This window comes from Kribbella sp. NPDC059898 (assembly GCF_042730855.1).
Lineage (GTDB): Bacteria > Actinomycetota > Actinomycetes > Propionibacteriales > Kribbellaceae > Kribbella.
In genome coordinates this window covers 218,557-331,811 of sequence record NZ_JBHWKR010000005.1, presented here as the reverse complement: position 1 = coordinate 331,811, position 113,255 = coordinate 218,557, and the positions used below count along the sequence as shown (strand labels likewise).

General features: G+C 69.4%; 110 protein-coding genes and 1 pseudogene (2 of these 111 only partly in view). 56 read left to right on the top strand and 55 right to left on the bottom strand.

Annotation, left to right across the window (positions count from 1 at the left end; genetic code table 11):
• Both panC and ACFV9C_RS18730 read right to left on the bottom strand, forming a co-directional pair.
• On the bottom strand, positions 1–400 hold the 5' portion of the coding sequence (gene panC / locus ACFV9C_RS18735) for a pantoate--beta-alanine ligase (RefSeq protein ID WP_380195145.1). 428 nt of this gene lie to the left of the window's left edge; 400 of the gene's 828 nt are visible here — the first part of the coding sequence; it begins with the start codon at positions 398–400; the stop codon falls past the left edge of the window.
• On the bottom strand, positions 397–1,224 hold the full coding sequence (locus ACFV9C_RS18730; protein ID WP_380195144.1) for a Rossmann-like and DUF2520 domain-containing protein: 828 nt from the start codon (positions 1,222–1,224) through the stop codon (positions 397–399). The genes panC and ACFV9C_RS18730 overlap by 4 nt, the downstream gene beginning before the upstream one ends.
• Positions 1,225–1,306: 82 nt before the next feature.
• Here ACFV9C_RS18730 and ACFV9C_RS18725 point away from each other — a divergent pair, with 82 nt between their 5' ends.
• The gene (locus ACFV9C_RS18725; RefSeq protein ID WP_380195142.1) at positions 1,307–1,864 is read left to right on the top strand and encodes a 2'-5' RNA ligase family protein; all 558 of its coding nucleotides are present in this window, start codon (positions 1,307–1,309) and stop codon (positions 1,862–1,864) included.
• On the opposite strand, the gene ACFV9C_RS18720 is transcribed toward ACFV9C_RS18725, so the two are convergent.
• Positions 1,854–4,655: an AAA family ATPase gene (locus tag ACFV9C_RS18720; protein ID WP_380195140.1), complete on the bottom strand. Its 2,802-nt coding sequence runs from the start codon at positions 4,653–4,655 to the stop codon at positions 1,854–1,856. The two genes, ACFV9C_RS18725 and ACFV9C_RS18720, sit on opposite strands and share 11 nt — an antisense overlap.
• A 30-nt stretch (positions 4,656–4,685) precedes the next feature.
• Between ACFV9C_RS18720 and ACFV9C_RS18715 the strand changes: the two are divergent.
• Positions 4,686–5,336 (top strand): annotated as a pseudogene (locus ACFV9C_RS18715) (SAM-dependent methyltransferase); the annotation flags it as partial.
• Between the two features lie 101 nt (positions 5,337–5,437).
• On the opposite strand, the gene ACFV9C_RS18710 reads toward ACFV9C_RS18715, so the two are convergent.
• Together ACFV9C_RS18710 and ACFV9C_RS18705 are read right to left on the bottom strand one after the other, a co-directional pair.
• Entirely contained in the window at positions 5,438–6,844 is a 1,407-nt protein-coding gene (locus ACFV9C_RS18710) for a PH domain-containing protein (RefSeq protein ID WP_380195139.1), read from the bottom strand.
• Positions 6,841–7,329: a PH domain-containing protein gene (locus ACFV9C_RS18705; RefSeq protein ID WP_380195137.1), complete on the bottom strand. Its 489-nt coding sequence runs from the start codon at positions 7,327–7,329 to the stop codon at positions 6,841–6,843. The genes ACFV9C_RS18710 and ACFV9C_RS18705 overlap by 4 nt, the downstream gene beginning before the upstream one ends.
• 26 nt (positions 7,330–7,355) lie before the next feature.
• Here ACFV9C_RS18705 and ACFV9C_RS18700 point away from each other — a divergent pair, with 26 nt between their 5' ends.
• Positions 7,356–8,549, top strand: coding sequence for an NADH-quinone oxidoreductase subunit D (locus tag ACFV9C_RS18700; protein ID WP_380195135.1), 1,194 nt, complete (start codon positions 7,356–7,358; stop codon positions 8,547–8,549).
• On the opposite strand, the gene ACFV9C_RS18695 is transcribed toward ACFV9C_RS18700, so the two are convergent.
• The 14 genes from ACFV9C_RS18695 to dacB form a co-directional block, all read right to left on the bottom strand.
• The gene (locus ACFV9C_RS18695; protein WP_380195134.1) at positions 8,460–9,308 is read right to left on the bottom strand and encodes an inositol monophosphatase family protein; all 849 of its coding nucleotides are present in this window, start codon (positions 9,306–9,308) and stop codon (positions 8,460–8,462) included. The two genes, ACFV9C_RS18700 and ACFV9C_RS18695, sit on opposite strands and share 90 nt — an antisense overlap.
• Positions 9,309–9,329: 21 nt before the next feature.
• Positions 9,330–9,770 (bottom strand): hypothetical protein, encoded by a 441-nt coding sequence (locus ACFV9C_RS18690; protein ID WP_380195133.1) that lies wholly within the window; start codon positions 9,768–9,770, stop codon positions 9,330–9,332.
• An 11-nt stretch (positions 9,771–9,781) separates the two neighbouring features.
• Complete coding sequence (locus ACFV9C_RS18685; protein WP_380195132.1) at positions 9,782–10,291, bottom strand: DUF3180 domain-containing protein; 510 nt, start codon at positions 10,289–10,291, stop codon at positions 9,782–9,784.
• 2 nt (positions 10,292–10,293) lie between these two features.
• Positions 10,294–10,851, bottom strand: coding sequence for a 2-amino-4-hydroxy-6-hydroxymethyldihydropteridine diphosphokinase (gene folK / locus ACFV9C_RS18680; protein ID WP_380195131.1), 558 nt, complete (start codon positions 10,849–10,851; stop codon positions 10,294–10,296).
• Entirely contained in the window at positions 10,848–11,237 is a 390-nt protein-coding gene (gene folB / locus ACFV9C_RS18675) for a dihydroneopterin aldolase (RefSeq protein WP_380195129.1), read from the bottom strand. Before folB ends, folK begins: the two co-directional genes overlap by 4 nt.
• Positions 11,234–11,707 (bottom strand): nuclear transport factor 2 family protein, encoded by a 474-nt coding sequence (locus ACFV9C_RS18670; RefSeq protein WP_380195127.1) that lies wholly within the window; start codon positions 11,705–11,707, stop codon positions 11,234–11,236. The genes folB and ACFV9C_RS18670 overlap by 4 nt, the downstream gene beginning before the upstream one ends.
• Complete coding sequence (folP, locus tag ACFV9C_RS18665; RefSeq protein WP_380195510.1) at positions 11,704–12,501, bottom strand: dihydropteroate synthase; 798 nt, start codon at positions 12,499–12,501, stop codon at positions 11,704–11,706. Before folP ends, ACFV9C_RS18670 begins: the two co-directional genes overlap by 4 nt.
• Positions 12,502–12,604: 103 nt before the next feature.
• Positions 12,605–13,741 carry a S1 family peptidase gene (locus ACFV9C_RS18660; protein WP_380195126.1) on the bottom strand — a complete coding sequence of 379 codons (1,137 nt, stop codon included), beginning with the start codon at positions 13,739–13,741 and terminating at the stop codon, positions 12,605–12,607.
• Between the two features lie 135 nt (positions 13,742–13,876).
• Complete coding sequence (gene folE, locus ACFV9C_RS18655) at positions 13,877–14,476, bottom strand: GTP cyclohydrolase I FolE (protein ID WP_380195124.1); 600 nt, start codon at positions 14,474–14,476, stop codon at positions 13,877–13,879.
• Between the two features lie 43 nt (positions 14,477–14,519).
• Complete coding sequence (gene ftsH, locus ACFV9C_RS18650) at positions 14,520–16,574, bottom strand: ATP-dependent zinc metalloprotease FtsH (RefSeq protein ID WP_380195123.1); 2,055 nt, start codon at positions 16,572–16,574, stop codon at positions 14,520–14,522.
• Positions 16,575–16,748: 174 nt separating this feature from the next.
• Complete coding sequence (hpt, locus tag ACFV9C_RS18645) at positions 16,749–17,303, bottom strand: hypoxanthine phosphoribosyltransferase (RefSeq protein WP_380195121.1); 555 nt, start codon at positions 17,301–17,303, stop codon at positions 16,749–16,751.
• 4 nt (positions 17,304–17,307) lie between these two features.
• Positions 17,308–18,348: a tRNA lysidine(34) synthetase TilS gene (tilS, locus tag ACFV9C_RS18640; RefSeq protein WP_380195119.1), complete on the bottom strand. Its 1,041-nt coding sequence runs from the start codon at positions 18,346–18,348 to the stop codon at positions 17,308–17,310.
• On the bottom strand, positions 18,320–19,411 hold the full coding sequence (locus ACFV9C_RS18635; RefSeq protein WP_380195117.1) for a zinc-dependent metalloprotease: 1,092 nt from the start codon (positions 19,409–19,411) through the stop codon (positions 18,320–18,322). The genes tilS and ACFV9C_RS18635 overlap by 29 nt, the downstream gene beginning before the upstream one ends.
• 29 nt (positions 19,412–19,440) lie before the next feature.
• Entirely contained in the window at positions 19,441–20,790 is a 1,350-nt protein-coding gene (dacB, locus tag ACFV9C_RS18630) for a D-alanyl-D-alanine carboxypeptidase/D-alanyl-D-alanine-endopeptidase (RefSeq protein WP_380195115.1), read from the bottom strand.
• A gap of 50 nt (positions 20,791–20,840) precedes the next feature.
• Between dacB and ACFV9C_RS18625 the strand changes: the two genes are divergently transcribed.
• Positions 20,841–21,329 (top strand): inorganic diphosphatase, encoded by a 489-nt coding sequence (locus ACFV9C_RS18625; RefSeq protein WP_209692505.1) that lies wholly within the window; start codon positions 20,841–20,843, stop codon positions 21,327–21,329.
• On the opposite strand, the gene ACFV9C_RS18620 is transcribed toward ACFV9C_RS18625, so the two are convergent.
• Positions 21,326–21,757, bottom strand: a complete 432-nt coding sequence (locus ACFV9C_RS18620; RefSeq protein ID WP_380195112.1) for a MarR family winged helix-turn-helix transcriptional regulator — start codon at positions 21,755–21,757, stop codon at positions 21,326–21,328. The two genes, ACFV9C_RS18625 and ACFV9C_RS18620, sit on opposite strands and share 4 nt — an antisense overlap.
• Positions 21,758–21,846: 89 nt before the next feature.
• Between ACFV9C_RS18620 and ACFV9C_RS18615 the strand changes: the two genes are divergently transcribed.
• The 3 genes from ACFV9C_RS18615 to ACFV9C_RS18605 all read left to right on the top strand — a co-directional run bounded on the left by ACFV9C_RS18615 (position 21,847) and on the right by ACFV9C_RS18605 (position 24,569).
• Complete coding sequence (locus ACFV9C_RS18615; protein ID WP_380195110.1) at positions 21,847–22,812, top strand: zinc-binding alcohol dehydrogenase family protein; 966 nt, start codon at positions 21,847–21,849, stop codon at positions 22,810–22,812.
• A gap of 112 nt (positions 22,813–22,924) precedes the next feature.
• On the top strand, positions 22,925–23,815 hold the full coding sequence (locus ACFV9C_RS18610; protein WP_380195108.1) for a LysR family transcriptional regulator: 891 nt from the start codon (positions 22,925–22,927) through the stop codon (positions 23,813–23,815).
• A 46-nt stretch (positions 23,816–23,861) separates the two neighbouring features.
• Entirely contained in the window at positions 23,862–24,569 is a 708-nt protein-coding gene (locus ACFV9C_RS18605; protein WP_380195106.1) for an SDR family oxidoreductase, read from the top strand.
• Positions 24,570–24,620: 51 nt separating this feature from the next.
• Here ACFV9C_RS18605 and ACFV9C_RS18600 read toward each other — a convergent pair whose 3' ends face one another.
• From ACFV9C_RS18600 to ACFV9C_RS18580, 5 genes are all read right to left on the bottom strand, one after another.
• Complete coding sequence (locus tag ACFV9C_RS18600) at positions 24,621–26,045, bottom strand: NlpC/P60 family protein (protein WP_380195104.1); 1,425 nt, start codon at positions 26,043–26,045, stop codon at positions 24,621–24,623.
• A 246-nt stretch (positions 26,046–26,291) separates the two neighbouring features.
• Complete coding sequence (locus ACFV9C_RS18595) at positions 26,292–27,104, bottom strand: endonuclease/exonuclease/phosphatase family protein (RefSeq protein ID WP_380195103.1); 813 nt, start codon at positions 27,102–27,104, stop codon at positions 26,292–26,294.
• A 63-nt stretch (positions 27,105–27,167) separates the two neighbouring features.
• Positions 27,168–28,238 (bottom strand): WD40/YVTN/BNR-like repeat-containing protein, encoded by a 1,071-nt coding sequence (locus ACFV9C_RS18590; RefSeq protein ID WP_380195101.1) that lies wholly within the window; start codon positions 28,236–28,238, stop codon positions 27,168–27,170.
• A gap of 10 nt (positions 28,239–28,248) precedes the next feature.
• On the bottom strand, positions 28,249–29,520 hold the full coding sequence (locus ACFV9C_RS18585) for an RICIN domain-containing protein (RefSeq protein WP_380195100.1): 1,272 nt from the start codon (positions 29,518–29,520) through the stop codon (positions 28,249–28,251).
• A gap of 42 nt (positions 29,521–29,562) precedes the next feature.
• Positions 29,563–30,429 carry a helix-turn-helix transcriptional regulator gene (locus ACFV9C_RS18580; protein ID WP_380195098.1) on the bottom strand — a complete coding sequence of 289 codons (867 nt, stop codon included), beginning with the start codon at positions 30,427–30,429 and terminating at the stop codon, positions 29,563–29,565.
• Between the two features lie 99 nt (positions 30,430–30,528).
• On the opposite strand from ACFV9C_RS18580, the gene ACFV9C_RS18575 reads away from it, so the two are divergent.
• On the top strand, positions 30,529–31,260 hold the full coding sequence (locus ACFV9C_RS18575; protein WP_380195096.1) for an SDR family oxidoreductase: 732 nt from the start codon (positions 30,529–30,531) through the stop codon (positions 31,258–31,260).
• On the opposite strand, the gene ACFV9C_RS18570 is transcribed toward ACFV9C_RS18575, so the two are convergent.
• Genes ACFV9C_RS18570 through ACFV9C_RS18555 form a run of 4 tightly spaced genes read right to left on the bottom strand, consistent with a single transcriptional unit; the run spans position 31,249 to position 34,114 of the window.
• Entirely contained in the window at positions 31,249–31,551 is a 303-nt protein-coding gene (locus tag ACFV9C_RS18570) for an MTH1187 family thiamine-binding protein (RefSeq protein WP_380195094.1), read from the bottom strand. The genes ACFV9C_RS18575 and ACFV9C_RS18570 overlap by 12 nt on opposite strands.
• A 3-nt stretch (positions 31,552–31,554) precedes the next feature.
• A complete protein-coding gene (locus tag ACFV9C_RS18565; RefSeq protein WP_380195092.1) occupies positions 31,555–31,956 on the bottom strand; it encodes a DUF6578 domain-containing protein in 402 nt (133 codons plus the stop codon).
• Positions 31,953–33,497 (bottom strand): MDR family MFS transporter, encoded by a 1,545-nt coding sequence (locus ACFV9C_RS18560; RefSeq protein ID WP_380195090.1) that lies wholly within the window; start codon positions 33,495–33,497, stop codon positions 31,953–31,955. The genes ACFV9C_RS18565 and ACFV9C_RS18560 overlap by 4 nt, the downstream gene beginning before the upstream one ends.
• Positions 33,494–34,114: a TetR family transcriptional regulator gene (locus tag ACFV9C_RS18555; protein WP_380195088.1), complete on the bottom strand. Its 621-nt coding sequence runs from the start codon at positions 34,112–34,114 to the stop codon at positions 33,494–33,496. Before ACFV9C_RS18555 ends, ACFV9C_RS18560 begins: the two co-directional genes overlap by 4 nt.
• Before the next feature lie 121 nt (positions 34,115–34,235).
• On the opposite strand from ACFV9C_RS18555, the gene ACFV9C_RS18550 reads away from it, so the two are divergent.
• Positions 34,236–35,843 (top strand): GMC oxidoreductase, encoded by a 1,608-nt coding sequence (locus tag ACFV9C_RS18550; protein ID WP_380195086.1) that lies wholly within the window; start codon positions 34,236–34,238, stop codon positions 35,841–35,843.
• Here ACFV9C_RS18550 and ACFV9C_RS18545 read toward each other — a convergent pair.
• The 6 genes from ACFV9C_RS18545 to ACFV9C_RS18520 form a co-directional block, all read right to left on the bottom strand.
• Entirely contained in the window at positions 35,824–36,261 is a 438-nt protein-coding gene (locus tag ACFV9C_RS18545; protein WP_380195084.1) for a methyltransferase family protein, read from the bottom strand. The two genes, ACFV9C_RS18550 and ACFV9C_RS18545, sit on opposite strands and share 20 nt — an antisense overlap.
• 92 nt (positions 36,262–36,353) lie before the next feature.
• On the bottom strand, positions 36,354–37,088 hold the full coding sequence (locus tag ACFV9C_RS18540) for a GntR family transcriptional regulator (RefSeq protein ID WP_380195082.1): 735 nt from the start codon (positions 37,086–37,088) through the stop codon (positions 36,354–36,356).
• Between the two features lie 14 nt (positions 37,089–37,102).
• Positions 37,103–38,560: a chlorohydrolase family protein gene (locus ACFV9C_RS18535; RefSeq protein WP_380195081.1), complete on the bottom strand. Its 1,458-nt coding sequence runs from the start codon at positions 38,558–38,560 to the stop codon at positions 37,103–37,105.
• A complete protein-coding gene (locus tag ACFV9C_RS18530) occupies positions 38,557–39,795 on the bottom strand; it encodes an amidohydrolase family protein (RefSeq protein ID WP_380195080.1) in 1,239 nt (412 codons plus the stop codon). The genes ACFV9C_RS18535 and ACFV9C_RS18530 overlap by 4 nt, the downstream gene beginning before the upstream one ends.
• A gap of 21 nt (positions 39,796–39,816) precedes the next feature.
• Positions 39,817–41,238, bottom strand: a complete 1,422-nt coding sequence (locus ACFV9C_RS18525; RefSeq protein ID WP_380195078.1) for an amidase — start codon at positions 41,236–41,238, stop codon at positions 39,817–39,819.
• Positions 41,235–42,323: a sugar phosphate isomerase/epimerase family protein gene (locus tag ACFV9C_RS18520; protein ID WP_380195076.1), complete on the bottom strand. Its 1,089-nt coding sequence runs from the start codon at positions 42,321–42,323 to the stop codon at positions 41,235–41,237. The genes ACFV9C_RS18525 and ACFV9C_RS18520 overlap by 4 nt, the downstream gene beginning before the upstream one ends.
• A gap of 98 nt (positions 42,324–42,421) precedes the next feature.
• On the opposite strand from ACFV9C_RS18520, the gene ACFV9C_RS18515 reads away from it, so the two are divergent.
• The 10 genes from ACFV9C_RS18515 (at position 42,422) to ACFV9C_RS18470 (ending at position 53,552) form a co-directional block, all read left to right on the top strand.
• The gene (locus tag ACFV9C_RS18515; protein ID WP_380195074.1) at positions 42,422–43,408 is read left to right on the top strand and encodes a sugar phosphate isomerase/epimerase family protein; all 987 of its coding nucleotides are present in this window, start codon (positions 42,422–42,424) and stop codon (positions 43,406–43,408) included.
• 121 nt (positions 43,409–43,529) lie between these two features.
• Positions 43,530–45,095 carry an ABC transporter substrate-binding protein gene (locus ACFV9C_RS18510; protein ID WP_380195073.1) on the top strand — a complete coding sequence of 522 codons (1,566 nt, stop codon included), beginning with the start codon at positions 43,530–43,532 and terminating at the stop codon, positions 45,093–45,095.
• The gene (locus tag ACFV9C_RS18505) at positions 45,092–46,138 is read left to right on the top strand and encodes an ABC transporter permease (RefSeq protein WP_380195071.1); all 1,047 of its coding nucleotides are present in this window, start codon (positions 45,092–45,094) and stop codon (positions 46,136–46,138) included. The genes ACFV9C_RS18510 and ACFV9C_RS18505 overlap by 4 nt, the downstream gene beginning before the upstream one ends.
• A gap of 1 nt (position 46,139) precedes the next feature.
• A complete protein-coding gene (locus ACFV9C_RS18500) occupies positions 46,140–46,997 on the top strand; it encodes an ABC transporter permease (RefSeq protein WP_380195069.1) in 858 nt (285 codons plus the stop codon).
• Positions 46,998–47,025: 28 nt separating this feature from the next.
• Positions 47,026–48,120, top strand: a complete 1,095-nt coding sequence (locus ACFV9C_RS18495) for a sugar phosphate isomerase/epimerase family protein (protein WP_380195067.1) — start codon at positions 47,026–47,028, stop codon at positions 48,118–48,120.
• A 9-nt stretch (positions 48,121–48,129) separates the two neighbouring features.
• Positions 48,130–49,410 carry a hypothetical protein gene (locus ACFV9C_RS18490; protein ID WP_380195065.1) on the top strand — a complete coding sequence of 427 codons (1,281 nt, stop codon included), beginning with the start codon at positions 48,130–48,132 and terminating at the stop codon, positions 49,408–49,410.
• A gap of 37 nt (positions 49,411–49,447) precedes the next feature.
• Positions 49,448–50,449 carry an ABC transporter ATP-binding protein gene (locus tag ACFV9C_RS18485; protein WP_380195063.1) on the top strand — a complete coding sequence of 334 codons (1,002 nt, stop codon included), beginning with the start codon at positions 49,448–49,450 and terminating at the stop codon, positions 50,447–50,449.
• Entirely contained in the window at positions 50,446–51,258 is an 813-nt protein-coding gene (locus ACFV9C_RS18480) for an ATP-binding cassette domain-containing protein (protein WP_380195061.1), read from the top strand. Before ACFV9C_RS18485 ends, ACFV9C_RS18480 begins: the two co-directional genes overlap by 4 nt.
• 1 nt (position 51,259) lies before the next feature.
• On the top strand, positions 51,260–52,333 hold the full coding sequence (locus ACFV9C_RS18475; RefSeq protein WP_380195059.1) for a sugar phosphate isomerase/epimerase family protein: 1,074 nt from the start codon (positions 51,260–51,262) through the stop codon (positions 52,331–52,333).
• A 19-nt stretch (positions 52,334–52,352) separates the two neighbouring features.
• Entirely contained in the window at positions 52,353–53,552 is a 1,200-nt protein-coding gene (locus tag ACFV9C_RS18470; RefSeq protein WP_380195058.1) for a M24 family metallopeptidase, read from the top strand.
• 43 nt (positions 53,553–53,595) lie between these two features.
• On the opposite strand, the gene ACFV9C_RS18465 is transcribed toward ACFV9C_RS18470, so the two are convergent.
• Positions 53,596–54,228 (bottom strand): YitT family protein, encoded by a 633-nt coding sequence (locus tag ACFV9C_RS18465; protein WP_380195056.1) that lies wholly within the window; start codon positions 54,226–54,228, stop codon positions 53,596–53,598.
• Between the two features lie 24 nt (positions 54,229–54,252).
• Between ACFV9C_RS18465 and uraD the strand changes: the two genes are divergently transcribed.
• Positions 54,253–54,783 carry a 2-oxo-4-hydroxy-4-carboxy-5-ureidoimidazoline decarboxylase gene (gene uraD / locus ACFV9C_RS18460; protein WP_380195054.1) on the top strand — a complete coding sequence of 177 codons (531 nt, stop codon included), beginning with the start codon at positions 54,253–54,255 and terminating at the stop codon, positions 54,781–54,783.
• 4 nt (positions 54,784–54,787) lie between these two features.
• On the opposite strand, the gene ACFV9C_RS18455 is transcribed toward uraD, so the two are convergent.
• From ACFV9C_RS18455 to ACFV9C_RS18445, 3 genes are all read right to left on the bottom strand, one after another.
• Positions 54,788–55,504: a 2,3-bisphosphoglycerate-dependent phosphoglycerate mutase gene (locus ACFV9C_RS18455; RefSeq protein ID WP_380195053.1), complete on the bottom strand. Its 717-nt coding sequence runs from the start codon at positions 55,502–55,504 to the stop codon at positions 54,788–54,790.
• Positions 55,504–56,415 (bottom strand): polysaccharide deacetylase, encoded by a 912-nt coding sequence (locus ACFV9C_RS18450; RefSeq protein WP_380195051.1) that lies wholly within the window; start codon positions 56,413–56,415, stop codon positions 55,504–55,506. The genes ACFV9C_RS18455 and ACFV9C_RS18450 overlap by 1 nt, the downstream gene beginning before the upstream one ends.
• Positions 56,416–56,511: 96 nt before the next feature.
• Complete coding sequence (locus tag ACFV9C_RS18445; RefSeq protein ID WP_380195050.1) at positions 56,512–57,219, bottom strand: GntR family transcriptional regulator; 708 nt, start codon at positions 57,217–57,219, stop codon at positions 56,512–56,514.
• A gap of 106 nt (positions 57,220–57,325) precedes the next feature.
• Here ACFV9C_RS18445 and ACFV9C_RS18440 point away from each other — a divergent pair, with 106 nt between their 5' ends.
• Positions 57,326–58,054, top strand: coding sequence for an aspartate/glutamate racemase family protein (locus ACFV9C_RS18440; protein ID WP_380195048.1), 729 nt, complete (start codon positions 57,326–57,328; stop codon positions 58,052–58,054).
• On the top strand, positions 58,051–58,986 hold the full coding sequence (locus ACFV9C_RS18435) for a fumarylacetoacetate hydrolase family protein (RefSeq protein ID WP_380195047.1): 936 nt from the start codon (positions 58,051–58,053) through the stop codon (positions 58,984–58,986). The genes ACFV9C_RS18440 and ACFV9C_RS18435 overlap by 4 nt, the downstream gene beginning before the upstream one ends.
• Here ACFV9C_RS18435 and ACFV9C_RS18430 read toward each other — a convergent pair.
• A complete protein-coding gene (locus ACFV9C_RS18430; RefSeq protein ID WP_380195509.1) occupies positions 58,904–59,983 on the bottom strand; it encodes an MFS transporter in 1,080 nt (359 codons plus the stop codon). The two genes, ACFV9C_RS18435 and ACFV9C_RS18430, sit on opposite strands and share 83 nt — an antisense overlap.
• On the opposite strand from ACFV9C_RS18430, the gene ACFV9C_RS18425 reads away from it, so the two are divergent.
• From ACFV9C_RS18425 to ACFV9C_RS18415, 3 genes are read left to right on the top strand one after another with little or no spacing between them, the layout of a single operon-like run.
• On the top strand, positions 59,882–60,178 hold the full coding sequence (locus ACFV9C_RS18425) for a winged helix-turn-helix domain-containing protein (RefSeq protein ID WP_380195507.1): 297 nt from the start codon (positions 59,882–59,884) through the stop codon (positions 60,176–60,178). The genes ACFV9C_RS18430 and ACFV9C_RS18425 overlap by 102 nt on opposite strands.
• Before the next feature lie 45 nt (positions 60,179–60,223).
• Complete coding sequence (locus ACFV9C_RS18420) at positions 60,224–60,763, top strand: hypothetical protein (protein ID WP_380195046.1); 540 nt, start codon at positions 60,224–60,226, stop codon at positions 60,761–60,763.
• A 52-nt stretch (positions 60,764–60,815) separates the two neighbouring features.
• The gene (locus ACFV9C_RS18415; protein WP_380195045.1) at positions 60,816–61,178 is read left to right on the top strand and encodes a VOC family protein; all 363 of its coding nucleotides are present in this window, start codon (positions 60,816–60,818) and stop codon (positions 61,176–61,178) included.
• Positions 61,179–61,182: 4 nt separating this feature from the next.
• Here ACFV9C_RS18415 and ACFV9C_RS18410 read toward each other — a convergent pair whose 3' ends face one another.
• Complete coding sequence (locus tag ACFV9C_RS18410) at positions 61,183–63,123, bottom strand: hypothetical protein (RefSeq protein WP_380195044.1); 1,941 nt, start codon at positions 63,121–63,123, stop codon at positions 61,183–61,185.
• 148 nt (positions 63,124–63,271) lie between these two features.
• Between ACFV9C_RS18410 and ACFV9C_RS18405 the strand changes: the two genes are divergently transcribed.
• The 5 genes from ACFV9C_RS18405 to ACFV9C_RS18385 all read left to right on the top strand — a co-directional run bounded on the left by ACFV9C_RS18405 (position 63,272) and on the right by ACFV9C_RS18385 (position 68,437).
• On the top strand, positions 63,272–63,718 hold the full coding sequence (locus ACFV9C_RS18405; protein WP_380195042.1) for a MarR family winged helix-turn-helix transcriptional regulator: 447 nt from the start codon (positions 63,272–63,274) through the stop codon (positions 63,716–63,718).
• Entirely contained in the window at positions 63,715–64,929 is a 1,215-nt protein-coding gene (locus tag ACFV9C_RS18400) for an MFS transporter (protein WP_380195040.1), read from the top strand. Before ACFV9C_RS18405 ends, ACFV9C_RS18400 begins: the two co-directional genes overlap by 4 nt.
• A 65-nt stretch (positions 64,930–64,994) precedes the next feature.
• Positions 64,995–67,370 (top strand): GH116 family glycosyl-hydrolase, encoded by a 2,376-nt coding sequence (locus ACFV9C_RS18395; protein ID WP_380195038.1) that lies wholly within the window; start codon positions 64,995–64,997, stop codon positions 67,368–67,370.
• Between the two features lie 30 nt (positions 67,371–67,400).
• Positions 67,401–67,928, top strand: a complete 528-nt coding sequence (locus ACFV9C_RS18390; protein ID WP_380195036.1) for a TetR/AcrR family transcriptional regulator — start codon at positions 67,401–67,403, stop codon at positions 67,926–67,928.
• 11 nt (positions 67,929–67,939) lie between these two features.
• A complete protein-coding gene (locus ACFV9C_RS18385; RefSeq protein ID WP_380195033.1) occupies positions 67,940–68,437 on the top strand; it encodes a DUF2867 domain-containing protein in 498 nt (165 codons plus the stop codon).
• On the opposite strand, the gene ACFV9C_RS18380 is transcribed toward ACFV9C_RS18385, so the two are convergent.
• Together ACFV9C_RS18380 and ACFV9C_RS18375 are read right to left on the bottom strand one after the other, a co-directional pair.
• Complete coding sequence (locus tag ACFV9C_RS18380; protein ID WP_380195032.1) at positions 68,388–70,220, bottom strand: ABC transporter permease; 1,833 nt, start codon at positions 70,218–70,220, stop codon at positions 68,388–68,390. The genes ACFV9C_RS18385 and ACFV9C_RS18380 overlap by 50 nt on opposite strands.
• A gap of 69 nt (positions 70,221–70,289) precedes the next feature.
• Complete coding sequence (locus ACFV9C_RS18375; RefSeq protein WP_380195030.1) at positions 70,290–70,844, bottom strand: TetR/AcrR family transcriptional regulator; 555 nt, start codon at positions 70,842–70,844, stop codon at positions 70,290–70,292.
• A gap of 91 nt (positions 70,845–70,935) precedes the next feature.
• Between ACFV9C_RS18375 and ACFV9C_RS18370 the strand changes: the two genes are divergently transcribed.
• Entirely contained in the window at positions 70,936–73,449 is a 2,514-nt protein-coding gene (locus ACFV9C_RS18370) for a bifunctional FO biosynthesis protein CofGH (protein WP_380195028.1), read from the top strand.
• Between the two features lie 22 nt (positions 73,450–73,471).
• On the opposite strand, the gene ACFV9C_RS18365 is transcribed toward ACFV9C_RS18370, so the two are convergent.
• On the bottom strand, positions 73,472–73,777 hold the full coding sequence (locus ACFV9C_RS18365; protein ID WP_380195026.1) for a hypothetical protein: 306 nt from the start codon (positions 73,775–73,777) through the stop codon (positions 73,472–73,474).
• A 148-nt stretch (positions 73,778–73,925) separates the two neighbouring features.
• Here ACFV9C_RS18365 and ACFV9C_RS18360 point away from each other — a divergent pair, with 148 nt between their 5' ends.
• The gene (locus ACFV9C_RS18360; RefSeq protein WP_380195025.1) at positions 73,926–75,812 is read left to right on the top strand and encodes a sensor histidine kinase; all 1,887 of its coding nucleotides are present in this window, start codon (positions 73,926–73,928) and stop codon (positions 75,810–75,812) included.
• Positions 75,800–76,438 carry a response regulator transcription factor gene (locus ACFV9C_RS18355; RefSeq protein ID WP_380195024.1) on the top strand — a complete coding sequence of 213 codons (639 nt, stop codon included), beginning with the start codon at positions 75,800–75,802 and terminating at the stop codon, positions 76,436–76,438. Before ACFV9C_RS18360 ends, ACFV9C_RS18355 begins: the two co-directional genes overlap by 13 nt.
• Before the next feature lie 445 nt (positions 76,439–76,883).
• Here the strand turns inward: ACFV9C_RS18355 and ACFV9C_RS18350 are convergent, their stop codons facing one another.
• On the bottom strand, positions 76,884–77,525 hold the full coding sequence (locus ACFV9C_RS18350) for a hypothetical protein (RefSeq protein ID WP_380195022.1): 642 nt from the start codon (positions 77,523–77,525) through the stop codon (positions 76,884–76,886).
• 155 nt (positions 77,526–77,680) lie between these two features.
• Positions 77,681–79,615: an acyl-CoA dehydrogenase family protein gene (locus ACFV9C_RS18345; RefSeq protein WP_380195020.1), complete on the bottom strand. Its 1,935-nt coding sequence runs from the start codon at positions 79,613–79,615 to the stop codon at positions 77,681–77,683.
• A gap of 100 nt (positions 79,616–79,715) precedes the next feature.
• On the opposite strand from ACFV9C_RS18345, the gene ACFV9C_RS18340 reads away from it, so the two are divergent.
• The 9 genes from ACFV9C_RS18340 (at position 79,716) to ACFV9C_RS18300 (ending at position 90,915) form a co-directional block, all read left to right on the top strand.
• Positions 79,716–80,111, top strand: coding sequence for a molybdopterin-binding protein (locus ACFV9C_RS18340; protein ID WP_380195018.1), 396 nt, complete (start codon positions 79,716–79,718; stop codon positions 80,109–80,111).
• Positions 80,111–80,905: a molybdate ABC transporter substrate-binding protein gene (gene modA, locus ACFV9C_RS18335; protein WP_380195017.1), complete on the top strand. Its 795-nt coding sequence runs from the start codon at positions 80,111–80,113 to the stop codon at positions 80,903–80,905. The genes ACFV9C_RS18340 and modA overlap by 1 nt, the downstream gene beginning before the upstream one ends.
• A 29-nt stretch (positions 80,906–80,934) precedes the next feature.
• Positions 80,935–81,708 carry a molybdate ABC transporter permease subunit gene (gene modB, locus ACFV9C_RS18330; protein ID WP_380195015.1) on the top strand — a complete coding sequence of 258 codons (774 nt, stop codon included), beginning with the start codon at positions 80,935–80,937 and terminating at the stop codon, positions 81,706–81,708.
• Positions 81,705–82,778 (top strand): ABC transporter ATP-binding protein, encoded by a 1,074-nt coding sequence (locus ACFV9C_RS18325; protein WP_380195014.1) that lies wholly within the window; start codon positions 81,705–81,707, stop codon positions 82,776–82,778. Before modB ends, ACFV9C_RS18325 begins: the two co-directional genes overlap by 4 nt.
• A 212-nt stretch (positions 82,779–82,990) precedes the next feature.
• Positions 82,991–85,546, top strand: a complete 2,556-nt coding sequence (lanKC, locus tag ACFV9C_RS18320; protein ID WP_380195012.1) for a class III lanthionine synthetase LanKC — start codon at positions 82,991–82,993, stop codon at positions 85,544–85,546.
• Positions 85,547–85,550: 4 nt separating this feature from the next.
• Positions 85,551–85,688, top strand: coding sequence for a SapB/AmfS family lanthipeptide (locus ACFV9C_RS18315; protein ID WP_184839847.1), 138 nt, complete (start codon positions 85,551–85,553; stop codon positions 85,686–85,688).
• 126 nt (positions 85,689–85,814) lie between these two features.
• Entirely contained in the window at positions 85,815–87,584 is a 1,770-nt protein-coding gene (locus tag ACFV9C_RS18310; RefSeq protein ID WP_380195010.1) for a prolyl oligopeptidase family serine peptidase, read from the top strand.
• Positions 87,581–89,233, top strand: coding sequence for an ABC transporter ATP-binding protein (locus ACFV9C_RS18305; RefSeq protein WP_380195009.1), 1,653 nt, complete (start codon positions 87,581–87,583; stop codon positions 89,231–89,233). The genes ACFV9C_RS18310 and ACFV9C_RS18305 overlap by 4 nt, the downstream gene beginning before the upstream one ends.
• On the top strand, positions 89,230–90,915 hold the full coding sequence (locus ACFV9C_RS18300; RefSeq protein WP_380195008.1) for an ATP-binding cassette domain-containing protein: 1,686 nt from the start codon (positions 89,230–89,232) through the stop codon (positions 90,913–90,915). The genes ACFV9C_RS18305 and ACFV9C_RS18300 overlap by 4 nt, the downstream gene beginning before the upstream one ends.
• Here ACFV9C_RS18300 and ACFV9C_RS18295 read toward each other — a convergent pair.
• Positions 90,894–91,508 (bottom strand): DNA-binding response regulator, encoded by a 615-nt coding sequence (locus tag ACFV9C_RS18295; protein WP_380195007.1) that lies wholly within the window; start codon positions 91,506–91,508, stop codon positions 90,894–90,896. The two genes, ACFV9C_RS18300 and ACFV9C_RS18295, sit on opposite strands and share 22 nt — an antisense overlap.
• Before the next feature lie 76 nt (positions 91,509–91,584).
• Here ACFV9C_RS18295 and ACFV9C_RS18290 point away from each other — a divergent pair, with 76 nt between their 5' ends.
• On the top strand, positions 91,585–92,124 hold the full coding sequence (locus ACFV9C_RS18290) for a DUF5946 family protein (RefSeq protein ID WP_380195005.1): 540 nt from the start codon (positions 91,585–91,587) through the stop codon (positions 92,122–92,124).
• Positions 92,125–92,455: 331 nt separating this feature from the next.
• Positions 92,456–93,067 carry a transglycosylase family protein gene (locus tag ACFV9C_RS18285; RefSeq protein ID WP_380195004.1) on the top strand — a complete coding sequence of 204 codons (612 nt, stop codon included), beginning with the start codon at positions 92,456–92,458 and terminating at the stop codon, positions 93,065–93,067.
• A 67-nt stretch (positions 93,068–93,134) separates the two neighbouring features.
• On the opposite strand, the gene ACFV9C_RS18280 is transcribed toward ACFV9C_RS18285, so the two are convergent.
• From ACFV9C_RS18280 to ACFV9C_RS18270, 3 genes are read right to left on the bottom strand one after another with little or no spacing between them, the layout of a single operon-like run.
• Entirely contained in the window at positions 93,135–93,785 is a 651-nt protein-coding gene (locus ACFV9C_RS18280; RefSeq protein ID WP_380195003.1) for a hypothetical protein, read from the bottom strand.
• Between the two features lie 4 nt (positions 93,786–93,789).
• The gene (locus ACFV9C_RS18275) at positions 93,790–94,431 is read right to left on the bottom strand and encodes a Pr6Pr family membrane protein (RefSeq protein ID WP_380195001.1); all 642 of its coding nucleotides are present in this window, start codon (positions 94,429–94,431) and stop codon (positions 93,790–93,792) included.
• A gap of 40 nt (positions 94,432–94,471) precedes the next feature.
• Positions 94,472–95,008 (bottom strand): hypothetical protein, encoded by a 537-nt coding sequence (locus tag ACFV9C_RS18270; protein ID WP_380195000.1) that lies wholly within the window; start codon positions 95,006–95,008, stop codon positions 94,472–94,474.
• Positions 95,009–95,086: 78 nt separating this feature from the next.
• Here ACFV9C_RS18270 and ACFV9C_RS18265 point away from each other — a divergent pair, with 78 nt between their 5' ends.
• The 3 genes from ACFV9C_RS18265 to ACFV9C_RS18255 all read left to right on the top strand — a co-directional run bounded on the left by ACFV9C_RS18265 (position 95,087) and on the right by ACFV9C_RS18255 (position 98,414).
• Positions 95,087–95,686: a TetR/AcrR family transcriptional regulator gene (locus tag ACFV9C_RS18265; protein ID WP_380194998.1), complete on the top strand. Its 600-nt coding sequence runs from the start codon at positions 95,087–95,089 to the stop codon at positions 95,684–95,686.
• A 71-nt stretch (positions 95,687–95,757) separates the two neighbouring features.
• On the top strand, positions 95,758–96,273 hold the full coding sequence (locus tag ACFV9C_RS18260; RefSeq protein WP_380194996.1) for an AAA family ATPase: 516 nt from the start codon (positions 95,758–95,760) through the stop codon (positions 96,271–96,273).
• Positions 96,274–96,305: 32 nt separating this feature from the next.
• A complete protein-coding gene (locus tag ACFV9C_RS18255; protein ID WP_380194995.1) occupies positions 96,306–98,414 on the top strand; it encodes a molybdopterin-dependent oxidoreductase in 2,109 nt (702 codons plus the stop codon).
• Here the strand turns inward: ACFV9C_RS18255 and ACFV9C_RS18250 are convergent.
• Positions 98,380–99,462 (bottom strand): LacI family DNA-binding transcriptional regulator, encoded by a 1,083-nt coding sequence (locus ACFV9C_RS18250; protein WP_380194993.1) that lies wholly within the window; start codon positions 99,460–99,462, stop codon positions 98,380–98,382. The genes ACFV9C_RS18255 and ACFV9C_RS18250 overlap by 35 nt on opposite strands.
• Before the next feature lie 200 nt (positions 99,463–99,662).
• On the opposite strand from ACFV9C_RS18250, the gene ACFV9C_RS18245 reads away from it, so the two are divergent.
• The 8 genes from ACFV9C_RS18245 (at position 99,663) to ACFV9C_RS18210 (ending at position 108,283) form a co-directional block, all read left to right on the top strand.
• On the top strand, positions 99,663–100,412 hold the full coding sequence (locus ACFV9C_RS18245) for a sugar phosphate isomerase/epimerase family protein (protein WP_380194991.1): 750 nt from the start codon (positions 99,663–99,665) through the stop codon (positions 100,410–100,412).
• Positions 100,409–101,506: a Gfo/Idh/MocA family protein gene (locus ACFV9C_RS18240; protein ID WP_380194989.1), complete on the top strand. Its 1,098-nt coding sequence runs from the start codon at positions 100,409–100,411 to the stop codon at positions 101,504–101,506. Before ACFV9C_RS18245 ends, ACFV9C_RS18240 begins: the two co-directional genes overlap by 4 nt.
• Complete coding sequence (locus ACFV9C_RS18235) at positions 101,503–102,105, top strand: SGNH/GDSL hydrolase family protein (RefSeq protein ID WP_380194987.1); 603 nt, start codon at positions 101,503–101,505, stop codon at positions 102,103–102,105. The genes ACFV9C_RS18240 and ACFV9C_RS18235 overlap by 4 nt, the downstream gene beginning before the upstream one ends.
• Before the next feature lie 74 nt (positions 102,106–102,179).
• Positions 102,180–104,621, top strand: a complete 2,442-nt coding sequence (locus ACFV9C_RS18230) for a glycoside hydrolase family 2 protein (RefSeq protein WP_380194985.1) — start codon at positions 102,180–102,182, stop codon at positions 104,619–104,621.
• A 91-nt stretch (positions 104,622–104,712) separates the two neighbouring features.
• Positions 104,713–105,441: a 3D domain-containing protein gene (locus ACFV9C_RS18225; protein WP_380194983.1), complete on the top strand. Its 729-nt coding sequence runs from the start codon at positions 104,713–104,715 to the stop codon at positions 105,439–105,441.
• 4 nt (positions 105,442–105,445) lie between these two features.
• Positions 105,446–106,306, top strand: a complete 861-nt coding sequence (locus ACFV9C_RS18220) for a polysaccharide deacetylase family protein (protein ID WP_380194981.1) — start codon at positions 105,446–105,448, stop codon at positions 106,304–106,306.
• A 574-nt stretch (positions 106,307–106,880) separates the two neighbouring features.
• A complete protein-coding gene (locus ACFV9C_RS18215) occupies positions 106,881–107,279 on the top strand; it encodes a hypothetical protein (protein WP_380194979.1) in 399 nt (132 codons plus the stop codon).
• Positions 107,280–107,350: 71 nt separating this feature from the next.
• The gene (locus ACFV9C_RS18210) at positions 107,351–108,283 is read left to right on the top strand and encodes a hypothetical protein (RefSeq protein WP_380194978.1); all 933 of its coding nucleotides are present in this window, start codon (positions 107,351–107,353) and stop codon (positions 108,281–108,283) included.
• A 100-nt stretch (positions 108,284–108,383) separates the two neighbouring features.
• Here ACFV9C_RS18210 and ACFV9C_RS18205 read toward each other — a convergent pair whose 3' ends face one another.
• The 4 genes from ACFV9C_RS18205 to ACFV9C_RS18190 all read right to left on the bottom strand — a co-directional run bounded on the left by ACFV9C_RS18205 (position 108,384) and on the right by ACFV9C_RS18190 (position 111,992).
• On the bottom strand, positions 108,384–108,698 hold the full coding sequence (locus ACFV9C_RS18205; protein WP_380194976.1) for a hypothetical protein: 315 nt from the start codon (positions 108,696–108,698) through the stop codon (positions 108,384–108,386).
• 257 nt (positions 108,699–108,955) lie between these two features.
• Positions 108,956–109,234: a hypothetical protein gene (locus ACFV9C_RS18200; protein ID WP_380194974.1), complete on the bottom strand. Its 279-nt coding sequence runs from the start codon at positions 109,232–109,234 to the stop codon at positions 108,956–108,958.
• A 279-nt stretch (positions 109,235–109,513) separates the two neighbouring features.
• Positions 109,514–110,968 carry an NAD-dependent succinate-semialdehyde dehydrogenase gene (locus ACFV9C_RS18195; protein WP_380194972.1) on the bottom strand — a complete coding sequence of 485 codons (1,455 nt, stop codon included), beginning with the start codon at positions 110,966–110,968 and terminating at the stop codon, positions 109,514–109,516.
• 31 nt (positions 110,969–110,999) lie between these two features.
• Positions 111,000–111,992, bottom strand: coding sequence for an MsnO8 family LLM class oxidoreductase (locus tag ACFV9C_RS18190; protein WP_380194970.1), 993 nt, complete (start codon positions 111,990–111,992; stop codon positions 111,000–111,002).
• 178 nt (positions 111,993–112,170) lie between these two features.
• Between ACFV9C_RS18190 and ACFV9C_RS18185 the strand changes: the two genes are divergently transcribed.
• A protein-coding gene (locus tag ACFV9C_RS18185) for a type 2 lanthipeptide synthetase LanM family protein (RefSeq protein ID WP_380194968.1) crosses the window boundary here: on the top strand, positions 112,171–113,255 show its start. The gene runs 1,810 nt beyond the window's last position; 1,085 of the gene's 2,895 nt are visible here — the first part of the coding sequence; it begins with the start codon at positions 112,171–112,173; its stop codon lies off the right edge, out of view.

Genomic DNA, 113,255 nt, shown 5'->3' with positions numbered 1-113,255 from the left:
ACAGCTTCGACACCACCGTGAGTACGCCGGAGAAGTGCCCGGGCCGGAACACGCCTTCCAGCTCGTCCGCGAGTGGCCCGGGGTGCACGGTGACCGACGGCTCGTTCGGGTACAGCTCGTCCCGGGACGGGTTGAACACCAGGTCGACGCCGGCGTTCTTCGCGATCGCGAGGTCGCTGGCCAGCGTCCGCGGATACCGGTCGAAGTCCTCGGTCGGCCCGAACTGCAACGGGTTCACGAAGATCGTCAGTACGACGCTGCCCTCCGGCCCGACCCGTTCGCGGGCCTCGCTCAGCAGTGCGGCGTGGCCGTCGTGCAGGGCGCCCATGGTCATCACGACCGCCCGCGGCCGGATCGCGGCCGCCGCCCGCAGTTCGGCCTTGGTCTGGGTGAGTCTCATCGCGGTGCCTCCCCTGTCCGGTTCAGTACTTCGCCGAAGCCGGCGGTCCGTTCTGCCTCCAGCCAGTCGGCCAGCTCCACGGTGGCCTTGGCCAGCGCGGTGTAGGTGTCGCGCGTGCTGCCTCGTAGTACGGCCAGATGTGCTGCCACCGTGTCGACATCGCCCCGGGCGATCGGCCCGGTGAGCGCATGATGACCGGCTCGGAGCGTGTTGTCGAGGGTTGCGGTCAGCAACGGCCGGAGCGTCGCCGCCGGGTCGGCCACGCCCGCTTCGCGCAGTACGGCGAGCGCTTGGCAGACGAGGGTGGTCAGGTGGTTCGCGCCGTGCACGAGGCCCGCGTGGTACGCCGTACGTTGGTCGTCGGCCACCCACTGCACCTGTGCGCCGAGAGCCTTCACCAGGCGCTCCACGAGCTGCTGAGCCGCATCGGGTGCGGTGGCCGTGAACATGACCCCGTCCAGCGACACCGGGCCACCTGGGAAAGTCATGGCCGGATGCAGCGCCACGGGGGTCGCGGCCAGTCCGGCCAGCGGCGTCAGCCCGTGCGCTCCGGACAGGTGCACGACGTACTGCGCACTGGTCAGCGGCAGGGTCTGCGCGACCTCCTGGATCCGGTCGTCCGGTACGGCGACCAGTACGACGTCAGCGCGCGCCGTGACCTCGTCGGCGGGCAGCACCGGCACAGCAGGCAGAAGGCGGGCGGCGCGTTCCAACGACGCGTCCGACCGCGCGGTCACTCCGACCAGGGGATGTCCGGCTGCCGCCAAGGCTGCTCCCAGGGCGGTCCCGGCCCGGCCGGCTCCGATCAAGCCGATCCGTTCCATCACTCACTCTCTTCTCGTTCCAGTCCCACTGCGGGGTACCAGACGATCTACTTGTCAGCGTAGGCGATGGGAGGATGGCGCGGTGACCGAAGCATGGGCTGTACGGACCGAATTGACGGCGATCCTCATCACAGTGCCGGAGCTTGCGGCGTACACGGACCGTTGGCGTTCGGTGTCGCGGTCCTCTGCACGCCCTCAGGTCCCGTTGACCGAGCTGATCCCGCCCCACGTGACTGTGCTGGTCCCTTGGGTTGCTGAGCCCACAGACGACGACCTAGCCCGTCTACAGGCCGCTGCGTCCACCGTCCAGCCGTTCGAGCTGAGCTTCCCGACCGCGGGCCAGTTCCCGAACGGTACGGCGTGGTTGAAGCCGGAGCCGTTCGACCAGGTCCGCGCACTGCTCTTGACGGTCTTCAAGGTCTTCCCGGAGTGCCCGCCGTACGGTGGCGACTTCCCGGACCCGCACCCGCACCTGACCATCTCCTCGTCAGCCCAGGGCGGCCCTGACGTCGTGGCCGAGGCCAACGCCGTGCTGGCTGCCACACCGGCGCCTACTGTCCAGCTGAACGAGCTGGGACTGTGGCGGGAGAACGCGGAGGGCGTGTGGCGCCAGTTCGGCGCCGTACGGCTCAGCGCCTGACCTGGAACCCCATCGACGTGGTGGCCGGGCCGTCGTTCCGCCACTTCGTCGGTACGTCGGCAGCCGTCAGCGCGCGGATCTGCTCGACCGACGGGTCCCGCAGAGCGTTGATCCGGACCGCCTGCTGCGCGACGACCGCGTCGAACAGGTTGCGTACGTCCCGCCCGTTGCCGAAGTCCTCGGCGTTCTGGGCCTTCCGCAGCAGCGGACCGATCCGCTCCAGCACGCCCTCGGCCGGCACGTACCCGGCCTTGGTGGCCAGGTACGAGAAGATCTGCTCCAGCTCCGGCTCGGTGTAGTCCGGGAAGTCGACCGTTGTCGGCACCCGCGAGCGCAGCCCGGGGTTCAACCCGAACAGCCGCTCCATCGGCTCGGTGTACCCGGCAAGCACCACAACGAGGTCGTCGCGGTGCTCCTCCATCAGTTTGATCAACATGGCGACGGCTTCACGGCCCATGTCGTTCAGGTCCGCGAACGCGTACGCCTCGTCGATGAACAGCACCCCGCCGAGCGCCTGCTCCACCACCCGCTTGACCTTGGGTCCGGTCGCGCCGTACGACTCGCCGACCAACTCGTTCGCGGTGGTCTCCACCAGGTGGCCGATCCCGAGCAGGCCCAGGTCCCGGTAGATCTGCGCGACCAGCCGCGCCACGGTCGTCTTCCCGGTGCCCGGGTTCCCGGTGAACATCAGGTGCCGGGACCGCTGCGGCGGCGGCATCCCCGCCTGCGACCGCAGTACGTCGGCCTTGGCCTCGGCAGCGAGCCGCTGGACGGTGGCCTTCACGTCGGTCAGCCCGGTCATCGCGGCCAGCTCGGCCTGCGGGTTCCGGTGCCGGGGCAGGTCCCGCAGGCTCTCCTCGGACAGGTTGCCGACGTCGACCGGCTCGATGGTCCGGACCTCTTCCAGGCTGGGCGATTCGAGCCCCGCCAGCCGAACGGCCTGCAGCGTCGCGATCCGCTCCAGCATCGTGCGGATCGTCCGCGCGTTGCCGAATCCGGGCGCCCGCGGCACCTTCTGCAACCCGGTCAGCACCAGCCCGGCCACGCCCTCGCCGAGCACGAACCCGGACTGCTCCACGGCGTGCAAGAAGATCTTGTGCAGCTCGGTGTCGGTGTAGTCCGGGAAGTTCACGAACGTCCGGATCCGCGACTTCACGCCCGGGTTGCTGTCCAGCAGCTCGTACATCTCCCCCGGATACCCGGCCATCACCACGACCAGGTTGTCGCGGTGCTTCTCCATCAGCTGGATCAGCGTCGCGATCGCCTCCCGGCCGAAGTCCTTCCCGGAGCCGTTGTAGAGCGCGTACGCCTCGTCGATGAACAGCACGCCGCCGAGCGCCTTCTCGACCACCTCGGTCACCTTCGGCGCCGTCTGCCCGATGTACGACGCGACCAGGTCGGCCCGGCCCACCTCGACCAGGTGCCCGGACGAGAGCATGCCCAGGTCCCGGTACACCTCGGCGAGGATCCGCGCGACCGTGGTCTTGCCGGTGCCCGGGTTGCCGCTGAAGACCAGATGGCCCATCGGCTTCGGCAGCCGCAGGCCGGCGTCGATCCGGAGCTTGGCGACCTGCGCCTCGGCGACCAGTTCGTGCACCCGGGTCTTCACCGGGCCGAGTCCGATCATCGCGTTCAGGTCGGCGATCGGGTCGCCGTCGACCGGCGGGTCGGCGCGCTGCGGGTCCGCCGTACCGTCCGGGTCGGCCGCGGTGTCGGCCGCGGCCGACGGCCGGAGCGCGTTCAGGTCCCGCAGCCGCCGGACGAAGCCCGTCGTCATCAGCAGGTCCTTCGGTGCGTCCGGCTGGTTCGGCAGGCCGTTGAAGCTGGCGCCGACCTGGTAGATCGCGGCCAGGTACTCCCGCGCCTGGTACGGCACGCCCGCCTCGACGGCCCGCCCCAGCCGGTCCAGCTGCCGGCGCCGCCACTCGGCCGGCGTCAACGCCGCCGTCTTCTGGTCGAGCGCCTTCTGTACGTCGGCCACGCCGGTCGGCCCGAGACCCGTGAAGGACAGGCCCGCGGGCGTACTCGAGCGCCCGATCTGCCGGAGTACGGCGGCCAGCTCCACCGCGAACGGCTGCTCCGTCTCGGGCGTGGCCGCGGCGATCTTGTCGTACGCCGACTGCAGCCGGTTCACGGCGTACACCATCAGGTCGAGCGGGTTGCCCGACAGGTGCGGGAACGCCCGGCGGAACTGGTCGTCGCCGAACCGCTCGCCCCAGCGCTTCACCATCGTGGAGCGGAGTTCCTTCGTGTGCAGGGCGAGGAACTCCGGGTCCGCCAGCACCTCGTCGAGCATGGTGGCCATCGCCGTACGGCCGGCCTCCAGGCCCGGGATGCCGGTGAGCAGGTCGAGCATCTCGCGGCAGGCCCGGACGTACGGCTCCTGCAGCGCCGGGTCGAGCTTGTTCCGCAGCGGGAACGGCACGATGAACTCGACCGGACCCGCCAGCCAGCCCTCGATGTCGGTCTCGATCGCGGGCGGCTCGCTGCGCCACTCCGACGAGAGCAGGTAGGCAAGGTTGCGGGCACCGCCGAGCACGATGCCGAGCGGCGGCAGCAGGCTCCGGACGACGAAGTAGAAGTTGCTGGCCAGCCGCGGCGTGCCGTCCCGGTAGCCGGCCCGGCCCTTGGTGGGGTCGTCGTTCGGTACCCCGGCGACGATCTCGCCGAGCTTCGTCCGGGTACTGTCCAGCCACTCCGGGCTGACCTCGAACGGCCGGTCCGCGCCGACGACGTCGAACACCGGCCGGCCGTCGTACATGGACCCGAGCTCTTCTGGAAGGATCGCCACGATGCCGATCCTAGGAGCGGTCTGGTCCATATGACCGAGAGCTTCCGTGCGGCCTGGCAGCAGGCGCTCTACGGTCCCGACGGGTTCTACCGGCGGGAGCGTCCGGCTGCGCATTTCCGTACGTCGGTGCACGCGTCGCCACTGTTCGGCCGGGCGATCGCGCGGCTGGCCCGGCAACTCGAGCTGGACGTGGTGGTGGACATCGGCGCGGGTTCCGGTGAGTTGGGGCACGTTCTGCGCGCTGAGGGTCTGCCGGTCGTCGAGATCGAACTCGGCGACGAACTGCCCGACCGGTTGTCCGGGCTGGTGATCGCGAACGAGTGGCTCGACAACCTCCCGTGCGAGGCCGTCGAGTGGGACGACGAAGGCACCCCGCACTACCTGCTCGCCGACGAGAGCCCAGGACCGGTTGTAAAAGGCAACGACCTCCACTGGCTCACCACCTGGTGGCCCGCCGGGGAGCGGGCCGAGGTGGGGTTACTCCGGGAACAGTCCTGGGCGGACGTCGTCGGTCGGCTGACGGCGGGGAGTTTCGCGCTTGCGATCGACTACGGTCACGTGAAAGCAAGCAGGCCGCCGTACGGCACCCTCACCGGCTTCCGCAACGGCCGGGAATGTGACCCAACGCCGGACGGCAGCTGCGACATCACCGCCCACGTAGCGCTGGACTCGCTTGCAGCCGCCGTTGGCGGGCACCTGACCACGCAGCGCGAGGCTTTGACGGCCCTGGGCGTCTCCGGACGGCGTCCGCCGCTGGAGCTCGCTCAGAACGACGCGATGCGCTACCTGTCCGAGCTGTCCTCAGCCGGCGAAGCAGCCGAACTGCTGGACCCCTCCGGGCTGGGCGGCTTCGGCTGGGTCTGGACAGCGACCGGAGCAGACACCGTACGACGCGCAGCGCGCGCCCTGTCCGCCTGAGCCTCCACCAGCGCCGCCGCGTGCACCTGGTCCTGGTGCAACGCCACCGCGTCCGTAGGACCGAGCGGCGTGTCCACGTGTACGTCGGCCAGTCCCAGCCGCCGTTGGATCGGCCCCTGCTCCAACCGCACGGACTGCGTCTTGTGATGCAGCACGATCGACGTACGCCGGCTGACCCACCCGCGGGTGGTGACCATGACCTGCTCGTCCACGCCGTACGCCAGGTACCGCCAGCCGATCGGCCGCAGCCACTTGGCACGCGCGGGGGCCGGGTGCAGCTCGATCGCACTCAGGTCGAACCCCGGAAGGACCCGCGCCAGCACGTACGCCACCTCGGCACGGTCGCCGACCGGCAGGAGCTGCGCACCCTCCATGTGGTCGTCGGCGTCGTCCTGCTTACCGGCTACACCGGCGATGTCCAGCTCCACCCGCGACCAGCGCAGCAGCCGCCAGATCAACGGCTCGGTGATCAGCAGTCCCTGGACCCGGCCCGGCGGAATCGTCTGCCGCTGTACGTCGAACAGCCCGCGCTTGGTCCGCAGACCGTGAGTGGTCGCGGACAGCGTGAACCCGTGGTTCCCCACGACCTGCTTCCAGATCGGCTGCACGACACCGAGCAGCAGCGGGACACCGGCGACCAGCCCGACGTGGAAGTTCAGCACCATCGTCGCGACGATCAACCAGATCAGAGCACCCGCGCTACCGACCACGGTCGACGACAGCAGCGTCGCACCGAGCAGGCGCCCGGTCGGCACGGTCAGCAACGGCGGAGCGACGTCCTCGGTCTGCTGCTCGGCCGCCTGCGCCTCGGCCGCTTGCAGGCCCTTCGCACGGACGAGCAGCGTCGTACGGAGATCCTGTGCCTGCCCGTACTGGAAGTAGCTCAGCTTGCCGTCGATCTTGCCGCCGCCGGCGACGTCCATCCGCAGCTCGGCCATCCCGAACAGCCGCGCGACGAACGGCTGTGCCACGTCGATCGCCTGGATCCGGTCGAACCGGATGATCCGCGTCCGCCGGAACAGGAACCCGCTGTCCACCCGGATCGCGTCGTCGGTGAGCTGCCACTTGGTGAACCACCAGGACAGCGCGCCGAGCAGGATCCCGCCGACGAGGACGGCGGCCAGGCCGATCCCGGCGAACGTCAGGTTCTGCCGCAGGCCCTCGTTGTTGACCAGGGCGACAGCCGCGACGACGAAGTACCCCCAGCCCTTTACGAAGGGCGTCAGTGGGTGGAGCCGTTGCCCGACGGTCTCCACAGTCTGCTGGGTCACAGGCCCCACGCCTGCGACTGGCCGAGGGCGGACAACCGGTCACGCAGCCGCCCGGCCTCGTCCGGGTGCAGCCCGGGGATCTTCGCGTCGGTCGCCGGGGTCGCCGTGTGCAGCTCGACCGTGGCCATCCCGTACGCCCGCTCCAGCGGCCCGGCGGTGACGTCCACGAACTGCATCCGGCCGTACGGTACGACGACCAGCTCGCGGAACATGATCCCGTGGCTGACCAGCAGCTCGTCCTCGCGCTCGGCGTACTTCCAGGACCGCTGGTTGCGCCCGATCAGGATCCACGCCCAGCCGAGTACGAGCGCGATCACCACCACCGCGAGTACGCCGTACAGCCAGCCCACGGTCAGCCCGAGCGCCAGCAGCGCGGCGATCGCGGCCAGCCCGGCCATGATCCCCGCGTTCAGCCGGCGCAGCGTGGCCAGCTTCGGCGAGACCGGCGTCCAACTGACATCGGAGGGTGCGAAGAGGTCATCCACGGCACCAGCCTGTCACGATAGGAGGCATGAGCACGGAAAAAGTGGTCGGAGTCGGCGCGGGAGCTGCTGGATTCGACCCTGCGTACGAGCGTGGCGGGGCCGGCTCGGACCTGCCGACCACGGACATGGTGCTCAACATCGGGCCGCAGCACCCGGCGACGCACGGCGTACTGCGGTTGCGGCTGACGCTCGACGGCGAGCGGATCGTCGGCTGCGAGCCGATCATCGGCTACATGCACCGTGGCGCCGAGAAGCTGTTCGAGGTCCGCGACTACCGGCAGATCATCGTGCTGGCGAACCGGCACGACTGGCTGTCCGCGTTCGCCAACGAGCTCGGCGTGGTGCTCGCGGTCGAGCGGATGATGAACCTCGAGGTCCCGGAGCGCGCCGTCTGGCTGCGTACCCTGCTGGCCGAGCTGAACCGGGTGCTGAACCACCTGATGTTCCTCGGCTCGTACCCGCTCGAGCTCGGCGCGATCACGCCGGTGTTCTACGCGTTCCGCGAGCGCGAGACCATCCAGGCGGTGATGGAGGAGCTGTCCGGCGGCCGGATGCACTACATGTTCAACCGGGTCGGCGGCCTGAAGGAGGACCTCCCGTACGGCTGGCTCGGCCGCGCCTCCGCCGCCTCCGCCGCGGTTCGCGGGCGGCTGCCCGACATCGAGGAGATCATCCTCGGCAACGAGATCTTCCGCGCCCGCACGGTCGGCGTCGGCCGGCTCTCCCCCGAACTGATCGCGCAGTACGGCGTCTCCGGCCCGATCGCCCGCGCCTCCGGCGTCGACGCCGACCTCCGCCGCGACGAGCCCTACCTCGCGTACGGCGACCTGCAGGAGGTACTGCGGGTCGTCACCCGCCCCGAAGGCGACTGCTACGCCCGCTTCTCCGTCCTGCTCGAACAGGTGAAGGTGTCGCTCGACCTGGTCGACGCCTGCCTCGACAAGCTCCGCACGCTCCCGGCCGGGCCGGTCAACGTACGACTGCCGAAGATCCTCAAAGTTCCCGAAGGGCAGACGTACGCGTGGACCGAGAGCCCGCTCGGCATCAACGGGTACTACCTGGTCTCCCGGGGCGACAAGACCCCGTGGCGGCTGAAGCTCCGCTCGGCCAGCTTCAACAACATCTCCGCACTACCCGCGCTGCTCCCCGGCACCATGATCCCGGACATGATCGCGATCCTCGGCAGCATGTTCTTCGTGGTCGGCGACATCGACAAGTAGGTCGAGCAACTGGTCCTTCAGCCCGGAGCTGACCGCGAAGACGCCGCGCGACTCCGGCGCGTGCTCCGTGCCGTCCAGATCGAGTACGGTCACGCCCGCCTCGCGGCAGATCGCCACGCCCGCCATCGTGTCCCAGGGCTTGTTCGAGAACATGATCAGCGCGTCGAAGTAGGCGTTCGCCGTCCAGGTCAGGGCGGTGGCCGCCGTACCGATCATCCGCAGTCGCTGCACCCGCGGGAACAGTTGCTGGGTCAGCGCGACCCGGTCGGCGTTCACCTTCGCGGCGTCCGGCCCGACCGCATAGTCGCCCACGGCAACCAATGCCTCGGACAGCTCGGTGCACTCGCTGCCGCGGATCGGCTTCCCGTTGCAGGTCGCACCCAGTCCCTCTGCGCCGACGTACGTCGTGTTCAGCGCCGGATGGTCGATCACACCCGCGACCGCCCGCCCCTCGTGGATCAGGCCCAGCGAGATCGCCCACAGCGGTACGCCGTGGACGAAGTTGACCGTGCCGTCGATCGGGTCCAGCACCCAGCGGGTCCCGTCGGTCGCGCCGCCCTCCTCCTCGCCGAGCACGCCCAGGTCCGGCGTCTCGCGTTCGAGGAACGCCCGTACCTCCCGCTCGACGGCGAAGTCGACCTCGGACGCCATGTCCCGGTCGCCCTTCGAGGTCAGCACTCCCGGCGCCATCGACTCGGTGACGGCCCGCCCGCGGGCGACGGCGGCTTCGGCAACCTTCAGCAGTTCGGCGAGATCCACACGCCTGAACCTACAGGGTGATCAAGAAGCGGCGAGGCCCCGGAGCTTGAGGTCCACGACCGTGGGGGCGTCGGCCTGCGAGTGCTTGTCGCCGGCCGCGACGACCGTGGCGACCTCCTCGTCGATCTTGTCCAGGCGCTGGTCGATCTTGTCCAGTCGGCGCTGCATGAGGTCGACGAACTCGGCGTTCTCCACCACGCGCGCGCTGGTGATCCGCGAGTACTCCTGCGCGACCTGTGCGCGTTCGTCGGAGTGGGCCAGCCGTTCCACCAGCAGCTGGTGACGGAACAGCACGGCAGCAGCGATCGCAACCAGAACAGCCCCGCCCGCGGCGGCCCGGAGAATCCAGGCATTCTGCGAGAAGAGCGCGATACTCGCACCCAGACAGCCGACGATCAGCAGACCGTTGGCGACGGTGAGAACTGTGGTCCTGGTTCGACGGCGGCTACCCCTTGACCCCATGGGTCGCCATGTTAAGGGGTCTCGTCGGGGTCCTCGGGAATGCGACACGCACGTTCGAGCAACAATCCGGCCGTGACGACCAGCACCGAGATCACCGCCGCGGCTCCGGCCATGATCACTCTGTTACGAGGCCCTGAGAAGCCCAGCGCCTGCACGAAGCTTAACGCGAACCCTGCGTAAACGCCGGTGCACAACGCGCCGACAAACGCGCTTGCCTTCCCGATCATCAACAGGAACACGGCGCGCGACGGTTCCATCCGTTCCCGGCGTACCTGGATCCGTTGGTGCGTGTTGCGGGCCGCCACGAACAGCAGCGCGGCCAGGAACAGCCAGGCGACCAACGTCAGCCAGGACACCCCCGGCGCCACCCCGCCGCCGGACTCGACGACCTTGACCAGCGTGACGCCGATCGCGAGGCCGAGGACCGCGATCGCGACCAGCAGCCGCCGCGACGTCGGCCGCACCGAGCCCTCGGGCGGCTCTTTCTGAGGCGCCCGGCCGGGCTCGGTACCGCCGGACACCACTACTGCAGCTCGATGTCGAGCTTGGTCACACCGTCGGTACCGACCTTGGCGAGCAGCTCCGCGACCGGGCCGTGGCCCGGCAGTACGGCGTCCCGCTCGATGTCGAGCCACGGCGCCAGCACGAACGCCCGCTCGTGCGCCCGCGGGTGCGGGATGGTCAGCTCCTCGGTCTCGATCGTCTTCTGCCCGTAGGTGATCAGATCGATGTCCAGGGTCCGCGGCGCGCCCGGCACGCTGCGCTCCCGGCCGAACGCCTCCTCGACCGCGTGCGCGCGCTCCAGCAGCAGGTCGACGCCGAGCGTGGTGTCGGCCAGCAGCACGATGTTCAGGTACGGGCCCGACTCGTCCGGGCCGCCGACCGGATCGGTCTCGTACACCGGCGAGACCTCGACCACGACGACGTCCGGGGTGTCCCGCAGCGCGTCGACCGCGCCCTGCAGGTTGGCCTCCCGGTCGCCGAGGTTGCTGCCGAGCGACAGGATGAGCTGGCGGATCGGCTTCAGGCCTCCGCTCAGGGTGTCCGCGTCGATGACGTGGGGACTAGGGGTCTCAGTCACGAGGATTCTCCGGCTCTGCGCTGCACGGTCAGGACAACGTCGTCGAACGGCACCGTGATCGGCGCCGAGGGTTTGTGGATGGTCACGGCCGTCGCTGTCACCCGTTCGTCGGCAAGACAGAGATCGGCGATGCGCTGGGCGAGGGTCTCGATGAGGTCCACCGGGTCGGTCTCGATCGCGTGGTGCACCTGCTCGGCCAGCACCCCGTAGTGCACGGTGTCGGCCAGGTCGTCGGAGGCGGCGGCGGGCCGGGTGTCCAGCTCCAGCCGGACGTCCACGACGAACTCCTGCCCGTCGGCCCGCTCGTGCTCGAACACCCCGTGGCGCCCGAACCCGCGGATGCCCCGGATCTCGATCACATCAGGAGGGAAACTGGGACCGTTCATTCCGCCTCCTCCTGTCGGCCCCCAGACGACAGTACCGGGGAGGCATGGTGGATCCACAACCGCCAACCGGCGGAAGTTCTGCGGAAAACGTTGGTCGCGAGTGCCTTTCCGCCCGCGAACCCTTCCTCCGGCGCACCCTCACCGGACGACAGGACATTCTCCGTACACGTGACGTATGCCACGCCTTCATCCACCCGTACCTGGACATCGGTGAGGAAGAACTGGATGTACGGCGTGTTCGCGAAGATCATCGCCCAGGCCCGCATCAGCTCGGGATACCCGGAGATCGCCGCGTTCCCCGGATGGATGCAGACCGGGTCCGGCTCCGGCAGCCAGACCGCCGCCATCAGATCCAGATCGCCGGCCTCGAACGCGTTGTAGAACGCCATGTTCGCGTTCAGCACCGCATCCTCGACGGTGGCCCCACGTGCAGCATCGCCTCCAGTGCCCTGCCGTGGTGCATCCGTCATACCGTTCCCCATCTCTGTGCCACCCGGACCGCGTCCACGTTCGGTGCCACCGCGTGTGCCCGGACACACCAGGCCCCCGCGGCGGCGGCCAGGGCGGATACGGCCACGCTCGCGTCGTCTCGTCGTACGGCCGGTCTGGGTTCACCGGTCTGCTCGTCGGCGAGCAGCCTACCGAGGAACGTCTTCCGGGACGCACCGATCAGCAACGGTCTTTCCAGTACGGCGAATTCCCGCATCCGGCGAAGAATCTCCCAGTTGTGCTCGGCGTTCTTCGCGAACCCGAGCCCGGGATCGAGCGCGACCCGGTTCAGCTCGATGCCGGCGGCGCGCAAAACGTCGAGGCGCTCGGCGAGCTCGGCGATCACCTCCGCGACCACGTCGCCGTACTCCGCCCTGTTCTGCATGTCGAGCGAGTGCCCACGCCAATGCATGCACAGGTACGGCGCTTTGCGCTCCGCGACCAGCGGGAGCATGTCCGGGTCGGCGAGCCCGCCGGACACGTCGTTGATCATCGTGGCGCCGGCGTCCAGCACCAGCTCCGCGACCGGGGCCCGCATGGTGTCGACCGAGATGATCGCGCCTTCCGCGGCGAGCGCCTCGACGACCGGGATCACCCGGCGGATCTCCTCCTCCTGCGACGGCCGGACGGCCCGCGGGCGGGTCGACTCACCGCCGACGTCGAGCAGGTCGGCGCCCTCGGCCAGCAACTCCCGGCCGTGCTTGATCGCCGCGGCCGGCTCGAACCACTCGCCGCCGTCGGAGAACGAGTCCGGTGTCACGTTCACCACGCCCATGACGAGGCACCGGTCCAGCACCGGCAACCCGTCGACGTGACCCCATGGCTCAGTTCTCACCCACACACCGTAGTAGCCCGCACCCCCAAGGCCTACAGAGAGGTCAGTCGGCGAGGATCAGGCGGGACTTCGTGGACTGCAGAACCACGCCGATCGGCTGCGAGTACGACTCGTTCGTCTGGCCGTACTTCTCCAGGCACTGGCCGTCGATCAGGGCCGCTCCGCTGGTGATGCCCTGGGCGTAGTTGCCGGTCATGTTGGCGCCGCCGGAGTCGCCGGCCTCGACGCACGCGGTGTGCTGGAACAGGCCGCGGACCACGCGGTTGTTGCCGTAGTTGACGGTCACGTTCCGGGCGACGATCCGGCCGCAGGTCCAGCCGGTGCTCTTCCCGGACTTGCAGAGCGTGGAGCCGACGGTGGCGTCCGCGATCCCCTTGACCGCGACGTTGCCGTTGCCCCAGCCCTCGACGTACCCCTGCTGGTCCCAGCCCTCGATGACGCCGACCGAGCCGAAGTCGCTGCCCGGGAACGTCGACGTGTAGGTGTCGCCGAGGACGTACCCGTTGCGGGAGAACGACGGCTTGCCGGACGTGCAGTGCCCGGCGGTCAGGAAGATCCGGGTGCCCTGGCGGGTCTTGGCGTTGAAGCCGAGCGAGCAGACGTACCCGGTGTTCTTGTCGACCTGGACGCCGCCGCGCAGGCTGAAGTCGTCCGCGGTGGTGCGGATCGTCCCGGAGACCCGGCGGACCGTCACCTGGTCGCCGTTCGCCTCCGCGCGGGACAGGAACCGCTCGGTGATCGAGTCGTGCGCGTTCTTCGGCACCGACACGACCACGGTCCCGGTGATCGGGTCGACGTACCACGAGCGCACCTTGCCGGCGCTGGACGTGGTGGCGACGTGGTTCAGCTCGTCCTGTACGGCGTTCAACTGGTGGGCCGTGTACTTGACCAGCCGCGGGATCGCGCCGATCTGCCGGACCAGCTCCGCCGCCGACAGGTTCGAGACGGCGACGATCAGCTCACCGGCCTCGTCGTAGTAGCTGCCGACGACGCCCGAGTCCGCTCCGAGCTCCGACTCCAGGGTCTCCGCGACCAGCGGGTCGACGGGCGTCTTCACGCCTGTCTTCGGCGTGGTCGTGGGCCGCGTGTCCGCGGTGGCCCAGTTCGCTGCTGCGAGTCCGCCCGCCGTCAGGACGACGACCCCGGCGAGTGCGGCGCCGATCCGGAAACGCCCCGACATCCTGTCCTCCTCACACGGCACCTGGTCCCCGTTGGCCAAGCACCACTACGGAAAGTAAACGCTCAGCGACAGAATGTCCATAGTCCCGGACTCTCAAACTTCAACGAGCTCGGGGGTTCCGGAGCTACGGGTGGTTCAGCCAACGATCAGGCTCATGGCCTCGGCGCGGGTGCTGGGGTTGCGGAGCTGGCCGCGGACGGCGGAGGTGATGGTCTTGGCGCCCGGTTTCCGGACGCCGCGCATGGTCATGCACAGGTGCTCGCACTCGATCACGACGATCACGCCGCGCGGCTCGAGGATCTCGACCAGGGACTCGGCGATCTGGGTGGTCAGCCGCTCCTGGACCTGCAGGCGCTTCGCGTACACGTCGACCAGCCGGGCGAGCTTCGACAGCCCGGTGACCCGCCCGTCCTGGCTCGGGATGTACCCGACGTGGGCGACCCCCGTGAACGGCACCAGGTGGTGCTCGCACAGGCTCCACACCTCGATGTCCTTCACCAGCACCATCTCGTCGTGCTCGAGCGCGAACGTGGTGGTCAGCACGTCCTCGGCGCGCTGGCCGAGCCCGGCGGTGATCTCGGCGTACGACCGGGCCACCCGGGCCGGCGTGTCCCGCAGCCCCTCGCGGTCCGGGTCCTCGCCGATCGCGAACAACAGCTCGCGGACCGCCCGCTCCGCCCGCGCATGGTCGAACTTCGGTGACGTCACCCGTGGAACGCTACCCGCCGCGTACACGAAAACGCCGCCACCCGATCGGGTGGCGGCGTTCGCGCTGGTTCTACTGGTGGTTCGGCGGGGTGGGGCCGCTGCCGTAGTCCGGTGGGCGGATCGCCTCGTCGGGGCCGACCGAGCCGCCCGGCAGCACGTCGGACAGCGAGCCCTCGTGGCCGTTCTGCCCGTTCTGCCCGTTCTGCTCGGCGGGGGTCGGCATCACCGGCGGCTGGTCGGACGGCACCCGGGTCGACGAGCCGGTCCAGGCCGGCCGCCGCTCCCGCATGATCACCGGCTCGAAGATCCGGGCGATCTGGTGCTTGTCCAGCGTCTCCTTCTCCAGCAGCTCCTCGACCAGGTGGTCCAGGACCGACCGGTTCTCGACCAGGATGTCGAAGGCCTCCTGGTGCGCGTTCAGGATCAGCTTGCCGACCTCCTCGTCGACCGCGGCCGCGATCTCCTCGGAGTAGTTCCGCTGGCTGCCGAAGTCACGGCCGAGGAACGGCTCGCTGCTGTCCTGGCCGAACTTGATCGCGCCCAGCCGCTCGGTCATGCCGTACTGCGTGACCATGGCCCGGGCCAGCGCCGACGCCTTCTCGATGTCGTTGGAGGCACCCGTGGTCGGGTCGTGGAAGACCATCTCCTCGGCCGCCCGGCCGCCCAGCATGTACGCCAGCTTGTCCAGCATCTCGGAGCGGGTGGTCGAGTACTTGTCCTCGTCCGGCATCACCATCGTGTAGCCGAGCGCCCGGCCCCGCGGCAGGATCGTCACCTTCTGCACCGGGTCGGAGTGCGGCAGCGCGGCGGCAACCAGGGCGTGCCCGCCCTCGTGGTACGCCGTGAGCACCTTCTCCTTGTCCGACATCAGCCGGGTCCGGCGCTGCGGGCCGGCGATCACGCGGTCGATGGCCTCGTCCAGCGCGCGGTTGTCGATCAGCTGCGCGTTCGACCGGGCGGTCAGCAGGGCCGCCTCGTTCAGCACGTTGGCCAGGTCGGCACCGGTCATCCCGGGCGTCCGGCGGGCGACCGCGGTGAGGTCGACGTCCTGCGCCATCGGCTTGCCGCGGGCGTGCACCTTGAGGATCTGCTTGCGGCCCGGCAGGTCCGGCGCGTCGACGGCGATCTGCCGATCGAAGCGGCCCGGCCGAAGCAGCGCCGGGTCCAGCACGTCCGGCCGGTTGGTGGCTGCGATCAGGATCACACCGCCGCGGACGTCGAAGCCGTCCATCTCGACCAGCAGCTGGTTCAGGGTCTGCTCGCGCTCGTCGTGGCCGCCGCCGAGCCCCGCACCGCGGTGCCGGCCGACGGCGTCGATCTCGTCGATGAACACGATCGCCGGGGCGTTCGTCTTGGCCTGCTCGAACAGGTCCCGGACCCGGGAGGCACCGACACCGACGAACATCTCGACGAAGTCCGAGCCGGAGATCGAGTAGAACGGCACCCCGGCCTCGCCGGCCACCGCACGCGCCAGCAGGGTCTTGCCGGTACCGGGCTGGCCGTAGAGCAGCACGCCCTTGGGGATCTTGGCCCCGACCGCCTGGAACTTGCCGGGCTCCTGCAGGAACTCCTTGATCTCGCCGAGCTCCTCGATCGCCTCGTCGACACCGGCGACGTCGGCGAACGTGGTCTTCGGGGTGTCCTTGGTGACCAGCTTGGCCTTCGACTTGGCGAAGCTCATCACCCGGGAGCCGCCGCCCTGCATCGAGTTCATCAGGAAGATGAACACGACCGCGATCAGCAGGAACGGGATCAGCGTGGAGAACACCTGGCCGATGAAGCTCGGCTTCGGGTTCTGCACGTCGTACTTCTCGATCTTGCCGTCCTGGTACAGGCTCTGGATGTCGCTGCCCAGACTCTGGCCCTGCCCGTCGACGTAGTGCGCCTGGATCTTGGTGCCGTCGGTCTTCTCGAGCTGGATCTGTTCGTCCGGGTTGTTCAGCGTCACCGACTTGATCGTCTTGTCGCTCGACGACTTCGCCTGCTGGATCAGCTGCACCACCTGGCCGGTGGACTCGGTCTTGTAGCCGGACGAGCCGGTCAGGAGCTGTCCGATCACCAGTACGCCCAAGAAGGCGACGACGATCCAGAACAGGGGTCCGCGGAAGATACGCTTCACGTCCATGATCGGGGCCCAGGCCCCGTCCCTCCTAGCTCGGCAGGCCCGGGTATGCGGGCTTGTGACGGTAACACCAGTCCAAGTGTCTCGTGTCGCACAAGACAACACACCACGAGGGTCACGAAAGGACGGGTGGGACCCGTTGTACAGGCTGCCGCCAAGTGTGCCTGCCGGAGCCGCTCAGGAGTAGACGTGCGGTGCCAGTGTCGCGACGCAGCGCAGGTTCCGGTACTTCTCCGCGTAGTCCAGCCCGTACCCGACGACGAACTCGTCCGGCAGGTCGAACCCGACGTACTTGACCGGGACCGCCATCTTCGCGGCCGCGTCCGGCTTGCGGAACGCGGTACAGATCTCCACCGACGCCGGGCCACGGGACTGCAGGTTGCTGACCAGCCAGGTGAGCGTCAGGCCGGTGTCGATGATGTCCTCGACGATCAGCACGTGCCGGCCGCTGATGTCGGTGTCCAGGTCCTTCAGGATCCGGACCACGCCGGACGACTTGGTCCCGGAGCCGTACGACGAGACCGCCATCCAGTCCATCTCGACGTGCCGGGTGAGCGCTCGGGCGAGGTCCGCCATCACCATCACGGCCCCCTTGAGAACACCGACGATGAGGAGGTCCTTGCCCTCGTAGTCCTGCTCGATCCGCCCGGCCAGTTCCCGCAGCTTCGCCAGGATCTGGTCCTCGGTGTAATGGATCGTGCTCAGGTCCTTCTCGATGTCCGCAGCATCCACGGCGTCAGCCTGTCACATCGGAGCCCAATGCGATGAATCCGCCCCGGCGGACGGCGCGGATCCCTTGTGGTAGATCGATCCAGCGCTGCCCGCGCCAGTCCATGACGAGCGCGTCGACGGCCGCCACGTGCCCCGCGGTGAGGTCCGTGGCCCGGCAGCCGGCCTCCAGCGCGGCCTGGCGCAGTACGCGCGTTCTGATCGCGGCGGGCTCGTCCAGCAGTACGCCGGTGTCGCAGACGATCTGGCCCTCCGTACGGCTCAGTGCGGTCTCGGCCGCGTCCGCAGCGAGCTGGTCGAGCGCGTCGGCGTCCGCCCGCAGCAGCCCCGCCGTACGGGCCAGCGCCTCGACCACACCGGGTCCCAGCGCCTCCTCCAACACCGGGAGCACCTCGTGGCGCACCCGGACCCGCGTGTACTGCGGGTCGTCGTTGTGCGGGTCGTGCCACGGCCGCAGCCCCGACGCGATACACGCGGCGGCCGTAGTAGCCCGAGGCACCTCCAGGAACGGCCGCCGCAACAGCCCGACCGCCGGAGCCATCCCCGCCAACGACCGAGCCCCAGACCCCCGCCCCAACCCGAGTAGCACAGTCTCCGCCTGATCATCACGGGTGTGGGCCAGCAGCACGACGTCCGCTGCCAGCTCGTCCGCAGCATCCCGCAGAGCGTCGTACCGTGCTACGCGAGCCGCCCCCTCAGGCCCACCCTCCGTACCGACCTCCACCGCCCACACCCGCACCGGCTCGAGCCCGAGCGACCGGCACTGTTCAGCCGCGACCTCCGCCACGTGCGCCGAGTCGGCCTGCAGCCCGTGGTCCACCACGACCGCCCCGGCCCGCAGCCCCAGCTTGGGCGCCTCGAACGCGGTGGCTGCTGCCAGCGCGAGCGAGTCGGTCCCGCCGGAGCACGCCACCAGCACCGTAGTACCCTTCGGCAGCTCGCTCAGCGTCGCCCGCACGGCCTCCCGGGTCCGGGCGACGGCAGGGTGCAGTTTCCCGCGCCGTCGCGCGATCAGCCCCTCAGCCGTGGAGTCGGGAGACCCAGGCATCGGGGTTCGCGATCTCGTTCTTGGTCGGCAACGTGTTCGGACCGGTCCAGACCCGGTTGAAGCCCTCCATGCCGACCCGGTCCACGACCCGCCGTACGAACGCGGCACCGTCCTTGTACTGCCGCAGCTTCGCGTCCAGCCCGAGCAGCCGCTTCAGGAGCTGGTCCACCGGGTTCCCGCTGGCCCGCCGTGAGGTGAACTTGGCCCGGATCTTGTCCACGGTCGGGATCACCGACGGCCCGACGCCGTCCATGACGAAGTCCGCGTGGCCCTCCAGCAACGACATGACCGCGGTCAGCCGGTCCAGCACCGCACGCTGCTCCGGGGACTGCATGAGGTCCACCAGGCTCAGCTCGGCCTCGCCGCGCACCGAACGGCCCAGCCGCTGCACGGCCTCCCGGAACATCACCGCGTACGCCGAAGCGTCCAGCTCGGCCTGGTCCAGGAACAGCGCGATCTCCGACCGCAGGTGGTCCCGCAGCCACGGTACGGCGGTGAACTGCACCCGGTGCGTCTCCTCGTGCAGACACACCCACAACCGGAAGTCCCGCGGTACGACGTCCAGCTCGGACTCCACGTGGACGACGTTGGGCGCCACCAGCAGCAGCCGCCCCGTCACACCGGGCCGGTCCGGGTCCGGCACCGCCGGGTAGAACGGGTCGAACTGGCCGAGCACCCGTGACGACAGGAACGCCAGCAGCGCGCCGGCCTCGATCCCGGTCACCCGGGAGCCGACCGCGGACGCCAGGGCCGCCCGGTCCGCCTTCTCACGGAGCTTGTCGGCCAGCGGCTGCAGGACGGTACGGAAACCGTCCGCGTTCGCCTGCACCCACCCGGGCCGGTCCACGATCACCACGGGCGCGGTGGCCGACGTGGCCCGCAGCCCGGTGAACTCCCGGACGTGCCCCTCGGACTCGGCAGCGAACTGCCGCAGGTCGGCGACCACCTGGTCGGCCTCCGCCCGGCTGACCGCCGGGCCGGGGCGCACCAGCTTCCGCGCCACGCCGGTCGCCAGCTGCCAGTCGACCATCTCGGTCGTGGTCCCGCCTTCCGCCGTACTCATACAACGACCCTAGTGCTATGTCCCAACAATCAGCAGCCGCAGTTGGCGAGCGCCGACGTGGCGCGGTCGAGCGCCGCCCGCGCGTCGAGCGTCTTCGGCACCGGGACGCTGTCGCTGGCGATCGCGAACACCAGGAGCGTGCCTGTGCGGTCAAGGGCGTACCCAGCGAGGCTGTGGACGCTGGTGAGCGTCCCGGTCTTCGCATGGACCAGCCCGGTCCCGAAGCTTGTGCCGGCGGTGGTGAAGCGCTCCCGGAGGCTCCCGTCGAACCCTGCGATCGGCAGACCGGTCAGCAGGTGCCGCAGCTCAGGGTGGTCCTTGGACGCGGCTACTTGCACCGCACCGGCCAGCAGCTCCAGCGGGACCTTGTTGGCACGTGTCAGGCCGCTGCCGTCGTAGATGGTCGCCTTGGACACGTCCATGCCCAGCTTGGTCAGCGTGGCACGGACGCCCTTCACACCGCCGATGTAGGAGCCCCCGTTGCCGGTAGCGAGCCCCACGTGCCGCAGCAGCGTCTCCGCACCGTCGTTGTCACTGTGCAGGTTGATGTACTCCACGATCTGCCCGAGCGTGGGCGACTTCACCTGGGCCAGCAGCGCAGCGTTGGGGGGCGTGTCGACCGGCTTGGCGGCAGCCACCTTGATGCCGTACTGCTGCAGGAGCTTCTGGAACGCCTGGGCCGCGGCCAGCGACGGTGAGGCCGACCGTTTCGCCATAGCGGGAGCAATGCGGCCTTCGTTGACCCACAGCGCCGACGTAGGCGCCGCAATGCCCTCGGGGACGTAGTTGGCCTCCCAGTGCGCGTTCACGGCGGGCCCCGTGAACAGCGTGGCGTCGTACCCGAGGGTGACGGAAGCGATCCCCTGCGCCTTGAGAGCCTTCGCCGTACTCGCGGCCAACGCCTGGAGGGTCGCACGGGCCGGGTAGTCGGCGGCCGGCTTCACCGCGAGCAGCGGGTCGCCGCCGCCGACCAGGGCGATCGCCCCCTTGCCGAGGCTCACGACGTTCGTTGCGAACGTGTGGTCCGGGCCGAGCGTTTCCAGCGCCGACACGGTGGTCAGCAGCTTGAGCGTGGAGGCCGGCGTGTACGACGTACCGGCGCCGACCGAGAACACAGCCTTCCCGCGGGAGGCGTCGTACACGTAGATGCCGTGGTGCGGGCCGAGCGACGGGTCCTTGAGGATCGGCGCGAGCGCGGCCGCGACACCCGCTGCGGTCGGAGCGGAACCCTGCGTGGTCGCCGGAGCCAGTACGGCGGGAGCCTGCTGCTGGGCGAGCTGCACCGCCTGGGGTACGGCGCGTGCGCTGCTCGTACAGAGCCCGGCGCACAGCACCGTACTGAGAAGCGTGACGAATGCCGCACGGGCAGGTCGGGCCACCGGGCTGCTCCTGTCATTCGGTCGGTCGGAACCGTGACAGTATCTGCCGTATGGAGTTCGACGTCTTCATCGAGATCCCCAAGGGCACCCGCAACAAGTACGAGCTGGACCACAAGACGAACCGGCTGCGCCTCGACCGCACGCTGTTCACGGCGACGCAGTACCCGTCCGACTACGGGTTCATCGAGGACACCCTCGGGCAGGACGGCGACCCGCTGGACGCGCTCGTGCTGCTGCCCGAGCCGACGTTCCCGGGCTGCCTGATCCGCGCCCGGGCGATCGGCATGTTCCGGATGACCGACGAGAAGGGCCCGGACGACAAGGTCCTGTGCGTCCCGGCCGGCGACCCGCGCCAGGAGCACCTGCGCGACATCCACCACGTGCCGGAGTTCGACCGGCTGGAGATCCAGCACTTCTTCGAGGTCTACAAGGACCTCGAGCCCGGCAAGTCCGTCGAGGGCGCCACCTGGGTCGGCCGCGCGGCCGCCGAGGAGGAGATCACCGCCTCGTTCGAACGCCTGAAGACCGAAGGCCACTAATCCCCTGAGACGCGGCGGAGCAGGGCCAGCAGGGTCTTGCGCTCCGCCGCGGTCAGCGGTGCCAGCAGGTCCGCCTCCGCGGCGTAGATCAGCTGGTCCATGTCGGTCAGGTGCTTCTCCCCGGCCGGCGTGATCGCGACGATCTTCCGGCGCCGGTCCGCGGCGTCGACCCGCCGCGCCAGCAGCTTCAGCTCCTCCAGCTCGTCGAGCAGCGTGACCAGGTCGCTGCGATCCATCCCGATCCGGTCCGCGAGCGTCGCCTGCACCGACTCACCGTCGTCGGCCAGGCTCGCCAGCACGTGGTAGTGCAGCGTCCGTACGCCGCCCTCGGTCATGTGCTGCCGGACCAGCCGCTGGGCATGCTGACTCGCCCGCCCGAGCGCGAACAGCACCTGGTCGGACAGCCGATGGTTCGGCGACTTCTTCACCCCACCAACTCTATTGGCAACGCCTCCCGCATGAGGTTATCGTGGGAATCTCCCATTATTTATACACCCCACTATATGGAGAGCCCACGATGCGCGCAGTGCGTTACCACCGCCACGGCGGTCCCGACGTCCTCCAGCTCGACGAGGTCGCCGTCCCCGAGCCCGGCCCCGGCCAGGTCCGGATCCGGGCGGAGGCGATCGGCGCGAACGCGATCGACACCGTCCTCCGGCGCGGCGGCACGCCCTGGGACCGGCCGCTCCCGGGCATGCTGACCGGCGAGGTGATCGGCCGGATCACCGCGATCGGCCCCGACGTACCCACGGGTGTCGCGATCGGCCAACGGGTCGGGTCGCTGGCCGAGGACGCCTTCGCCGACGAGGTACTCGCGGACGCCGCGTTCCTGGCCGCGATCCCGGACGACGCCGACGCCGCCGAGGCGACCATGATGCCGATGACCGGGCCGCTCGCGTACCGGCTGCTCGAGACCGCCCAGCTGCCGGCCGGCGGCACGGTGCTGATCCACTCCGCGGCCGGCACCATCGGCCACCTCGCCGTCCAGCTCGCCCGTTCGTACGACCCGAGGACGATCATCGGTACGGCGTCCTCCCCGCACCGGCTGGACTTCATCCGCTCGCTCGGCGCCGAGGCGGTCGACCTGACCGACCCGGACTGGCCGGCCAAGGTCCGCGAACTCGCCCCCGACGGCGTCAACGCCGTCCTCGACGCGGTCGGCGGCAAGGTCTTCGAGGAGGGGCTCGGACTTCTCCGGCCACTCGGCACGATGGTGACGTACGGCGCGATCACCACCGAGCTGCCGGCCGTCCCCGCGGGTGCCCTGTTCGGCTTCAAGACCGTCACCGGCGTGGCGATCATGGGCTGGCGCGGCGCCCGCCCGGACGCGGCCCGCGCCGACATCGCCGAGGTCACGCGGCGCTGGCAGTCCGGCGAACTCCGACCGTCCGTCCACGCCACCCACCCACTCGCCGACGTCACCAAGATCCACGAAGCGCTGGACGCCCGGACGAGCCTCGGCCGCCTGGTCGCCACCCCCTGACCGGTTCCTCCAGGCCATCACAATCACTCCCCTCGCCCGGGCCTGAGCGTGCACCCGCCGCGCAGCGGCGCATTGTGATGGCCTGGCGATCCGGTCCCGATAGGATCGCCGGGTGGAGCTTCGGCAGCTGCGGTACTTCGTGGGCGTCGCCGAGGAGCTGCATTTCGGGAAGGCCGCCGAGCGGCTGTACATCTCCACCCCGACGCTCAGCCAGCAGATCAAACAGCTCGAACGCGAGGTCGGCACCACGCTGCTGATCCGGCACAGTCGTGGTGTCGAGCTCACCCCGGCCGGGCAGGTCTTCCTCGCCCGCGCCCGGGAGACGTTGCAGGCGGCCGGCCTGGCACTGAAGGACACCCGCCGGGCCGCCGGCCTGGACGAGCCCGTGCTCCGGCTCGGCCTGCTGAACGGCATCCCCGGCTGGCTGCCGGCCGCGCTCGAACAGCTCGCCACCGAACGGTTCCCGAACAGCACCGTCACGCTGGAGGCCGGCACCACCACCGACCAGCTCCGGATGCTCGGCAACGGCGAGATCGACCTCGGCCTGGTCCGTACGCCGGTCACGTTGCCTGCGGCAATCACCTCCACGGACCTGGCGAGCGAGGAACTCGGCATACTGCTCACGGCGACCCACCCGCTCGCCGGTCGGCCCGAGCTCCGGCTGGCGGACCTCGCCGGTCTCGAGCTGATCTGGATACCGCGTGCCTCGGCGCCGGAGTTCCACGACGACGTGCTGCGCCGGATGGGTTCCGGCGTACGGCTCAGTGACATCAGCATGAGCCACTCGCAGGTCCGGTCCGCGCTGCTCGTCCGGCGGGACGCGATCAGCCTCGGGTCGCGCCGGGCGGCCAGTGCCGAGGTCGTATGGCGGCCACTCGAGGGGCGTCCGCTGGTCGCGCGGTACGCCGCGGTATGGCGCGCCGACTCGAGCAATCCGGTGCTGCAGGCAATGACCGTTAGCCCCGGCCTAACGGTCGTTAGCCAGGAAGTCGTGGTGGACTGACTGTTTCGGTGGTTGGCTCGAAATGTCAACCAATGAAGGAGATTCAGTGCCGGAACACGTTGTCGTCATCGGCGGGAACTCGGGGATGGGTCGCGCCCTCGCCGCCGAACTCGTTGCCCAGGGCAGCGAAGTCACCGTCGCCGGGCGGTCCCCGGAGAAGCTGGCCGCGGTACGGCGGGAACTCGGCGTACACACCGTCGCGATGGACCTCGGGAGCGAGGCGGACATCGAGCGGTTGTTCGCGACGACCGGGAAGATCAACCACATCGTCACCACCGCGGCCGACGTCGCCGGCGCCTACCAGCCGATCCGCACGTACGACGTCGCGGCGGCCCGCGGCGCGATCGACTCCAAGCTGCTAGGTCCGCTCCTGCTCGCGAAACACGGCGCTCCGTTCCTCGAACCCAACGGCTCGATCGTCTACACGTCCGGCATCGCGGCCTACCGCCCCGGCCCCCGCGCCTCCCTGCTAGCGGCCCTCAACGGCGCCCTAGCCTCACTCGCGGCCGCCCTGGCAGTAGAACTCGCCCCACTCCGCGTGAACGTCATCTCCCCCGGCTGGGTAGACACACCCATCTGGCAAGACGTAGCCGGCCCCGAAGCCCCCCAAACCCTGGCAGCCATGGCCTCCCGCCTCCCCGCCGGCCGAATCGGCCACCCCGAAGACATCGCCCAAGCAATCCTCTTGCTACTCCGCAACACCTACATCACCGGCACTGTCCTCCACGCCGACGGCGGCCACCGCTTGGTCTGACGTGCGAAAGTCCCCGGCAACAGCTGACTGTTGCCGGAGACAACTACACGGCTACGGGCGGCCGAAGAAGTTCGGCGGGATCCAGTAGTAGACGCTGTCGATCTGGACCGGCTTGCCGGTGCGGGGGGCGTGGATCATCATGCCGCCGCCGATGTACATCGCGACGTGATGGATGGTGGCCGGGTCGTTCGGGTCCAGGGCCCAGAAGATCAGGTCGCCGGGGCGGAGGTCGTTCTCCTGGATGTGCTGGATCTGTTCGTACTGCGCCGCGCTGTAGTGCGGGAGCTGCACGCCGGCGTTCGCCCAGGCGCCCATTGTCAAGCCGGAGCAGTCCCACCGACTCGGCCCGGTGGCGCCCCACAGGTACATGTCGCCCAGCTGCCGCATCGCGAACCTGACCGCCGCCGACCCGCCGTGCCCCGACGAGCTCCCACCGGAATTGCCGCCACCACCGCCACCGCCGCCGTTGCCGCTGTTGCCGTCGTTCGACGGCCTGTGGTGCTTCGGCTTCTTGCCGTGGTTCTTCCTGGCCTCCTCGCGGGCTTCCTGCTCCTCGCGAGCCTGCTCGGCCGCCGCGGCTCGGCGCTCCGCGGCCTCCTGGGCGGCGATCCGCCGCTTCAGCTCGGCCGCCTTCCGGGCCGCCTCCTCGGCCGCCTTGATCCGGGCGAGCTCCTCCAGCCCGTGCTGCCGCTGGGCAGCGACCTTCACCGAGATGTTCTGCAGCACGGCGAGCTGCGCGATCGAGTTCTTCCGCTGGACACCGATCGCGGTCACCGCGGCCGCCTGCGCCGCCTCTGCGTCCTCGGCGGCCTTCTTCGCCGCGGCCGCCTCGTCGGCGGCCTTCTTGACCTTCACGACCGCCTGGTCGGCCTGCACCTTGAACAGGTTGGTCATCACCTGCGTCGCCGAGAACCGCAGGTACGACCCCTGCATCGCGGCCGACACCGAGTGCGCCGCGCCGGCGGAGTCGAGCAGCTGCTGCGGCCCGTCCGCGGTGAACAGCGGCGCGAGCTTCGCGACGTCGCCACCGCCCTGGTACGACGCGGCGGCGAACCGGCCGATCTGCTGCCGCTGGGCGGCCAGCGTCTTCTCCGCGTCGGCGGCACGGGCCGCGGCGGCGGCCGCCGCGGTCTTGGCCTGCTGGAGCCGGTAGACGGCGCCGTTGTACGCCTCGTCCGCGATCCCGGACTGGACGCCGAGCTGCTCGAGCCGCGTGTTCGCGGCGGCGAGCTCGCGCTCGATCTTGGCGACCTGGGCGGCCTTCGAGTTGGCGGCCTGCTTGGCCCGCGCGACCGCGGCCTTGGACGGGATCACCGGCGGCTTCGGCTTGGCAGCCTCGGCCGGGAGCGTGGGCACGGCCATGGAGCCGGCCAAGCAGATCGCGAGCACCCCGGAGAGCAGCAGCTTGCCTGCCCGTCCGGTCTTCCCAGCACTCGCGACCCGTTCGCCGGACGTGGCCCTTGGGGGCGTCCGCATCGGGATCGTTCCTTCCGCCGGTCACGAACCCCTTCCCCAGGGTTCGTGAACTTTTGGTCCTCCTGGACCACATACGTGACACTAGTTGCCTGCAGCCCCATTGGGAACAGCTTTCACACAAGTAACTTTGTTTCACCCGTGTGTCGACTTGACAAACTACAAGCTTGTAATTCCGCGAAGCTGCAGGTGGGCGCACGACAACGCCCCTCCGGCCGATGCCGGAGGGGCGTTGTCGCGGAACTGGATTCAGCTGAGAACGAACGAGGCGAGCACCGGCAGGTGGTCCGACGCCGGCGTCACCGGTACGGCGGCCCGCACCGGCCGCAGGCCCGCGCTGTGCAGCTGGAAGTCGATCCGCTTGGTCGGGTTGTCCGCCTCGATCGTGTACCCGGGACCGTCGCCGACCTCTGCCCAGGTGTCGTCGTACACGGCGGTCAGCGTCTTGATCTCCGGCGCCGTCGGGATCGCGTTCAGGTCGCCGACGAGCAGCGTCGGGGTCTTCGAGCCGCTGAGCAGCTCCACCACCTTCTGCGCCTGCTCGAGCCGTTCGGCGTTGTTGTTGCTGGTCAGATGGGTGTTCGCGAACCGCAGTTTCGCCCCGCGCACTGTGAGGTTCGCCACCGCGAGTCCGCGCTGTTCACCGGTCGGGTAGAGCGGCAGCAGCGTGTTCGCGAAGTCCTGGATCGGGTACTTCGACAGGATCGCGGTCCCGTACTGGCGGCGCGGCTCGCCCGGGTTCTTCGGCGGCAGGTCGAGGTTGGCGGCGTACGCGTAGTGCATCTTCAGCCGCTGCGCGAACCAGGCCGGCTGGTCGACCCAGTTGCTCCGGACGTCCCAGTGCCGGTCCACCTCCTGCAGCCCGATCACGTCGGCCTTGGACTGCTCGATCAGTACGGCGATGCGCTCGAGGTCGAGGACGCCGTCGATGCCGGCGCCGTGGTGGATGTTGTAGGTCATCACGGTCAACGGCCGGCCCGGACGACCCGCGTCGGGCTGAGCCGCGGCAACAGTAGGCACCACCATCAGGAACCCCACAAGAACGGTCAGCAATTTACGCATGCGCTCATCTTTCCGGAAAACCGGCGACACCCGCGCGACGAGTGGGTGTCGCCGGTCTGAACGTCAGCGCACCAGGCGGGCGACTGCGCCCTTGGCTCCGGAGGCCCAGCAGCCGGCGTTGACGCCGTGGCCGGCGCATTCGATGCTGTCGAAGCTGCCGTCGTAGAACTGGGTCCAGCTGCGGCCGCCGTCGAGGCTTACGTCGCTGCCGGAGGGGCCGACAGCGATCACCGTGAACGGGGACCACGGGACGAAGTGCGAGCCGCTGCGGTAGCCCTTCGGGGCCTTGTCCGCCGGCACCAGCTGCCAGGTGCGGCCGCCGTCGTACGTCACCGAGGCCGCGTTCACCGCCTCGGTCGGCTTGGTGAAGTCACCGCCGACCGCGACTCCGAACAGCGCGTTCCGAAACGCCAGGCTGAAGATTCCGGCCGCTGCCCCGCTCGCCATCGGCGAGTCCGCCACCGTCCACCGCCGGCCGCCGTCGACGGTCCGGAACACCCGCGGCCGGTCCCCGCCGCCGGTCGCGAACCACGCCGTCCGCCCGGCGCCCGCGACCAGACAGGTGCCACTGGCGGCGAACCCGGCCTCGCCCGGCAGCGCGGCCGGCATCCCACCGGTCGGCTGCACCTGCCACGACTTCCCGCCGTCCGACGTCGCCGCGATCCGGAACTTGCCGTCCACCGGGTCGCTCATCGCCAGCCCGTGCTTGGCGTCGTTGAACGCGATGCAGTCGTAGAACGCCTTCGGATCCGTGTTCCGGAACGTCTCCGACCACGTCTTCCCGCCGTCGGCGGTGCGGTACACCCGCGAGTCCTCACCCTCGCCGATCGTCAGCGCCACCGCGCGTTCCGCGTCGAACGCCTCGACGTCGCGGAACTGCAGCGCCTCGGCGCCGGCCGGGCTGACGTTCTGCCAGTGCTTCCCGCCGTCGACGGTCCGCAACACGGTGCCCGCCGTACCGCCGACCCAGGCGACGTCCTTACTGACCGCCGCCAGCCCACGGAACTGCGCCGTCGTACCGGTCGGCGTCAGTTCCCACCGGTACGACGGCCCGCCGTGAGCCTGAGCCGGTACGACGTTAGCCATCAACAACAGACCTCCTGCCGCGAGAGCGGCCACACGCAGGATTCTCATGCGCGGCAATCTAGCTCGCCGTCAGCTGAAAAGACTGCGCCGCGCCCCCGTCGCAGGAGAGTTGAACGAGCTGCGTACTGTCGGCCACCGACCCACCGGGCACCGCCAGGCACTTGCCACTGAACCGGCTGACGAGGTGGAACAACCCACCACCTTCGGAAACCGCCTGCCACTGCTGGTTGTCCCCATTGCTGTACGTCCACAACTGCAGCCCCGCATTGTCCGCCGCGGACACCCCGGTCACGTCGATCACCTTCGTCGCGTCGTTGCGGTTGTTCACTCGCGTGAACCCGCCCGACGTCGGCTGGAACTGGAACTGCTGCGCCTGCGTTCCGTTGCAGGCGTACTGCTGGATCACGGTCCCGTTCGCGGTCCCGGCGGCGCGGGCGTCGACGCACTTTCCGTTGCCCTGGTTGGCGATCTGGTACCACGCGGTGGGTGACGGCTGGTCCACCGGCGGCGTGGTACCGGCACCGCCGAGCCACTTCAGCGCGTCCATCATGAACTGGTTCTGCGCCGGACTGTCGAACGTCGACGAGAGCCGCGTATTGGTGTCGTAGTTCATCGCGTTGTGGCCGAAGTTCGCGTAGATCATCTTGTAGTTCTTGTTGGTCCAGATGATCGGGTAGTAGCCGGAGTACCAGGTCTGGTTCGGGTCGGTGCCGACCGGGAAACTCGACGGGTCGATCGAGGCGAGGATCTGGATGTCGGGGTTGGTGCGCAGGTCGTTCTGCCAGCTGTACCACTCGCTCACCGACGACCGGAACGTCGCGCCGGTGTTCACGAGCGCCGGATGCGCACGGTTCTCCGTCCGCAGCGTCACTGCCGTCGGTCCCCAGGTGTTCGAGACGAAGTGCCCGGTCCCGAGGAACGTGTTGTTGAACCACGGCCAGCTGCTGCTCGCGTCGTTGTACGCCGACACGTGGAAGCCGAAGAACGCGCCGCCGTTGTCCATGTAGTTCTTGAACCCGTTCCGCTGCGCGTCGGTGTGCGGCGAGTCGTCGAGGAACATCACCACCTGGTACTGCGAGGCGCTCAGGGTGTCGAGCTGGTCCCAGTTGTTCGTCGCCGTGTAGGAGAATCCGTTCTGCGCCCCGAACTCCGGAAAGCGCTGGTTCGCTTCCTTCTCGAAGTCGATATGGGCCGCGTCCCAGGTACCGCTGTAGAACGCGAGCACCTTGAAGGACGCTTGAACGGCGGCGACCGCGGGCGAGGTGAGGCCACTGATCACCAGGACCAGGGCGAGCAGGAAAGTGGGCACGCGGAAGCGATCGGAAAGCATGGGGGCGGACCTTTCCGTCAGAACCTTCTGAAATTTCAGCTCTTAAATTAACTCCCGATCAAAGCCCTGTCCAGAGTCCATCACCTGACTGCCCAGAACGCCGAGCAACCGCAACTTCTCGGCGCTCTCGCTGCCCGGCTCGGCGGTGAAGACGATCAGGGTCTGCTGCTGGTCGCGGTTGTCGATCAGTTCGCAGTACAGCTCCAGCTCGCCGACCGACGGGTGCCGGAAGCGCTTGGTCCGGCTGTGCGCGACGACCACCTCGTGCGCGTCCCAGATCTCCTGGAACTGCGGGCTGAGCTTCTGCAGCGCCCGGACAAGCGAGGCCGCGTACGACTTCGGCCCGTCGATGGTCGCGACCGTGCGCAGGTTCGAGACGAGGATCTTGCTGTGCGTCGACACCTCGGGCTCGGCGTACAGCGCCCGGGTCTCCGGATGCGCGAACCAGCGGTACGCCTCGGCGCGCTCCATGCCCTGGAAGTTCGTCAGCTCCCCCGCGAACGCGACGTGCGTCGGCGTCTGCGCGACCACCTCGCCGCAGCGGTTCAGCAGCAGCGCGGGTGTGTCGTGCAGCCGGTCCAGGATCCGCAGCATGCCGGGGTCGACGTGGCACGCCCGCGTCGTGCGCGGCGGCGTACCGTGGCCGGCGAGCAGGAACAGGTGGTCGCGTTCCTCGAGGGTCAGGCGCAGCGCCCGCGCGATCGCGCCGAGCATCTCCACCGACGGCTGCGGCCCGCGCCCGCCCTCGAGCCGGCTGTAGTAGTCGGCCGACATCGCCGCCAGCGCGGCGACCTCCTCACGCCGCAGGCCCGGCGTACGGCGGCGGCGCCCGCGCGGCATGCCGACGTCTTCGGGCTGCAGGGCCTCGCGGCGCTTGCGCAGGAAGTCGGACAGGTCGGAGTACTCCATACGTCCAGTGTCCACGGGCTCCGGGCGTTATCCACTGCTTGCCGAGCAGGGGCTGAGCTCAGCCTGGTTGCCGACGGCATCCAGCCACAGGCTGGAGCCATGAAAACGACCGGAAACACGATCTTCCTGACCGGCGGTACGTCGGGTATCGGCCTCGAGCTCGCCCGCCGATTCCGCGACCTCGGCAACACCGTGATCATCAGCGGCCGCCGCAAGGACCTGCTCGAGCAGATCGCCGCTGAGGACCACATCGACGGCGTCGAGCTGGATGTCGCCGACCCCGCCTCGATCACCGCGGCCTACGAGGCGGTGACCGCCAAGTACCCGGACCTGAACGTACTGATCACGATGGCCGGCATCATGCAGCCCGAAGACCTGGGCAACCACGACCTGGCACTGTCCGAACAGATCATCACGATCAACCTGCTCGGCACCATCCGCACCATCACAACCTTCACGCCCCACCTCCTCCAGCAACAGGAAGGGGTGATCATCACGGTCTCCTCGGGTCTCGCATTCGTCCCCCTGGTGATGACCCCGACGTACTCCGCCACCAAGGCGGCCGTCCACAGCTACACCCAGAGCCTCCGCCACCAGCTCGCCCTCCAGGTGATCGAGCTGGTCCCGCCGGCGGTGCAGACCACGATGCTCAACCAGGAGAACGACCCGCACGCGATGCCGCTGGCCGAGTACGCCGACGAGACCATCCAGCTCCTGCAGGACAACCCCGACGCCGAGGAGATCCTGGTCAACCGTGTCCACTTCCTCCGCAACGCCGAGAAGGAGAACCGCTACGAGCAGGTCATCGGCATCCTGAACTCAGTCGCCTAACGCCTGCTCGATCCGCTCAACCTTGGCGCTCAGCTGCCCCGTGTACCCCGGCCGGATATCAGCCTTGAGTACGAGCGACACGCGCGATCCGTACTGGCCTACCGCCTCCGTGGCGCGCTTCACGACATCGAAGCACGCGTCCCAGTCGCCTTCTATCGTCGTGAACATCGCGTCCGTGTGGTTGGGGAGCCCGGACTCCCGGACCACTCGAACGGCAGCCGCGACCGCTTCGGACACCGAGGCGTCGTCATGTCCGTTCCCACTCGGCGCCACCGAGAATGCAACAAGCATCGTCTATCCCTCCACTCGTCGCAGATCGACGAGATAACCGTTGAAGGCAAGGCCCGCCGTCTCCGGGTACCAGCCGTCCGCCTCGGTGACGTCGGCCAGCCATCCGGTTCCCGGGATCGGGATGTTGACCGGCGTGCCGGCCCCGACGTTGTCCGGATCAGGGCCGAACTTGCAGCTCACGGCCCTGATCCGCTGGACACGGCCGACGGTGGTGACCGCGCCGTCGGCCGGGTCGTCGTGGTGTTCCTCGCGGTGGGTGACCTCGCCGCCGAGGTCCGCGCCGACCACGGCGTTCAGCCAGTCCTTGTCCGACTGCTCGTACAGCGTCCACTGGACCAGTGCACCCACCGCGAACGGATCGCCGCAGCATTGCATCTGCCACGCGTCGACCCAGACAAGCATCATGCATCCAGGATGTCAGGCTCCTCCTGAGCGCGACGCTCGGCACCCGAGGTGGTGAGCAGGGGCTTCTCCTTGATGAACAGGACCGCGACCAGGGCCAGGATCGCGAACGGCACCGACATCATGAACAGTTCCGCGGTCGCGTCGCCGTACGCGTTCTCGACGACGACCCGCACCTGCTCCGGCAGGTCCTTGATGTTCGGTACGGCGCTGCCGCCGCCGGACGAGGCGCCGCCCGGGTTCAGCGTCTGGGTGACCTTGTTCGCCAGGATCGCGCCGAGGACGCTGACGCCGATGGTGCCGCCCATGCTCCGGAAGAAGCTGACCGCCGACGTCGCCGCACCGAGCTCCCGGGCAGGTACGTCGTTCTGCGCCGCGAGCACCAGGTTCTGCATCACCAGACCGATGCCGACGCCGAGCACCAGCATGAAGCCCCACAGCATCCACTTCGACGTCTGCGCGTCGATCGTGCCGAACAGCCCGAGCCCGATCGGCAGCAGCACACTGCCGATCACCAGGTAGATCTTCCAGCGGCCGTACTTCGTGATCAATGCACCGGCAATCGTGGACGCGGTCATCATGCCGAGGATCATCGGCAGGCTCATCAGCCCGGCCTTGGTCGGCGTGTACCCCTGCGCGATCTGGAAGTACTGCGCGAGGAACACCGACCCGGCGAACATCGCGACACCGACCAGCGCGCTCGCGACGATCGCCAGCGTCACGGTCCGGTTCCGGAACAGGTCCATCGGGATGATCGGCTCCGGGTGCCGGCGCTCGACCAGGACCGCGGCCAGCAGCAGCACCGCGGCGGCCCCGACCAGCGCGAAGCTCCAGCCGGAGACCCAGTCGAACTTGTTGCCGGCGAACGACGACCAGACGAGCAGCGTGCTGACGCCGCCCATGATCAGCACCGCGCCCCACCAGTCGATCCTCACGTCGCGCCGCGTCGTCGGCAGGTTCAGCGTGCGCTGCAGCAGGATCATCGCGGCGATCACGAACGGTACGCCGATCAGGAAGCAGGCCCGCCAGCCGAGCGGCGAGTCGACCAGGAAACCGCCGAGCAGCGGCCCGCCGACGGTCGCGGACGCGAAGATCGCGCCGAACACACCGGAGTACCGGCCGAGCTCGCGCGGCGGGATGATCGCGGCCATCACGATCTGCACCAGCGCGGTCAGGCCGCCGCCGCCGAGGCCCTGGAGGACCCGGCTGCCGAGCAGTACCTCGATGTTCGGCGCGAAGCCGGCGACCAGCGAGCCGATCACGAAGAAGCTCAGCGACAGCTGGATCAGCAGCTTGTTGTTGTAGAGGTCGGCGAGCTTGCCCCACAGCGGCACGGTGGCCGTCATGGTCAGCAGCTCGAGCGTGACGACCCAGGTGTACGACGACTGGCTCGCGCCGAGGTCGTGGATGATTCTCGGCAGCGCGGTCGACACCACGGTGCCGGCGAGGATCGCTACGAACAGACCCATCATCAGGCCGGACATGGCCTGGATCGTCTGCCGCGGGGTGAGTGTGGCGGTGACCTCACCCGAGGTCGTCGTCATGAGTTGCCTTTCGTCTGGTCCGTACCGAAGGCGGTGTCGATGCCTTGGGCAAGTAGCTGGAACGCTTCGTCGAGCAGTTCGGTGACCGGGCGGTCCGGAGCGGCCTTGTGCAGTTCCATCGCCACCCGGCAGGCGGTGCCGGCGGTGCTGACGATCAGCCCGGGCAGGACCGCCCCGGCCGGTTCGCCCAGCCGCTCGGTGAGCGCGGCGGTCAGTTGCCGCTCGTCGTCGATGCTCGTCAGCATCAGCTGGTAGAAGAGGGTCGGCGTCCGCATGATCAGCTCGCCCCGACGGGACAGCTGGCCGTCGCTCTCCAGATCACGCAGTACGTCGTGCACGATCAGCCACATCGTGGTCAGCGGCGACTCGTCCGGCGGCGCGGTCCGGATCCGCTCGAGCGCGCGGTCGAGATGCTCCGGGTTGCGCGCGAGGATCGCGTGCTCCTTGTGCGGGAAGTAGTTGAAGAAGGTCCGCACCGACACGTCGGCGGCCTCGGCGATCTCCTCGACCGTGACGTGCTCCGCGCCCTTCTCCAGCGCGAGCCGCAACGCGGCCTCGGCCAGCGCCGCCCGCGTCTGGAGCTTCTTGCGCTCCCGCAACCCACCCTCTGCCCCCACCGCACCAGGCTAGGCAGAATCTTGCACTCACTGCAAACAATTAACCGTGCAACTTTGCACCCGTGCAGCCGCGACACGCGAACCACGCCGTCAGCGTGATCGGCCAGCTACCGTGCGTCAGGTGATTTCCGAGACTTTTCCGTCCGCAATGACTCGCCGCCGGTTCGCCGGCCTGACCGCCCTCACCGCCGCGGCCGCCACCGGGCTGACCCGGATCGGCCCGGCCGCCGCCACGCCGTACACCCCCGCACTCGTCGTCGGCACCGGCTACGGCGCCGCCGTCACCGCGCTCCGGCTCGGGGAGGCCGGGGTCCCGACCACGATGATCGAGCTGGGCCAGCAGTGGACCACGCCCGGCCCGGACGGGAAGGTGTTCTGCTCGACGCTGAACCCGGACCGCCGGTCGATGTGGTTCCACCGCCGCACCGAGGCCCCGCTCGACACTTTCCTCTGGCTGGACGTGGTGAACCGCGACCTCGGTACGCCGTACGCCGGTGTGCTGGACCGGATCGACTACCCGAACATGGACGTGTACGTCGGCCGCGGGGTCGGCGGCGGCTCGCTCGTCAACGGCGGCATGGCCCCGACACCGCGGCGCGCGTACTTCGAGAAGGTGCTGCCGCGGGTCGACGCGGACGCGATGTACGGGCGGTACTTCCCGCTCGCCCGGCGGATGCTCGGCGTGAACACGATCGACCCGCGGTACCTCGAGCAGACCCCGGTGTACAAGTACGCGCGGGTGTCCCGGAAGCTCGCGCACCAGGCCGGCTTCCGGACCGCCGTCGTACCGAACGTGTACGACTTCTCCTACCTCGAGCAGGAGGAGCGGAACGCCGTACCGCGGTCGGCACTGGCGGGCGAGGTCATCTACGGGAACAATCACGGCAAACAGTCGCTCGACAAGACGTACCTCGCCGACGCGCTCGGGACCGGGAACGTGACGATCCGGACGCTGACCCGGGTGACCACGATCCACCGGCAGGGCGCCGGCTACCTGGTCGGGCTCGAGCAGATCGACGCGGCCGGCAAGGTGCTGAAGCGCAGCGAACTCGCCTGCCGGTACCTGTTCCTCGGCGCCGGCAGCGTCGGCACCACCGAACTGTTGCTGAGGGCAAGGGAAACCGGGACGCTGCCGGACCTCCCGGACGCGATCGGCAGCGGCTGGGGTGGCAACGGCAACGTGATGACCGCGCGGGCCAACCAGGTCTGGGACCCGACCGGCGCGCTGCAGTCCACCATCCCGACGCTCGCGATCGACAACTGGGACGACCCGGTGCACCCGGCGTTCGCCGAGATCGCGCCGCTCCCGGTCGGCATCGAGACCTGGGCGAGCCTCTACCTGGCGATCACGATCAACCCCGAGCGCGGCCGGTTCACCTACAATCACAGCACCGACCGCGCCGACCTGCACTGGTCCGCCGGCCAGAGCACCCCGTCGATCCGCGCCGCCAAGGCACTCTTCGACCGGATCAACCGCGCGGCCGGTACGACGTACCGCTACGACCTGTTCTCCGGCAACCGGGCGTTCGCCGCGGACTTCTGCTACCACCCGCTGGGCGGCTGCCTGCTGGGCGAGGCGACCGACGCGTACGGCCGGGTCGCCCCCAACCTCTACGTCACCGACGGCTCGCTGATCCCGGGCTCACTCGGCGTCAACCCGTTCGTCACGATCACCGCGCTCGCCGAACGCAACATCGCCCGAGTGCTCGCTACCGACGTGAAACCCTAGGAATCCACGCCGGCACGGCGCGGCAGTACTCCTCGTACTGCCGCCCGTACCGCTCACGCAGTACCGGCTCCTCGTACCAGCGCACGAACGACGCCATCACCGCCCAGGCGACCACGCCGTACCCGAGGACCCGCCAGTCGAGGAACACCAGCGCCTGACCGCCGATCGCCGCGACCACGCCGACGTACATCGGGTTCCGGACGAACCGGTAGTCCCCGCCGACGACCAACTCCTCGGTCGGCGCGACCGGCGCCGGCGTCCCGCGCCCCTCACGAACGAACCGGACGAACGCCCGCAGCACAACGAACGCGCCCGCCGCAACCAAGACGAAGCCCGGCCAGAAGCGCGGTGCGGCCCACCCACTGACCCACCACGGCAGCACCCCGGCCACCACACACGGCGCCGCGAAAAAGAACACGGCACTTCCGAGAACGGCCTTGACCATAACGCATTGAACCAGCCGCAAACCGCTTCAGTCAGCACTCCCGCGGTTCACTTCGTCGTAGCGCATCAGTTGGGTGGCAGGCGGTCGGCGAGGGCGGTGAGGGATGGGGTGCGGCCGAGTTCGATGTGGGCGTAGGCGAGGGCCTCGGCGAGGTCGGGGTTGCCGGCTTCGATCGCGGCGCACAGTTCGTGGTGCTCGCGGCACTGGACGGCCGGGTCGCGGTCGCTGGTGAGCGCGAACAGCCAGCGGATCCTTCCGACCAGCGGTGCCATCGTCTCGCCGAGCAGCCGGTTGCCCGACAGCGTGACGATCTCCAGGTGCAGCGCGGTGTTCGCCTCCCGGATCGCCTGCACGTCACCGGCGCGGGTCACCTCGTCGGCGATCGCCATCAGCTCGCGCAGCCGCTCGGTCGAGGCACCGGCCCGGACCCGGTCGGCCGCCAGCCGGGTGGCCAGGCCCTCCAGGCTGAGCCGTACGTCGAACAGCTCGTCGATGTCCTCCAGGGTCAGCTGCCGGACCACCGCACCGCGCCTGGGCTGGGTGACCACCAGACCCTCGGACTCGAGCTGCGCGATCGCCTCCCGGACCGGGACGCGGGACACCTTCAGCTCCGCGGACAGCTCGCGTTCGCGCATCCGGCTGCCGATCGGGTACCGGCCGCCGATGATCCCCTCGCGGAGCGCCAGGTACGCGCGGTCCGCCATCGAGAGGTCCTCGCCGTCGGGGGCGGGCGCCATCATCAGGGCCTGCTCCCTTCCGGTCGGCCGCTCGGTGAAGCTGGCATCGTACTGCGCGGTCACCGCCCGTGCCCGGATCAGTCCGCCGCCGGGAAGGTCGGCGGGAACAACTCGTCGGCCGTCCGCCGCCGGTGGTCGCGCTCGGAGTACGCCGCCTTCAGCTTCCCGAACAGCTCCTGCCCACGCCGCCGTACCGCGGCCGTGTCCACGCCGGACAGCTCACCGTCCCGTACGACGGTCCGCCCGGCGACCACCGAGTGCCGCAGCTGCCGCGCCGTACCGGACAGCAGCAACGTCCGGACCGGGTCGTCGACCGCGCCGTCACGGAGGTCGTCGAGCGCGAACGCGACCAGGTCCGCCTGCGCGCCGACCTCGATCCGGCCGAGGTCCGCGCGGCCGAGCGCCTTCGCGCCGCCGAGCGTCGCGGCTTCGACGTACCGCTCGGCCGGGGCCGCGTCGGCGCGTCCTTCGAGCAGCTTCGCCAGATGGACGCCGGTGTCCATCCCGCGGATCAGGTCCGGCGGGAACGAGTCGGTGCCCAGGGCAACGTTGACGCCGGCCTCGACGTACGCCGGCAACGACCGCAGCGCCGAGCCGTACCGGAACGACGTCAACGGGCAGTGGATGATCGACACGCCCGCGTCCGCGAGCCGGGCGAGGTCGCCGTGGTCCGCGCCGAGGACCCGCCGGTCGATGTAGATCCCGTGCGGGATCAGCGTCCGCGGCCCGATCAGCCCGCACCGGTCAAGCAGCTCCAGCGGCGTACACCCGTACAGCTCGCCGATCACCTGCCGCTCCACAAGCCCTTGCAGGGCGTGGATCCGGACGAGTGCGCCGCGCCGCGCTGACAGCTCGGCCACCGCCCGGAGCAGGTCCGGCGTCAGCGTCTCGACCCGGCACGGCAGCAGTACGCCGTTGATCAGCGGATCGTGCTGCGCCTCGGCCCAGTCCAGGAAGGCGTTGGCCTGCCGCAGTCCGCGCTCGCCCTGCTCCTCGTCGAACAGCACGGTCCGCGAGCCGTCCTCGCGGACCACGTTCACCCCGGACCGGAACGACGGCCCGAGGTACCCGCGCAACCCGATCCGCCGCCCGGCTTCGGCCACTGCCACGAAGTCGTCGCAGGTCTCCGCCCAACCGCTGTGCGTCTCCGCCGCGATCGGCATGTACGTCGTGACGCCGTGCAACGCGAGCTGCACCAGCGCGTACTCGCGGACGGCGGCCCGCTCGTCGGCCGTGAAGACGTCGTGCCGGCGGTGTCGGAAGTAGTCCTCGGACCACTGCAGACCGGTCGCATTCCCGGGCGAGGCCCACGAGTCGAGCTGCAGGTGGTCCACGTCGCACAACGCGTCCAGATCGATCAGCCCCGGCATCACGAGCGCATCACCAGCGTCGATCAGTTCGTCGGCCGGACCCGGGTCGCCGGTGCCGACGTACGTGATCCGGTCGCCCTCGTAGACCACGTGGGCGTCCCGCAGCAGCATATGCCGACCGTTGCGGTGGGCAAGGATGAAACGGGCAGAAAGTCTGGTAATCACACGTTTTCCTGGCGCAGCGCGAGGCCGTCGGCGACGACCCGGCCGGCATGGATGACCGTCCGGTCGTTGCTGCGGTCCATCACGGCGGAGGTCGGCGTCTCGCCGTCCACCAGCACCAGATCGGCAACGTCACCGACCGCGACACCGGGTCGGTCCGCAACACCCTTGAGCCGCGGCGACCCCGGATCGAGAACGCTGGCGCCACCAACGGTCGCGACCGCCAGGCAGTGCTCGATCAGCTCGTCCTGCCGGTACCCGTTCGTGAACGCGAGCTGCCACGTCCGGTCGAGCATGTCGCAGTTCCCGTACGGCGACCAGTAGTCGCGCTGCCCGTCCTCGCCGAGCCCGAACCGCACCCCGGCCTCGGTCAACGCCGTCAGCGGGAGCTGCCCCGACGCCGACTGCGCGATCGACGCCATCGACACGTCCAGCTCGGCGAACTCGTCGATCAGCCGCCGCGTGGTCGCCTCGTTCACGCTGCCGAGCTGGTACGCGTGCGACAACGTCACCTTGCCCTGCATCCCGAGCGCCCGCGTCCGTTCCAGGATCAGGTCGGTGCTGAACACCCCGAGCTCCCCCGGCTCGTGCAGGTGGACGTCGACCGCGACCTGGTACTTCTCCGCCAGTCCGAAAACGAGGTCCAGGTGCCGCACCGGATCGCGATCGAGCATGCACGGGTCGATCCCGCCGACCACGGACGCGCCCGCCTTCAGCGCCTCCTCGATCAGCTCGACCGAGCCCTCCTCACGCAGCAGCCCCGCCTGCGGAAACGCGATGATCTCCACATCGGCCGCGTCCGCGAAGTACTCCTTCGCGGCCAGCACCGCCTCGAACCGCTCCAGCCGGCAGTCCACGTCGATCTGCGCGTAGCTCCGCACCCGGGTGGTCCCGCGGGCGATCATCGCGCCGAGCGTGTTCCGCACCCGCTCGGTGATCGACGCCTCCGCCGTACGCCAGTTGTTGCGGTCGTTCAGCATCATGCCCCACACCCCCGGCGCCCCGGTGTGCGCCCGGAACGGCAGCCCGATCCGGGTCGAGTCCAGGTGCACGTGGACGTCCGCGAACGAGGGCACCAGCAGCCGCCCCCGACCGTCGACCACGTCCCCGTCGACGGCCCGCGTCGCGTCGTACGGCAGCAGCTCGGCGATCTTCCCGTCGCGGAGGACGGCGTCGCTCGGCAGGCCGCCCCACGGCCGGACGTTGCGGACGGTAAGGGTTCCTTCGATGGCAGGCATCCACCTGGTATACCAGATGACTCAGATCGGCGCACCTGTGTGTCCGGCCGCCGCGAGATACGCCGATGCGGCAGCCAGAACGGTCTCGTCACCGAGGTGGCGGCCGATCAGCTGCAGGCCCACTGGTAGACCAGCCCCGGTCAGGCCGCACGGGATCGAGGCGGCCGGCTGACCGGTCAGGTTGGCGATCGCGGCGAAGGGGGTCCAGCCGTCCGGGCCGACCGGCCGGCCGTCGATCACCGGTACGCCGTCCTGGCCGGCCGGGAACGCCGGCACCGCCGTTGTCGGCGTGATCAGCAGGTCGTACCCGGACATCAGGCCGGCCATCAGCCGGCAGATCTCCTTGCGCCGGGTCTGCGCGTCGGTGAACTCGGTCGCGGTCCACTCCCGCGCCAGGATCGCCGTCAGCCCGGGCGACGACCCGGGCACCGACGGCCGCGGCAACCGCCGCATCCCGGTCAGGTCGGTGTCCAGGGCAACGATCGCCGTGTGGACGGCGGACGTGTCCGGCCACGGCGCGACGAACTCCGTCACCCGGCAGCCGAGGTCGTTCTCGAACAGGCGCGCGGCGGCCCGCACCAGGCGGCGTACCTCCGGGTCGACCGCGGCATACCCCCAGTCCTCGGTGAAGCCGATCCGCAGGCCGTGCGGCGGGCGGTCAAGGCAGCCGAGCCAGTCGACGTCGGAGGTCGGGATCGAGTGCCGGTCGCGCGGGTCCGGGCCGGCGATCACCGACAGCAGGAGCGCCGCGTCGGACACCGTGCGCGCCAGTGGGCCGATGTGTTCCAGGCTCTCCCAGCTCGACATCCCGGGCTCGCGGTCGTCCCGGCAGCCCGGGTACAGCGGCACCCGGCCCATCGAGGCCTTCACTCCGACCACGCCGCAGAACGCGGACGGGATCCGGATCGAACCCCCGCCGTCGCTGCCCAGCGCGACCGGGGCGGCGCCGACCGCGACGGCTGCCGCGGAGCCCGCGCTCGACCCGCCGGAGGTCATCGCCGGGTTCCACGGGTTCCGCGTCGTCGGGTGGACCGGGTTGTGGCCGACACCGCCGTACCCGAGCTCCGAGACGTTGGTCTTGCCGATCACGATCGCGCCGGCCGCGCGCAGCCGCTCGACGCAGACGTCGTCCTCGGCCGGGACGTGGTCGCGGTACGCCAGGCTGCCGCCGGTCGTCCGCAGGCCCGCGGTCGGGATCAGGTCCTTGACCGCGACCGGCACACCGGCCAGCGGACCGAGCGGCGTACCGTCGACGAGTTTGCGGGTCAGCCGTTCGGCGGCCGCGAGCGCACCGTCGGCGTCGAGCAGGCAGTACGCGTGCAGCACCGGATCGGTGGCGGCGATCCGTTCCAGGAAGATCTCCACGACCTCCGTCGGCGACACCTCCCGATGGTTGACCGCGGCAACGAGCTCGCCGGCGGTCGCGCGCCACGGGTCGATCACGCGGCGTCCGCGAGGACCTGCCGGATGTGCCGGGCGCTGACCTGGATCGCCTCCACCGCCTCGTCGTACCCGAACTTCGCCTCGGCGATCTCCCGCACGGTCGGCTCTTGGCCGGAGTCGATCCGGTCGGTGAAGTCCTGGGCCAGCGCGAGGTACGACGAGAACTCGCCGACGGTCAGGTCCGGGTGCCCGGCCTGCCACTCGGGGTCGTACACCTCGACCAGCGTGCCGTAGACGTTCGGCCGCTTCTCCGTCGTGAAGGTCGGGTAGGTCTTCTGCCCCTCGACGTCCGGTTGCCGGCACTCGATGGTCAGGTGCACCTTCGGGTTCGCCGCCGCGACGATCGGCAGGATCGCGCCGAAGTCGACCACGCCGTCGCCGACCGGACGGCTCTGCATGATCACCCCGCCCTCGGCGAGCACCAGCGCCGCGTCCTTCAGATGCGTCTGCCGGACGTACGGCGCGACCCGGCGCGCGACCGCGACCGGGTCCTCGGCCCGGTGCAGGCCGTTCGAGGTGTCGTAGACGATGCCGAGCACGTCCGGGCCGACCGCCTCGACCAGCCGCACGACCTCGTGGCTGGTGATCTCCTCGTGGGTTTCCAGGTTGACGTGGACATCGTTGTCAAGGGCAACCGGACGGAGCTTGCGCAGGAACGCCGCGGTGGCCTCCAGCTGCCGCCGCCAGGGCGCGTCGGTGCGGAACCGGTCATAGCTGCGGAACCCCGGGTACGGCTGCCGGTTCGCGGTCGCGGCCCACAGCTCGCGGACGCCGATCCGCGCGCACGCCGCGATCATCCGCTCGAACCCGAGCAGCGTGTCGCCGTCCCCGACCCGGCGCAGCTCCGGCGCCTCGGGCATCGCGTACGGATTCACCTTGCCGAGGCCGGCTTCGAGGTACAGTCCGAGTTCGTCGGCGCGGGTCCGGACGTCCCGCAGTACGCCGCTGTCGAGCGTCGGCGTGATGTCCAGGACGCTGCGGAAGAACACCCCGTCGAGGCCGAGCTCGTGGGCGTGGTCGAGGGTTCCGACCGGCCCGCGGGTGGCTGCCTCGGGGATCTTCCGGCCGTCGATTCCAACCTTCACGGGACCTCCTCCAACGCCGACAATTGGGATACGGTATACGCGTTTCCCGAGGCCGGTGTCAAGGGTCCGGCCCTTGTCCGCAAGGAGGTTCCACGATCATGAGCGCACTTCCGTTCGGCGTCGGCGCCCGCTGGGTGCTGCCGAATCCAGCCCCGATCACCGAGGTCGTCGAGGCGGTCGCCGACCTCGGCCTGGCGGGTGTCCTGACACCGTCGGTCTTCGACCTCACCGACACCCTCGACGCCCAACTGCTGGCCGAGCTCGCCGACACCGCCAAGGCCCGCGGCGTGCGACTCGCGGCCGGCATCCCGTACCTGCACCCCTTCCGGCTGGACCAGGACAAGCACTTGATGCAGGCGGGCGACGGCGACCCGGTGGCCGGCGTACGACGGGCCCTGGAAGCCGTGAAGCCGCTCGGCGGCCGGGACGTCCCGTTCGTCCTCGGGTACGTCGAGGACCGGTTCAGCACCGTGGTGCCGTGGGAGGACCAGCTCCGGCTGTCGACGCAGCTGCTCGGCAAGCTCGCGCCGGTACTGCGCGACCTCGAGCTCCGGCTGTGCATCAAGACGCACGAGGAGATCACCACATTCGAGATCGTCCGGATGATCGAGGCGGTCGGCGACGACGTACTGAGCGTCGGCTTCGACCCGGTGAACGTGTACCTGCGGATGGAGGACCCGCTGCTCGCGCTCGACCGGGTCGCGCCGTACGTCGGCCACGTGTACGTCGACGACGCGACCTTTGTCAGTACAGGACAATCACTTGCGCGACGGTTGTGCCCACTCGGCAACGGGTTGCTGGACTGGTCCGCAATCCTTGCCAGGCTTGCGGATTCGGCCCCCGAGCTGTGGATCGACCTGCACAAGGGCCAGTACGGGATCAGCCCCTACGACAGTACCTGGACCACGGCGCACCCGGACCTCAGCGTGTACGAGTACGGACGGGTGGTGAACGCGGCAACCACCGCGGCGCGGTCGTTCACGACCGCCGAGGCAGAGGGACTGACGGCAGCGCAGGCCGACGTGCACAGCCGGTTCCTCCCGGCCGTCCGAACAATGTCGGGTTACTCCTTGACTTGGCGCTGAAAAGCGTCACATGCTTGGGATACCGAATACCTAAATGGCTCGCGGTCCACCGTCTTCGCGGCCGTCGTTCTGCCGGCACTTCCCTCGTCAGAATCCACGCAGAAATGGGGTGTATCCCCGCATGTCCACGTTTCGCCGACGCACCCGCGTCCTGACCTGTCTGGCCGCCGTCTCGGCGGTCGGTCTGCTTCCGGCGTGCGCCGCGAGCCAGGACCAGGCCGCCGCCAAGGGCCAGGCCGGGTCGAAGGAGATCGACGTTGCGTACTCGCAGCCGTTGAACACCCTCGACCCGATCCGGGCCGACCAGAACCAGACCAACACCATCGACGACACCGTCTACGACACGCTGCTCGCCTACGACACCGACTCGAAGCTGGTGCCGAGTGTCGCGAAGGAGTTCACGCTCGCCAAGGACGCGAGGTCGATCACCCTGACGCTGCGCGACGACGTCAAGTTCCACGACGGGTCGACGCTGACCGCCGACGACGTTCAGTACACCCTCGACCGCTACAAGCGGGTCGGCCAGGGCATCGCCTCGGCACTCGGCGTGTACAAGTCGACCACGATCAAGGACCCGACGCACCTGACGATCAACCTGACCGAGCCGAACTCCCGGTTCGTCAGCTGGCTGTCGAAGTTCTACCTGCTGGACAAGAAGCTGCTCACCAGCAACGCCGGCAACGACGACGGCCAGACCTGGCTGCACTCGCACGACGCCGGCTCCGGCCCGTTCGCCATCGACCAGGGCAAGGATCCGGTGAAGGTCACCCGGTTCGACAAGTACTGGCAGTACGACGCGAGCCGGCCGACCGCGATCGTGTTCAAGCAGATCGCCGAGAGCCCGACCAAGCGCGACGAGCTGAAGGCTGGGAACCTCGACGTCGCCCTGACCCTGCAGGCGCCCGACGCGAAGGCACTGGAGACCGCCGACGGGGTCAAGGTCGACTACCTGAACGTGCCGAACACGGCGTACATGTTCATGAACGCCGCGCAGGGCCCGACCGCGAATCCCGTTGTCCGCAAGGCGCTCGCGCTCGCGTACAACTACTCGGCCGGGCTATCCGAGATCCGCGCCGGCAAGGGCAAGATCGAGAACGGGCCGCTGCCACAGACGATGTCGTGCCTGGTGGACTCGCCGCAGTTCTCGCAGAACCTGGACCAGGCGAAGTCGCTGCTCCAGCAGGCCGGGATCAGCAATCTCAAGCTGGTACTGCGGTTCCAGCCGTCGATCACCGACATGGTGCGGGAGTCGACGCTGTTCCAGTCGGACCTGCGCAAGATCGGGGTCGACCTGCAGCTGCAGCCGATCGCGTTCCCGGACTACCTGTCCTCGCTGAGCAGCGTCAAGACGATCCCCGAGCTGACGCTGGTGCAGGACACCGCACCGTCCCCCGATGCCGGTGTGTACCTGGCGAAGTCGTACGACTCGCAGGCGATCGGCACGACCAACCGGGCCGGTTACAAGAACGCCAAGGTCGACGCGCTGCTCACCCAGGCCGACGCGACGAGTGACGAGAACGCCCGCTGCGAGCTGTACAAGCAGATCCAGACCCAGATCAACACCGACGTACCGGCGATCGACATGTACACGTTGAGCGCTCCGGTCGCGTACCGGTCCGACCTCACCGGCATCGTCGCCAGCCAGACCGTGTACCCGGTGTCCTTGCGGGGGGTGCGAGTGGGATGAGCAAACCCAGTGCCGTCAGAGGCAGCCTGTGGTTCCTGACCCGCCGGATCGGCGCGTCGGCGGTGACCGTCCTCGTCCTGGTGATCGTCGTGTTCCTGATGATCAAGGCGATCCCGGGCGACGAGGCCAAGGTGGCCGCCGGTGAGTCGGCGTCGCCCGAGCAGGTCGCGGCGGTCCGCCACCAGCTGGGCCTCGACAAGCCGGTGATCGGCCAGCTGCTGGTGTTCGTCAAGCACCTGCTGCACGGTGACCTCGGGACGTCGATCGCCACCCACACGACCGTCGCCAGCGGGGTCGCCGCGGCCCTGCCGCCGACCCTCGAACTGGTCGTACTGGCGATGCTCCTGATGGTGCTGTTCGCGTTCCCGGCGGCGGTTGTCTCGGCCGCCAACCGGGACCGCTCCCGGGACCTGGTCACCCGGTTCTCGGTGCTCACGCTGGCCGCGATCCCGACCTTCTGGCTGGCCCTCGAACTGCAGAACGTGCTCGCCGCCAAGTGGCACGTGTTCCCGATCTCCGGCGTCCTGTCCCGCGGCGTCACGGTGCCGCACCGGACCGGGTCGGTGATGCTGGACTCGTTGCTGGCGGGCAACTTCGCGGCCTTCTCGAACGCGTTCCAGCACTTCCTGCTGCCGGCGTTCGTGCTGATGATCCCGTTCGCGAGCTCGCTCTACCGGGCCTTCCGGGCCGAGCTGATCTCGGTGTTCGCCCGCGACCACATCACGGTGGCGCGGGCCAAGGGCCTGCCGCGCCGGCTGCTGATCCGGCAGCACGTGGTGCCGAACGCGCTCGGGCCGGCGCTGACCATCCTCGGCATCGAGTTCGGCTACATGATCGGCGCCGCCGTCCTGGTCGAGGCGATCTTCGGCATCAACGGCGTCGGCTCGTACATGACGACCGCGGTGGCCAACAAGGACACGTTCGCGGTGCTCGGCTGCGTACTGGTGATCGGCGTCGTCGTCGTCCTCACCAACCTCGTGGTCGACATCCTGCAACTGCTCCGCGACCCGCGCATCCGGGCGTCCCAGACAGGAGTTTCCTGACATGACGACAGTGGCAACAGCCGGCTGGGTGCGTACCCGCCGCCGTCAGATCGCCAAGCACCCCAAGGTCGCGCTGGTCATCTACGCAGTACTGTTCCTGATCCTGCTCACCGTGATCTTCGGCCCGCTGGTGGCGCCGGCCTCGGTGAACACCTCCAACATCCTCGAGGCGCTGCAACCGCCGAGCGCGCAGCACTGGCTCGGCACCGACCAGCAAGGACGCGACGTCCTCTGGCGGGTGGTCGTCGGCGCCCGCGCGTCGGTCGCGTCCGCCGTACTGATCGTGATCGGCTTCTCGCTGATCGGCGTGCTGGTCGCGACGCTTGCCACCGCGTTCGGCCGGGCGGTCGACGAGGTGGTCATGCGGGTCGTCGACAGCGTGATGTCGATCCCGCCGATCATCTTCGCGCTCGGGGTCGCGGCGGCCCTCGGCCCGAGCCTGAAGTCCGCGATCATCGCCCAGACGCTGACCGGCTGGCCGTACACCGCCCGGCTGCTGCGCGGGATCATGCGGCAGACCGCGGCGTCGGACTTCGTCGAGGGCGCCCGGCTGCTGGGTTCCTCGCGCCTGCGGGTGATGGCCCGGCACGTGCTGCCGAACTCGCTCGACGTGATGGTGGTCAAGTGGGCCGGCGACATGGGCAACACGATCCTGGTGCTCGGCGCACTGTCCTTCGTCGGCGTCGGCGCGCAGCCGCCGAGCGCCGAGTGGGGCGCCGCGATCACCGCGGCGAAGGGCGACCTGTCGGTCGCCTGGTGGCCGGCCCTCGCCCCCGGGGTGGCGATCGCCGTCACCGCGATCGCGTTCGGCCTGCTCGGCGACTCGCTGCAGCGGCACTTCAACGCGGACCTCGTCTAACCCAACGGACTACAGGAGTCAGCAGACCATGCGACTTGGCATCGACGGCAAGAAGATCCCCGAGGCGGACAAACGCGGACCGATCGGCAGCCTGCAGCACGCCGCCGAACTCGGCATGGACGGGATCTTCTTCCGGACCGTGCTCGACCTCAGCCCCGACCTGGACCCCGGCCTGCTGGCCGAGATCCGGCAGCAGGCCGACCGGGCGGACCTCTACCTGGAGACCGGCCTGGGCAAGGTGAACCCGTTCGCGAACCCCGAGACGCCCGAACTACGGGCCCTCGGCAACGGTGACATCGTGCTCGGATTCCGCCGGATGATGGAGGCCTGCGCGGAGATCGGCTGCACCGAACTCTGGGTCGGTACGGCGAACTACAAGCGCGCGTACCGCGGCAAGCTCGCCTACGACCGGTTCCGCACCGACGTGGCGTGGACCGAGCAGCTCGAGGCGACCGCGGACTTCCTGAAGATCCTGGCGCCGATCGCGATCGACCTCGGCCTGCACCTGAACATCGAGACGCACGAGGAGATCACCTCGTTCGAGGTGCTCCGGCTGGTCGAGACGGTCGGACCGGAGGCGGTCGGCATCACGTTCGACACCGGCAACGTGCTGCAGCGGATCGAGCACCCGGTACGGTCCGCCGAACGCGTCGCGCCGTACGTCCGGCAGACGCACGTCAAGGACGCCGCGCTGGTCCACGTACCGGGCGGGATCGGCTACCAGATGCGGCCGGTCGGCACCGGCGCGATCGACTTCGCGTCGATCCTGCGGATCCTGAACGCCGCGAACCCGGACCTGAACCTGACGCTGGAGACCGACCGTTCGCACGCGGACAACCCGCCCGGTACGCCGGAGCTCAACATGCTGATCGAGCTCGACGACCAGGGCTTCCTCGACGGGCACCCGGACCTGACCGTCAGCGAACTGTCGGAGTACCTGCGGATGGTCCGCGACTACGAGCAGCGCGTCCGGGACGGCGAGGTGCCGACGCTGGACGAGTACCGGGCGCAGCCGTACGGGTTCGACGAGGCGATCGCGTTCATCAAGCGGTCCCGCGACCACATCCGGACGCTGTGTGCCGCACAGGGTATTCCGCTCACGCCGACCGCCGCCGCGCTCTGAGGAGAAGTGATGATCAACCCGGACCACGAGTTCCGCGTCGAGGGCAGCCACTGGATCAGCCCGGTCAACTTCGACGCCGAGGTGACCGGCGACTTCGACTTCCCGAAGCCGCTCGGCCTGATCGACAGCACGCTGCGGAAGATCCGCTACACCGCCGGCGCCACCACGTCCGTCGACGGCTTCCTCCGGGTCGCGGCCGCGCTGGAGCAGGCCGGGATCAAGGACGAGAGCCTGAACCTGGACTGGTGGGGCGACCCGCAACCGAACCGCCGCGAGCTCGAACTGGTCCGGGAGATCCTGGCCGGCGGGTTCGCGTTCACCACCAACGTGTACGCCGACCGGCTGCTCGGCCAGGGCGAACCGGAGCCCGAGATCGACCCGCGCGGCGTCGTCGACCTGCTGGCCGGACTCGGCGCGAAAGTGATTGCCCCAGGCATCGTTCAGGCGCCGTCGGCGGAGGCCGAGGCACGGCAGTTCAAGCAGCTCGAGAACACCCTGTCCTACGCCAAGGAATGCGGTCTCGGCTACACGATCACGCTCGCGCAGTGCGGCCGCCGCGACTGGGACGCGCTGCTCCGCGCGGCGAACGTCGCGGTCGAGCTCGGCGCCCGGCGGCTGGACCTGATGGACTCGACCAGCAGCCTGTCGCCCGAGGCGATGAAGGTGTTCATCCGCCGCTTCAAGGCGGGCCTGAAGTCCCAGGTGCCGTTGACGATGCACGTCCACGACGACTTCGGCCTCGGTACGGCGGGAGCGATCGCCGCCGCGATCGCCGGCGCCGGCCCGGACGTGTCGGTCAACGGTACGTCGTACCGCTGCGGCTTCCCGCCGTTGGAGGAGGTCGCGACGTCGCTCGAAGTCCTGTACGGCGTCGACACCGGGATCGAGCTCGGCAAACTGCAGGGGTTGTCCGAGCTGGTCGCGTACGAGACCGGCGTACCGCTGCCGCAGCTCAAGCCGATCAGCGGGACGTACGCGTACCTGAAGCACACGCCGGGCGATGTACTCGCCTGTCTGCGCGACGGTGCCAATGCTTTCCCGCCGATCTCGGGCTGCCTGCACGCCAGTGTCACCGGCGCCGAGGTGAAGTGGGTGTGGGACAGCCTCAACACCCGGGCCATGGTCCGGCAGCTCGGTGTCCTGCTCGGTACCGAGCTGAAGCCCGATCAGGTCGACGACGTGCTGGAGGCCCTGGACCGGGCCGTCAACGCCAAGTCGACGTACCCGCGCTGGCTGGAACGGGACGAGGTCGAGACGATCTTCGCCGCCGTGGTCAGCGGCCAGCTCTAGCCCGCCGAAAGCCGAGACCATGAATGCGACAACGTCTATGACACGCAAGGCGCCTGCAGATGCGGCGGAGACGACCGGCACGGTGCTGTCGATCAAGGACCTGACCATCGACGCCGGCCCGGTGGACGAGCCGCTGCGGCTGGTCGACGGGTTCAGCCTCGAGGTCGGCGCCGGCGAACGGGTCGCGCTGGTCGGCGAGTCCGGCTCCGGCAAGTCGGTCACGGCCCGGGCCGTGCTGCGGCTCGACCCCGGGTTCCGGCTGAACGGCTCGATCCGGCTGGCCGGGCAGGAGGTCCTGAAGCTCAAGCCGAACGAGCTGACCCGGATCCGCGGCCGCAAGGTCGGCATGGTCTTCCAGGATCCGCTCAGCTCGCTGAACCCGTTGATGACGATCGGCGCCCAGGTGATGGAACCGCTGCTGATCAACGGCGTCGGCAAGAAGGAGGCGCAACACCGCGCCGAGGCCGTGCTGGACGAGCTGGGCGTGGTGAACGCGGCGCAGCGGATGAAGGCCTACCCGCACGAGTTCTCCGGCGGTATGCGGCAGCGCGTCGTACTTGCGATGGCGCTGATCGCGGACCCGGCGCTGCTGATCGCGGACGAGCCGACGACGGCGCTCGACGTACGGGTGCAGGAGCAGGTGCTGTCGCTGCTCGACCGGGTCTCCTGCGACCGCGGTCTCGCCGTACTGCTGATCACGCACGACCTCGGCACCGTCGCGGGCTTCGCCAACCGGGTCGCGGTGATGTACGCCGGCCGCAAGGTCCAGGAGGACTCGGTCGACCGGCTGTTCGGCGACCCGGCGCACCCGTACACCCGGGGGCTGCTGGACGCCGTACCGCGGATGGACCGAGTCGTGCACCGGCTGACCACGATCCCGGGCGCACCGCCGCATCCGGGCGCCCGGCCGACCGGGTGTGCGTTCCACCCGCGCTGCCCGAAGGCCATGGACAAGTGCAAGGTCGACATCCCGGTACTGGCGCCCGCGCCGGCCGGCGGACTGGTCGCGTGCCACCTGTACGACGGAGAACTGTCATGATCGACCTCGAACTCGTCAACGTCTGCAAGACCTACCAGGCCGTCGGCCGGGAGCCGGTGAAGGCGCTCGACAACGTCTCGCTGACCGTCCCGGGCGGCACGATCAGCGGCCTGGTCGGCGAGTCGGGCTCCGGCAAGACGACGTTCATCCGCTGCGTGATGGGCATCGAGAAACCCGACTCGGGGTCGATCACGTACGACGGGATCGACCTGACCAAGCCGTCGCGCGCGCAGCAGCGCCGGATCCACCGCGAGATCCAGCTGGTGTTCCAGGACCCGACGGCGAGCCTGAACCCGCGGATGACGGCGTACCAGCTGATCTCCGAAGGCCTCGTGATCCACAACCTGGCCCGCACCGAGGCGGAGAAGAAGTCGAAGGTGATCGAGCTGCTGGAGATGGTCGGGCTCGGCGAACGCGACCTGGACCGGCGGCCGAAGTCGTTCTCCGGTGGCCAGCGGCAACGCATTGCGATCGCCCGCGCGCTCGCGGTCAGCCCGAAGCTGCTGGTCTGCGACGAGCCCGTGTCGGCGCTCGACGTGTCGGTCCAGGCCCAGGTGCTGAACGTCCTGCACGACATGCAGGAGGAGCTCGGGCTGACCATCCTGTTCATCGCCCACGACCTCGCCGTGGTCCGGCAGATCTGCTCGACGGTCGCGGTGATCAAGACCGGGCAGATCGTCGAGCGCGGGCCGTCCGAGCAGGTCCTCGCGGCGCCCGAACACGAGTACACGAAGGCGCTGGTCGCGGCGATCCCGATCCCGGATCCGGTGATCGCGCGGCAGCGTGCCGCCGAACGGGTGGCCGGCTGACATGGGCGTCGGCCTCGACGCGCGCCACTTCCCGCCGGAGATCACCCGGCGGGGGCCGCACGCCGTCCTCGACCACGCCGTCGCGCTGGGCGCCGGCGGCGTCTTCTTCCGCACGCTCTTCGACATCAGCCCGACCCTCGATCCGGGCCTGCTCCGGGAGATCCGCTCGCACGCGGACGCGACCGGGCTGTACCTGGAGGGTGGGCTCGGCAAGGTCAACCCGTTCGCGGCCGCGGAAACTCCGGAACTACGGGCCTTCGGCAACGGCGACGTGGTGCTCGGGATCCGCCGTACGGTCGAGGCGGCCGCGGCGATCGGGCTCACCGACCTGTGGGCCGGGACCGCGAACTACAAACCGCAGTACGCCGGCATCCTCGGGTTCGACCGGTTCCGCACCGACGTCGCGTGGAGCCGTCAGCTCGCCGCGATTTCCGGATTTCTGACCACGCTTGCTCCGATCGTGCGCGACCTCGGGGTGCACCTGAACCTGGAGACGCACGAGGAGATCACCTCGTTCGAGCTGGTCCGGATCGTCGAGGAGGTCGGCCCGGACGTCGTCGGCATCGTGTACGACACCGCGAACATGCTGCACCGCGCGGAGCACCCGGTGCACACCGCGCGCCGGGTCGCGCCGTACGTCCGGCAGACCCATCTCAAGGACGCCGCGCTGCGCTGGGTGCCCGACGGTGCCGAGTACCAGCTGCGGCCGTGCGGCGCGGGCGTGGTCGACTTCGCCGCGATCGTGCCGCTGCTGCTCGCGCACAACCCGGAGCTGCGGCTGACGCTGGAGTGCGACGACGTACGACGTCCCGGCGAGCCGCCGATGTCGATGCTGACCGAGCTCTCGAATCCCCTGTATTTCCAGGGACATCCGGACCTTGGCGTGGATGAGTTCCTCGCCTACTCCCAGCTCGTCGACGCGCACGAGGACCGGGTCCGGCGCGGCGAGGTGGAGAGCTTCGAGGAGCATTCGCGCCGTCCGTTCGGGCTCGAGCAGTGGAACTCCGTCGCGGTCGCGAGCGCGGCGTACATCGCCGTCGTCGAGGCGTCGACCGAGCTTGCCCAGGTGGGATAACCGATAGGAGCAGAGACAGATGACCCATGAGATTCCCGTGGAGGTGCTGCGCAAGCGGCTCGACCGGGTGCGCGGGTGGATGGCCGAGCAGGACGTCGACGTCCTGATCGGGTACGGCGCACCGGGCTGGATGGGCTCGCGGACGCTCACCGCGGGGTACGTGCGCTACCTGACCGGCTGGACGTCCTCCGGCCTGCCCGCGATGGTCGTGCTGCCCCGCGAGGGCACCGCGTCGATCATCACGATGGGCCCGCACGACACCCGCGCGTTCGAGCTCCGGTCGAGCTGGTTCGGCGACATCGAACGCGCCGGCGCGGCCACCGGCTGGGGAAAGACGGTTTCCGATCACGTTCGCCGGCTCGCCCCGGGCCGGGTCGCGACCTTCGGCTTCGGCGAGGTCCCGTACCCGCTGGCCGTCGACCTGTACGCCGCCCTCGACGGCCACCCGCAGGTCGACGCCGAGCCGACGCTGGACGCGATGCGGCTGGTCCGGGACCCGGAGGAGATCGAGATGCACCGGATCGGCGCCGGGATCTCGGACGCGATGATCCAGGCCGCGATGGCGGGCGCGGTCGCCGACGGGATGACCGGCGACCGACTGATGGCGACCATCGAGAACACCGGCCGGCTGCTCGGCGCCGGTACGCCGGGCACCTGGCTGACGCTCGACGAGCACCCGGTGACGACGTACATGGAGGCGATGGAGATCGCCAAGCCGGTCGGCCCGAACGACCGGGTCCAGCTCGGCACCAACCTGAGCTACCAGGGGTACTTCGCGCAGGGCCTGCGGATCGGCGTCCGGGGCAAGCCGTCGGCCAAGCTCCGCGAGTACGCCGAGCACCTGATCGAGATCCAGGACGCCGGACTGGCCGCGATGGTGCCGGGAGCGAAACTGCACACGGTCAGCGACGCGATCGAGAGCGGGATCGACAAGTTCTGCCCGTACGAACGGGACAAGGACCCGTTCCGGTTCCAGTCCTGCCACGGCCTCGGGCTGAACTACGTGGAGCCCGGAATGGCCCGCGACCTGAACGCCCGCCGGGACAAGTCCCGCGACGGCGAGGACGGCGTGACGATCGTCGAAGGCATGGTGATCGAGGTACACCCGAACTTCACCACCCCCGAGGTCGGCCACGTCTGCGCCGGCGACATGGCCCTGGTCACCAGCACGGGTGCGGAATGGCTGACGAAGTTCCCGCGCGGCCTGTTCCAGCTCTGAGCGCACCGCCCGCGGCCCGGGATCACCCGGGCCGCGGTGGTGTTCAGGCTGCTTCCGGGCAGGGTTCGGCCTGCGGTACGACGGCCTTCGCGCGGGCGAAGTACGGCAGCGTGAGGTGCACGATCATCCCGATGCTCAACGCGAACACGATCGTGCCGACGCCGAGGTTGCCGCCGAGGATCGCGCCGGCCGTGACCACCGCGATCTCGAGGCAGGTCCGGACCAGGCGGACCGATCCGCCGGTCAGCCGGACCAGCCCGGTCATCAGCCCGTCCCGCGGCCCGGACCCCATCCGGGAGCCGATGTACGCCGCCGTACCGATGCCGTTCAGGATCACGCCGGCGACGAGGAAGATGCCGGCGGCAACCGGTCCGTGCGGTGCGGGCAGGATCCGGGTGAAGAAGTCCAGGCCGAACCCGGTCAGCGCGACGTTCGTGACCGTGCCGAGGCCCGGGCGCTCGCGCATCGGGATCCAGAGCAGCAGGACCACGCCGCCGATGATCATCGACCACTGGCCGATGGTCAGCCCGAACTGGTGCAGCATGCCCTGCGCGAGGACGTCCCACGGGATCACCCCGAGGTGCGCCTTGATGATCATCACCTCGCCCAGCGCCAGCACGGCGAGCCCGGCCAGCAGTTGCGCGATCCGGCCGGTGCGACGTTCCAGATAGTTCATTCTGTTTCCCAAGATGGAGGATCAGTGACTGACATTGCTTCCGCGGCGCCGTACCGGCTGGCCGCGGTCAACGAGCTCGACGCCGCGGAGTTCGCCGAGCTGCTCGGTGGCGTCTTCGAGAACTCGCCGTGGGTGGCCGAGGACGCGTTCGCGTCGCGGCCGTTCGCGTCCGTCGACGAGTTGCACGGGCGGATGCTGAGCGTCGTACTGGCGGCGCCCCGTGAGCGGCAGGTGGCGTTCCTGAACGCGCACCCGGAGCTGGCCGGGCGCGCGCATCGCTCGGAGGTCACGCGGAACTCGGACGAGGAGCAGGCCGGGGCGGGCCTGAACTCCTTGTCCACCACGGACTCCGCGCACCTCGCGGAGCTGACCGGTGCGTATCGTGCCCGGCACGGGTACCCGTTCATCCTGGCTGTCCGCGGGCTGACGACCGCGGACATCCTGGAGCAGCTGGCGGACCGGGCCGGGCGGGAGACCGCGGCCGAGTTCGAGACCGCGCTGGGCGAGATCGCGAAGATCACCCGGATGCGGCTCGCCCGGCTGGTCGTCGACTGATCCGTCACGGCAGGGTGAGCGGCGACGACTGCGCGTCGACCAGGTACGGCGGTTCGATCGGCTTGAGCGTGTCCATGTCCAGCCGGTACGCGATCGCCGTACCGCCCGGGACGTTGAGCTCCCGGATTTCCGCGTGGTCGACGCCGGCCAGGTGTGCGACCAGCGATCTGAGCGGGTTTCCGTGGGTCGCGACCAGCACCGTGCCGTGGTGGAGATCCGGCAGGACCTTTTGCTCGAAGTACTGCAGGACGCGATCCCTCGAAGTGTTGAGGGATTCGGTCCTCGGGACGCGGATCGCCTGGTAGCGCGGGTCCCGCGCCTGGCTGTGCTCGTCGTCGTCCGCGATCGGCGGCGGGGCGTTGTCCGGCTCGGTCCGCCACGCGGTCACCTCGGCGTTCCCGTAGGTGTTCCGGGCAACGGTCTCCTCGCGGCCCTGGAGGATTCCGTAGTGCCGCTCGTTCAGCCGCCAGTCCCGGCGTACCGGGATCCACGACCGCTCGGCGTGCTCCAGCATCAGCTCCGCGGTCCGGATCCCCCGCTGCTGCAGGGATGTGTGGACGACGTCCGGTACGACGTTCCGCTCCCGCAGCAGCCGTCCGCCCTGGGCGGCCTCGGCCCGGCCGGCGTCGGTGAGGCCTACGTCGCACCAGCCGAGGAAGCGGTGCTCGACGTTCCAGGGCGTCTGGCCGTTGCGGACCAGCAGCAGGGTGCTGGTGCCCATCAGCGGTCGCCGACGCCGGTCGGACGCTCCGCGCCACGGAACGGGAAACGCGTCCGGAAGTCGTCGGCGGCGTTCTCGAAGGTGCTGAACGTGACGCCCTCGTGGGACTTCCAGTAGTCCAGCAGTCGCTCGAGCATCAGCAGGACCTGCGGCCGGCCGGACACGTCCGGGTGCAGCGTGACGCCGAAGACGCCGTAGTCGAGCTCGCGGACGACCCAGTCGAACTGGTCGTTCCAGAGCTGCTCGATGTCGCGCGGCGACACGTAGCCGTGGCTGTTCGCGGCATGCTTGTTGAACATCATCGGCGGCAGGTCGTCGACGTACCAGTTGCCGCAGAACTCGACCAGGTCCACCTCGTGCCCGTGCTGCAGCGGCTTCATCCAGTCGGTGGCCTGCTTGCCGAAGTCGATCTTCGTCCAGGCGTCGCCGACCCGGGCGTAGAACGGCACGAAGTCGTTGTAGTTCTGCGAGTGGTCGTAGGAGAATCCGTTCTCCAGCAGCAGTGCCGACGTCGACTCGCTCATCTCCCACCACGGCGCGACGTACCCGCGCGGGCGGCGGCCGCTGAGCTTCTCGACCAGGTCGATGCTGTGCAGCAGCACCTCGCGCTCCTGCTCCGGCGTCATCGCCACCGGGTTCTCGTGGCAGTAGCCGTGGGCACCGATCTCGTGCCCGGCGTCGGCGACCGCCTGCATCTGCGCGGGAAACGTCTCGATCGAGTGCCCCGGGATGAACCAGGTGGTCGGGATGTCGTACCGCTCGAACAGCTTGAGCAGCCGGGGAGAGCCCACCTCACCGGCGAAAACGCCGCGCTGGATGTCGTTCGGCGAGTCCTCCCCGCCGTACGAACCCAACCAGCCGGCCACCGCGTCCACGTCGACGCCGATACAGATCTTGATGTCCTTGGCCATCACCGAGGTCCTCTCATCTGGGATGCCGTATACCAAATGAGATTAGATCGACAGAATTCCGGACGTCAATGGACGAATCCCGAAAAGCCTTGTGGACTAGGCTTCTTCGGCCTTCTCCTCGGTGTGGAACAACCACTTGAGAGCGCGCTCGCGGTTGGTCTGGACGTGCGCCATCGCGGCCTCCGTGGCCCGCTCCGGGTCACGCGACGCGACCGCCTCGAGCAGCGCGCGGTGCTCGGCGACCAGGTCGCCCGGGTGCGCGTGCTGGCGGAACAGCCAGTGCAGCCGGCCCTGCAGCGGCTCGAGCAGCCCGCCGAGGATCTCGTTCCCGCAGATCTTGATCAGCTCGTCGTGGAAGCCGACGTTCGCCTGCTGGACCTTGTCGACGGCACCCTTCGCGTCGGCCTGCTCGGCACGCTCGAGCAGCTTCCGCAGCCGGGTGATGTCGGCGTCCGACGCGTTCGACGCGGCCAGCCGGGTCGCGCACACCTCGAGCGCCTCGCGGACCTCGAAGAGCTTCACCACGTCGCTCTCCGACAGCTGCTTGACGACCACGCCCTTGCGCGGCAGCACGGCGACGAAGCCCTCGATCTCGAGCATCCGCAGCGACTCCCGGATCGGGATCCGGGACACCCCGAGCTCGTCGGCGATCTCGCGCTCGATGATCCGTGCCCCGGGGGCATAATCACCGTTGATGATCCGTTCCCGGATCTCGTCCCGCACCCGCTCCCGGAGCGGCCGGTAGTCGGAGTTCAGGTTGACCCGCCGGCCCGAGGCGCGTCCGGCTCCCGCAGAAGTGTTCACACGGGATACGGTAGCCCACTTCCAGGCCGCACCGGCAGGTCTTGACGCACCTTTCGGGTCGCCTTACAGTGGCAGAAAGTTGGTATACCGGATTCCAAGGAGCCGGATGTCTCCCGCTGCCCGCATCGGCATGATCACGCCCTCGTCGAACACCTGCCTGGAGCCTACGACGTACCGGATCCTCGGCGCGCACCCCGAGGTGACCGTGCACTTCGCCCGCGTCCCGGTGACCCGGATCGCGGTGGACGCCGGCTCGGACCAGCAGTTCAGGTCCGACGCGATGGTCGCCGCGGCCCGCCAGCTCGCCGACGCCCGCGTCGACGTGGTCGTCTGGAACGGGACCGCGGGTTCCTGGCTCGGCGCCGACCACGACCACCGGCTGACCGCCGAGATCGCGGCCGCGACCGGCGTACCGGCGACCACCTCGACGCTGGCGATGCTCGCCGCCTTCGACGCGTACGACGTACACCGGCTCGGCCTGGCCACGCCGTACACGGCGGACGTCAACGAGCGGATCGTCGCGGTCTACCTGGCCGAGGGCGTCGACGTCCTCCACGACTCCGCGCTGGGGATCAGCGACAACGAGGCGTTCGCCCGGGTCCCTCCGTCCGACGTCGCGACGCAACTGCGTGCCGTCGGTGCCGGCGTGGACGGCGTCGCGGTGCTGTGCACCAACGTGTACGGCGCCGCGCTCGCGGAACCGCTCGAGGCCGAGCTCGGCGTACCGGTGTTCGACAGCGTCGCGATCACGCTGTGGCACGCGCTCCGGCTGGCCGGCCGCCCCCTGCAACTCCCCGGATACGGGACCGTCCTTCTGAATCGGAGAGCCTCATGAGACTTGTCACGTTCGCGCCCGACGATACCGACGGAGCCGACCGGCTCGGCGCGCTGATCACCGACGACAGCGTCCTCGACCTCACCGCGGCCGCGGTGGACGACCCGCGGCTGCGGTCGATGCCGGCCCTGATCGCGTCCGGCGACGACGGGCTGAAGATCGCCCGCGACCTGCTCGACCGGGCCGAGTTCGTCCGCCCGCTCGACTCCGTCCAGCTCCGGGCGCCGATCCCGCGCCCGGTGAAGAGCGTGTACTGCGTCGGCCTGAACTACCGGTCCCACGTCGAGCAGAACGCCACCGCACTGGGCCTCGCGCCCGACATCCCCGACGTACCGCTGTTCTTCACCAAGCCGGTCACGTCGGTGATCGGCCCGGACCAGCCGATCCGGCACGACAGCCGGCTGACCGCGACGCTGGACTACGAGATCGAGCTGGCGATCGTGATCGGCAAGGGCGGCACCTGGATCCCGCGCGAACAGGCCGCCGAGCACATCTTCGGCTACACGGTCGTGAACGACGTCAGCGCCCGCGAGCTGCAGTGGCGGACGAGCCAGTTCCTGTACGGGAAGGGCCAGGACAGCTACTGCCCCGTCGGCCCGGCGATCACCACCGCGGACGCGATGCCCGCGCTCGACGACGTCGTACTGCGGTTGCTCGTCAACGACGACGTACGGCAGGAAGAGGCCGCCGGAAACATGATCTTCGCCCCGGAAACCGTTGTCGCGGAGCTTTCCCGCGGCATCACGCTCGAACCCGGCGACATCATCAGCCTCGGCACACCCGGCGGCTGCGCGTACCAGATGGTGCCTACGCAGTACCTCGTCCCCGGCGACACCGTCGTCATGGAGGTCACCGGGATCGGCCGGATGACCAACCCCGTCGTGGAAGTGGCCCCCGCTCGGCACCGTGCGGCAAGTCCCTCACATCCCTGACCAGCAACGAACTCCACGCCGCGGCCGCGTACACGACCGCCGCGACGAGCGTGACGTGCCGGGCCCCGAACCGATCGGCGAGGGGTCCGGCCGCCAGCGTTCCGGCGGGAATCGCGACGAACGACAGCAGGTCGTCGATCGACGCGATCCGCGACAGGACGCCACGATCGACGTGCTCCTGCAAGGACGTGTCCCAGCTGATCCCCGAGATCGAGAAGCCGACGCCGGCCGCGAACGCCGTACCGAGCACCCAGACCGGCCCGGCGCCAAGACCGAGCGCGACGAGCGGCAACGCACCGAGAACGCTGAGGATCTGACCGGTCCGCAGCAGGTGCCGCAGGACCAGGCGATACATGACGGCACTCATCACCAGCAGCCCGACGCCGCGCGCGCTCAGCGTGAAACCCCACAGCTTCTCCCCCGTGAGCGGCGGGCCGAGAACCTGCCAGACACCCGTCTGCGCGAAGTTCATCACCGCGAACGACGCCGTGACCACCCACACCCAGCGGATCCTGCGGAACTCCTGCCAGCCGTTGACCGGCGCGGTCCGGCGCATCATCGGCGCGGCCACGCGCAGCCGGCTCAGGAGCAGCGCCGCCAGCAGATAGCTGACAGCGTCGACCGCGATCGTCGGCCCACTCCCCACCGTCGCGACCAGCACCCCGGCCACCGCCGGCCCGACGATCTTGGTGCCGTTCCGGATCGAGCTCAGCACAGAGTTCGCTTTCCGAAGCTGCTCCTTCTCCACCAGCTCCGCAACCATCCCGCGCAAAGCCGGCGAAGTGAACGCGTCCAGGACCCCGTTGACCGCACTCAACACGCTGATCACGACAAGGCTGTAGTGGTGCGTGATCAGCAGTACGGCGACCGCGCCCTGAGCGACGGCCGCGCCCGCGTGCGCCGCGACGAGCACCGTACGCCGGGGAATCCGGTCGGCGACCGCGCCGCCGATCAGCACGAAGCACAGCATCGGGACCATCCGCGCGGTGAGCACGATGCCGAACTGCTTGACCGGCTCTCCCGCCCGGCCACCGCGACCGAGCTCGCCGCCGAACTCGGGCTCTCACTGGGCACCGTGGGCAGGCATCTGCGGATCCTCCGGGAAGCCGGGTTGATCGTCGGTCTGCGCGACGGCCACAAGGTGGTGTACCGCTTGACCGTGCGCGGCGCCGACCTGATCACGTATAATTAAAGATGCAGCCTCCGGCACGGTTCCCGTGTGCGGAGGCTTCTTTGTATGACCCTTCTCTACAAAGCCGCGGGCAAGATCCGCGGAGACGAGATCCTCCCCCTCAACCAGCTCCGGCACCGCTACCCCGACGTGTACGAGCGCGAGGTCCGCAAGTACGACGGGCGCCCGGAGCGGCTGGCCACCCCGGTGTACCCGCTCGGGTGCGGCTGGGCCGACGTGGTGTTCCTGTCGCCGGTGCACCCCGCCCCGATCTTCGAGGCCATGCAGGAATCCGGCCGGATCGGACCGGTCGTCATCGACTACTGGACCCTCGACGCCGACCTCCTCGACCCGGCCGACACCTGCATCCTGCTGAAGCGCCACGACCCGGAGATGAAACCGCAACCTCCCGAGGACTTCATTCCGTACTCCCCCGCCGCCGCGGCCGGCCTGTCCACCCCCACCGAACGCGCCCTGCACCGCCTCCGCAACCTCAACGCCACCGAGCCGCTCTACCCGTGGGCCGACATCCCGCACATCCTGCACCGCGGCAGCCTCCCCGTGGCGTTGTTCCGCACCGCGGCCGGCAACCCCGTCACCGGTTGATCAACCTCGCCGTACCGGTCCACGCTCGAGACACCACCATCTAGGAGGCACCATGCGCAGCGCGATCCTGAACATCACCTTCGACAGCACCGATCCGCAACGCCTGGCCGCCTTCTGGAGCCAGGTCACCCGCCGTCCCGCCAGCTTCCACGACATGCCCGGCAACCCGTTCTGGACGGTCGGCGGCGAAGGCGGCGTCAGCCTGGTCTTCGTCCGCGTCCCCGAAGCCAAGGCCACCAAGAACCGCCTCCACCTGGACCTCGTCCCCCACGACGGCTCCCAAGACGCCGAACTCGCTCGCCTCCAGTCCCTGGGCGCCCACATCCAGGACGACCGCCGCACCAAGTCCCCCGGCGGCTGGGTAATCCTCACCGACCCGGAAAACAACGAGTTCTGCCTCGAAGCAGGCGACTGACCGGTCAGCTGACCTTCACGCCGAGGGCCATGGACAAGCCGGCCGCGTGCTGCGTGGTCGCCGGCCGATACACGCGGACCGCCCAGGAACCGGCACTCGGGAACGCGTACCCGAAGACCGCGATCCTGTTGCTGGGGACCTTGACGGTCCGGACAGTCGTCCACTTGGTCGCCCCAGCTTTCCGGACCTGCAGCGAGGCGATCGCGCCCACGTCGTACGGCGTGGCGATCGCCTGGTAGCTCACGGCGCGCCCGCGGACGGCAGTCCGCGGGGCGATCCGCCAGCCTACGGTCGCGCTGGACACCGCGCCGATCGGCTTCGTGATCACGGTCTCGCCGGGAACGCTCGACGCGAGTACCGCCCGGAAGGCGCCGTTCGTCGCACTGGTGAAGGGAATTGAGGCGACGCCGCCGGTCGCGGACTTCGCCGACCCGAGCGTCACCCAACGCGTCGTTCCGACGGTCTGCCGCTGCAGGTACACGGTAATGCCGGCCGGAGCCGCGGACCAGGTGCCGTACGTGCGCAGATCCTGGACGACGACCTTCGCGGTGCCGCGCCCGCCGTACGGCACCGCCGGAGCCGAGACGGTCGCGCGCCGCTCGGCGTACACCGGAACGGGGAACGTGAAGCCCTTGTAGTACCCACGGGCTGCGAGGTTGAGCCCGAACGTGGCCGTTCCGGCGTTCCGCGGGCTGACCACAGCCGTCTTCCGCAGGCTCTGGACCGGCGGGTTCAGGCACCAGTTGCCGACCGACCGCCAGGTGGTCTGCGCCGCCTCCCGCAGGCTCAGGCCGCAGTCGTCGAGCGGGTCGCTCTTCGGCGGGTCGGCGCTCATGGTCACGGTCCCCGGACGGCCGACAACCAGCTTCGACGCCGTCAGGCTCGCGGTGAAGTCGGTGACGACCAGCGTCTTGTCCGTCGGCGTACCGATCACGCGGCCGGCGGTGTCGAGCAGGCGCAGGTTGATCTTGTAGGTACCGACGCCGAGCACCGGCCCGTCCATCGTGAACTGCACTGTCTGCTTGATCGCCGTCTGCCAGTTCCCCGGGTTCCAGCCAGAGGGCGTCACGAACACATGCCGGTCGACGCCGTCGATCGTCATCCGGACCTGGTCCGGCCTGCTGCCGCTGAGCAGCGGCCCGGTGATGACCAGGTTGCCGCTGACACTGCCGGGGGCGACGTCGGGTTCGTCCACGCCGGTGTCGAAGGCGGCCGGGTTCGCGTGATTCACCTGCACCCAGAAGTACTCACCGGACTCGTAGTACCCGGCGGCGTTCCGGCCCTTCACGTCGAGCCGATAGCTGCCGCTAGGCACCGCGCTGAAGTCGAGGTCGGCGAGGCCGTAGTACGCCGTCCCCCACTTGACCGAGAACGGTGTCGTTGCCGTCAGCAAGGTCGTCTCGGTCCGGTAGTCGACCAGGCGGAGCTCGGCGACGTCGTCCGGACTGCTCAGGTACTGCGTGGTGATGCGGAACTGCCCGCTGTTGTCGGCCACGGCGTCGCTGTACTGCTGCCCGTCCCGGACGTACCGGACGTCCGAGACCCGGCTCGGCGCCTGGAACGAGACAGCGTTCCCGCCGTACACCGTGACGCCGTCGGAGGTGGTCAGCTTCGCTCCCACCGAATTCGACCCGTCGAACGGGACGTCCCAGTCGCCGATCCGGAGTGTGACGGTTGCCTCGCAGCCGTTGTCACAGGTCCCGGCCGGGATCTCGACCGACCCGTTGATGTTCCAGGCCAGCGTGACATCGACCCGCCCGGACGCGGCCCCACCCAGGTCGACCGCCACCGTCACCGGTACGTCGCCCAACGGCAGCGAACTGTTCGCTGCTGGACTGACGACGGCCACGGACGGCTCACCCACGGCCCAGGCCGCCTCGACCTGCGCCCCTGCCACCAGCACGACCGCCGAAACGGCCGCCGCCACGATCCTCGAGATCCGCACCCTGTCCCCAGCTCTCCCGCCGCGACCGCCACCCGGCCCGCGCTCCTACCTCTATCGCCCCGCTCGGCACCGCGTTACACGAGTCAGTGAGCTGGTTCCCGGGTGCTTGAGGTAGAAATACATAGTAAAGCTATGTATATTTGTGGTTGTGATCGCAACTGACCTGACTCGGCTCGGTGAAGAGATGGTGGTGGCCTCGACGCGGTTGTCGCGGCTGGCCACCCGGAACGTGAACACGCTGCCGCATGCCGCGATGCGCGTGCTGGGGCGGCTCGACGAGCTCGGGGAGGCCCGGATCAGTGAGTTGGCGAAGGCGGACCGTACGTCGCAGCCGACCATGTCCAATCTGGTGCAGCGGCTCGAGGAGCAGGGGTCGGTGCTGCGTGCACCGGACCCGGCCGACTCCCGGGCCAGCCTGATCAGCCTCACCGACGCGGGTCTCGCCGAGCTGCGCAGCGCCCGCCGGCAGGCCGGTGAGGCGCTCTCGGCGCAGCTGCGTCAGCTGCCCGCGGCCGACCTCGCCACCCTGGAGGCGGCCGTCGCCGTCATCCACAGACTTCTCACCCTTGAATCGTTGGAGGACACACCCCGGTGAGCAACTCGTCGTTCCTGAAGCAGCCCAAATCCGTCTGGGCGGTCGCGTTCGCCTGCGTGATCGCTTTCATGGGCATCGGCCTGGTGGACCCGATCCTCAAGCCGATCGCCGAGCAGCTGCACGCGAGCCCGTCCCAGGTCTCGCTGCTGTTCACCAGTTACATGGCGGTGATCGGGGTGGCGATGCTGATCACCGGCGCGGTCTCGAGCCGGATCGGCGCCAAGCGCACCCTGCTGATCGGCCTGGCCATCATCGTCGTGTTCAGCGCACTGGCGGGCCTGTCGAACTCGATCGGCATGATCGTCGCGTTCCGGGCCGGCTGGGGTCTCGGGAACGCGCTGTTCATCGCGACCGCCCTCGCCACCATCGTGAACTCGGCGTCCGGCTCGGTCGCCGAGGCGATCATCCTGTACGAGGCCGCCCTCGGTGTCGGCATCGCGGCCGGCCCGCTGGTCGGCGGTGAGCTCGGCACGATCTCCTGGCGCGGCCCGTTCTTCGGCGTCGCCGTCCTGATGACGATCGCGCTCGCCGCGACCGCGTTCCTGCTGCCCGCCTCGCCCCCGCAGGCCCGCCGTACGTCGATCATCGAGCCGCTGAAGGCACTTCGGCACCGGTCGCTGGCGACCGTGGCCGTCACCGCGCTGCTCTACAACTTCGGGTTCTTCACGCTGCTCGCGTTCACGCCGTTCCCGCTGGCGATGTCGGCGCGGCAGATCGGGCTGATCTTCTTCGGCTGGGGCATCTGCCTGGCCTTCACCTCGGTGTTCGTGGCGCCTCGTCTGCAGGCCCGGTTCGGAACGCTGCCGGTCGCGATGACCGTACTATTCCTGTTCGCCGTCGACCTCGCGGTGATGGGCGTGTACGCGCACCACAAGCCGGTGCTCGCGATCGGCGTGATCGTCGCGGGCCTGTTCCTCGGCATCAACAACACGCTGATCACCGAGGCCGTGATGGGCGCGGCGCCGGTCGAGCGCGGGACCGCCTCCGCTGCGTACTCCTTCGTCCGGTTCTCCGGCGGCGCGGTCGCCCCGTGGCTGGCCGGGAAGCTCGGCGAGGAGTTCAACATCCAGCTGCCGTTCTACGTCGGGGCGTTCGCGGTCCTGCTCGCGGTCGGCGTCCTCGCCACCGGCTGGAAGCCGCTGTCGCACCTGCGGGTGCCGGCCAACCACTCCGAGGTCGAGGCCGAGGCACTCACCGTCGCCGACGCCTGATTGGTCTACGCAACCCGCCGGAGAACGATTTCTCCGGCGGGCTTTCGCGTCTAGGGTCGGTAGGTATGTGGCCAACCCTGCGCACGTACACCGGACGTCACCTGCGCCGGATCGCCCTGCCGCTCGGCGGCATCGGCACCGGCACGGTCAGCCTCGGCGGCCGCGGCAACCTCCGCGACTGGGAGATCGTGAACCGTCCCGCGAAGGGCTTCCACCCCGGTACGGCGTTCTTCGCGATCCGGACCGCGTCCGCCGACGGGACGGTGGTCGCGCGGGCGGTCGAGGGGCCGCTGGACCTCAGCGAGTACGAGGGCGCGCACGGCAGCGGGGCGCAGAACCACGGGCTGCCGCGCTTCCGGGAGGCCGCGTTCGCGACGGCGTACCCGTTCGGGCGGCTGTCGTTGCGGGATGCCGACGTACCGGTGGAGGTTGACCTGGAGGCGTTCAACCCGTTCGTGCCGACCGATGTGGCGGCGAGCTCGTGGCCGGTCGCGGTCCTGCGGTTCGCTGTCACGAACCGGACCGCGTCGCCGCTGACCGTCTCGCTGGCGGGATCGCTGCAGAACTTCGTCGGGCGGGATGGCACGTACGACGTTGCTGCCGGCAACTACAACACCGCGGTCGAACCGTCCGGTGTGCTGCTGCGCAGCCGCGGGGTCCCGGCGGACGCGGAGCAGTTCGGTTCGATCGCGATCGGCGTACTCGACGGGGTCGACGTGTCCCGGCGTACCGGCTGGGCCGATCGGACCTGGGGCGACAGCCTGCTCGACTTCTGGGACGACTTGACCGCGGACGGCCGGCTCGACGAGCGGCCGAGCGAGTCGGAGACACCCGTCGCCTCGGTCGCGGACCGGCGTACCGTCGGCGCCGGGGCGACCGAACGGTTCACGTTCGTGCTCGCGTGGCACTTCCCGAACCGGCGCGGGTGGGAGAACCCGGAGGACGTCGGCAACCACTACACGACGCTGTACGACGACGCGTGGGACGCGCTGCGGCAGTTCGCGCCGCAGCTGGACGAGCTGGAGCGCCGTACTGTCGGGTTCGTCGACGCGTTCCTGTCGAGCGATCTGCCCGGCGACGTGCAGGAAGCGGCGCTGTTCAACCTCAGCACGCTGCGGACGCAGACCGTTTTCCGAACGCCGGACGGGCGGTTCTTCGGGTGGGAGGGCTGCTCGGACCACGAGGGCAGTTGCTTCGGGAGTTGTACGCACGTGTGGAACTACGAGCAGGCGACGCCGTTCCTGTTCGGCGAGATCGCGCGGTCGCTGCGGGAGGTCGAGTTCGCGCAGGCGACCGACGAGAACGGCCTGATGAGCTTCCGGGTCGGGCTGCCACTCGGGACGAAGGCTCGCGACTGGAACGTCGCGGCCGCGGACGGGCAGCTCGGGTGCCTGGTGAAGCTGTACCGGGACTGGCGGCTGAGCGGTGACGACGACCTGCTCCGGTCGCTGTGGCCGGCGGCGCGGCGGGCGCTCGAGTTCTGCTGGATCCCGGGCGGGTGGGACGCGGACCGCGACGGCGTGATGGAGGGCTGCCAGCACAACACGATGGACGTCGAGTACTACGGGCCGAATCCGCAGATGCAGTCGTGGTACCTGGCTGCGTTGCGCGCGTGCGAGGAGCTGGCGACGTACCTTGGCGACCCGGACTTCGCGGGGCAGTGCCGGAAGCTCTTCGAGAGCGGCAGCGCGTGGATGGACTCGCACCTGTTCAACGGCGAGTACTACCGGCACGAGATCCGGCCGCCGGCGTCCGCCGACGACATCGCGCCCGGTCTGCGCGAACGGGCCGGTGCGCCGGATCCGACGCATCCCGTGCTGCAGCTGGGCGACGGCTGCCTGGTCGACCAGCTGGTCGGGCAGCACCTCGCGCGGATCACCCAGCTCGGGACGCTGCTCGACGAGGAGCACGTCGCGACGACCTTGCGCAGCATCGTCCGCCACAACGGGCTGTCCGGGTTCGCCGGGCACTTCAACCACATGCGCAGCTACGTGCTCGGCGCCGACGAGTCCGCCGTACTGATGTGCAGCTACCCGCGCGGAAACCGCCCGGAACGCCCGTTCCCCTACTTCACCGAGGTGATGACCGGCTTCGAGCACATCCTCGCCGTCGGCCTGATCTCCGAAGGCCTGGTCGACGAGGGCCTCACGGTGATCACCGACATCCGCCGGCGGTACGACGGCGAACGCCGCAACCCGTACGACGAGGCCGAATGCGGCCACCACTACGCCCGCGCGATGGCGTCCTGGGGCGCTGTCGTCCAACTCACCGGCTTCACCTACAACGCCCACACCGGCACCATGCACTTCACCCCCCGCCTCCCCAACCAGGAAAAGCTCTTCTGGTCCACCGGAAACGCCTTCGGCACCTTCAACACCACCACCCACCAACTAACAGTCCTCGAAGGCACCACAAACATCACCGCGGTGACAGTCGATTGACCATACCAAACGGTATGGTATGGTTTTGGCATGGTGAGTCGGACGGAGTGGTTGGACGCTGGGTTGGAGTTGCTGGCGGCGGAGGGGGCGCCGGTGGTGACGATTGAGCGGTTGACCGGGGCGTTGGGGGTGACCAAGGGGTCGTACTACCACCATTTCAAAGGGGCTTCGGGGTACAAGGCGGCGTTGCTGGAGTACTTCGAGATGCGGTACACGACGCGGTTGATCGACCTGGTCGAGGGGACGGACGACGCGGGCGCCAAGCTGCAGCACCTGTTGCGGCTGGTGTTGTCGGATCCGGACAGTGCCGCGTTGGAGATCGCCGTTCGGGCGTGGGCGTTGCAGGATGCCGACGTGCGGGCCGCGCAGGAGCGGGTGGACAAGGCGCGGACGGCGTACCTGAAGAAGTTGTGTCGTGGGCTGGAGACGGACGTGGATCCGGATCGGTTCGCGCAGTTGCTGTACCTGATCCTGATCGGTGCCGAGCAGGTCGTGCCGCCGATCGGCAAGCGGGACGTGCGGGAGATCTACGACCTCGTCCTGCGGCTCATCGACTAGTGGAGGGACGGATGACCACCACACTGCACGAGCTCGACGACCTGGTGCCGGTCGTCGACGAGATCGACGTGAAGACGGCGCGCGCGGACCTCACGCTGCGGGAGTTCGTCGCGGGCGCGTTGAGCTACAGCCCCTTGTGGGTCAAGGGATTGTTCGCCGCCCGGATGGCCGTCGCCGCCGTACTCCGGCTGGAAACCACGGGCGTACCGGACTCGCGCCGGACGCGGCCGGAAACGGTCAGCTTCACGCCGGGCGAGAAGAACGCGTTCTTCACCGTGAAGCGCGGCGAGGAGGACCGCTACCTGCTGCTCGAGGTCACCGACAACCACCTCGTCGGATACCTCGCGTTCATCACCGACAACGAGCGGCCCGCGACCTTCAAGGTCGTGACGCTGGTGAAGTTCCTGCGGCCGGCCGGGCGGTTCTACTACAACCTGGTCCGGCCGTTCCATCACGTCATCATCCTCGGGATGTGCCGAGCGGGCGAGACGTCGCGCGCGAAGCGGTGAGCGCCGCCGTACCGCCGACCACGACCAGGGCCGCCCCGAAGATCAGCCCCAGCAGCCGCCACGGAATCGCCAACGCAGCAAGGCCGTAAGGACCGGCCGCGATCCCCGCCAGCGCGGCCGCCGCGACCACGGAACCGAGCAGTACGCCGACCACGACAACGGTTGCCGATTCGACGACCGCGACCGTGACGACCTGCCCGCGGGTCAACCCGGCCAGCCGCGACAGCGTGAACTCCTGCCGCCGGTCGGCCGTCGACATGACGACCGCGTTGACGACCGCTACCGCCGTGAAGATCCCGGCCAGGCCCATCAGCGCGGCGAAAAGGTCGGCGTTGCTGCGCTGCTGAGCCTCCCCTCGTGCGGCCGCCCACTTCTTCACGGGCTGCCCGTCCAGCGTCCCGCCCGGCGCGAGCTTCACCAGCGTCTCGGTCCGCCCGCCGGCCGGCAGCAAGGTCCGCGGAATGAAGAAGTTCTCGCTGACGTCCAGCGTTTCCGGCATGATCGCGACCACCAGGACGGTGATCTGTTTGTTGCCGAGCGCAACCGTGAGCGTCGACCCGAGCTTGTAGCCCTCGACCGCCATCCCCGGCCCGATGGCGATCGTGTTCCCGGTCAGCCGGTCCAGCGATCCCTTGCGCGGACGCAGCTTGTGCGTCGCCTGGTACGCCGCCGGATCGATCCCGATCGCCTCGGAATACACGGTCTTCCGGCCGCGCGTGACGACGATCGGTACGGCGGTCTGCACCGACGCGGCCGCGATTCCCGGACCGGCCGCGACCGGGTGATCGAGTACGACGTCGGCGGTGATCAACCGTTGCTCCTCGACGCCGACAGCCTTCGCGAGCGACCCGAACGTGCCCCACATCCCGACCACCAGACCGACCAGCACGATCAGCGGCGCCGCGGTCGCCGCACTCCGGCGTACCGCGTGCAGCACGCCGGCCCGGGCAAGGTCCGCGATCAGGTTGCCGCGGACAACGATCGCGGGCAGCCGGCCGGCCAGCGGTACGACGACGGGGCTCAGCTGGCTCAACGCGACGGACCCGCTGATCATCACGACCAGCCCGATCATCAACCCGGCGACGAGATCCCGTGCGGCCTGCGCGGCGATCACCAGCAGTACGGTGCAGAACGCGGCCGACAGCCCCCAGAACCAGCGCCACCCCGTCATCACCTGGCGCGCCGATCGCCCCTCGACGACGGCCTCCAGCGGCCGGATCCGCGACGCCCGCCAGGCCGCGGCGAGCACGCCGGCCAACGCCGTACAGACGCCGATGACCATTGCCGCCCAGACCGCACCCGCGTCCCACGGTGCGTCGAACCACGACGGCAGCATCCCCAGCTCGACCAGCAACCACGACTGCGCCCACGTCGCGAGAGTCCCGACCGGTACGCCGAGCACGCTGCCGGCTGCTCCGAGCAGCGCGGCCTCGACCACCACCATCACGCACAAGTAGCCGCGCTGCGCCCCGACCAGCCGGAGCAGCCCGAACTCGCGGCGCCGCTGCACAGTCATGAACCCGAACGTCGTACTCACGATGAACACGCTCAGGAAGACGGCGAGCATGACCGACATCCCGAGCAGTGTCGCGGCGCCGACGTACCCCTCGCGGACCTGTGCCCGCTGGTACGCCGACAACCCGGGCGGGAGCACCGGGTGATCGGTCGCCGCCAGCAACTGCAGGTCCGACTGCACCAGTCCGACCCCGAGTGCGACGGCCACCACCGCGCCGGCGAACAACTGCCACCTGGTCCGCAGCGCTCCGACAGACAACCTCAGCATTCGTCCAGCCAACCGCCCGGAACCTCGCCGTACGCTGGCCTGCACACCCGACCGTAGGTAGCTCCCGCGCTACCTCAGCACTTCGAGCAGCGCGGCAAGGTCCCGCCGGTCGACCTTCCGCGCGCCGATCAGCGCCTGCATCAACAGTCCGTCGAGCGCCGCGACCAGCAGGCGCGCCTTCTCAGGGTCGGCGGTGAAGGCGCGGGCGATCTCGGTCAGCGGCTCCAGCCACGCCCGCGCCGACTCCCGTAGCTCGGGCCGTCGCGCCGCGTACAGGTACAGCTCGTAGAGCGCCAGCGTCCGGCCACGACGCCGTACGACGCTGTGCTCGATCAGGCGAGCCAACTCGTCGGCCGGGCGGGCGCCCAGCTCGCTTCCACGACTGTCCAGCTCGACGGCGAGATCCTCCGCGGCCGACTGCAGCGCCGCGACCAGCAGGGCGTCCAGGGTCGGGAAGTGGTAGGTGATCGAGGCGAGCGAGACATCAGCCTCGGCCGCCACGGCGCGATGGCTCACACCTGCGACTCCGTCGCGTTCTATCACGGCCAGGGTTGCCGTCAGCAGCGCGCTCCGGCGCTGCTCACCGCGCCTGCGGCGGCCATCGGCACCCTGTCTGACCTGCACGAACAGCAAACTATCAGGACGTCCGTACGGATTGATTTTGGTTCCCGGAATCGCGGGATCAACCGATTTCGGCAACTTATTCTCGGATTCCGTGGCCACTGAACTGACGACTGCGATGCGGCGCGCGCTGAAGCGTGCGGACGACGGCAAGACCCTCGACCCCGCGGAGGTGGAGGTGCTGCTCGGCGCGACCGGCGACGCCCTCACCGCACTGATGGCGACCGCGGCACGGGTCCGCGACCAGGGCCTGGCCGACGCCGGCCGGCCCGGCGTGATCACGTACTCGAAGAAGGTCTTCATCCCGCTCACGCGGCTGTGCCGGGACCGCTGCCACTACTGCACGTTCGCGACCACCCCCGGCCGGGTGCACGCGCCGTACCTGTCACCGGACGAGGTGCTGGAGATCGCGCGGCAGGGTGCGGCGATGGGCTGCAAGGAGGCGCTGTTCACGCTCGGGGACGCGCCGGAGCAGCGGTGGGACGCGGCCCGGACGTGGCTGGAGGAGGCCGGGTACGACAGCACGCTGGACTACGTACGGGCGATGGCGATCCGGGTGCTCGAGGAGACCGGGCTGCTGCCGCACCTGAACCCGGGCGTGATGTCCTGGCAGGACCTGCAGCGGCTGAAGCCGGTCGCGCCGAGCATGGGAATGATGCTCGAGACCACGTCGCGACGGCTGTTCGAGGAGAAGGGCCAGCCGCACTTCGGGTCGCCGGACAAGGACCCGGCCGTCCGGTTGCGGGTGCTCGAGGACGCCGGGCGGTCGAACGTGCCGTTCACGACCGGGCTGCTGATCGGGATCGGGGAGACGCTCTCGGAACGCGCGGAATCCGTATTCGCGCTGCGGAAGATCGCGCGGCAGTACAACGGGCTGCAGGAGATCATCATCCAGGGGTTCCGGGTGAAGCCGGACACGGCGATGCGGAACGACGCCGACGTACCGCTGGACGAGTGGCTGGCGGCGATCGCCGCGACCCGGATCGTGCTCGGGCCGCGGGTGCGGGTACAGGCGCCGCCGAACCTGGTCGATCTCGACGAATGCCGGAAGTTGCTGGACGCCGGGGTCGACGACTTCGGTGGAGTGTCGCCGTTGACGCCGGATCATGTGAACCCGGAGCGGCCGTGGCCGCAGATCGACGATCTCGCGAAGGTGACCGCGGACGCGGGGTTCGTGTTGCGGGAGCGGTTGACGGCGCACCCGGAGTACCTGCGGGAGCCGTGGCTTGACCCGCGGCTGATCTCGCACGTCGAGGCGCTGGTCGACCCGGCCACGGGCCTGGCCGACGAGGCGGCGATGCCCGTCGGTCTCCCGTGGCAGGAGCCCGACGGCGGCTGGGACAGCGTCGGCCGCACCGACCTCCACACCGCCATCGACACCGAGGGCCGCCGCACCGAGACCCGCTCCGACTTCAACGCCGCGTACGGCGACTGGGACACCCTCCGCGAGGACGTCGCCGGCCGCACGGCTCCAGAACGTCTGGAAGGTGACGTCAAAGCGGCGCTGGCGGCCGCCGAGCGTGACCCCGCCGGCCTCTCCGACGCGCAAGCGTTGACGTTAATGACGGTGACCGGGCCGGCGCTGGACGAGCTGGCGGGGATTGCGGACGGGTTGCGGAAGGCAACGGTCGGGGACGACGTCACGTATGTGGTGAACCGGAACATCAACTTCACCAACGTCTGTTACACCGGCTGCCGGTTCTGTGCGTTCGCGCAGCGGCGGAGCGACGCCGACGCGTACTCGCTCTCGATGGACGAGGTCGGGCAGCGGGCCGAGGAAGCCTGGGTGATCGGCGCGACCGAGGTGTGCATGCAGGGCGGCATCCACCCCGACCTCCCGGGTACGGCGTACGCCGATCTCGTCCGCGCGGTGAAGGACCGGGTCCCGGACATGCACGTGCACGCGTACTCCCCGATGGAGATCATCAACGGCTCGGTGCGCACCGGTCTGTCCATCGAGGAGTTCCTGGTCTCGGTGAAGGAGGCCGGCCTGGACAGCATCCCCGGCACCGCCGCCGAGATCCTCGACGACGACGTGCGCTGGATCCTCACCAAGGGAAAGTTGCCGACGGCAAGCTGGATCGAGGTGATCAGTACCGCGCACCGGGTCGGCCTGCCGTCCAGCTCGACGATGATGTACGGCCACGTGGACGCCCCGCACCACTGGGTGCAGCACCTGCGTACGATCGCCGCGGTGCAGGACAAGACCGGCGGCTTCACCGAGTTCGTGCTGCTGCCGTTCATCCACCAGAACTCGCCGATCTACCTGGCCGGCATCGCCCGCCCGGGCCCGACGTACGACGAGAACCGGGCGGTGCACGCGATGGCGCGGATCATGCTGCACGGCCGGATCGACAACATCCAGTGTTCCTGGGTGAAACTCGGCGTCGACGGCTGTGTCGCGGTGCTGAACGGCGGCGTGAACGACATCGGCGGCACGCTGATGGAAGAGACCATCAGCCGGATGGCCGGTTCCAAGCACGGCAGCCGCAAGTCGATCGCCGAGCTGACCGCGATGGCGGACGCCGCCGGACGCCCGGCGCGGCAGCGCACCACGACGTACGGCGAGGTCCCGGCCCGCCCGGCGACCGAACTGGAACTCGCCTGACCCGGGCGGGCCAGGCGACGCGTCACTTGACCGGGTCGAGGTCCACGGCCCGGGTACGGCGCCGGCTGCCGACGCGGTAGCCGAGCACGACGAGCAGGTTGCCGACGAGGTAGATCCCGCCGGTGACCACGCCGTACGCGATCGGCAACTGGTTCGGGTCGGCGGGGAACGCTTCATGGCTCCCGCCGACCCAGGACCTCATCAGGTACAGCGTCTGGAACGTGAAGCAGTAGCCGTAGATCGCGATGTACGCGATGTGCGCGACGAGCCGGTTCCGCAGGAAGAAGCCGAGCGGGAAGGCGAACAGGACGGTGGCGATGGCGATCACGGGAATCCCCTCCTCGAGTAGCTGACTCCTTCACGATCGCCGGACCGCCAGGCCTGCCGCATCGGTGCTGCCGCCGGTCCTGACCCCGGGCCGGCCACTACGTGCTGGCACGGGTGCGTACGACGCGTTCTGCGGTCATCATGTGGTTGTGGTTCGGCCCCGGCGTCTCGTCGTCGCCGCGACGGTCGTGTTCGTCGCGGCCGCCGCCGTACGCGCGGTGCTCGCCTACGGCCCGCCGTCGATCGGTGGGCCGGCCGAATGGCCGACGTCGACCGCCCTGTTGCTGCCCGCGTTGGCGCTGGGCTGCCTGGTGGCCGTCCGCGTTCCGGCAAGCCCGATCGGGCCGGCGCTCACGTTGACGGCGACTATGCCCGCCCTCGTCTTCACCGTGGAGGACTGGGGCTCGACGGCCCGAACCGCCCATCCCTGGCCGGCGGCGCGGGCGGTCGACGTGATCGGCGCGGGGGTGTGGGCGTGGCTGTTCCTCGGGTTCGTGACGTTGGTCCTGCTGTTCCCGGACGGTCTACTGCCCGGCCGCCGGTGGAAGCTGCTCTGGGCGGCCGTACCACTGTCGGCCGCGCTTGTGAACTTCACGGTCTCCTCGGACCAGTCAGGGCCCCTGCGGTTGGCGCTGGTCGTCGTCACGTTCGTGGTCTTCCTCGGCGTCCTGCTCGCGGCCGCGTCCAGCCTTGTCGTCCGCTACCGGCGCGGCGATCAACTCACTCGGCTGAGGCTGCGCTGGTTGATGGCCGCGGCCCTCGCCGTACCGATCCTGCTGGCCGCCAGTTGGCTCGCCACCGCGCTGGGCGTCCCCGGAACGCTTGCCTACACGTGGTTCCTGGTCGCGATGCTGGTCCTGGTGCCCGGCGCGATCGCGGTCGCGATTCTGCGGCACGACCTGTTCGACATCGACCGGCTGCTCGGCACGACCGTCAGCTGGATCGTGACGACGCTGATCTCGGCCGGGGTGTTCGCCGCCCTGGTCGCCGTGATCGGCGGGTACTTCCCGGACCGCGTCGGCGTCACCGCCGCCGCGTTCGGCACCGCGCTCGTACTGCTCCCGCTCTACCAGTGGATCCACCGCGCCATCGGCCGGCTGGTCGACCCGGACCGTACGGTCGTCCTGGAACGGATCCGCGCATTCGTCCGCCGGGTCCGCGACGGCGAGGCCGAGCCCGAACAGGTCGAGTCCGTACTGCGTTCCGCCCTCGACGACCCCGCGCTCCGCGTGCTGCTCCGCCGCCCCGGTGCGGAACTCGACGTACCGGCCGGCGCGATCCCGTTGCAGACCGGCGACTCGGTCGTCGGCGCACTGGTCCTCGGTACGACGTCCGCGCGCCGCATCCGCCGCGCCCGCGAGGCCGCCGTCGAGGCCAGGCTGCCGATCGAGGTCAGCCGGTTGCGGCTGGAACTCCGCGAGGCGCTGGCCGAGGTCCGGACCAGCAGGGCGCGGCTGATGGACGAGGTGACCGCCGAGCGGCTGCGGCTCGAGCGCGACCTGCACGACGGGGCGCAGCAGCGGCTGGTCGCGATCGGGATGCGGCTGCGGTCGGTGCAGTACCAACTGGCGCCGGGCGACCCGGCATACCGAGAGCTCGACGAGGTGGTGGAGACGGTCGAGCACACGGTCGCGGAACTGCGGCGGATCGCGCACGGCGTCCGGCCGAGCCGGCTCGACGACGGGCTCGCGGTCGCGCTGCGGCACCTGGTCGCGGACAGCACGTTGCCGGTCGATCTCGTCGTACCGGAGGTGGAGGTCGGTGAGAGCGCCGCGACCGCGGTGTACTTCACGGTCGGCGAGGCGATCACGAACGCGCTCAAGCACGCGCGGGCGACCCGGCTCTCGGTCTCGGTCGGCGTCAGCGGTCAGGTACTGCGGGCCGTGGTGCGCGACGACGGCGTCGGCGGGGCCCGTGAGGGGTTCGGGCTGACGTCGCTGCGGGACCGGGTCGCGTCGGTGGGCGGCGCGTTCACTGTCGACAGCCCGCCCGGCGCGGGGACCGCGATCACCGTGGAGATCCCGTGCGCATCGTGATCGGCGAGGACTCCGCCCTGTTCCGCGAGGGTCTGAGCCGGCTGCTGACCGAGAACGGTCACGACGTCGCCGGTACGGCGGACTCTGCGGACGTGCTGCTCGACGTCGTCCGCGGGGTGGACCCGGAGCTGACGATCATCGACGTCCGGATGCCGCCGACGATGACCGACGACGGCGCCCGGGCCGCGGTCACGCTGCGTGCCGAGCAGCCGGACCGGCCGATCCTGATGCTGTCGCAGCACATCGAGACCCGGCACGTGGTCGGGCTGGTCGGCACCGGAGGCTTCGGGTACCTGCTGAAGGACCGGGTGTTGCGGGTCGGCGACTTCCTCGACGCGATGCGCCGGGTCCAGGCCGGCGGGTCCGCGCTCGACCCGGAGATCGTCGCCGCGCTGGTGACGCCGACCCGGGCCGACGACCCGCTGTCCGCGTTGTCCGCCCGGGAACGCGAGGTGCTCGCGCTGGTCGCGGAGGGACGCTCGAACAGCGCGATCGCGGCCCACCTGGTGCTGGCCGAGCGGACCGTCGAGAGCCACATGCGGAGCATCTTCCAGAAGCTCCGCATCGACGACGCCCCGGACACCCATCGCCGGGTGCTGGCAGTCGTCAAACTGCTGAAAATCTGACCACTTGCCCAGACCATTGTTGTTGCAGCAGGCAACATCTCTACGGAAAGTGAGGGAAGTTCTACTGAGCGTTGCTTACTTCAAAGGCAATGCAAATGTTTGAACCGGAGGATTCCCGGTACCCCAGGCCCCGTGACAGTTTTCTCTTGTCGGTGACGGACGGGTCACCGGCACTGGGTCCAGGTGGTTCCCGATGTACTCCCGTCCGCGACCGGACTGTACCTCCCCTGCCGGCCGCGGAATGGGTCTCGGGCCCGCCCTCCTTAGGGCCACTGCCCTCTCGGGGCAACAGCAGGACGCCGGCCGTGTCGGTGGGGTGTTGGTCGCCAGTGAGGTGGCGACCAACACCCGACGCGGCCGGCGTTTCTTTCTGGAGACCGTCCGCCGTACTGGTGCTGCTGGGGACCAGTACGGCGGGCGGTCTTTCTGGTACGGGCGGTCTCTTCTAGTACGGGTAGGTGTCGTCGCGCCGGGTCGGGTCCAGGTCCCACAGCGAGAACCGGACGATCTTGTGGGACTCCTCGCCGCCGCCCGGGACCAGGCCGAACGACTCGTACGCCTTCGAGCCCATGCCGTCCAGGTAGCAGAGCAGCTCGAACGCGGTCTGGGCGTCCTCGATGTCGTCGATCGCGTCGTCGGTCAGCGCGTCGTCCGGGGCGTCCTCCGCCCGGCTGCGCACGTACCGCACGAAGGCCTCCGGGTCGGTGACCACGTAGTCGTAGCGGGCCTGGTAGCTGAGCCGCAGGCCGTTCTCCGGGAGCATCGGCTCCTCGAGGTCGTCCAGGTCGTCGAGCGCGCCGCCCTCGACGATCTCCCGGTAGTCGGCCGGGTCGTCGAAGTCGTCCGGGCCGAGCGGCAGGTCGTCCAGCTCGTCGGGGTCGTACGAGTCGATCCCGAGGAAGATGTCGCCCCAGCCGCGCTCGTGCACGGCGTCGGCCAGCGCCCGGGCCTGCACCCGGACGTTCTCGATCGCGGCGGTCGCCCGCAGGTCGTGCAGGTCCAGTGCATCCGCCTGCTCCAGCAACACCCGGGCGAGCTCACGGGCGGCCTCGGCGGCCGACGCAGGTTCGATCGACTCAGAGGGCATCTGGAAACCCTCCGTCTACTCCGCGGCGCTCGGCGGGCGCATCGCCGCGTTGGAGGACGGGGCACGGAGAACCCCACTCCGAGCCCCGTCCTCCGCCTTGCGCTGCACTCCGCCGAGCACCTGCTCGTGATGACGCAGGGTTTCCAGATGCCCTCTTACTCATGCTGCGACGGTACAACGATGGGCACATCGACCGCCGCGCCCGGTACGCCGAACGCGTCGACGAGGGCGACCGCCGCGGGGCGGACGGCCGCGCAGAGGTCGTTGACCAGGGCGGTGATCGCCTTCGAACGGCCCGGTGACAACCGCCCGTGCTCGAGGTACCAGGCGCGCTCGGCCTCGATCGTCACCAGGGCATGCAGGTCGTACAGGTCCTGCAGCACCGGCCGGATCTCGTCCGGCGCGTCCTGGACGGCGGCCTGGAACGCCTCCAGCACCACCCGGTCGACGTGCGCCCGCCCGGCCGCGATCACATGGTCCTGGCACCGGTTGAACACGTCGAACGCGTCGTCGCCGGCATCCACCCCACCCTTCAGCCGGCGCGCCACCCCGGACAGCATGTGCTCCTCGCGATACCGGAGCAGCCCGGAGTGATACGCGTCGTCCCGCAGCCCGGCATCCGGGTCCCCGGCGTCGCTCCGGTTCGGTACGACGTCGCGCAGCCGCTCGATCAACGGACGGAGCGCCGCCTTCTCGACCGCGATCTCCACCGCCTGCGCCGCCACGAACCGCGCCGTACCCAACGGGTCGAGCTCGCCGAACGACCGCCGGTAGTCGGTCAGCAGACCCTTCGCCACCAGTTGCAGCAGGACGGTGTTGTCGCCCTCGAACGTGGTGAAGACGTCGGTGTCCGCCTTCAACGTGGCCAGCCGGTTCTCCGCGAGGTAGCCCGCGCCGCCACAGGCCTCGCGGCACAGCTGGATCGTCTCGGTCGCGTGCCAGGTGCCGAGCGCCTTGATCCCGGCGGCCTGCGCCTCCAGCGCCCGCCGGTCGTGCTCGCCCCGGTCGTCGGTCCTCTCGGCACCGAACACCCGCGCGAACTCCTCGACCAGCTCGGCCTGCGCGAAGTGCAGCGCATACGTCCGGGCGAGCAGCGGCAGCAGCCGGCGCTGGTGCATCCGGTAGTCGAGCAGCACGGTCTCCTCGCTGCTCCCCGGCGCACCGAACTGCCGGCGGTGCGCGCCGTACCGGACCGCGATCGTGAGTGCGACCTTGCTCGCGTTGATCGCCGCGCCGCCGACCGACACCCGGCCCTGGACGAGTGTCCCGAGCATCGTGAAGAACCGGCGGTCCGGGTTCTCGATCGGGCTGGTGTAGTTGCCGTCGGCATCGACCTGGGCATACCTGTCCAGCAGCGCCGCGCGCGGCACCCGCACCTGGTCGAAGACGATCCGCCCGTTGTCCACGCCGTTCAGCCCGAGCTTGGGCCCGCAGTCCGACAGCGTCACACCGGGCAGCGCCGCGCCGTCGGCGTCCCGGATCGGCACCAGCAGGCAGTGCACGCCGTGGCGCTGCCCGCCGACCACGAGCTGCGCGAACACGGCCGCCATCCGCCCGTGCCGGGCCGCGTTCCCGATGTAGTCCTTGCGCGCCACCGCGGCCGGCGTGTGCACGACGAACTCTCCCGTCGCCTCGTCGTACGTCGCCGTCGTGCCGAGGGCCTGCACGTTCGACCCGTGGCCGGTCTCGGTCATCGCGAAGCAGCCGAGCAGCCGCCCGCTGATCGCGTCCGCCAGATACCGCTCGTGGTGCCGCTCGGTGCCGAGGTGCAGGATCGCGCCGGCGAACAGCCCGAACTGCACGCCGGCCTTGACCATCAGCGACAGGTCGCCGAAGGCCAGCGTCTCGAAGGCCGCGATGAAGCCGCCGAGGTCCGCCGCCCCGCCGTACTCCTTCGGGTAGCCGCGCGCGGGCAGCCCGGCCGCGGCCGACTCCAGCAGCAGGTCGAGGACCCGGTCCCGGTACTCGTCGCGCGGCAGCTCCACCGCGAGGTCCTTCAGGTCGGCGTGCTCGGCCAGCGCGGCCCGCACGGCGTCCCGCGCCGCCTTGTGCGGCCCGTCCAGGTAGTCACGCATCGCCGTTGTGCTCATGCCCATCAACATACGAGGATCGGGCCCCGGTTTCCGTCACCGATCCGTGACTGTGGAAAACCTGGCATCAATCCGTAGCTGCGGAAGTATGCTGTCTACCGTGCCGAGTTTGCGGGTAAGTGAGGCGGCGGCGCTCCTGGGCGTCAGTGACGACACGGTCCGCCGCTGGATCGACCAGGGACGGCTGCCGTCGCAGCAGGAGAACGGCCGGATGGCGATCGCCGGGCAAGCGCTCGCCGCGTTCGCGCAGGAGCTGGCGGACTCGCCGGAGCCCGGGAACACCACCGCCGCCTCGGCCCGGAACCGGATGCGCGGGATCGTCACCCGGGTCCTCAAGGACGGTGTGATGGCCCAGGTCGAGATGCAGGCCGGGCCGTTCCGGGTGGTGTCGCTGATGAGCCGCGAGGCCGCCGACGAGCTCGGGCTGGAGCCCGGCGTGGTCGCGGTCGCCTCGATCAAGTCCACCCATGTCGTCGTCGAGATCCCGGAGGCCTGATGTTCCGCCGTACCGCGTTCGCCGCCCTGGCCGCAGTCGCCGCCTTCGCCCTCGCCGGCTGCGGGAGTGACACCCCGGCGTCCTCCACCTCCCCGTCCACCTCCCCGTCCGCCTCGGGTACGCCGTCGCTGTCCGGCGAGATCAACGTCTTCGCCGCCGCGTCGCTGACCGGGACGTTCACCCAGCTGGGCAAGGACTTCGAGGCCGCGCACCCCGGCGTGAAGGTGAACTTCAGCTTCGACGCCAGCTCGGCGCTCGCGCAGCAGATCAACAAGGGCGCGCCGGCCGACGTGTTCGCCTCGGCGGCACCGAAGAACATGGACCAGGTGACCGACAAGGGCACCCCGACCAACTTCGTGAAGAACACCCTGGAGATCGCCGTACCGAAGGGCAACCCGGGCCATATCACCGGCCTGAAGGACTTCACCGACAAGAGCAAGAAGATCGCGCTGTGCGCCCCTGAGGTGCCGTGCGGTGCAGCCGCGCAGAAGGTGTTCAAGGCAGCAGGCCTCACCGCCCAGCCGGACACCCTGGAGAAGGACGTGAAGGCGGCGCTCACCAAGGTCAGCCTCGATGAGGTCGACGCGGCGCTGGTGTACAAGACCGACGTTCTGTCCGCGAAGGACAAGGTCGAGGGCATCGAGTTCCCAGAGGCGAGCAAGGCCGTCAACGAGTACCCGATCGCGACACTGACCAAGGCGCCGAACCCCAACGGTGCCAAGGCGTTCGTCGACTACGTGCTGTCGGACAAGGGCAAGGCGGTCCTGACCGCCGCGGGCTTCGACGCACCGTGAGCCGCCGTGGCAGGCGTACGAGCGGGCGGTTGCCCCTCGTGCTCCTGCTGCCTGCGCTGCTCGGACTGGCGTTTCTTCTCGTCCCGCTGATCGGCCTGCTCACACAGGCTCCGTGGTCGACCCTCCCGGCGCGGCTGTTCAGTGCTGACGTCTGGCAGGCGCTACGGCTGTCACTGATGTGCGCTACCTCGGCCACTGTGCTGTGCGTGCTGCTGGGCGTCCCGCTGGCCTGGCTGCTCGCGAGAGGTGGGCTGCCAGGCCGCAGTGTCATCAGAGCCTTCGTGACGGTTCCCCTGGTTCTGCCGCCCGTTGTCGGCGGCGTTGCTCTCCTGCTGGTGCTGGGACGACGCGGGCTGGTTGGTCAGTACCTCGACTCGTGGTTCGGCATCTCCTTGCCGTTCACAACCGCCGGTGTGGTCGTGGCCGAGGCGTTCGTGGCCATGCCGTTCCTGGTGATCTCGGTGGAGGGCGCTCTGCGCGCGGCGGACCCGCGGTACGAGGAGGCGGCGGCGACACTCGGAGCCGGTCGCTGGACGACGTTCCGGCGCGTGACACTGCCGTCGATCGCGCCTGGTGTGGTCGCAGGCATGGTGTTGTGCTGGGCGCGGGCGCTGGGCGAGTTCGGCGCCACCATCACGTTCGCGGGCAACTTCCCGGGGCGTACGACGACAATGCCGCTGGCCGTCTACCTGGCGCTGGAGACCGACCCGGACATCGCCGTCGTACTCAGTCTGGTGCTCCTGCTCGTCTCGGTCGTCGTACTGGCGTCGTTGCGCGAGCGCTGGATCAGTGGGCTGCGATGACCCTGCACGCAGACCTCCAGGTACGCCGTGGCGCCTTCAGCCTCGCTCTGGACCTGGCTGTCGAGCCAGGTGAGGTCGTCGCGCTTCTCGGACCCAACGGCGCCGGCAAGACCACCGCGCTGCGGGCCATCTCCGGACTGCTCGCGCTGGACGGCGGACGCATCGCGCTCAACTCCACGGTCTGGGACGAGCCGCCACGGACCTTCCGTACGCCGGACCGTCGCCCGATCGGCGTCGTGTTCCAGGACTACCTGCTGTTCAACAACCTAAGCTGCCTGGAGAACGTCGCATTCGGGCTCCGTGCGCGCGGCGTAGAGAAGCAAACAGCCCGCACCGAGGCCGGACGATGGCTGAACATCGTTGGCCTCTCGGAGTACGCGCGAACGAAACCCCGCGCCCTATCCGGCGGCCAGGCCCAACGCGTCGCCCTAGCCCGAGCCCTGGCCACTGAACCCGAAGTACTGCTGCTGGACGAGCCCCTGGCCGCACTGGACGCCAGTACGACGCTGCACGTACGCGCGGAGCTCGGCCAGCATCTCTCCCGCTTCGAGGGCCGCACCCTGCTCGTCACACACGACCCCTTGGACGCCATGGTGCTGGCAGACCGCCTGATCATCATCGAGAACGGCCAGGTCGTCCAGGAAGGGAAACCGACCGAGGTAGCCCACCGCCCACGCACGGACTACGTGGCCCGGCTCGTAGGCCTCAACCTCTACCAGGGCACCGCGGCAGGTACGACGGTCACCCTGACAGACGGCGGCTCGATCACACTGGCGGAGCCGGCAACCGGCAAGGTCCACGTAGCCTTCCCGCCGACCGCGGTGAGCCTCTACCCGACCGCACCCGCCGGCAGCCCGCGCAACACCTGGCCGGCCGTTGTCACTGGCATCGAACAGCACGCGTACACCGTGCGGGTCCGCCTGAAGGCCTCGCCCGCAGGTCCGGCGGACCTGCTCGCGGACATCACGCCGGCCGCTGTGGCCGACCTCCAACTGCACCCAGGCCTCTCGCTCCACGCGACGCTGAAGGCTACCGAGGTCCGCACTTATCCGTCCACGACACTTCCCTGACGAAGTTACGGGTTGTGACGGGTTCGGGACGGATTGACATGTTGTTACGACCGGTTCCACGCTCAGCAAGGGCACGATCGTAACGAAGAGTGTTTACTTACTCACTCGTAGTATGTGCGTTCTTCACATCAGAGTGATGACATCGTGCACTACGTCAGCCGCTGAAAGACCTTCAGGATTTGTGGGGCACCACGAAGGGGGGTCGGACAGTCATGCACGAGAGTTACGAGTTCTACTGCCTTGCGGATCGTCGGTTCTACGAGACGCCGGCCAACCGCGGTGCCGCGCATCCGGACTTCGCGATCACGCGGCGGCCGGTGCCGGACGGCTGGCAGCACGTGCCGGGCGAGCAGTGGATGCACTACGCACCCGACGGCCTCCGGCTGCCCGCGCAGGGCTGGAAGATCCACGTGTCCGCGCGTCTGCAGGACGTCGAGCGGACCCTCGCCGCGGTCTGGGACTACTGCGTCCCGCGCGGCATCGCGTTCAAGTTCCTGCGCAACGAGGCCGTCCTGGTGATGACGAACTCGAAGGCCGCTCCCCGTGGGTCGAGCGGCAAGCTGGTGACCGTCTACCCGACCGACGACGCGCAGCTCGAGCTGGTCCTCAAGGAGCTCGACGACGTACTCCGCGGCGTCGAAGGCCCTTATATCCTGAGCGATCTGCGCTACGCCGACGGTCCGCTGTTCGTCCGGTACGGCGCCTTCGTCAGCCGCTACTGCCTGTCCCCGACCGGCGAACGCGTGCTGGCGATCGAGGACGTGCACGGCAACCTCGTCCCGGACCACCGCGGCCCGACGTTCGTGACGCCGCCCTGGGTGCAGCTCCCGGACTTCCTGCAGCCGCACCTGGACGCCCGCAACGCGGTCACCACGAACGACCTCGCCTACACGATCGACGGCGTCATCCAGTTCTCGAACGGCGGCGGCGTGTACCTCGGCCACCACAACGAGACCGGCGACCGCGTCGTACTCAAGGAAGGCCGCCCGTACGCCGGCCTGGACCTGGCCGGCCGGGACGCCGTCGCGCGGATCTCCCACGAGCGCGACATCCTGCGGCAGCTCGACGGTCTCGACGCGGTGCCGCAGACCCACGACTACCTCCAGCTCGGCGAGCACCACTTCCTCGTCCAGGAGCACATCGACTCGGTGTCGCTGCAACGCGAGCTGGTCCGCCGGTATCCGCTGACGCATCCGGACGCGACGGACCCCCAGAAGGCCGAGTACGCCGAATGGGCGACCGCGATGGTCGCCAAGGTCGGCGAGGCCGTCGGCCAGCTGCACGAGCGCGGCGTGGTGTTCTGCGACCTGCACCCGGACAACCTGCTGCTCGATGTGAACGGCAAGCTCACGCTGATCGACTTCGAGGTCGCGACCAAGGCGGAGGACCAGGCGCGCTCTACGCTGGCGCACCCCGGGTACGCCGCGCCCCAGGACCGGCAGGGCGTCGACGTCGACCGGTACGCGCTCGCCTGTATCGGGCTCGGCGTTTATGCGCCACAGGCAACCATTCTGCTGAATCTCCATCCGGGCAAGGCGCTCCAGCTCGCGGACATGATCGCAGAGACCTTCCCGGTGCCGCGGTCGGCACTCGATGACGCGGTCCGGACGATCGTCGGCACCAGCACGGCCAATGACCTCGACGACATCGCCCTCCCCGGCAAGGCCGCGTGGACCGACGTCCGCGCGGCCCTCGCCACCTCGATCGTCGCGAGCGCGACGCCGGAACGCACGGACCGGCTGTTCCCCGGCGACATCGCGCAGTTCCGCGACGGCGGCGGGATCGACCTGGCGACCGGTGCGGCCGGCGTGCTGTACGCGCTCGCCAAGACCGGCGCCGGACGGTTCCCGGAGTACGACGACTGGCTCCGAAAACGGGCCTTCGACACCGCGGCCGGGCCGGGACTGTACAACGGGCTGCACGGCGTCGCGCACGTACTCGACGAGCTCGGGCACCGCCAGGACGCGCTGGACCTGGTCGAGCGCACACTCGCGGACGACTGGACCACCCGCGAGCTCGGGCTGCACTCGGGCCTCGCCGGGATCGGGCTGAACCTGCTGCACTTCGACACCGAGCCGGCGCTCCGGGCGCAGGCCGTCCGGGTCCTCGATCTGGTCGCGGACCGGCTCGAGGCCGACGTACCGGAGCTCAGCGGCGGTCAGTACGCGCGGGCCGGGCTGATGTACGGGTCGTCCGGTCCGGCTCTGCTGTTCCTCGACGCGTTCGAGCGGCTCGGCGACACCGGGCTGCTCGACCTCGCGGAGATCGCGCTCCGGCAGGACCTCAAGCGGACCGTGCTCACCGAGGACGGGATGCGGCAGGTCAACCAGGGCTGGCGGACGCTGCCGTACCTCGAAGAAGGCTCGGCCGGGATCGCGCTCGTCCTCGAGCGCTACCTGCGCCACCGCCCGTCCGAAGAGCTCAGTGCGGTGCTCGACGAGCTCAAGCGGGTCACCCACTGTTCGTACTACGTCCAGCCCGGCCTCTTCATGGGTCGCGCCGGCGTGCTTCTCACCGCTGCCGCGCTCGGAGATCAGGTCGACGACCTGGTGTACGGGCTCGGCTGGCACGCGATGCCGTTCGCGGGCGGCCTCGCGTACCCGGGCAACCAGCTGCTCCGTCTCTCGATGGACCTGGCGACCGGATCGGCCGGCGTACTGCTGGCCCTGGGTACGGCGCTGCACGACGCGCCGGTGTCCCTCCCGTTCCTCGGACCTCCCCAGTGGTCCGAGCCAACATCCCGACGAACTGCACCGAAGGAGGTGTAAACACATGGCACTTCTCGACCTTCAGGGCCTCGAGACCCCGGGTTACGGCCACCACGGCCACCACCACGGCGGCTCCACGCTGACCGTGCTGGGCTGCGCTTCGCAGACCCCGAGCAACCTGAGCCTGCTGCTCTGCCACTGATCCACGGCACCTGTTTATGCCAGGTTGATGAGGCCCTGGGTGGGGATTCCCGCCCAGGGCCGACCTGTCTGCGGGTAGCTCCGGGCCGGTGGGCTCGTTGTGTTGGTGGGAGAGGGGAGAAGTGAGGTGATCGATTCCGTGCAGTCCTACCCATGCGCCGAGCGTCTGACGCTCGTGGAGCAGGTGCACGGCACTACCGTTGCGGATCCGTACCGCCGGCTCGAGGACCCGTCCGCCGCCGAGGCGTGGCAGCGGGACCAGGACGAGTTGTGGCTGACGTACGCCGCTTCGCTGAGCACGAGGTTCCGCTGGAAGAACCGTGTCCGCGCGCTGTCCGCCGTCAGCAGCGTGTCCACGCCGGTCCGCCGCGGCGGTCGCTGTTTCACGCTGCGCCGTGCGGCCGGGCGGCACGCCGTGCTGTTCGCCGATGAGACGCCGCTGATCGACGTACGGCAACTGGATCCGAGCGGGCTGACGACGCTCGACGCGTGGCAGCCGTCGCCGGACGGCACCAAGGTCGCGTTCCAGCTGTCCAGAGGCGGCACCGAGGAGTCGACGCTGTCCGTCCTCGACGTCGACAACGATCAGCTGGTCGACGGCCCGATCGACGGCTGCCGGTACTCCCCCGTGGTCTGGCTTCCAGACAGCCGCACCTTCTACTACGTCCGCTTCCGTCAGGTACGCCGCCACGCGCTCGGCGACCCGGATGACACCACGATCCTCGCGGACGAGGCGACGTACGGGCTGGAGCTCAGCGCGGGCCGCTGGCTGACGATCTGTACGCCGAGCGACCTGTGGTTCCAGGATCTGGCGACCGATCCGGCGCCGAAGCACCTCCCGACCACGGACACCACGATCATGTCGGTGGGTCCGGACGACCGCCTGTACGTCGTGACGCCCGGGCGGATCCGGGTCGGCGATCCGGCCGCGCCGACGGTCTGGCACGACTACCTCGCACCGGAGCAGCCGCTGACCGGCCTGGCGGTCCTCGACGACGTCGTACTGGTCAGCTCCGCCACCGGGATCACCGTGCACGACCGGCTGACCGGCGAACGCCGCGGCACGGTCGGCCTCCCGGGACACGGGTCGGTCGGCTCGCTGAGCGCCGACGGGAACCGGGCCTGGTACACCTACACGGACAGCGTGACCCCGCCGACCGTCCGCTGCTACGACCCCAGCACCGACCAGCCGACCGAGGCACGCGCTGTGCCGACCGAGCTCACCATCATCGGCACGCCAGGTCCCACGATCCTCTACGGGTACGGCGGTTTCGGGCAGGAGCTGACTCCGACGTACTCCGCGTTCGCGCTGGCCTGGGTGGAAGCGGGCGGGTGCTTCGTGACCGTGAACCTCCCCGCCGGCACCCGGCACGACAAGCAGCGGGTCATCGACGCGTTCATCGACGCGGCCGAGCGCCTGATCGCCGACGGGTGGACCACCGCGGACCAGCTCGCGATCTGCGGCGAGTCGAACGGCGGGCTGCTCACCGCGGCCGCGCTCACCCAGCGCCCGGAGCTGTTCGCCGCCGCGGTCTGCTCGGCGCCGCTGACCGACATGGTCCGCTACGAGCTGTCCGGGCTCGGTGAGCGGTGGACGGCGGAGTACGGGACGGTGCAGGACCCCGACGACTTCCGGAGCCTGCTCGCCTACTCGCCGTACCACCGGGTCGTCGACGGGGTGAAGTATCCGGCCGTGCTGCTGACCGCGTTCGGGAACGACACCCGCGTGGATCCCTTGCACGCAAGGAAGCTGACCGCGGCACTGCAGCACGCGACCGCCGGTCCGCGCCCGGTCCTGCTCCGCTTCGAGCCGGACGCCGGCCACACCACCGGCGGCATCAGCCTCGCCGCCGACATCCTCGCCTTCGTCGCCGACCAGACCGGGCTCCAAGCATGATCACCTTCAAAGAGGTGGCCAAGCATGGGCGCGGGTGGCTTCCGTTGATCGGGCTGAATGCCCTGATCGGCAGCGGGGTCACGTTGGCGCTACCGACTGTTCTCGGGCGTTCGGTCGACTCGATCGTGGCCGGCGACGGCTACGCGCGCTGGCTGATCGTCGCGGCCTCGCTGATCGGGCTCGGGATCGCGGCCAGCATCGTCGACGCGTTCGCGGGCGCGGCCTGCGTCGCGGAAACGACCGCCTGGCTGCGGAACCGCCTGGTCCGGCACGTCGTCCGCGGCGGTCCGGACGGCTCCCGCGACTTCGAGACCGGCGACCTGGTCACCCGGGTCTCGGCGAACGCGACCGACGCCGCCCAGGCCGGACCGGCCCTGGTGACCGCGATCGCCGCGATCGCTCCCCCACTCGGCAGCCTGATCCTGCTGGCCGTCATCGACCCGTGGCTTGCGGCCGCGTTCTTCGGTGGCGTGCTGCTGGTGATCCTGGTGCTCTGGACCTTCGCCAAGCGCACCGCCGACGTCAGCCTCGCCTACCAGGAGACCCAGGGCCGGATCGCCGCGCTGCTGTCGGAGTCGCTGACCGGCATCCGCACGATCCAGTCCGCCGGTACGACGGACCGCGAGGAGCGCCGCATCCTAGGCCTGCTCCCCGAGCTCCACCGGCACGGCGTCGTCACCTGGCGGATCCTGGCCCGCTCCGGCGCCCAGGCCGCGGTCGTCGGCCCGCTCGTCCTGGTCGCCGTACTGGCCGTCGGCGGCCTGCAACTGGTGGCCGGCAACGTCACCGCGGGCGAACTGTTCGCCGCCTCGCAGTACGCCGTCCTCGGCGCCGGGCTCGGCAACCTGACCGGCGTCCTCGGCGAACTGGCCCGCGCCAAGGCCGGCGTCCGGCGGTCCGCCGAGGTGATCGCGATCGAGCCGGTCCCCCACGGAACGCTCTCGCTCCCTCGCGGTTCCGGGCAGCTGACGTTCGACGGCGTCAGCGTCGTCGCGAACGGGAATCTCCTGCTGGACAACGTGAATCTCGACCTCCCCGGCGGCGTCACGATCGCGGTCGTGGGTCCGAGTGGCGCCGGCAAGTCCGTCCTCGCGGCGGTCGCGGCGCGGCTGCGGGACCCGTCGACCGGACAGGTGTCGCTGGACGGCGTACCGCTGCAGGCCGTCAGCCGGCGCGTACTGCGGCACGCGGTCGGCTGCGCGTTCGAACGCCCGCAGCTGGTCGGCCGGACCGTCGGCGAGGCGATCGACCCGCACGCGGTGAGCCCGATCCGGACCCTGGCCGCGGCCCGCGCCACGCACGCGCACGACTTCGTCAGCCGGCTGCCCGACGGGTACTTCACCTCGTTGCGCAAGGCCCCGATGTCCGGCGGCGAACGTCAGCGCCTCGGCCTGGCCCGCGCCTGGCCCGCGCGCCGGTTGCTGGTCCTCGACGACGCCACGTCCAGCCTGGACACCGCGACCGAACGCCAGATCACCCGCACCCTCACCGAGGACCGTCGGCACCGCACCCGCCTGATCGTCACCCACCGCCCCGCCACCGCGGCGCGCGCCGACCTGGTCCTCTGGCTCGACCACGGCCGCGTCCGCGCACTGGCCCCACACGCCGACCTCTGGCAGAACACGTCGTACCGAGCTGTCTTCGGATGAAACGAGAGCTGTCGTACGGCGCGGGTGCGCTGCGGAAGAAGGCCACGCTTCGGTTGATCGGGTGGTCGGTTCCGGAGATCCTGCCGACGGCGGTGTACGGGATCGCGGTGGCGCGGGCGACGGACAGCTTCCTTGCCGGGCAGGCCTGGCACGGAATCGCGTGGCTCGGTGGGCTGGTCGCGACGGCGGGCCTCGGCGCGGCCGGGGCGCGGCAGGTGTACGGGCGGCTCGGCGAGCTGGTCGAGCCGTTGCGGGACGATCTGGTCCGGCGGGTCGTCGGCGGCGCGCTCCGCACCGGCGACGACGGCGCGGTGGCCAGGCTGAACCGGCAGGTCGAGATCGTCCGCGACACGTTCGCCGGGCTGGTCCTCGTACTGCGGAGCTTCGCGGTGACGTTGTTCGGCGTACTCACGGGGTTGTTGTCGCTGGCGCCGATCGTCGCGGCGTTCGTGGTCCCGCCGTTCCTGCTCGGGTTCGCGTTGTCGCTGGCCGTGCTCGGGATGGCGGCGGACCGGGCGCGGGCGTCGCTGGCCGCGGACGAGCAGCTGGCGGCCGCGGCGGGCATGGTGTTCGGCGGGGTGCGGGACATCACCGCGACCGGGACCGAGGAGTACGCCGAATGGCTTGCGGAGCAGCCGATCCAGGCACATGCGGCGGCCGAGCGGGCGCTGGCGAAGGTGTCGGCGCTGCGGACGTTGTGCTTCGCGGTCGGCGGGTGGCTGCCGTTGCTGATCCTGCTCGCGACCGGGCCGTGGCTGGTCGGGCGCGGCGTCAGTACGGGTACGTTGCTGGGCGGGCTGACCTACGTACTGATCGGCTTGCAGCCCGCGTTGAACACGGTGATGAACGCGCTGGGCGACAGCGGTCTGCGGTACGTCATCACGCTCGGCCGGATCCTGGACACGTCGACTCCGGCGCAGCGCCAGCGGCCGGTCGACGAGCTGACCGGGTACCAGGTACGGCTGCGCGGGCTGACGTTCGCGTACGGGCCGAGGGCGGAGCCGGTGCTGGACAAGCTCGAGCTGACGATCGCCGAGGGCGAGCATCTGGCCGTCGTCGGGCCGAGCGGTATCGGCAAGTCGACACTGGCCGGGCTGGTGTGCGGGATTCTCACCCCGACCGGCGGACGGCTGCTGCTGGGCGGCGCGCCGCCGACCGAGATCAGTACGGCGCGGCTCGCGCAGACCCGGGTGCTGATCCCGCAGGAGGCGTACGTCTTCACCGGATCGGTCCGCGACAACCTGGCATATTTGTTGCCCGACGCAACAGACGCGCAGCTCGAGTTCGCCGTACAGGCGGTCGGCGCCGGCCGGTTGGTCGAGCGGATCGGCGGACTGCACGCCGGGGTGAAGCCGAGCGAGCTGTCCGCCGGTGAGAAGCAACTGCTCGCACTGGTCCGCGCCTACCTGTCGCCGGCGCCGCTCGTCGTCCTCGACGAGGCGACCTGTTTCCTCGACCCGGAGGCCGAACGCCAAGCCGAGGAGGCGTTCGCGAGGCGCCCCGGCACGTTGATCGTGATCGCGCACCGGATCAGCTCCGCGCTGCGCGCCCGCCGCATCCTCGTCCTGGACGGCAACCAGGCCGCGCTCGGCACCCACCCCGCGCTGATGCGCACGTCCCGGATGTACCGCGACCTGCACGGCAACTGGAGCCCCAGCACTCAGATCCAGCCGGCCTCGTAGGCCTTCCGGATCGCCTCGATCCGGCTCCGCGAACCCGTCTTGGCGAGGATCCGCGACAGGTAGTTGCGGACCGTGCCCGTGCTCAGGCTGAGCGTGCGGGCCACCTCCTGCGCCGTCGCGCCGGTGGTGACCTGACGCAGCACCTCGCACTCCCGATCCGTCAACGGGTTGTCCCCGGCCTTCAGAGCGGCCACAGCCAGCCGTACGTCGACCACGGGCAGCCCCTTCGCCACGTCGCGAACCGCCTGCACCAACTGGTCGATGGTCGCGTCGGTGGCGATCAGCCCGATCCGCGGCGCCTGCTTGACCAGCGCGAGACTGGTCGCCGGGATCGCCTCGTGGTCGATCAGCACGAGCACGCCGCGCCCGGCGAGCTTGCGGCAGAGCTCCTCGATCCGGATCCGGCCGGGCAGCTGCGGGTCGAGCAGGAACACGTCCGGGCGCCGGCCGGCCACCTGGAGCACGTCCTCGGCGCGGTCCACGTCCGCCACCACGTCGAGGTCGTTCTCCCGTGCCAGCACCGCGGCCAGCGCGCCACGCACCAACGTGCCTCGATGGCCGAGCGCCACTCGGATCACCGCTACTGCCCCCATCACATCTGTCTGCCTCAGCCGCCCCCAGCGACGAAACTCACATGCCGGGCGGCGGTACCCGTGCTTCGATCAACGAGTGAACTCCCCGGATGACACGCACGCGTCGACAGTTTGTCCAGGCTGCCGCGCCGTACTGCCCCGCTCCGAGTGGCCGGGGACCACGAAGTACAACGCGACCCCGGAGTGCACGGAGGTCGCCGGCGAGCTGCTCGGCTTCGAGGTCGAGCACGCCGCCCGGCTCGGCTACCTGCACCAGCTCCGGATCGACGCGTACGGCGCCCAGCACGTCCACCCGGACGCCCCGCCGATCGGCCCGGTGTTCGCCCTGAACGGCCTCTACATGTTCCTCGAACGCGGCTCCGGGAACGTCGCGGTCCGGACCGCGCACGGCATCATGGCGAACTCGTACGACGACTGGCCGCGGCTCGTCCCGCCGGCCCGGGCCGGCGAGCTGACGGCGTACGACGTACTCACCGCCGGCGGCGTCGACGAAGTTGAGTCGACCCTGCTCAGGTGGGCCCGCGAGGTGTGGGAGTCGTGGCCGGATGCTGAGCGTGAAACGGTCCGGAATCTGACCGTGGAGCTGGTCCCGGAACGTTATTTCGAGCACATCTAAACCGATCGGTTTCAGCCCCCCGCGAATCGGCGTGTCAGGGCCGGAAACCGTTCTGTTGTTGGGGTTTCGGAACCTCAGCGAATGGAAAAAGTTCGGGGCAGATTCCGATCTGGGGTTGCGTTTCCGGAGAACCTCACCGAGGATGACTCAGGTCGCGCCGTTACCGGGGCGTGACCATTCGGACGCTGTCCTGTTACCTGCAGTGAAACGGGTCCGATTGCCCCCACCCCTGCACGGGGGGCCTGGTGTGCTCCACCATGCCCAAGTTCACAAGGAGCAGTTTCAGATGTCCAAGGCTCGACATGCGCGCGCCCGGCGAAGCACTCGCCGGGTGGCCAGAACCATTTCCATCGCCGGTCTGGGAGCCGGTATCACCGCCGTGGGAGCGGCCTCGGCCTTCGCGGCCGACAACTACACGGTCAAGGCCGGCGACACGCTCTCGCAGATCGCCCAGGCCAACGGCGCCGACTGGCACCAGCTGGCCCGCCTGAACCACCTTCAGGACCCGAACCTGATCCTGATCGGGCAGACCCTGACCCTCGCCGGCACCCCCTCCGCCAGCGAGGACCAGACCCCCCGGGTCACCCCGAAGGCGGAAACCCGCAAGTCGGACTCCGGCGACTCGAAGACGAAGAAGTCCGACTCGAACCGGACCAGCCGTTCCGCGGACCGCCCGCAGGCGGGCAACGGCGGCGGCGGCAAGGCGAACCTCAGCGGCGCCTGGGCCAAGGTCGCGAACTGTGAGTCCAGCGGCAATCCGCGCGCGGTGAACTCCGGCGGCTACTACGGCCTGTTCCAGTTCGACCTGCAGACCTGGCGCAGCGTCGGCGGCTCCGGCAACCCGACGAACGCGTCGGCCGGCGAGCAGCTGATGCGGGCGAAGAAGCTGTACTCGCAGCGCGGCGCCTCCCCGTGGCCGGTCTGCGGCCGGTTCCTTCGCTGACCCGGTGATGCCGGGCGGGCGGTAGGTCGACCGTCCTCCCACCGCCTGCCCGGCACCCCGGACCGCGTCAGTCGCGCGTGATCACCAGCATCTCGTTCGCACCGACCTGGAACTCGTAGGGGACCTTGCGGATCTCGCAGGTCACGCCCTCGAGCGATGCCAGCAACTCCGGCAGCCAGCCGATCGGCTCGCCGGCACCCTGCAGCACCAGCGGGAAGATCCGCACCTCGGCGTTGCTGACCCGGATCAGCTCCCGCAACGCGGCCGCGTGCCAGTCCCGGTCGTACTTGTCGGCCCACGTGAAAAGCAGGTGCGAGCACAGCACCAGCTCGAACCGGCGGTCGCCGAACGGCAGCTCCGGCAGCCCGGCGGCGACGTACCGCTCCGGCGCCGCCGCCACGTCCTGCAGGAACCGGTCCGCCGCCTCGATCCGGTACTGGTCCTTCCGTTCCGGCGATCCGTACCAGTGCCAGACGAAACTCCCCTGGTGCTCGTCCACGATCCCGGACGTCGCCGGCAGGCTCTTGCGGACGCTGTCGACGAGCTCGGGATGATCCAGCTCGTACGCCGGATCGGCGGCGATCGCGTCCACCCCGCGGGCCGCGGCCTCGGCGGTGAAGCCGGCGCCTCCCGCGCAGCAGTCGAGCACGGAGTCGGGGAGTTCCTTCAGGTCGAACATCGCTTCGTACTCGGCGTACGAGCGCGAGGTCACCAGCACGGGTCTACCTTTCGACGGTTCTCTTCCGGTGCAAGCGGCCGTCGAGGGCGTTCGCCCCGGCCGCCAGAGCCAGGAACAGTACCGCCACCAGCAGACAGTTCAGCAGCACCCGTCCGTACCCGTGCTCGTCGACGTCGACGAACGGGTACGGATAGAAGTGCACGAACGCGCCGCGGACCAGCGTGAACACCAGCCAGAGCAGCGGGTACACGATCGACCAGCCGACGATCCGCCAGTCGATCGTGCCGCGCGGGCCGAACAGCAACCAGCCCAGTACGCCGGCCACCGGGGCGGCGGTGTGCAGCAGGAAGTTCGCGACCGCTGCCCCGCCGTGCAGGTTGTCGAGGCCGGCGAGCACCGCGTGGTAGACGATGCCGGTGACCGCGATGCAGAGCACGCCGTTCAGCCGCAGCGTCCTGAACAGGGTGCTCTCCGGGCGATCCGGCTGCGCCGCGAGCAGCAGCGCCGTACCGCCGAGCAGCAGGTTCGACTGGATGGTGAAGTACGCGAACACGTTGAAGACGCGCTCCGGGTTGTCCGGGAAGAACCCCTCGTGCCCGTTCGCGGTGACGATCAGCTGGATCACGATCCCCAGCACGACGATCAGCCCGGTCACCGCAGCCCAGATCCGCCCAACCGTTGTCATGCCGGAAATGTACGACGAGTGACCGCGCGAACCGTGGACGTCAGACCGACTGCTTTTCCGCGGTGCGGCCGAACGAGTAGCTGAACGACACGATCGCGTCGATCACCAGCACCAGCGTCCACGGTCCGGCCGGCGCCAGCAGCGCGTCCCAGCCGCGACCGGAGAGCAGGCCGAGGAGCAGCATGATGCCGACGCCGACGCCGTACGAGATCAGGTGCCGGAACCAGCCGGCGCGTTCGTGCCGCGCGCGCTCCGGTCCCTTCTTCGGCAGCTTCGGCGGGCGCGACGCACCGGCCAGGAAGTGCGCCGCCCACTTGTCCGCCCACTTCAGCGTCTGGTGGCCGAAGCCGACGCTGACGCCGACGAAGATCGCGGCCAGCGAGTGCTTGAACGACGGCGCCGCACCACGCTGGATGTCGACGACGCTCGCGACCAGCAGCACCACGTCGACCAGCGGTACGGCGGCGAGCAGCACCATCCCGGTCCGGCGCAGCCGTAGCAGGTACCGCGTCACCAGGCCGGCGGCCAGCAACACCCAGAAGCCGATCTCACACGCGGCGATCACTGCGAGCAGCACGGGTCGTCCCCTTCCGGGATTGTTTAAGTACGACTGTGTTGTAAACCAGACTAACACAGGTGTGCTAAAAAGGATTCCATGCCGAAGATCGTCGACCACGCCGCCCGCCGCGAGGAGATCGCCGAAGCGCTCTGGCGGGTGGTCCGCCGGGACGGGATCCGGGCCGCGTCGGTGCGCACCATCGCGGCCGAGGCAGGCTGGTCCGCGGGCGCGGTGCGCTACTACTTCCCCGACCAGGACGGGCTGCTCAGCTTCGCGATGGACCTGGTATCGCGCCGGGTGACCGAGCGGATCGGCGCGATCGCGCCGAAGGGCAGCGTGCCGAACATCGTGCTGCGCTACCTCGACGAAGTGCTGCCGCTGGACGCGGAACGGCGCGCGGAGTTCGACATCTGGCTCGCGTTCATGGCGCAGGCCCAGGCCGAGACCGGCGCGGGCACACTGCACACCCATACGGAGACCGTGCACAACCAACTGCGTGAACTGTGTACGTCGCTGATCCGCGCACTCGCGGACGAGGGGTTGCTGAAGGACGGCCTCGACGTACGGCGTGAGGTCGAGCGGTTGCACGCCCTGCTCGACGGGCTCGCCCTGCACGCGGCGATCCAGCCCGAACGCACCACACCGACTCGTGTCCGTCAGTTGATGCGGCACCACATCGAGTCACTGCTGGCCTGACACCCCTTGTTTTCGACAAGAATCGCCGATCGTCAGGACTAAACCGCGGCGGCACGTGGCACGATCGCGGCATGGAGTCCGAGGGGGTGATCGTCGTCAGCGGAATCATGGCGGCGGGGAAGTCGTCGGTGTCCCAGATGCTCGCCGAGAGGTTCGAGTACGGCGTGCATCTGCGGGGGGACGTTTTCCGGCGGATGATCGTCAGTGGGCAGGCCTCGATGGCCGACGACGTGATCGCGGCGCAGCACCAGTTGCAGCTGCGCTACCGGCTGGCCTGCCTGGCCGCCGACGAGTACGCGCGCGCCGGGTTCACCGTCGTACTGCAGGACGTGGTGATCGGTGAGTTGCTGCGCGAGTTCCTGGACGGGATCCGGACCAGGCCGCGGTACCTCGTCGTCCTGACGCCGCGGCCGGAGGTGATCTCCAGCCGGCTCGGCGGAGCGCATCATCTGGTCGACGAGCTCGACTACGAGCTGCACGCGTTCAGTCCGCGGCGCGGGTTGTGGCTGGACAACTCGGACCTGTCGGTCGGCGAGACCGTGGACGCGATCCTCGGCCGGCTCGACGAGGCACGCTTCGACTCGTAGCGGCCGCGGCTACCCGAGGGTAGTTTGAAGGGATGACCGTACGGCGGACGTCCTGCAACCTGTGCGAAGCGATCTGCGGAGTGCTGGTGACGGTCGAGGACGGCCGGGTCACCGACATCCGCGGTGACGAGTCGGATCCGCTGTCCCACGGTCACATCTGCCCGAAGGCGGTCGCGCTCCGCGATCTCCAGGACGACCCGGACCGGTTGACGACGCCGGTACGCCGGAGCTCCGACGGCTGGCAGCCGATCGGCTGGGACGCGGCGTACGAGCTGATCGCCGAGCGGCTGACCGGGATCCAGCGCGAGTACGGACGGAACGCCGTCGGCGTCTACCTGGGCAACCCCAACGTGCACAGCCTCGGCGCGCTCACGCACATGCCGACGATGGTCCGGCAGCTGCGGACCCGGAACAAGTTCAGCGCGACGTCGATCGACCAGCTGCCGCAGATGCTGTCGTCGTACCTGCTCTACGGGCACCAGTTGATGGTCCCCGTCCCGGACATCGACCGGACGTCGTACCTGTTGATGCTCGGCGCGAATCCGCTCGCGTCGAACGGCAGCATGATGACCGCGCCGGGTTTCGGACGACGTTTGAAGGAGGTGCGGAAACGCGGCGGAAAGGTGGTCGTCGTCGATCCGCGCCGGACCGAAACGGCGGCGGTTTCCGACGAACACCATTTCGTCCGTCCGGGAACGGATGCGGCATTCCTGCTCGCAGTGATCCACGAGGTGATCTCGCAGGGATTGGCGCATCCTGCGGCGTACGTCGACGGGCTGGCGACGGTCGAGGCCGCGGTGGAGAAGTGGACGCCGGAACGCAGCGCCGCGATCACCGGGATCCCGGCCGACGTGATCCGGCGGGTGGCGACCGAGTTCGCGACGGCCGGGCGAGCCGCCTGTTACGGACGGGTCGGGGTGTCGACGCAGCAGTTCGGGGCGATCTGCCAGTGGGCGATCCAGGTGCTCAACATCATCACCGGGAACCTCGACCGGCCCGGCGGCACGATGTTCCCGCGGCCGGCGGTGAACACGCTGCTCGGCCTGGGCCGCGGGCACGTCGGGGTGTGGAAGAGCCGGGTCCGCGGGCTGCCCGAGTTCGGCGGGGAACTGCCGGTGTCGACGATGGCCGAGGAAATCCTGACGCCCGGCGACGGGCAGATCCGGGCGCTGGTGACGGTGGCCGGCAACCCGGTGCTGTCGACCCCGGACGGGCGCCGGCTGGACGAGGCGCTCGGGTCGCTGGACTTCATGGTCGCGGTCGATCCGTACATCAACGAGACGACCCGGCACGCCGACGTGATCCTGCCGCCCGCGCCGCCGCTCGAGCGCGACCACTACGACATCGTCTTCCACCAGCTCGCGGTCCGGAACACGGCCCGCTGGAACGACGCCGTCCTCCCGAAGCCCGCGGCGGCACGGCACGACTGGGAGATCTTCCGCGACCTCGGGCTCGCGCTCGTACGGCGTACTCCCTGGAGCCGGCGTCGTGCCGAGGCGACGGCGCGGCTGCGGGTCCCGCCGCGCTGGATCGTCGACGCCGGGCTACGGATCGGGCCGTACCGGCTGTCGGTCGGGAAGCTGCGCCGCTCGCCCGGCGGGATCGACCTCGGCCCGTTACAGCCCGCGTTACCCGGAGCACTACAGAAGTCGGCCAAGCGGATCGACCTCGCGCAACGGATGATCCTCGACGACCTCCCCCGGCTGGACGCCCTGCAGCCGTTGTCCACGGACGAACTGTTGCTGATCGGCCGCCGGCATCTGCGGAACAACAACTCCTGGATGCACAACTCCGCCCGGCTGGTGAAAGGCCGGCCGCGGCACCAGTTGCTGATGCACCCGCACGACCTGGCCGACCGCGACCTCGCCGACGGCCAGCTCGTCACGATCACCTCCGCGGCCGGCTCGATCTCCGTAGAAGTTGCCGCCAGCAACGACATCATGCCCGGCGTAGTCAGCCTGCCCCACGGCTTCGGCCACAACCGCGACGGCGCCCGGCTGACCGTAGCGAATCAGGTCGCCGGCCCGAGCATCAACGACATCACCGACTCCGCGTTCACCGATCCGACCGCCGGCACCGCCGCGGTCAACGGCGTACCGGTCACCGTCACGGCCTGCACCGCGCCGAGCTCTCCCGGATGATCAGTAGTGGCGTCGAGTACAGGTGGGCCCGCGGCTGGGCGCCGGCCTGTACGTCAAAGAGGCGGCGTGCGACCTCGGCGCCGTACCCGACGACGTTGTGGCTGAGGGCGGTCAGCGTCGGGTGCGTGATCCGGCAGAGCGTCGAGTCGTCCCAGGCGACCAGCGTGACGTCGTCCGGGATGCGAAGGCCGAGCGCCTGCGCGACCGCGAGTCCGGCGACCGCCATCAGGTCGTTGTCGTAGACGATCGCGGTCGGCCGCCCGGCCAGTAACTCCCGGGTCGCCTCGGCTCCGGCCGCCGCGGAGTAGTCGGTGTGCCGGGTGATCGCGGTCAGCCCGAGCCGGCGTACGGCGGTGTCGAACGCCTGGTCGCGGATCCACACGTCACCGAACTCGGGCGGTCCGGCGATCCGCGCGATCAGCTGGTGCCCGAGCGACGCGACGTGGTCGAGCGCCGCGGTCATCGCCGCCGTACTGTCCGTCCACACGCACGGCATCCCGTCCGCCAGCGCCGGATCCCCGACCAGGACGGCCGGCAGCCCGAGCTTCCGCACGACCGGGATCCGCGGGTCGCCGACCCGCAGGTCGACCACGATCACGCCGTCCACCCGGCGCTCGGCGGCCCATTTCCGGTACGTCGCGAGCTCCGCGCCGAGGTCGGCCACCACCTGCAGGGACAGCGCGTACGAGTGCTCCGCGAGGACCGACTCGACGCCACCGACGAAGCCCATGAAGTACGGCTCCTCGACCAGCGTCTGCGGGGTCCGCGCGAGCACCAGCCCGAACGTCTCGCTGCGCGCCGCGGACAGTTGCCGGGCGGCCGTGTTCGGCACCCATTCCAGCTCGGCGGCGACCCGCAGCACCCGCGCCCGGGTGGCCGCGGAGACGCCGGGCCGGTTGTTGAGGGCGTACGACACCGCCCCTTGCGAGACCCCGCACCTGCGCGCGATCTCCTTGATCGTCACATGAGCCACGACACCCTCCTCACCGGGCGCCCGGACGAACCGGTCCGGACCTCCAGTGTGCGCGTCGATCAGACTCTCTGTCATCAATCAACCACAGAAGGTGATCATTTGATCAAACCCCATCCTCTGGGGAAACTCTCAGGTGACCGCCCAGTCGTTGGGCGGAGGGTGGTGTGGACGGGCCGCCGTGGGATACGGTTTCCTTCGTTACTTAACCGGTTCGGCTTATCAGACGGCGCAAACCCCAAGGGCAGCGGGCGACGCGCCGCCGACAAGGAGAAACCATGGTCGCAAAGGACCACCTGTCCCTCCAGCTGTACACGGTCCGGGGCAAGCTCGAGGAAGACTTCGACGGCACCCTGGCCCGGATCGCGGAGATCGGCTACACGACGGTCGAGCCCTTCGGGGTGACGGCCTTCGCCGATCGCCTCGCCGAGGCGCTGCCCAAGCACGGTCTCTCGGCCCCGACCACGCACGCCGGCCTGCTCCGCGAGGACAGCGCCCCGATCTACGCGGCGGCGAAGCGGCTCGGCATCACCACGGTGATCGACCCGCACACCGACCCGGCGCGCTGGCAGACGGCCGACGGCATCAAGGAGATCGCCGACGGGCTGAACAGGGCCGCCGCCGAGGCCGCCGACCACGGCATCACGGTCGGCTACCACAACCACCAGTTCGAGCTCGAGGCGAAGATCGACGGCGCGCACGGCCTGGAGATCCTGGCCGACAACCTGGCCGACAACGTGATCCTCGAGGTCGACACGTACTGGGCCGCGGTCGGCGGTGCCGACGTACCGGCGCTGCTGAAGAAGTTCGGCGAGCGGGTCACCGCGATCCACGTCAAGGACGGCGACGGGACGCTGAACAACAAGGCGCAGGTCGCGGTCGGCGACGGCACCATCGCGGTCCGGGACATCCTGGCCGCGGCGCCGCAGGCCCTGCGGGTCGTCGAGCTGGACGACTTCACCGGCGAGATCTTCGACGCGGTCGAGGGCTCGTACGCCTTCCTCACCGGAGAGGGTGCGCCTGAATGAGTGCGGTCGGCGTAGGTGTGATCGGCGCCGGAGTGATCTCCGACGCCTACATCAAGAGCATGCAGAGCTTCCCGGACCTGAAGGTCGTCGCGATCGGCGACCTCCGCCCGGAGGCGGCCGAGGCGAAGGCCAAGGAGTACGGCATCGAGGCCCACGGGGGTCCCGAGGTGGTGCTGGACAACCCGGACGTCGAGATCGTGGTCAACCTGACCATCCCGGTCGCGCACGTCGAGGTGGCCCTCGCGGCCGTTGCCGCCGGCAAGCACGTGTGGAGCGAGAAGCCGTTCTCCCTGGACCAGGACAGCGGCCTCAAGTTGCTGGCCACGGCGAAGGACGCGGGCGTCCGGCTCGGCTGCGCGCCGGACACCATCCTCGGCCCGGGGCTGCAGGAGTCCCGGCGGATCATCGAGCGCGGTGACATCGGTACGCCGCTGACCGCGCTGACGCTGTTCCAGTCGCCCGGCCCGGAGTCCTGGCACCCGAACCCGGCGTTCCTGTTCCAGGAGGGCGCGGGCCCGCTCTGGGACATCGGTCCGTACTACCTGACCACGCTGGTGCAGCTGCTCGGTCCGGTCGCCGCGGTCGCGGGGATCGGCTCGAAGTCGAAGGAGAAGCGCACGATCGGATCCGGTCCGCTGGCGGGGACCGACTTCGACGTGACCGTGCCGACGCACGTCAGCACGATCGCTCGCTTCGAATCCGGCCAGTCGTCGCAGAGCATCTTCAGCTTCGACTCGCCGCTGTCGCGGGGCGGGTTCGTCGAGATCACCGGCGCGGAGGCGACGCTCGCCGTACCGGACCCGAACGGGTTCGACGGTGCGATCAAGATCCGCCGTCGCGGTGCGGAGGACTGGGAGACGATCGCGGAGACCAAGGCGGTCGCGCAGCGCGGTACCGGCGTACTCGAGATGGCGCGCGCCATCCGGGCCGGCCGGCCGCACCGGGCGACCGGGGCGCTGGCGTTCCACATTGTCGACGTGATGGCCTCGATCACCGACTCGATCGACACCGGCGCGTTCGTCGACGTGCAGAGCACCGTCGAGGTGGCGCCGATCCTGCCGGACGACTGGGACGTGACGGCGGCCACCCTGTGAGCATCGTTCTGGACCCCCGGCGGACCGTGGTGTTCGCCGGGGACTCGGTGACCGACTGCGGCCGCCGTACCGATCCCTCCGGGCTCGGTGACGGGTACGTCCGCAATCTGTACGACGACTTCGGCGACAACCGGCCGACCGTCGTCAACACCGGCATCAGCGGCAACCGGGCGGTCGATCTGGCCGCCCGGTGGGCCGACGACGTGCTGGCCCACGACCCGGCGCTGGTGTCGATCCTGATCGGGATCAACGACACCTGGCGGCGGTACGACGAGAACGACCCGACGACGGCGGAGTCCTTCGAGGCGTCGTACCGCGCGCTGCTCGATCCGCTGTCCTGTCCGGTGGTGCTGATGGAGCCGTTCCTGCTGCCGGTCAAGGACGGGCAGGACGCATGGCGCGAGGACCTCGACCCGAAGCTCGAGGTGGTCCGGAAGCTCGCGGTCGAGTACGGCGCGATCCTGGTGCCGACCGACGTCGAACTCAGCAAGCAGGCCGCGTCCGCCGGACCGGCCGCACTGGCGGGTGACGGCGTCCACCCGTCGCCGGCCGGCCATCGGGCGCTCGCCGATCTCTGGCGACAGTACGTCCTCGACTGAGCTGCTCCCCCCTGGTTCGGCAGGGGGAGCAGTGCAGTTTCACTAAACCGGTTCATCTCCCCTGGAGCATCACTGTGACCTCGCTCAAGACCCTCGACCTGACCACCGCCGGCGGTGCCACCTGGACCGTGCACGCGGTCGAGGGTCCGGCGCCCGACGGCCTGATCGGCCGCGCGGTGGCTGCCACCGTGCCCGGTGAGGTGCACACCGACCTGCTGGCCGCCGGGGAGATCCCGGACCCGTTCGACGGCGACAACGAGTCGAAGCTGCACTGGATCGGCCGGACCCGCTGGAGCTACACGAGTAGATTCCCGTGGGTTGCCGACGGCAACGACCGGCAGGAACTGGTGACCGACGGCCTGGACACGATCGCGACCGTCAGGTTGAACGGCCAGGAGCTGGGCCGGACGGCGAACCAGCACCGGTCGTACCGGTTCGACGTCACCGGCGTACTGGTTGCCGGGGACAACGAGCTGGTGATCGAGTTCGAGGGTCCGGTGACGGCGGCCGAGGCGGAGCGGGAGAAGCGTGGCAGCTGGCCGCACACCAACCTGCACCCGTACAACGAGTTGCGCAAGATGGCCTCGAACTTCGGCTGGGACTGGGGACCGGACGTCGCGACCGCGGGCATCTGGCGGCCGGTCCGGATCGAGTCCTGGTCCGGGGTCCGCATCTCCGCGGTCCGCCCGCTGGCACAGGTGGACGGTACGGACGGCGTACTGAAGACGTTCGTCTCGCTGGCCTGGGCGGACGGTGCGGCTGACGCGACCGTGGCCGTCGAGGTCGGGGGTACGCAACAGTCGGTGACGGTCAAGCCCGGAACCGAGGAAGTCGAGCTCACGAACCCAGTCTCCGCGGTGGACGTCTGGTGGCCGCGCGGCCACGGCGAGCAGCCGCTGTACGACGTGACCGTGACGCTGAACGAGGACGACTGGCACGGCCGGGTCGGCTTCCGGAACATCGCCGTGAACGTTGCCCCGGACAACGACGGGAGCCCGTTCGTGCTGTCCGTGAACGGCAAGCCGATCTACGTCCGGGGCGCGAACTGGATTCCGGACGACGCATTCGTCACCCGGCTGGACGCCTCGACGTACCGCACCTCGATCGAGGACGCGGTCGGTGCGGGCATGAACCTGCTCCGCGTCTGGGGTGGCGGGATCTACGAGAGCGAGGAGTTCTACGACGTCTGCGACGAGCTGGGCATCCTGGTCTGGCAGGACTTCCTGTTCGCGTGCGCGGCGTACTCCGAGGACGAGCCGCTCTGGAGCGAGGTCGAGGCCGAGGCGCGGGAGGCCGTCACCCGGCTGAGCAAGCACGCCAGCCTCGCGGTCTGGAACGGCAACAACGAGAACATCTGGGGGTACGTCGAGTGGAGCTGGCGGGTCCCGCTTGCCGGCCGGCCGTGGGGCGCCGGGTACTACCTGGACCTGCTGCCTCGGGTCGTGGCAGAGCTGGACCCGCGGACGCCGTACTCGGCCGGCAGCCCGTACTCGTTCGACCAGTTCATCCACCCGAACGACGACCGGCACGGGACCATGCACATCTGGGACGTGTGGAACCAGGTCGACTACACGACGTACCGCAAGTACAAGCCGCGCTTCGTTTCCGAGTTCGGTTTCCAGGGGCCGCCGGCGTGGTCGACGCTGACGTCGGTCGTGCACGACGTGCCGCTCGATCCGTACGGCTCGCAGATGCTCGTTCACCAGAAGGCTTTTGAGGGCAATCTCAAGCTGGAGCGTGGGCTCGGGGATCACCTGCCAGTATGGAAGAACATCGACGACTGGCACTGGACGACGCAGCTCAACCAGGCGCGAGCGGTTGCCTACGGCATCGAGCACTTCCGGTCGCTGTTCCCCCTGAACACCGGCGCGGTCGTGTGGCAGCTGAACGACAACTGGCCGGTCGTCTCGTGGGCCGCCGTCGACGGGCACGGCATCCGGAAGCCGTTGTGGTACGCGCTGAAGCGCGTGTACGCCGACCGGCTGCTCACCGTGCAGCCGCACGAGGACGGGCTGGTCGTTGCCGCGCACAACGACACCGACACGCCCTGGACGACGGAGATCACGGTCCGCCGGCGATCGACCACCGGTGCCGATGTGCTGGCCCAGGAGACCTTCGCGATCGAGATCGCGGCTCGGTCCGCGGTCGTCAACGACCTCCCGGAGTCTGTTGCCGTTGCGGGCAAGCCCTCGGAGGAATACCTGGAGGTGCGCGCGGGCGACGGTGAGACGGCGTACTGGTACTTCGTCGAGGACACCGAGCTGCAGCTCGCCGCCGACGCCTACACCGCCGCGGTCTCCCCGACCGCCGACGGGTACGACGTGACGGTGAGCGCGACCGCGCTGGCGAAGGACCTGGCGCTGTTCCCGGACCGGCTGGACGCGGCGGCGCGGGTCGACTCGTGCCTCGTCACGCTGTCCGCGGGCGAGAGCCACACGTTCCACGTGACCGGTGCGAGCGCTCCGGAGCAGGTCGCCGTACCGGTGCTGCGGTCGGCAAACGATCTCTTGCACTGATTTACGTCAAGACCTTGACTAAAGGTGCGGCGGGACCGTTACTGGTGGGTGAAACCCCTAGGTCCCGCCCCACCTCGGAGGTCTTGTCATCATGCATCTTCTTGCCGCTGCCTTGTTGAGCTTCAGCTCTCTTGTTGCTGCTCCGACTGCTTCTTTACCGGCTTGTCAGCACTTCTACACCGGTCCGATCCCTGACCGGCCCGTGTCCGGCGGCCACGGCAACGGGACCACGGCACCGCCGTACGACGTCAGCGGCCGGCTGCCGGCCCCCGGTGGCATCACGGGTGGTCTCGGCACGGACGGGAAGGTCACGTTCACGTTCGACCGGGTCCCGGGCGCGAAGGCGTACCGGGCCTTCCGGAACGGGCAGGCGTTGCAGTGGATCAGCGACTGGGGTCAGCCGTCGCTTCAGGTCACGGACGCGAGCCCGTGCGACGGCGCGCACTACCAGGTGTACGCGATGTCGTCCGAGGACACGGCCGCGTCGTCGATCGGCCAGATCAGTACGTCGTACCGGCTGGACTCCTCGAACCACCTGGCGGCGTACCGGCTGCCTGCTGGTACGACGCTGACGTACCGGGTGTCGGCGTACAACGACGTTGCTCAGACGGCCCTCGGGTACAACGCGGGCACCGGGATCTGTGCGGTGGACGCCCGGAACATTCCGTGGGGCACGCGGCTGTACGTGCCTGGTTACGGGCACTGCTACGCGGCTGACATCGGGAGCTGGATCAAGGACGACATTGTCGACGTGTGGTTCCCGCCAGGCCCGGATGCGGACAACTGGGGCATCCAGCGGCTGACGCTCACCGTAGAGTGAGCAGGTGACTTGGGGGAAGCGTGTTGCGATCGGTGCCCTCGTACTGACGCTTGTCGGGTGCAGTGACGCCAAGCAGACGGCGGGAGTGGTGCCGCAGACCCGTGCGCCGGTTGAGCCTGTCCGTACGGCGAAGCCGGTGCGGCCGACGCTGGCGCCGGTGCAGGTGAAGCCTGGTACGTCCAAGAACGTTCAGGTGATGCCTCTGCTCGACCACGGGCCGCGGGACCGGAAAGAGATCGCGTTGACGTTCGACGCGGACCTAACGGCCCTCATGCGGCGACGGTTGGTCTCTGGGAAGGTCAAGTCGTACTACAACAAGGCACTGATCGAGGAGCTTCGCTCACTGCACGCTCCGGCCACCCTGTTCCTGACTGGGATGTGGATGGAGCAGTACCCGCAGGTGACCAAGGAGCTGGCAGCAGATCCGCTCTTCGAACTGGGCACGCACACGTACGATCACCGCGGATTCACCAAGAACTGCTACGGCCTGGGGACAGTGCCACCCGGCCAGATGCTGTCGGACGTTCGGCGGGCCATCGTGGAGCTGGACCGCGTGGATCCACACGCGACCAGGTGGTTCCGCTTCCCCGGTGACTGCTACGACACGACCGCCCTGCACGAACTCGCACCAGCCGGCGTCACCGCGGTCGGCGGGGACGTGCCGGGTGGAGACGGGTTCACCAAGTCGGCACAGCCGATCATCAAGCAGGTCCTGGACCACGTACAGAACGGCTCAATAGTCGTCCTCCACATGCACGGCGGCGACAACGCCCCCTACACCGCCCAAGCAGTAGGCCCCATAGTCCGAGAACTCCGCGCCCGCGGCTACAAACTCGTCACCGTCACCCAACTCGTCACCAGATAACCCGAAGAACAAGGGAAAGAAGCAGAGAAGGAAAGAAAGGATAGAGAAAACAGAAGATTGAGTGGGAGTGTGGCGCATGGCTGGGCTCGACGGGCCAGTGACAGCAGAGCATCCCTTGCGTTCCCGGTTCAGAGGTGTTCGAGGACCTCCGTCGCGTGCCGGCGGACAGGTCCAGCCAGCTCGGTTAGTTCGCCGCCGTCAGCAAACCGGAGTACACGCGTGGCCGCGGCAAGGGTGGCGACATACCCGATCGGCGTGCCCAGGAACTCCGAGAGCGCCCGTAGCCGGCAGGTGCTCGGCCCCAGGTTTCCCTGTCGAGGATGGCGAGCGTGGGACCAGTGAGGTTGCCCTCGCGCAGGTCGCAGTGTGCGGTTGCCCAGGGCACCGAAGCGATGTCGAGGTCGATACCGAAGAACGCTCTGATGCCGTTGTTCACGTCGCCGGCATCGAGGCGCTGCCGGTCACGAAGGTACTGATCTTTCCCCGCATCCTTCGCCCGTTGTCCTGCCATTCAAATCATCCAGCGGCACGAGGCATCCCGCAGGACTGGCTCCAATGACACAGGAACAGTCGCATGACCCGCACCCCACCCGAACGCGAGGCCGAGAGGAAACTCACAGGCACAGAATTGATCACCGAGTCCGGCCTGCGCCGCAACGTGATCTACGAACATCGCGATCTGATCGACGAGTTCAAAGTAGGGGTGAAGGCCCAGAACACAACCCCGCTCGCGATGCAGCAACTCGCCGACGAACACGCCACAGCCAAGAAGGAACTGGCCAAACTCAAGGAAACAACTGGCCAACGAACGAGCAACCAACTCCGTCCTCCGCCGAGTCGTCACCGAACTCTCGCTGGAGCTGGAACAGGCGACGATCGAGCTCTCCACAGCAAGCCGAGTCGCTCGCCCGCCGCCCCGTTCACGCCGGTCTCAGTGAATGCTGGGGAGCTCCGCGCCTATCTCAGGAGTTAGGAGAGCTTCGGGGGTTCTGGGCCACTCCGGGCAACGTGCGGCTAGTCGACGGACCGACTACGATTTTGCCCATGGTTGAGCTTTCCGGCTCCAGCGACTCCTGGCTCATCGGCGGCGTGGACCCTGTCACATCAGGTGCCGAGAACGGCTTTCTGCAGGAGGTCGACCGGGTCATCGAGATCCTTGGGGAGGACCAGTCGTGGCTCGGTTGGTGGCGCCGGATCAGCAAGGCACCTGTGCTTGAGATCCACATGATCGTGGTCAGGGCAGGGTACGGCGGGCCGGTGAAGGAGCGCTTCCTTCGTGGAAGGAAGCGGCACTTGGTGGAGATGCGCGTCGACTTCGACGAACTCGAGGGGCTGGAGCCCGACGAGAGACGGCTGCTAGCCCTGCCGGCCGTCTTGAACGGCGTATCGCGGGCCCAGCAGTCGCTGAAGCTCGCGGGTCCGCATCCAGAAATCCCAGACATCGCTCGACCGGCTCGGCTCAGCGCGGCGACGTTGCGCCGCAGACGACTCCGCGAGCTCCGTGGCGAAACCACAGCTTCTGTGAGTCACGTTCGCTTTCGAGACAATGACGACACGAGCGTCGGCGCGCCGGACCCTCATTCGGTGTCGGCTGCGCAGACCTCGAGGACAGTCCGAACACCGGACGTCATCGGTCAGGACCGGGCCGCGGGGCAACCAGTCGTCGAGATCCATGTTCCGCTGAATATCGCCAGCGGTGCGTCGCCTGGCGATCCCAGGGAACAGACCGGTTGGATCGATGTCATCGAAGACTTTCTCAACGATGAAGCGAGTGATGGCAGTTTCGTTGTCTTCGACGATGGCGAAGAGCTCGGCGATGTGTACGTCTTCTTCGTCGCTGGACCATCTGAGGAGATCTTGCTGAGCGCCGCCCGTGAAGTGGCCTCGCTGCCAGGGGTTCCGGCAGGGGCCTTTGCGGTGGTAACAGATGACAAGAGCGAATGCATTGGCACAGGACGCCACGTAGCCCTTGGTTGAAGTTCTTCCAGCAGAACAAGGGCCGGCCCGGAACTCGGTGTGAATCAAGTTCCGGGCCGGATCCTTGGATCTTCAGGCTGCGGGGTGGTTCAGCGTCTCCTTACCGGCCGCTCTTCCACTGACCCGGAGGGTACACCCCCCAGCGCGCCTTGTACGCCGCGACCATGCCGAGTTGCTGTACGACGGACATTCGGCGAACTCCGATCTTCCAGGGGACGGCCGACACGCCGGTTCGTGAGGTGGCCGGCGGCCGCTCCCGGTGGAACGGCGGAACGGACGCGGAGAACAGGGGACTTGAGGAGACGAGGAGTCGTCCCCTCTCAGCACGTCCGCGCCCCGCCTGCTTGTAGGCGATCAGTACCTGATGACCGCTCTGGACGAGGTACTCGCGGATCTGCAGTGGTTTGCCGAACATCCGCAAGTGGTGCAGGGTCGGTATTACGAGAGGCGAGCAGTCGGTTTCCAGGAGCATGCCGAGGAGACCGAAGGCGGCATCAGGCGTTCCGGGGTTCTGGACACATACCGTCTCCAGTCGATAGCCGGAGTCGCTGGCATGGAGTGGAGATGGTTTTGTTGACGGCCTGTTCGTAGCCAGTGAGGTCGTGGTATTTGCTGCGTTTGTACGGGACGGTCGCGGTGGTGCCGATGTAGGCCGCGTCGGCGACTCCAGGTTTAGCCGTTGAGTACGGGTGCCCAGCCGCACTCGGTGACCGCGCGGCGGTCGTGACGTCCTCTGGCGACCGGGGTGGATACCGCCAGGAGGGTGCCGTCAGTGGCGGCCGCGATCTGGATGTTCAGCCCTTGCCGCAGGCGTTGCTGGAGTAGTTGTGCTTGCTGTCCGCGCGGATTCCGGTCGGACACCAGCGTCCCGTCGACGAGGACGTCGCGGTAGGTGAACACGCTGGTCAGTTCGGGTTCGTGGACGCAGAGGACCTGGTCGAGCGGCGGCATGATCGAACGGTAGATCCGCGACACGGTCGGTTGGCTGGTCCGCGAGCATCGTCTGGCTGACGTTCTGCCGCAGGTACAGCAGCACAAGGACGACCTGCCGGTACAGCCCCAAGCTGGGTGATCTCGTCGCGATCGAGCCCGAGGGTTGAGTGGTACCCGCAACCGTCACCGGCACGCCAAACCCGGCCATGCACCCAGCGCCCCACTCTATCTTTTCTTTTCCTTAGTCTTTCCTTTGAAGTTGTTCACCACCTCCTTTCTCCCATTCCTTTCTTCCGGTCAGTCGACGTTGACGGCGACGTACTTGATGTCCAGGTACTCGTCGATGCCTACGGTGCCGCCTTCGCGGCCGAGGCCGGATTGTTTGACGCCGCCGAAGGGGGCGGCGGGGTTGGAGACGATGCCTTGGTTGAGGCCGATCATGCCTGCTTCCAGGCGTTCGGAGACGCGGAGGGCGCGGCTCAGGTTCTCGGTGAAGACGTACGAGACCAGGCCGAACTCGGTGTCGTTCGCCATCCGTACGGCGTCGTCCTCGGTCTCGAAGGCGGTCAGCGGGGCGACCGGCCCGAAGATCTCCTCCTTCTGCAGCCGTGCGGTCTCCGGTACGTCGGCCAGCACGGTCGGCTGGTAGAAGTACCCGTTGCCCTCAGCAACTGATCCGCCGGTCAGCGTGCGGGCGCCGCGGGCGATCGCGTCGGCGACCAGATCGGCCACCTTGTCGCGCTGCTTCCCGTCGATCAGCGGCCCGACGTCGACGCCCGGCTCGGTGCCGCGGCCGACCTTCAGCGCGGCCATCCGCGCGGTCAGCTTCGCCGCGAACGAGTCCATCACCGAGGACTGCACGTAGATCCGGTTGGCCGCCGTACAGGCCTCGCCGCCGTTGCGCATCTTGGCCAGCATCGCGCCGTCGACCGCCTTGTCCAGGTCGGCGTCCTCGAACACCACCAGCGGTGCGTTCCCGCCCAGCTCCATGCTGGTCCGCAGCACCTGGCCGGACGCCTGCTCGAGCAGCTTGCGGCCGACCGGCGTGGACCCGGTGAACGACAGTTTGCGGGCCCGGCCGTCGCGGATCAGCGGCTCCATCACGCCGCCGGCGTCCTGCGTGGTGACGACGTTCAGCACGCCGGCAGGGAGACCCGCCTCGGTCATCAGCTCGGCCAGTTTGAGCATCGACAGCGGCGTCTGCGCGGCGGGCTTGATCACCATCGTGCAGCCGGCCGCGACCGCCGGGCCGATCTTGCGGGCGCCCATCGCGGCCGGGAAGTTCCACGGCGTGATCAGCAGGCACGGCCCGACCGGCTGGCGCATGACGAGGAAGCGGCTGGCACCGTTCGGGGCGATCTGGTAGCCGCCGTCGATCCGCACCGCCTCCTCGGCGAACCAGCGGAAGAAGTCCGCGGCGTAGGCGATCTCGCCCTTCGACTCGGCGACCGGCTTGCCCATCTCCAGCGTCATCAGCAGCGCCAGGTCGTCGGCCTGCGCGGTCATCAGCTCGTACGTCCGGCGCAGGATCTCCCCGCGCTCCCGCGGCGGCGTCGCGGCCCACTCCTCCTGGACGGCAACAGCCGCGTCGAGCGCGGCCTTCCCGTCGGCCGGACTCGCGTCAGCCACGTCGACAAGCGTCGTACCGGTGGCCGGGTCCTCGACGGCGAAGGTCTGGTCGGCCGCGATCCACTTGCCGCCGATGAACAGCCCGGTCGGACAAGCCTCGACAACTTCGCGCTCTCGTGACATGAGCCAGCCTTTCGGTGGGTGTGTACCCACATTAGGCCGTGGCAGCCAAGGGCCTCCGACCTGTCCGGACGACCTTGGTGAGACCGGTTGCGACGGTACGGAGGATCGCTGACCGGATCAGTCCGTCGAAGGCCAGCGGGACGAGCATCACCTCGTCGGCCGCGGTCTCGGCGACCAGTGTTCCCAGCCGTCTGGCCACCGTCGTACGAGAGCCGACGACATGGCCCGGATCTTCCAGCAACCGTTCGGCAAGGGCTCGCTCCGGCCCGGTCAGTGCAGGCTCCAGCAACGCGACCAGCTCGGCTGACGACGCGTCCGGCCCGGCCGCGGCCAGCCGCGAGCTGACGCGGACGTACTCCGCAAAACGGGTCAGGGCCTCCTCATCGGAGTCCGCTGCCACCACACCGACCGTGACAGCGAGGTAGGGCCGGCCGTTCGACTCAAACTGTTCCCGGTACGCCGCCACGGCGGCAGCCGTCACCGCAGGCGCCCGGTGGTGCGCCACGAAGAGCGGAAGCCCCCGTACGGCGGCAGCCGCCGCAGTACCCGGGTCATCCGCGAGTACGAAGACGGGCGGCGGTGGACCGGCAAGCGCGAGCCGTACGTCGCCTGAACCTGAGCCTGAGCCCGGTGTACCGTCCTGCAGCAACCCGCATAGCTCGTCCAGCCGCTGCTGGAACGTGGCACGCGCATCAGGTTCGAGTACGGCGCGCTGCTCGGCCACGCCGAGGTCGATCCGGCTCGGGTACGCCGCGGCGAGAGCGGCGAACTGCTCCGCGACGACGAGCGGCAGGTGGTCGGTCAGTGGGAGACCGCCGGCGCCCAGCCGGATCCGATCGGTGCGCGCGGCCAGCACCGCCGCGATCACCGCGGGTGCTGCGCCGCCGACTCCTCGGACACCGTGCTGCTCGTCGAGCCAGAAGCGACGGTATCCGAGGTTGTCGGCAGCCAGTGCCACCTCCGCGGTCTCCCGGAGCGCGGCCGCAGCCGACTGACCGGGCAGCTGCGGTACGACGTCCAACACAGAGTGAGCCGAGACGGGCAGTCCGGGAGCGACGGTGGTGAGCACACACCCACAGTGACAGCGCGGGTCCGGCTCGCACATGGGGAGTCGTCACCCAAAGTTCGGAGCGGCGTGCCCGCCTAAATATGGGTGCTGATCACCCATGCCCCGCCCCTGCCCGCGATGACAGCCTGAGCGCGTGCTCGACTCCGCGACCACCCGGCCCACCAGGACCGAACGCTGCAACACCTGGTGGTCGGCGGGCCTGCGGCCGCAGGAGCTGGGCACCGCACCGACGCAGTCGGCGCCGGCCTGGGCCGAGTACGTGGAACGCAGTACTTCCCTCCCACCGAGCGCGCCTGCCGCCGGTCGAGACCCCGCAGGGACCGGTGCCGGCGGCGGCCACACATCAGGTGGGGCGGCCACGGCAGCGGGTGGGTCCGGCACGGACTGGCGGCAGGCGCTCATGCGTTGCCTGCAGCCGCTGCTGGACTCCGCCCGGCAGGACCTGGCCGCGGCGGGCCACAGCGGCGTACTGGCCGAGGCGTTCCTGCAGCGCCTCGGCCTCCGGCTCGTCCAGCTGGCGGCGCGGACGCTGGTCCGGGAGCTGGCCCGGGCCCGGGACCGCGGTGAGCTGGCCGGGGACACCTCCGCTGCACGTTTCCTCAACTTCACCGACCACCTAGTCGGAGGAAGCGAGCTGGCGGAGTTCCTGGCCACTTACCCGGTCCTGGCCCGGGTCTTGGGCGAATCGTGCCGGCAGGGCGTCGAGGGTCACCTCGAGCTGCTGGCCCGGCTCGCCGAGGACCGGGGGTCGCTCGTCGCCGGGCTGTTCGACGGCAGGGACCCCGGCGTACTGGTCGCGATCGAGCCCGCGGGCGATGCGCATCAGGGTGGGCGATCGACCGCGATCCTGACGTTCGCGAGCGGGCAGCGGCTCGTCTACAAGCCCCGTCCGCTCGGGCTGCACGAGCACTTCAACGCCATCGTCGACTGGCTGAACGCCCGTTCCGCGCTCGGCCTCCGCACAGTGCGCCTTCTCCCCCATGACAGCTACGGCTGGCTCGAGTTCGTCGTTGACGAGTCCTGCGAGGACCTGTCCGGCGTACGGCGGTTCTACCACCGCCAGGGCGCGCTGCTGGCGTTGCTGTACGTGCTGGACGGCACGGACATGCACTTCGACAACCTGATCGCAGCAGGCGACCAGCCGGTGCTGGTGGACGTGGAGACACTGTTCCACCCCAGCCAGGTCGCGTCGACGAGTGACCCCGCGTACCGGGCGCT

Coding starts and splice junctions, on each gene's coding strand:
- ACFV9C_RS18730 (WP_380195144.1), bottom strand. CDS start 1,224: ATGGAACGGATCGGCTTGATCGGAGCCGGCCGGGCCGGGACCGCCCTG.
- ACFV9C_RS18700 (WP_380195135.1), top strand. CDS start 7,356: ATGAGCACGGAAAAAGTGGTCGGAGTCGGCGCGGGAGCTGCTGGATTC.
- ACFV9C_RS18690 (WP_380195133.1), bottom strand. CDS start 9,770: ATGGGGTCAAGGGGTAGCCGCCGTCGAACCAGGACCACAGTTCTCACC.
- folB (WP_380195129.1), bottom strand. CDS start 11,237: ATGAACGGTCCCAGTTTCCCTCCTGATGTGATCGAGATCCGGGGCATC.
- ACFV9C_RS18670 (WP_380195127.1), bottom strand. CDS start 11,707: ATGACGGATGCACCACGGCAGGGCACTGGAGGCGATGCTGCACGTGGG.
- folP (WP_380195510.1), bottom strand. CDS start 12,501: ATGGGCGTGGTGAACGTGACACCGGACTCGTTCTCCGACGGCGGCGAG.
- ACFV9C_RS18660 (WP_380195126.1), bottom strand. CDS start 13,741: ATGTCGGGGCGTTTCCGGATCGGCGCCGCACTCGCCGGGGTCGTCGTC.
- ftsH (WP_380195123.1), bottom strand. CDS start 16,574: ATGGACGTGAAGCGTATCTTCCGCGGACCCCTGTTCTGGATCGTCGTC.
- tilS (WP_380195119.1), bottom strand. CDS start 18,348: ATGCCTGGGTCTCCCGACTCCACGGCTGAGGGGCTGATCGCGCGACGG.
- ACFV9C_RS18635 (WP_380195117.1), bottom strand. CDS start 19,411: ATGAGTACGGCGGAAGGCGGGACCACGACCGAGATGGTCGACTGGCAG.
- ACFV9C_RS18625 (WP_209692505.1), top strand. CDS start 20,841: ATGGAGTTCGACGTCTTCATCGAGATCCCCAAGGGCACCCGCAACAAG.
- ACFV9C_RS18615 (WP_380195110.1), top strand. CDS start 21,847: ATGCGCGCAGTGCGTTACCACCGCCACGGCGGTCCCGACGTCCTCCAG.
- ACFV9C_RS18600 (WP_380195104.1), bottom strand. CDS start 26,045: ATGCGGACGCCCCCAAGGGCCACGTCCGGCGAACGGGTCGCGAGTGCT.
- ACFV9C_RS18595 (WP_380195103.1), bottom strand. CDS start 27,104: ATGCGTAAATTGCTGACCGTTCTTGTGGGGTTCCTGATGGTGGTGCCT.
- ACFV9C_RS18590 (WP_380195101.1), bottom strand. CDS start 28,238: ATGAGAATCCTGCGTGTGGCCGCTCTCGCGGCAGGAGGTCTGTTGTTG.
- ACFV9C_RS18585 (WP_380195100.1), bottom strand. CDS start 29,520: ATGCTTTCCGATCGCTTCCGCGTGCCCACTTTCCTGCTCGCCCTGGTC.
- ACFV9C_RS18580 (WP_380195098.1), bottom strand. CDS start 30,429: ATGGAGTACTCCGACCTGTCCGACTTCCTGCGCAAGCGCCGCGAGGCC.
- ACFV9C_RS18575 (WP_380195096.1), top strand. CDS start 30,529: ATGAAAACGACCGGAAACACGATCTTCCTGACCGGCGGTACGTCGGGT.
- ACFV9C_RS18570 (WP_380195094.1), bottom strand. CDS start 31,551: ATGCTTGTTGCATTCTCGGTGGCGCCGAGTGGGAACGGACATGACGAC.
- ACFV9C_RS18565 (WP_380195092.1), bottom strand. CDS start 31,956: ATGATGCTTGTCTGGGTCGACGCGTGGCAGATGCAATGCTGCGGCGAT.
- ACFV9C_RS18560 (WP_380195090.1), bottom strand. CDS start 33,497: ATGACGACGACCTCGGGTGAGGTCACCGCCACACTCACCCCGCGGCAG.
- ACFV9C_RS18530 (WP_380195080.1), bottom strand. CDS start 39,795: ATGCCTGCCATCGAAGGAACCCTTACCGTCCGCAACGTCCGGCCGTGG.
- ACFV9C_RS18515 (WP_380195074.1), top strand. CDS start 42,422: ATGAGCGCACTTCCGTTCGGCGTCGGCGCCCGCTGGGTGCTGCCGAAT.
- ACFV9C_RS18510 (WP_380195073.1), top strand. CDS start 43,530: ATGTCCACGTTTCGCCGACGCACCCGCGTCCTGACCTGTCTGGCCGCC.
- ACFV9C_RS18505 (WP_380195071.1), top strand. CDS start 45,092: ATGAGCAAACCCAGTGCCGTCAGAGGCAGCCTGTGGTTCCTGACCCGC.
- ACFV9C_RS18500 (WP_380195069.1), top strand. CDS start 46,140: ATGACGACAGTGGCAACAGCCGGCTGGGTGCGTACCCGCCGCCGTCAG.
- ACFV9C_RS18495 (WP_380195067.1), top strand. CDS start 47,026: ATGCGACTTGGCATCGACGGCAAGAAGATCCCCGAGGCGGACAAACGC.
- ACFV9C_RS18490 (WP_380195065.1), top strand. CDS start 48,130: ATGATCAACCCGGACCACGAGTTCCGCGTCGAGGGCAGCCACTGGATC.
- ACFV9C_RS18485 (WP_380195063.1), top strand. CDS start 49,448: ATGACACGCAAGGCGCCTGCAGATGCGGCGGAGACGACCGGCACGGTG.
- ACFV9C_RS18480 (WP_380195061.1), top strand. CDS start 50,446: ATGATCGACCTCGAACTCGTCAACGTCTGCAAGACCTACCAGGCCGTC.
- ACFV9C_RS18475 (WP_380195059.1), top strand. CDS start 51,260: ATGGGCGTCGGCCTCGACGCGCGCCACTTCCCGCCGGAGATCACCCGG.
- ACFV9C_RS18470 (WP_380195058.1), top strand. CDS start 52,353: ATGACCCATGAGATTCCCGTGGAGGTGCTGCGCAAGCGGCTCGACCGG.
- ACFV9C_RS18465 (WP_380195056.1), bottom strand. CDS start 54,228: ATGAACTATCTGGAACGTCGCACCGGCCGGATCGCGCAACTGCTGGCC.
- ACFV9C_RS18455 (WP_380195053.1), bottom strand. CDS start 55,504: ATGGGCACCAGCACCCTGCTGCTGGTCCGCAACGGCCAGACGCCCTGG.
- ACFV9C_RS18450 (WP_380195051.1), bottom strand. CDS start 56,415: ATGGCCAAGGACATCAAGATCTGTATCGGCGTCGACGTGGACGCGGTG.
- ACFV9C_RS18440 (WP_380195048.1), top strand. CDS start 57,326: ATGTCTCCCGCTGCCCGCATCGGCATGATCACGCCCTCGTCGAACACC.
- ACFV9C_RS18435 (WP_380195047.1), top strand. CDS start 58,051: ATGAGACTTGTCACGTTCGCGCCCGACGATACCGACGGAGCCGACCGG.
- ACFV9C_RS18420 (WP_380195046.1), top strand. CDS start 60,224: ATGACCCTTCTCTACAAAGCCGCGGGCAAGATCCGCGGAGACGAGATC.
- ACFV9C_RS18415 (WP_380195045.1), top strand. CDS start 60,816: ATGCGCAGCGCGATCCTGAACATCACCTTCGACAGCACCGATCCGCAA.
- ACFV9C_RS18395 (WP_380195038.1), top strand. CDS start 64,995: ATGTGGCCAACCCTGCGCACGTACACCGGACGTCACCTGCGCCGGATC.
- ACFV9C_RS18390 (WP_380195036.1), top strand. CDS start 67,401: ATGGTGAGTCGGACGGAGTGGTTGGACGCTGGGTTGGAGTTGCTGGCG.
- ACFV9C_RS18385 (WP_380195033.1), top strand. CDS start 67,940: ATGACCACCACACTGCACGAGCTCGACGACCTGGTGCCGGTCGTCGAC.
- ACFV9C_RS18380 (WP_380195032.1), bottom strand. CDS start 70,220: ATGCTGAGGTTGTCTGTCGGAGCGCTGCGGACCAGGTGGCAGTTGTTC.
- ACFV9C_RS18350 (WP_380195022.1), bottom strand. CDS start 77,525: ATGCCCTCTGAGTCGATCGAACCTGCGTCGGCCGCCGAGGCCGCCCGT.
- ACFV9C_RS18345 (WP_380195020.1), bottom strand. CDS start 79,615: ATGAGCACAACGGCGATGCGTGACTACCTGGACGGGCCGCACAAGGCG.
- modA (WP_380195017.1), top strand. CDS start 80,111: ATGTTCCGCCGTACCGCGTTCGCCGCCCTGGCCGCAGTCGCCGCCTTC.
- ACFV9C_RS18325 (WP_380195014.1), top strand. CDS start 81,705: ATGACCCTGCACGCAGACCTCCAGGTACGCCGTGGCGCCTTCAGCCTC.
- lanKC (WP_380195012.1), top strand. CDS start 82,991: ATGCACGAGAGTTACGAGTTCTACTGCCTTGCGGATCGTCGGTTCTAC.
- ACFV9C_RS18315 (WP_184839847.1), top strand. CDS start 85,551: ATGGCACTTCTCGACCTTCAGGGCCTCGAGACCCCGGGTTACGGCCAC.
- ACFV9C_RS18305 (WP_380195009.1), top strand. CDS start 87,581: ATGATCACCTTCAAAGAGGTGGCCAAGCATGGGCGCGGGTGGCTTCCG.
- ACFV9C_RS18300 (WP_380195008.1), top strand. CDS start 89,230: ATGAAACGAGAGCTGTCGTACGGCGCGGGTGCGCTGCGGAAGAAGGCC.
- ACFV9C_RS18295 (WP_380195007.1), bottom strand. CDS start 91,508: ATGGGGGCAGTAGCGGTGATCCGAGTGGCGCTCGGCCATCGAGGCACG.
- ACFV9C_RS18275 (WP_380195001.1), bottom strand. CDS start 94,431: ATGACAACGGTTGGGCGGATCTGGGCTGCGGTGACCGGGCTGATCGTC.
- ACFV9C_RS18265 (WP_380194998.1), top strand. CDS start 95,087: ATGCCGAAGATCGTCGACCACGCCGCCCGCCGCGAGGAGATCGCCGAA.
- ACFV9C_RS18260 (WP_380194996.1), top strand. CDS start 95,758: ATGGAGTCCGAGGGGGTGATCGTCGTCAGCGGAATCATGGCGGCGGGG.
- ACFV9C_RS18255 (WP_380194995.1), top strand. CDS start 96,306: ATGACCGTACGGCGGACGTCCTGCAACCTGTGCGAAGCGATCTGCGGA.
- ACFV9C_RS18250 (WP_380194993.1), bottom strand. CDS start 99,462: ATGACAGAGAGTCTGATCGACGCGCACACTGGAGGTCCGGACCGGTTC.
- ACFV9C_RS18245 (WP_380194991.1), top strand. CDS start 99,663: ATGGTCGCAAAGGACCACCTGTCCCTCCAGCTGTACACGGTCCGGGGC.
- ACFV9C_RS18240 (WP_380194989.1), top strand. CDS start 100,409: ATGAGTGCGGTCGGCGTAGGTGTGATCGGCGCCGGAGTGATCTCCGAC.
- ACFV9C_RS18225 (WP_380194983.1), top strand. CDS start 104,713: ATGCATCTTCTTGCCGCTGCCTTGTTGAGCTTCAGCTCTCTTGTTGCT.
- ACFV9C_RS18215 (WP_380194979.1), top strand. CDS start 106,881: ATGACCCGCACCCCACCCGAACGCGAGGCCGAGAGGAAACTCACAGGC.
- ACFV9C_RS18210 (WP_380194978.1), top strand. CDS start 107,351: ATGGTTGAGCTTTCCGGCTCCAGCGACTCCTGGCTCATCGGCGGCGTG.
- ACFV9C_RS18205 (WP_380194976.1), bottom strand. CDS start 108,698: ATGTTCGGCAAACCACTGCAGATCCGCGAGTACCTCGTCCAGAGCGGT.
- ACFV9C_RS18200 (WP_380194974.1), bottom strand. CDS start 109,234: ATGCCGCCGCTCGACCAGGTCCTCTGCGTCCACGAACCCGAACTGACC.
- ACFV9C_RS18195 (WP_380194972.1), bottom strand. CDS start 110,968: ATGTCACGAGAGCGCGAAGTTGTCGAGGCTTGTCCGACCGGGCTGTTC.